Origin of the sequence: Algoriphagus sp. NF, from assembly GCF_028823735.1 — a bacterium.
Lineage (GTDB): Bacteria > Bacteroidota > Bacteroidia > Cytophagales > Cyclobacteriaceae > Algoriphagus > Algoriphagus marincola.
Genome location: NZ_JAPEIB010000016.1, coordinates 1 through 86,764 on the forward strand (window position 1 = coordinate 1; position 86,764 = coordinate 86,764).

At 42.6% G+C, this 86,764-nt stretch carries 81 protein-coding genes; 46 read left to right on the top strand and 35 right to left on the bottom strand.

Annotated elements, in window-relative coordinates; genetic code table 11:
* Window positions 1-459, bottom strand: a 459-nt coding sequence (locus OU792_RS09395; protein WP_274670023.1) for a hypothetical protein, incomplete at its 3' end; no start/stop codon positions are given.
* Between the two features lie 329 nt (window positions 460-788).
* On the opposite strand from OU792_RS09395, the gene OU792_RS09400 reads away from it, so the two are divergent.
* Together OU792_RS09400 and OU792_RS09405 are read left to right on the top strand one after the other, a co-directional pair.
* Entirely contained in the window at window positions 789-2,216 is a 1,428-nt protein-coding gene (locus tag OU792_RS09400; RefSeq protein ID WP_274670024.1) for an aldehyde dehydrogenase family protein, read from the top strand.
* 1 nt (window position 2,217) lies between these two features.
* Window positions 2,218-3,102: an alpha/beta hydrolase gene (locus tag OU792_RS09405; protein WP_134202645.1), complete on the top strand. Its 885-nt coding sequence runs from the start codon at window positions 2,218-2,220 to the stop codon at window positions 3,100-3,102.
* Between the two features lie 37 nt (window positions 3,103-3,139).
* Here the strand turns inward: OU792_RS09405 and OU792_RS09410 are convergent, their stop codons facing one another.
* Both OU792_RS09410 and OU792_RS09415 read right to left on the bottom strand, forming a co-directional pair.
* Window positions 3,140-3,373, bottom strand: coding sequence for a hypothetical protein (locus OU792_RS09410; protein ID WP_026946430.1), 234 nt, complete (start codon window positions 3,371-3,373; stop codon window positions 3,140-3,142).
* Complete coding sequence (locus OU792_RS09415) at window positions 3,348-3,950, bottom strand: RNA polymerase sigma factor (protein ID WP_026946429.1); 603 nt, start codon at window positions 3,948-3,950, stop codon at window positions 3,348-3,350. The genes OU792_RS09410 and OU792_RS09415 overlap by 26 nt, the downstream gene beginning before the upstream one ends.
* A gap of 336 nt (window positions 3,951-4,286) precedes the next feature.
* Between OU792_RS09415 and OU792_RS09420 the strand changes: the two genes are divergently transcribed.
* Window positions 4,287-4,640 carry a DUF3127 domain-containing protein gene (locus OU792_RS09420; protein WP_134202647.1) on the top strand — a complete coding sequence of 118 codons (354 nt, stop codon included), beginning with the start codon at window positions 4,287-4,289 and terminating at the stop codon, window positions 4,638-4,640.
* 11 nt (window positions 4,641-4,651) lie between these two features.
* A complete protein-coding gene (locus tag OU792_RS09425) occupies window positions 4,652-5,113 on the top strand; it encodes a hypothetical protein (RefSeq protein ID WP_026946426.1) in 462 nt (153 codons plus the stop codon).
* A gap of 70 nt (window positions 5,114-5,183) precedes the next feature.
* Here the strand turns inward: OU792_RS09425 and OU792_RS09430 are convergent, their stop codons facing one another.
* From OU792_RS09430 to OU792_RS09445, 4 genes are read right to left on the bottom strand one after another with little or no spacing between them, the layout of a single operon-like run.
* The gene (locus OU792_RS09430) at window positions 5,184-5,336 is read right to left on the bottom strand and encodes a hypothetical protein (RefSeq protein WP_165967592.1); all 153 of its coding nucleotides are present in this window, start codon (window positions 5,334-5,336) and stop codon (window positions 5,184-5,186) included.
* Between the two features lie 15 nt (window positions 5,337-5,351).
* Complete coding sequence (gene purE / locus OU792_RS09435) at window positions 5,352-5,867, bottom strand: 5-(carboxyamino)imidazole ribonucleotide mutase (RefSeq protein ID WP_274670025.1); 516 nt, start codon at window positions 5,865-5,867, stop codon at window positions 5,352-5,354.
* On the bottom strand, window positions 5,864-6,997 hold the full coding sequence (locus OU792_RS09440) for a 5-(carboxyamino)imidazole ribonucleotide synthase (protein ID WP_274670026.1): 1,134 nt from the start codon (window positions 6,995-6,997) through the stop codon (window positions 5,864-5,866). The genes purE and OU792_RS09440 overlap by 4 nt, the downstream gene beginning before the upstream one ends.
* 45 nt (window positions 6,998-7,042) lie before the next feature.
* A complete protein-coding gene (locus OU792_RS09445) occupies window positions 7,043-8,821 on the bottom strand; it encodes a MutS-related protein (RefSeq protein WP_274670027.1) in 1,779 nt (592 codons plus the stop codon).
* Window positions 8,822-8,899: 78 nt separating this feature from the next.
* On the opposite strand from OU792_RS09445, the gene OU792_RS09450 reads away from it, so the two are divergent.
* From OU792_RS09450 to OU792_RS09465, 4 genes are read left to right on the top strand one after another with little or no spacing between them, the layout of a single operon-like run.
* Window positions 8,900-9,076 carry a hypothetical protein gene (locus tag OU792_RS09450; RefSeq protein WP_222584480.1) on the top strand — a complete coding sequence of 59 codons (177 nt, stop codon included), beginning with the start codon at window positions 8,900-8,902 and terminating at the stop codon, window positions 9,074-9,076.
* Window positions 9,077-9,102: 26 nt separating this feature from the next.
* Window positions 9,103-9,936, top strand: coding sequence for a hypothetical protein (locus tag OU792_RS09455; protein ID WP_274670028.1), 834 nt, complete (start codon window positions 9,103-9,105; stop codon window positions 9,934-9,936).
* A gap of 52 nt (window positions 9,937-9,988) precedes the next feature.
* Entirely contained in the window at window positions 9,989-10,666 is a 678-nt protein-coding gene (locus tag OU792_RS09460) for a nitroreductase family protein (RefSeq protein ID WP_274670029.1), read from the top strand.
* Window positions 10,667-10,722: 56 nt separating this feature from the next.
* Window positions 10,723-11,565: a hypothetical protein gene (locus OU792_RS09465; RefSeq protein ID WP_274670030.1), complete on the top strand. Its 843-nt coding sequence runs from the start codon at window positions 10,723-10,725 to the stop codon at window positions 11,563-11,565.
* Window positions 11,566-11,644: 79 nt separating this feature from the next.
* Here the strand turns inward: OU792_RS09465 and OU792_RS09470 are convergent, their stop codons facing one another.
* Complete coding sequence (locus OU792_RS09470) at window positions 11,645-12,067, bottom strand: nucleoside-diphosphate kinase (protein WP_134202654.1); 423 nt, start codon at window positions 12,065-12,067, stop codon at window positions 11,645-11,647.
* Between the two features lie 187 nt (window positions 12,068-12,254).
* On the opposite strand from OU792_RS09470, the gene OU792_RS09475 reads away from it, so the two are divergent.
* From OU792_RS09475 to OU792_RS09490, 4 genes are read left to right on the top strand one after another with little or no spacing between them, the layout of a single operon-like run.
* Window positions 12,255-13,289, top strand: a complete 1,035-nt coding sequence (locus OU792_RS09475; protein ID WP_134202655.1) for a DHH family phosphoesterase — start codon at window positions 12,255-12,257, stop codon at window positions 13,287-13,289.
* 29 nt (window positions 13,290-13,318) lie between these two features.
* Window positions 13,319-14,245: an FKBP-type peptidyl-prolyl cis-trans isomerase gene (locus OU792_RS09480; RefSeq protein ID WP_274670031.1), complete on the top strand. Its 927-nt coding sequence runs from the start codon at window positions 13,319-13,321 to the stop codon at window positions 14,243-14,245.
* Window positions 14,246-14,262: 17 nt separating this feature from the next.
* Window positions 14,263-14,814 (top strand): FKBP-type peptidyl-prolyl cis-trans isomerase, encoded by a 552-nt coding sequence (locus OU792_RS09485; RefSeq protein ID WP_274670032.1) that lies wholly within the window; start codon window positions 14,263-14,265, stop codon window positions 14,812-14,814.
* On the top strand, window positions 14,811-15,368 hold the full coding sequence (locus OU792_RS09490) for an FKBP-type peptidyl-prolyl cis-trans isomerase (protein ID WP_246628859.1): 558 nt from the start codon (window positions 14,811-14,813) through the stop codon (window positions 15,366-15,368). Before OU792_RS09485 ends, OU792_RS09490 begins: the two co-directional genes overlap by 4 nt.
* Before the next feature lie 94 nt (window positions 15,369-15,462).
* Here OU792_RS09490 and OU792_RS09495 read toward each other — a convergent pair whose 3' ends face one another.
* Entirely contained in the window at window positions 15,463-16,050 is a 588-nt protein-coding gene (locus OU792_RS09495; RefSeq protein WP_274670033.1) for a methyltransferase family protein, read from the bottom strand.
* Between the two features lie 34 nt (window positions 16,051-16,084).
* Between OU792_RS09495 and OU792_RS09500 the strand changes: the two genes are divergently transcribed.
* A complete protein-coding gene (locus OU792_RS09500; RefSeq protein WP_274670034.1) occupies window positions 16,085-17,293 on the top strand; it encodes an NAD(P)-dependent oxidoreductase in 1,209 nt (402 codons plus the stop codon).
* Complete coding sequence (deoC, locus tag OU792_RS09505) at window positions 17,283-17,951, top strand: deoxyribose-phosphate aldolase (protein ID WP_274670035.1); 669 nt, start codon at window positions 17,283-17,285, stop codon at window positions 17,949-17,951. The genes OU792_RS09500 and deoC overlap by 11 nt, the downstream gene beginning before the upstream one ends.
* Here the strand turns inward: deoC and OU792_RS09510 are convergent.
* A complete protein-coding gene (locus tag OU792_RS09510) occupies window positions 17,948-19,057 on the bottom strand; it encodes a Na/Pi symporter (protein ID WP_274670036.1) in 1,110 nt (369 codons plus the stop codon). The two genes, deoC and OU792_RS09510, sit on opposite strands and share 4 nt — an antisense overlap.
* Window positions 19,058-19,294: 237 nt before the next feature.
* Here OU792_RS09510 and OU792_RS09515 point away from each other — a divergent pair, with 237 nt between their 5' ends.
* From OU792_RS09515 to OU792_RS09535, 5 genes are all read left to right on the top strand, one after another.
* Window positions 19,295-20,428 (top strand): hypothetical protein, encoded by a 1,134-nt coding sequence (locus tag OU792_RS09515; RefSeq protein ID WP_026946410.1) that lies wholly within the window; start codon window positions 19,295-19,297, stop codon window positions 20,426-20,428.
* A complete protein-coding gene (locus OU792_RS09520; protein ID WP_026946409.1) occupies window positions 20,429-20,872 on the top strand; it encodes a nucleoside deaminase in 444 nt (147 codons plus the stop codon).
* A gap of 105 nt (window positions 20,873-20,977) precedes the next feature.
* A complete protein-coding gene (locus OU792_RS09525; RefSeq protein ID WP_100628481.1) occupies window positions 20,978-21,586 on the top strand; it encodes a superoxide dismutase in 609 nt (202 codons plus the stop codon).
* Window positions 21,587-21,787: 201 nt separating this feature from the next.
* Entirely contained in the window at window positions 21,788-24,220 is a 2,433-nt protein-coding gene (locus OU792_RS09530; RefSeq protein WP_274670037.1) for an outer membrane beta-barrel protein, read from the top strand.
* Window positions 24,221-24,293: 73 nt separating this feature from the next.
* Window positions 24,294-25,616, top strand: coding sequence for a serine hydrolase domain-containing protein (locus OU792_RS09535; RefSeq protein WP_274670038.1), 1,323 nt, complete (start codon window positions 24,294-24,296; stop codon window positions 25,614-25,616).
* A gap of 6 nt (window positions 25,617-25,622) precedes the next feature.
* On the opposite strand, the gene OU792_RS09540 is transcribed toward OU792_RS09535, so the two are convergent.
* On the bottom strand, window positions 25,623-26,804 hold the full coding sequence (locus tag OU792_RS09540) for a hypothetical protein (RefSeq protein WP_274670039.1): 1,182 nt from the start codon (window positions 26,802-26,804) through the stop codon (window positions 25,623-25,625).
* 48 nt (window positions 26,805-26,852) lie between these two features.
* Between OU792_RS09540 and OU792_RS09545 the strand changes: the two genes are divergently transcribed.
* Complete coding sequence (locus tag OU792_RS09545; RefSeq protein ID WP_274670040.1) at window positions 26,853-27,503, top strand: TatD family hydrolase; 651 nt, start codon at window positions 26,853-26,855, stop codon at window positions 27,501-27,503.
* Window positions 27,500-28,225 (top strand): tRNA threonylcarbamoyladenosine dehydratase, encoded by a 726-nt coding sequence (locus OU792_RS09550; RefSeq protein ID WP_222584466.1) that lies wholly within the window; start codon window positions 27,500-27,502, stop codon window positions 28,223-28,225. The genes OU792_RS09545 and OU792_RS09550 overlap by 4 nt, the downstream gene beginning before the upstream one ends.
* On the opposite strand, the gene OU792_RS09555 is transcribed toward OU792_RS09550, so the two are convergent.
* Window positions 28,222-28,689 carry a MaoC family dehydratase gene (locus OU792_RS09555; protein ID WP_100628487.1) on the bottom strand — a complete coding sequence of 156 codons (468 nt, stop codon included), beginning with the start codon at window positions 28,687-28,689 and terminating at the stop codon, window positions 28,222-28,224. The two genes, OU792_RS09550 and OU792_RS09555, sit on opposite strands and share 4 nt — an antisense overlap.
* A gap of 204 nt (window positions 28,690-28,893) precedes the next feature.
* Here OU792_RS09555 and OU792_RS09560 point away from each other — a divergent pair, with 204 nt between their 5' ends.
* The 5 genes from OU792_RS09560 to mtgA are packed head-to-tail and all read left to right on the top strand — an operon-like array spanning window position 28,894 to window position 36,109.
* On the top strand, window positions 28,894-30,741 hold the full coding sequence (locus OU792_RS09560; RefSeq protein ID WP_274670041.1) for a DUF3857 domain-containing protein: 1,848 nt from the start codon (window positions 28,894-28,896) through the stop codon (window positions 30,739-30,741).
* Between the two features lies 1 nt (window position 30,742).
* Window positions 30,743-32,665: a DUF3857 domain-containing protein gene (locus OU792_RS09565; protein ID WP_274670042.1), complete on the top strand. Its 1,923-nt coding sequence runs from the start codon at window positions 30,743-30,745 to the stop codon at window positions 32,663-32,665.
* Window positions 32,662-34,566 carry a DUF3857 domain-containing protein gene (locus OU792_RS09570; protein ID WP_274670043.1) on the top strand — a complete coding sequence of 635 codons (1,905 nt, stop codon included), beginning with the start codon at window positions 32,662-32,664 and terminating at the stop codon, window positions 34,564-34,566. Before OU792_RS09565 ends, OU792_RS09570 begins: the two co-directional genes overlap by 4 nt.
* A 47-nt stretch (window positions 34,567-34,613) precedes the next feature.
* Window positions 34,614-35,414, top strand: a complete 801-nt coding sequence (locus tag OU792_RS09575; protein WP_274670044.1) for a class I SAM-dependent methyltransferase — start codon at window positions 34,614-34,616, stop codon at window positions 35,412-35,414.
* The gene (gene mtgA / locus OU792_RS09580; protein WP_446698887.1) at window positions 35,411-36,109 is read left to right on the top strand and encodes a monofunctional biosynthetic peptidoglycan transglycosylase; all 699 of its coding nucleotides are present in this window, start codon (window positions 35,411-35,413) and stop codon (window positions 36,107-36,109) included. Before OU792_RS09575 ends, mtgA begins: the two co-directional genes overlap by 4 nt.
* Window positions 36,110-36,518: 409 nt before the next feature.
* On the opposite strand, the gene OU792_RS09585 is transcribed toward mtgA, so the two are convergent.
* Together OU792_RS09585 and OU792_RS09590 are read right to left on the bottom strand one after the other, a co-directional pair.
* Complete coding sequence (locus OU792_RS09585; protein WP_274670045.1) at window positions 36,519-38,246, bottom strand: chloride channel protein; 1,728 nt, start codon at window positions 38,244-38,246, stop codon at window positions 36,519-36,521.
* 115 nt (window positions 38,247-38,361) lie between these two features.
* Window positions 38,362-39,288 carry a M28 family peptidase gene (locus tag OU792_RS09590; protein WP_134200445.1) on the bottom strand — a complete coding sequence of 309 codons (927 nt, stop codon included), beginning with the start codon at window positions 39,286-39,288 and terminating at the stop codon, window positions 38,362-38,364.
* A gap of 66 nt (window positions 39,289-39,354) precedes the next feature.
* Here OU792_RS09590 and OU792_RS09595 point away from each other — a divergent pair, with 66 nt between their 5' ends.
* Complete coding sequence (locus OU792_RS09595) at window positions 39,355-40,344, top strand: NTPase (RefSeq protein ID WP_134200443.1); 990 nt, start codon at window positions 39,355-39,357, stop codon at window positions 40,342-40,344.
* Window positions 40,345-40,544: 200 nt separating this feature from the next.
* On the opposite strand, the gene yjjX is transcribed toward OU792_RS09595, so the two are convergent.
* Window positions 40,545-41,111 (bottom strand): inosine/xanthosine triphosphatase, encoded by a 567-nt coding sequence (gene yjjX, locus OU792_RS09600; RefSeq protein WP_134200442.1) that lies wholly within the window; start codon window positions 41,109-41,111, stop codon window positions 40,545-40,547.
* A gap of 25 nt (window positions 41,112-41,136) precedes the next feature.
* Window positions 41,137-41,844, bottom strand: coding sequence for a YebC/PmpR family DNA-binding transcriptional regulator (locus OU792_RS09605; protein WP_134200440.1), 708 nt, complete (start codon window positions 41,842-41,844; stop codon window positions 41,137-41,139).
* A 138-nt stretch (window positions 41,845-41,982) separates the two neighbouring features.
* Here OU792_RS09605 and OU792_RS09610 point away from each other — a divergent pair, with 138 nt between their 5' ends.
* The 3 genes from OU792_RS09610 to OU792_RS09620 all read left to right on the top strand — a co-directional run bounded on the left by OU792_RS09610 (window position 41,983) and on the right by OU792_RS09620 (window position 44,667).
* Complete coding sequence (locus OU792_RS09610; protein WP_134200438.1) at window positions 41,983-43,314, top strand: NAD(P)/FAD-dependent oxidoreductase; 1,332 nt, start codon at window positions 41,983-41,985, stop codon at window positions 43,312-43,314.
* Between the two features lie 86 nt (window positions 43,315-43,400).
* On the top strand, window positions 43,401-43,808 hold the full coding sequence (locus OU792_RS09615) for a Spy/CpxP family protein refolding chaperone (RefSeq protein ID WP_134200436.1): 408 nt from the start codon (window positions 43,401-43,403) through the stop codon (window positions 43,806-43,808).
* Between the two features lie 121 nt (window positions 43,809-43,929).
* Window positions 43,930-44,667, top strand: a complete 738-nt coding sequence (locus OU792_RS09620; RefSeq protein WP_134200434.1) for a carboxypeptidase regulatory-like domain-containing protein — start codon at window positions 43,930-43,932, stop codon at window positions 44,665-44,667.
* A gap of 69 nt (window positions 44,668-44,736) precedes the next feature.
* On the opposite strand, the gene OU792_RS09625 is transcribed toward OU792_RS09620, so the two are convergent.
* The 5 genes from OU792_RS09625 to mutY form a co-directional block, all read right to left on the bottom strand.
* On the bottom strand, window positions 44,737-46,215 hold the full coding sequence (locus tag OU792_RS09625; protein WP_134200432.1) for a glutamate synthase subunit beta: 1,479 nt from the start codon (window positions 46,213-46,215) through the stop codon (window positions 44,737-44,739).
* A 1-nt stretch (window position 46,216) separates the two neighbouring features.
* On the bottom strand, window positions 46,217-50,707 hold the full coding sequence (gltB, locus tag OU792_RS09630) for a glutamate synthase large subunit (protein ID WP_274670046.1): 4,491 nt from the start codon (window positions 50,705-50,707) through the stop codon (window positions 46,217-46,219).
* Window positions 50,708-51,079: 372 nt separating this feature from the next.
* On the bottom strand, window positions 51,080-52,429 hold the full coding sequence (gldE, locus tag OU792_RS09635; protein WP_026946387.1) for a gliding motility-associated protein GldE: 1,350 nt from the start codon (window positions 52,427-52,429) through the stop codon (window positions 51,080-51,082).
* Window positions 52,430-52,490: 61 nt separating this feature from the next.
* A complete protein-coding gene (locus OU792_RS09640; protein ID WP_026946386.1) occupies window positions 52,491-52,961 on the bottom strand; it encodes a single-stranded DNA-binding protein in 471 nt (156 codons plus the stop codon).
* Window positions 52,962-52,999: 38 nt separating this feature from the next.
* Window positions 53,000-54,070 (bottom strand): A/G-specific adenine glycosylase, encoded by a 1,071-nt coding sequence (gene mutY / locus OU792_RS09645; protein WP_134200428.1) that lies wholly within the window; start codon window positions 54,068-54,070, stop codon window positions 53,000-53,002.
* A 145-nt stretch (window positions 54,071-54,215) separates the two neighbouring features.
* On the opposite strand from mutY, the gene OU792_RS09650 reads away from it, so the two are divergent.
* The 3 genes from OU792_RS09650 (at window position 54,216) to OU792_RS09660 (ending at window position 57,117) form a co-directional block, all read left to right on the top strand.
* Window positions 54,216-54,524: an HU family DNA-binding protein gene (locus OU792_RS09650; RefSeq protein WP_024284423.1), complete on the top strand. Its 309-nt coding sequence runs from the start codon at window positions 54,216-54,218 to the stop codon at window positions 54,522-54,524.
* A gap of 19 nt (window positions 54,525-54,543) precedes the next feature.
* Window positions 54,544-55,356 (top strand): tetratricopeptide repeat protein, encoded by an 813-nt coding sequence (locus OU792_RS09655; RefSeq protein WP_274670047.1) that lies wholly within the window; start codon window positions 54,544-54,546, stop codon window positions 55,354-55,356.
* A 189-nt stretch (window positions 55,357-55,545) separates the two neighbouring features.
* Window positions 55,546-57,117, top strand: a complete 1,572-nt coding sequence (locus OU792_RS09660) for an Rne/Rng family ribonuclease (protein ID WP_026946383.1) — start codon at window positions 55,546-55,548, stop codon at window positions 57,115-57,117.
* A 15-nt stretch (window positions 57,118-57,132) separates the two neighbouring features.
* On the opposite strand, the gene OU792_RS09665 is transcribed toward OU792_RS09660, so the two are convergent.
* The 6 genes from OU792_RS09665 to OU792_RS09690 form a co-directional block, all read right to left on the bottom strand.
* Window positions 57,133-58,236 carry a DUF4221 family protein gene (locus tag OU792_RS09665; RefSeq protein WP_274670048.1) on the bottom strand — a complete coding sequence of 368 codons (1,104 nt, stop codon included), beginning with the start codon at window positions 58,234-58,236 and terminating at the stop codon, window positions 57,133-57,135.
* 23 nt (window positions 58,237-58,259) lie between these two features.
* Complete coding sequence (locus tag OU792_RS09670) at window positions 58,260-59,477, bottom strand: hypothetical protein (RefSeq protein ID WP_274670049.1); 1,218 nt, start codon at window positions 59,475-59,477, stop codon at window positions 58,260-58,262.
* Window positions 59,478-59,513: 36 nt separating this feature from the next.
* Window positions 59,514-60,266 carry a LytR/AlgR family response regulator transcription factor gene (locus tag OU792_RS09675; protein WP_274670050.1) on the bottom strand — a complete coding sequence of 251 codons (753 nt, stop codon included), beginning with the start codon at window positions 60,264-60,266 and terminating at the stop codon, window positions 59,514-59,516.
* Entirely contained in the window at window positions 60,263-61,333 is a 1,071-nt protein-coding gene (locus OU792_RS09680; protein ID WP_026946379.1) for a sensor histidine kinase, read from the bottom strand. Before OU792_RS09680 ends, OU792_RS09675 begins: the two co-directional genes overlap by 4 nt.
* 80 nt (window positions 61,334-61,413) lie before the next feature.
* Complete coding sequence (locus OU792_RS09685) at window positions 61,414-62,058, bottom strand: hypothetical protein (protein WP_222584446.1); 645 nt, start codon at window positions 62,056-62,058, stop codon at window positions 61,414-61,416.
* Between the two features lie 11 nt (window positions 62,059-62,069).
* On the bottom strand, window positions 62,070-64,229 hold the full coding sequence (locus OU792_RS09690; RefSeq protein WP_274670051.1) for a TonB-dependent receptor: 2,160 nt from the start codon (window positions 64,227-64,229) through the stop codon (window positions 62,070-62,072).
* Between the two features lie 206 nt (window positions 64,230-64,435).
* Between OU792_RS09690 and OU792_RS09695 the strand changes: the two genes are divergently transcribed.
* Both OU792_RS09695 and OU792_RS09700 read left to right on the top strand, forming a co-directional pair.
* Entirely contained in the window at window positions 64,436-64,711 is a 276-nt protein-coding gene (locus OU792_RS09695; protein WP_222584444.1) for a type II toxin-antitoxin system RelE/ParE family toxin, read from the top strand.
* Window positions 64,712-64,726: 15 nt separating this feature from the next.
* Entirely contained in the window at window positions 64,727-65,029 is a 303-nt protein-coding gene (locus OU792_RS09700) for a HigA family addiction module antitoxin (protein ID WP_134200411.1), read from the top strand.
* Here OU792_RS09700 and OU792_RS09705 read toward each other — a convergent pair.
* A complete protein-coding gene (locus OU792_RS09705; protein ID WP_134200409.1) occupies window positions 65,026-66,147 on the bottom strand; it encodes an amidohydrolase family protein in 1,122 nt (373 codons plus the stop codon). The genes OU792_RS09700 and OU792_RS09705 overlap by 4 nt on opposite strands.
* Before the next feature lie 73 nt (window positions 66,148-66,220).
* The gene (locus tag OU792_RS09710) at window positions 66,221-68,776 is read right to left on the bottom strand and encodes a M14 family metallopeptidase (protein WP_274670052.1); all 2,556 of its coding nucleotides are present in this window, start codon (window positions 68,774-68,776) and stop codon (window positions 66,221-66,223) included.
* A 93-nt stretch (window positions 68,777-68,869) separates the two neighbouring features.
* Between OU792_RS09710 and OU792_RS09715 the strand changes: the two genes are divergently transcribed.
* From OU792_RS09715 to OU792_RS09725, 3 genes are read left to right on the top strand one after another with little or no spacing between them, the layout of a single operon-like run.
* Window positions 68,870-69,133, top strand: a complete 264-nt coding sequence (locus OU792_RS09715) for a PLD nuclease N-terminal domain-containing protein (RefSeq protein ID WP_222584442.1) — start codon at window positions 68,870-68,872, stop codon at window positions 69,131-69,133.
* Window positions 69,134-69,144: 11 nt separating this feature from the next.
* The gene (locus tag OU792_RS09720) at window positions 69,145-69,366 is read left to right on the top strand and encodes a PLDc N-terminal domain-containing protein (protein ID WP_222584441.1); all 222 of its coding nucleotides are present in this window, start codon (window positions 69,145-69,147) and stop codon (window positions 69,364-69,366) included.
* Window positions 69,366-69,539 carry a PLDc N-terminal domain-containing protein gene (locus OU792_RS09725; protein ID WP_081701418.1) on the top strand — a complete coding sequence of 58 codons (174 nt, stop codon included), beginning with the start codon at window positions 69,366-69,368 and terminating at the stop codon, window positions 69,537-69,539. Before OU792_RS09720 ends, OU792_RS09725 begins: the two co-directional genes overlap by 1 nt.
* A 2-nt stretch (window positions 69,540-69,541) precedes the next feature.
* On the opposite strand, the gene OU792_RS09730 is transcribed toward OU792_RS09725, so the two are convergent.
* Window positions 69,542-70,432 carry a TIGR01777 family oxidoreductase gene (locus OU792_RS09730; protein ID WP_274670053.1) on the bottom strand — a complete coding sequence of 297 codons (891 nt, stop codon included), beginning with the start codon at window positions 70,430-70,432 and terminating at the stop codon, window positions 69,542-69,544.
* Window positions 70,433-70,548: 116 nt separating this feature from the next.
* Here OU792_RS09730 and OU792_RS09735 point away from each other — a divergent pair, with 116 nt between their 5' ends.
* Window positions 70,549-71,766 carry a voltage-gated chloride channel family protein gene (locus tag OU792_RS09735; protein ID WP_274670054.1) on the top strand — a complete coding sequence of 406 codons (1,218 nt, stop codon included), beginning with the start codon at window positions 70,549-70,551 and terminating at the stop codon, window positions 71,764-71,766.
* 7 nt (window positions 71,767-71,773) lie between these two features.
* Here the strand turns inward: OU792_RS09735 and OU792_RS09740 are convergent, their stop codons facing one another.
* The 3 genes from OU792_RS09740 to mazG form a co-directional block, all read right to left on the bottom strand.
* Window positions 71,774-72,574: a DUF2490 domain-containing protein gene (locus OU792_RS09740; RefSeq protein WP_166669366.1), complete on the bottom strand. Its 801-nt coding sequence runs from the start codon at window positions 72,572-72,574 to the stop codon at window positions 71,774-71,776.
* Between the two features lie 32 nt (window positions 72,575-72,606).
* On the bottom strand, window positions 72,607-74,577 hold the full coding sequence (locus tag OU792_RS09745) for a hypothetical protein (RefSeq protein WP_274670055.1): 1,971 nt from the start codon (window positions 74,575-74,577) through the stop codon (window positions 72,607-72,609).
* 223 nt (window positions 74,578-74,800) lie between these two features.
* The gene (gene mazG / locus OU792_RS09750; protein WP_274670056.1) at window positions 74,801-75,601 is read right to left on the bottom strand and encodes a nucleoside triphosphate pyrophosphohydrolase; all 801 of its coding nucleotides are present in this window, start codon (window positions 75,599-75,601) and stop codon (window positions 74,801-74,803) included.
* Window positions 75,602-75,673: 72 nt separating this feature from the next.
* Here mazG and OU792_RS09755 point away from each other — a divergent pair, with 72 nt between their 5' ends.
* The 3 genes from OU792_RS09755 to OU792_RS09765 are packed head-to-tail and all read left to right on the top strand — an operon-like array spanning window position 75,674 to window position 78,522.
* Window positions 75,674-75,904, top strand: a complete 231-nt coding sequence (locus OU792_RS09755; protein WP_026946365.1) for a hypothetical protein — start codon at window positions 75,674-75,676, stop codon at window positions 75,902-75,904.
* 59 nt (window positions 75,905-75,963) lie between these two features.
* Window positions 75,964-77,358 carry a phosphoglucosamine mutase gene (glmM, locus tag OU792_RS09760; RefSeq protein WP_026946364.1) on the top strand — a complete coding sequence of 465 codons (1,395 nt, stop codon included), beginning with the start codon at window positions 75,964-75,966 and terminating at the stop codon, window positions 77,356-77,358.
* A gap of 21 nt (window positions 77,359-77,379) precedes the next feature.
* Entirely contained in the window at window positions 77,380-78,522 is a 1,143-nt protein-coding gene (locus OU792_RS09765) for a cysteine desulfurase family protein (RefSeq protein ID WP_274670057.1), read from the top strand.
* 110 nt (window positions 78,523-78,632) lie between these two features.
* Here OU792_RS09765 and OU792_RS09770 read toward each other — a convergent pair whose 3' ends face one another.
* Complete coding sequence (locus OU792_RS09770; protein WP_134200389.1) at window positions 78,633-79,379, bottom strand: hypothetical protein; 747 nt, start codon at window positions 79,377-79,379, stop codon at window positions 78,633-78,635.
* Window positions 79,380-79,469: 90 nt separating this feature from the next.
* On the opposite strand from OU792_RS09770, the gene OU792_RS09775 reads away from it, so the two are divergent.
* The gene (locus OU792_RS09775) at window positions 79,470-79,802 is read left to right on the top strand and encodes a Rieske (2Fe-2S) protein (RefSeq protein WP_274670058.1); all 333 of its coding nucleotides are present in this window, start codon (window positions 79,470-79,472) and stop codon (window positions 79,800-79,802) included.
* Here the strand turns inward: OU792_RS09775 and OU792_RS09780 are convergent.
* The gene (locus tag OU792_RS09780) at window positions 79,786-82,116 is read right to left on the bottom strand and encodes a TonB-dependent receptor family protein (RefSeq protein WP_342453731.1); all 2,331 of its coding nucleotides are present in this window, start codon (window positions 82,114-82,116) and stop codon (window positions 79,786-79,788) included. The two genes, OU792_RS09775 and OU792_RS09780, sit on opposite strands and share 17 nt — an antisense overlap.
* A gap of 41 nt (window positions 82,117-82,157) precedes the next feature.
* Between OU792_RS09780 and OU792_RS09785 the strand changes: the two genes are divergently transcribed.
* From OU792_RS09785 to OU792_RS09795, 3 genes are all read left to right on the top strand, one after another.
* Entirely contained in the window at window positions 82,158-84,191 is a 2,034-nt protein-coding gene (locus OU792_RS09785; RefSeq protein WP_222584434.1) for an alpha-L-fucosidase, read from the top strand.
* 122 nt (window positions 84,192-84,313) lie between these two features.
* Window positions 84,314-84,886, top strand: a complete 573-nt coding sequence (locus tag OU792_RS09790; RefSeq protein ID WP_222584433.1) for a gluconate 2-dehydrogenase subunit 3 family protein — start codon at window positions 84,314-84,316, stop codon at window positions 84,884-84,886.
* On the top strand, window positions 84,879-86,588 hold the full coding sequence (locus OU792_RS09795; protein WP_134200381.1) for a GMC oxidoreductase: 1,710 nt from the start codon (window positions 84,879-84,881) through the stop codon (window positions 86,586-86,588). The genes OU792_RS09790 and OU792_RS09795 overlap by 8 nt, the downstream gene beginning before the upstream one ends.
* Window positions 86,589-86,764: the final 176 nt, after the last annotated feature.

Genomic DNA, 86,764 nt, shown 5'->3' on the forward strand with positions numbered 1-86,764 from the left:
ATAGAGTTCTCTATCTGCGCCTAAATTGGGCTCACTCACATCTGAAACTGAAATATTAAGCCCTTGAACTAAAAGAAATTTTAAATTCGGGAAACTTTGAAAAATCGCTTTATCCGGAAGCGACGAACCCTTTTTGAAGTTGATTTGAATTACTTCTATCTCAGTCTTGTTCTCTAACGAACTAAGTTTCTCATAAAGACTTGATTTCGAAGCTAATGCGATCACCTTTACTTCTCCATCTCCTACTTTATAATTTTCATTTTCTGTGATTTCAAGAGAAGAAAAAGAACCATCTACAAATTGATTAAACTGCTCCTTGTCAGCCTGTAGGATGGATCCTGAAGCCTGGAAATCTTCAACAGTCATTTTTTGCACCTGTGAAAACCCATCAATTGAAAAGATTAGGAGACCGACCAAAATTGGCAGTCGTTGTAGCAGGGTTTTATTGTATGCCTTCATATCAGTAAAATTTTATCAATCCTTATTTTTTAAAATTATGAGGATGAGTTGACACTCAAATAGTTTATTATGCCGTAAAAATACACTTTAATGTTTTTCATTTCCAAACCTTTTTCAAAAAATTTTGATACGTAATGCAATATTTTTGGTATGAAATGAATTTTTATAGCTCTAAAACGCTTTTTTGTTTAGAGTTAGTGTTTTTTCATTAAACAGTTCGTGAAAATTGACATTTATCAAGTCTCATCTTTATTGCACAGTATTAATCCAAAAACTTTTTACCCTTTTAATACTGATTCTGTATCTTGATCTCAGAAATATTTGGTTCTATGGAAAGCACATTAGATAAAACGACAACCAATCTTTATGACATCCTTAAAAAACAGCAGCAAACTGCAGTTGCCTGGAGATCTTCTACTGCTCAGGAAAGAATCAATCGATTAAAGGCAATCAGATCTTGGATCAAGGACCATCAACAAGCCATCAGAACAGCTCTTTGGGATGATTTTCAAAAACCGGAAACGGAAACAGATCTTTCGGAAATCTTTCCTGTAACCTCCGAAATCAATCACACGATCAAGCATTTGAAGTCGTGGATGAAAGCCCAATTGCTGCCTACACCACTGCCCATGCTGGGGACAAAAGCTCGTGTACAGTTTGAGCCAAAAGGGGTGGCCTTGATCATTTCTCCTTGGAATTATCCCTTCAATCTGGCAGTTGGCCCGCTGGTCTCTGCCCTGGCTGCTGGCTGCCCATGCATCATCAAACCCTCCGAGTTGACCCCCTATACCTCCGCGCTACTTGCTGAGATGGTTTCGGATCTTTTTGAAAAAGATGAAGTCATGGTAGTTCAAGGCGATGCAGAAGTGGCTCAATCGCTGTTGGCTTTGCCCTTTGATCACATCTTTTTTACCGGAAGTCCACAAATTGGCAAAATCGTGATGGAGCATGCAGCCAAGCATTTGACCTCTGTCACTTTGGAACTAGGTGGGAAGTCCCCTACCATAGTCACCGAATCAGCTGATATCAAAGATGCTGCGCAAAAGATCATCTATGGAAAACTGGTCAACTGCGGGCAAACCTGTGTAGCTCCAGACTATATTTTGGTCCATGAATCGCAAAAAGACTTACTTCTGGCTGAATTGAAGCAGGCTATCCAGCAAATGTATGACCCAGACTACAAAGGGATAGAAAACTCCAAGGATATGGCGAGGATTGTGAATGATAAGCACTTTTCAAGATTGAAATCGTACTTGGATAACGCTGTAGAAAAGGGAGCTGAAATAGAATTTGGAGGAAAAAATAATCATCACCATCGATTTATCGAACCTACATTGCTTACCAATGTGCAAGATGAAATGCTAGTCGCTCAAGAAGAAATTTTTGGACCTATTCTTCCAATTCTTACATATGTTGATCTCCAAGAAGCAATTGATTATATCAATCGAAAACCAAAACCCTTGGCGCTTTACGTGTTTGATCAAAGCAAACAATATGAAGACGTTCTCCTCCAGACTAGCGCCGGAGGAGCAGTTATCAATGACTGTGTGCTCCATTTCATCCATAATGAATTACCTTTTGGCGGTGTGAACAATAGCGGCATTGGTAAAGCACACGGATATTATGGCTTCTTAGCTTTCAGCAACGAAAAAGCCGTATTGAAGCAACGCGTGGGCTTGAACAACGCGACCCTTTTACGACCTCCCTTCGGAATAAAAACAAAACAAATTATTCAATCACTTATCAAATGGTTTTAATATGACAAGCGAACAATTTTTATCAAAAGCTTCGAAATGGATTTTTTACAGTTTCTTTTTTGCAGTTGTTCTTCTTCAGGGTTGTAGCTCCACAGATGACCCCTTGCCGGATGGCCCTCTGCTGGCCATGGAACTTACCAATGAGGCATACGGAACGGATACTCGCCAAGTAATGGATGTATTTCTCCCTGCCGGGAGAACTTTGGAAGACACCCCCATACTTATATATATACACGGGGGCGCTTGGATAGATGGATCAAAGGAGGAGTTTTTGGAATTTCGAACAGCATTCGAACAAGCTTTACCGGATTTTGCTTTTGTAGCGATTAATTATAGGCTGTACAATTTCATCTCAAACACCAATGGCTTTCCCACCCAGGAAAATGACGTGATCGCAGCAGTTGAACATGTCTTGGAAAATCAACTCGAGTGGAATATCAGTGATGAAATCTACCTGGCAGGTGCCAGTGCAGGAGGTCATTTGGCACTTTTGCATGCCTATAAGCATCAAGAAATCGGAAATATTCAGGCGGTAATGGCTTTGTTCCCTCCTACTGAACTTGAATCACTGCACAGTTTCAATTTTGTAACGCAATCAGGATTGACAGCATTATTGGGAGGAACTCCGGAGTCAAATCCAGATGCTTATTTCCAATCTAGTCCGGTAAATTTTGTAAGTAGTTCTGCTGTTCCCAGTATCTTCTTTCATGGTACCGAAGATACAGTAGTACCGATTTCACAGAGTGATTTGCTTGCAGCCGAATTAACTGGCGCTGGGGTAAATTTCCAATATGAAATTATCGAAGGACAAGGACATGGTTTTACGCCAGCCACCTATGCCACAGTGATTTCTGACATTGCAAACTTCATTGAGGCGCTTCGCTAAAATAAAAACCCTGCCAATTGGCAGGGTTACCGTTTCCTTAGACTTTTTGAAGTCCCGTAGAATGAGCTCTCGATTTGATAGCCTTTACTACTTTTTCCGAAGGTAGAGGTCGGATTTGATCGAGTGACTCTATCGTGCTCAGCATTTCTAGGTATTCTTGCATGAGATCTTGATCATCTCGCAAGGCCTGCATTAAGAGTTCTTGTTCTACCTCCGGCATTTCCTGATAGATATATCTGACCAGGTCATTTGGGGTAAATAGTTTTGTCATAGGCAAAATTTATTTGTTTCATTTTCTTTCGTAAGTGGATCAATGCATAGCGCATTCTTCCTAAAGCTGTATTGATACTCACACCTGTCTGATCGGCAATTTCCTGAAAACTCATATCCATGTAGTGCCGCATAATCAGCACTTGCTTTTGAGCCTCTGGCAATTCATCAATCAATCTTCTGACTAGTGCAATCTCTTCTTCTTTCACTTTTTCGTCTTCCGCATTTCCTTCTGAAAAGCGCAAGGAATTGAACACATTGGAGCCATCTTCCATCATGATCATCGGATACCGCTTAGCTTTCCGAAAGTGATCTACTGCCAAATTGTGCGCGATTCGCATGATCCAAGGCTGAAACTTGCCTTCTTCATTATATCGATCAGAATTTAGCGTATTGATGACTTTCACAAATACCTCTTGCAAAAGATCCTCTGCCAAATCCTGATCTTTTACGATCAGAAAAATGGTAGTGAATACTTTTGACTTATAGCGATCTACTAATAGATCAAAGGCGGCCTCATGGCCATTACGATATTGCGTGATCAACTCACCATCTCGGGGTCCTATCTGCTTACTCATTGTTTATAGTTTATGAACAACGTAAAAGTCTAAGCCATAGTATAGATTTTGGTGATTTTTGATTTTTAGTGAGAAATGGATTTAAAAGTAGTGTTTTAGACTACTTCTCCCAAATGGATTTGAGGATTTTTTTATTCCTCGTAGTTTCCCCAAATTTTATTCTGATTTTATTCAAAATTGTAAATACTAATCTAAAACTATTGGGAAACTTTAAAACAAACCCAATTCAAGTGCCAAAAAATGTTAAATCCGAAAAAGATGCCTTTTCAAAAAGTAAATTCTACCAAGGTCTTTCCGTAGGCATTCCTTAACTTCGTCCTTAGAAATATAAAGACTATGGAACTGAGCGGAAAAGTAATTCAAAAACTGGCAGAAGTCAGTGGTAACTCTAGAAACGGAAATACCTGGAGAAAGCAGGAATTCATCATCGAAACTCCAGGCAACTACCCAAAAAAGGTGTGTGTAGCCCTTTGGGGAGATAAAATCGATCAATTCCCAATTGCAGAAGGCGATGAGGTAAAACTAAGCGTGGATCCAGAAAGCCGTGAATACAATGGAAGATGGTACACGGATATCAAAGCATACCGAGTAGAAAAAATGGGAGCTGGCAAAGCAAATACTTCTGCTGCCAATGCCCCACTCGATGTAGACACTTTTCATTCTGACGAAGAAGACCAGCTACCCTTTTAAATCAAATTATTATGTGGGACGATTTTGATGATGAAGATCCAGATTTCGATGGAGATGATGAGTTCGACTTTCGAAAAGAACAGGATCGAATCTACAAGCACCCCTTAATGAAGAAGGCGAAAGATGTCGTAGATCTTACGAGGGCATTGGTCGGAAGTCTGGATGAGGCACGAAAGGAGCTCTATGGTAGCATTATGATGGAAGACGCCATGATTATGAGCGCCAAATTCGCAGGAGCGGAAGCTATTCCTGATTTCGTCGCAAAAATGGAAAATGCCATGCTTATGAAAATCCATGCCAAAAGCCTTAATTCCATGACCTACCAGCTAGCCATGGAAGAAACTCACGCCGAAGAGCATCTTCAACTACTACGAGCAGCTATCGAAGAATACAGGAAACTATTTTTGGAATGGATCAAGGGTTTTGATCCTTCTGAAAAATACGATGACGGGTGGGGAATCTTTACGGATTGAAAAAAACGCTAATCAAAAAATATGATTCAATTAAGCCGATTGGAAAACCAATCGGCTTTTTTAATATTATCTATTCAAGCTGTCCAGAACCAAACCGAAAACCCATCCAAGCTCCACCGATCATTAGAACTAGGGCTAAAACAATCAACAAAATCAAGATCGACAGGGGCATTTCCCAATCTTCTCCACTGATTTTGAATTTGACAGGTCTATTCCAGTTCATGGCCTAATAAAACTTCTATTTCTTTACGATGGCCTTCCAGCCTCTGGCCTCAATTTCTTGAGCTGATTGTTCTACTTTTTCCTGAAGACCTTTCTTATAGGCATCTAGGTTTTTACCTACCTGCTCGTCAAAAGCTCCTACCATAGATGCAGCCAAAATTCCTGCATTTTTTGCACCATTCAAGGCTACTGTAGCTACAGGAATCCCTCCAGGCATCTGCAAAATGGATAAAATGCTATCCCATCCATCTATAGAATTGGAACTCTTCACGGGAACTCCGATCACAGGAAGACTGGTCATTGAAGCGACCATACCCGGCAAATGGGCTGCTCCACCTGCTCCAGCCACGATGACTTTGAGCCCGCGCTCTCGTGCAGATCGGGCGTATTCCACCATTCGGTCTGGAGTTCGGTGAGCAGACACAACGGTCAATTCATAAGTGACTCCGAGTTCCTCGAGCATTTGTGCTGCTTCAGCCATAACCGGAAGATCTGACTGGCTGCCCATGATGATTCCTACCTGTGGGTTCATGCTTTTATTTTTATTAGGTTTTTGATCGCGATAGCTCGCTTTTTTAAATTATCCACATTTTCATCCAAAACAGTCACATGGCCCATCTTTCGAAAAGGTTTGGTGACTTTTTTGCCATAGAGATGAATGTAAACGCCTTTTTCGGAAACGGCCTCTTCCATTCCTTCCACGTAGGCTTCCCCTATATAGCCATCTTCCCCGAGCAAGTTGATCATAGCTGCAGGAGTCCGGAGATCCGTGGCGCCCAAAGGCCAATTCATCACGGAGCGGAGATGTTGCTCAAACTGACTGGTGAAATTGGCTTCGATCGTATGGTGACCACTATTATGTGGACGAGGCGCTATTTCATTGACAAGGACTTCTCCGGTTTTGGTCACAAATAATTCCACAGCCAATATCCCTACCATCCCCAGTTTGGTGATAACCTCTTTGGCTATCTTTTCAGCTTTTTCAGCTACCTCTGGGGAAATACTCGCAGGGGCAAAAAGAAACTCAACTAGGTTAGCTGTTGGGTGAAAAGCACATTCTACAGCTGGGTAAGCAATCAAATCTCCCTTTTCATTCCGAGCCACCGTGACAGCTATTTCGGTTTCGAAATCGATCAACTTTTCAAGCAATCCCGGTGCATCAAAGGCCTTATCCAAATCGGATTCATCCTTCAAAATTTGCACTCCTCGTCCATCATATCCATCCTTCCCAAGTTTGTTTACAGCAGGAAGAAAAGCCTTATTTCGAAACACATCTTCCTTATCCGCTGTCAAAATAAAATCGGCAGTGGGTATCCCGTTTTTCTGGTAAAACTGCTTCTGCTCCCGCTTATCTTGAATAAGTCGAATGATCTCCGGCTGCGGGAACACTTGCTTACCTTCTTTTTGAAGTTTTTCCAAAGCCTCTGTATTGACGCTCTCGATCTCAATGGTAATGATATCACAACCTTGGCCAAATTGATAAACTGTATCGAAGTCTCTCAAAGACCCATTTACAAACTTTTGACAAAGGTCGCGACAAGGGGCATTGGGATCCGGGTCCAAAATGTGGATATCCTGATTGTAATTAATGGCTGACTGAATCAGCATCCTTCCTAGCTGACCGCCGCCAAGAACGCCGAGTATTTGATTCTTTTTGCTCATGATTTTAGAATGCCCAAAAATACATCTTTCATCCCGAAGGAAAAATTAAGCCTTCTCATCGAAGCGAATTCCCATCAATTCCATCAGTTTATGGGCATTGAAACTTGGACAAGGGCCTTCCTTAATCAGATAGTCAAACTCGATGGTGTCTTCCTTGACTTCGGAGTGAAAGCTGAAATTGCGCACATAATCAATTTTCTCTTCCAAACGGCTCAATTCGATGTCGTGGGTACTGATGATTCCCAAAAAGTCCAATTCCTCCAACTGCCGAATCAATGCCTCACTTCCCGCAATCCGATCTTCGGTATTAGTTCCTTTCAGAATTTCATCCAAAAGGAAGAACAACCTTTCTCCAGACTCTAAGCGGTCAATCATTCCCTTGATCCGGCTCAGCTCGGCATAGAATGAGCTGACGCTTTCACCGAGATTATCCGAATTCCGCATGCTGGTGTAAAGCTGACATTCTCCTACTTGTAGACGCTTCGCAAAAGGACTCAGCCCCAAATTCAAAAGCACTAAATTAATCCCAAGGGTACGCATAAAGGTGGTTTTTCCACTCATGTTTGCTCCTGTCAAAAGAATCAACTTGCCGGATTGCTCTTGTCGAAAATCATTTGCAACTGCTATCTCGGGATGGAGCAAGGGATGTGTCATGCCTAGAGCAGAGAAACTCAAATCCTTAGAGATTTCCGTTTCACAGGTTTGATTTTCGGCCTTTTCAAAGGCTGCCAAAGAAACCCAAAGCTCCCAATCGCCTAAAGCATCAGGAAGTTCACTTATCTGAGAACCCCATTGACTTTTCCACCTCATCAATCGATAATGCAGCAGTAAATCTGTCCAGAAAAATAAATTCAGGGGAATGTATAGCAGGTTGAGACGATTCTGTACCCAGAGCAAATGACCATCCAGTTGCTTCAAAAGTAGGGAGGCCTTGGGACCATTTTTCTGAACGATGACCTCTTTTTGTGCAACTAACAGTGGATTTTCAAATTCTTCATTTTCCAAAAGCTCAACCCAAAGCCGGTATGTTTTCAACAAGTCAGAAGAGGGTATCCGCTCATCTGCTTCTTTAAGATCTCCAAAAACCAACCCCAAGAAAGGGATCCCGATCAAAGTCCAAAGCCCTAGCCATGCCAAAGGCAATAGCCCCAAATATCCGAGACTCCCCAATATCAGCCCTCCAATAATCCCGACGATTCCCAATCCTAGGGTGAAGGCTTTTTTACTGGCAGGTGCTTTCATCCATGCCTGCCAAGCTGTGGTTGATTTACCTTCTTGATAAAAAGCTTTCCCCACAGACTCAAAGGATCTGAGAAAATCGGTTTTTAAGGAAAGCTCTTTAACTGCCGAACGGATTTCCTCACTTTTCTGGAGACTAAAAGAAGACTTCAATCGATCAGCGAGAATAGTTCGTGCCTTTTGGGATTGGGTTCGATTGATCAATTGAAAAAGAGAGTGCTCCCCAAAGAGATCCAAATCATTACTGAAAGGATGACTTTTATCCAAAAATTCAGCTCCCCCATCTAATTCCTTGAGTTTTCGATCAGCGCGGAATTGATCTTCTAATTGAATTTTTTGAAGGCTTTTATAAATGGCTTCCTGGTCTTTCAGATAATTAAAGCGCTGAATTGCTTTGACAAAAGCTCCAGAAATAACCAGCAATGCGATAATCCAAAATCCTGAATCGGAAAAAAAAAGTACTCCGCTCCCTAGAACTCCCACAAATAAAAGAAGTCTCAAGAGAGAAAGGCCTGATATTTGTCTTTTGAGGGAAAGAGTTTTTGCGGGAATTTCGCTAGGGTCAAAATCAAATCCTTTTTGCATCCTCAAATATAGATTTCCCGTGATTATTCTATGTTGATTCTTTGATTTTCATCGTTAGAAAACAGGATTGAGATAAATATGTCCCAAAAGAAAAAAGAAAAAACCATTCCCTCGGATAAGGAAAATGCCTTTGATTTTTCAGACCAAATGGGGCTTTTTCCAGAAGATGTTCCCTTTGGAAGGAATATAGGCTGCGGGGGAAAATCAACCAAAAATGACATACAAAAGCCTAAAAATCAGGAAAATAAAAGCTAACTTGCAACTTTCAAACTCAAACGATTATGAATAAGAAATCAATCATTTTTAAAAGCATACTTGCTTTAGGACTTCTCGGGATGACATTTTCCTGTAGTGAAAATACCGATCCCCTTCCCGTTGAAACTGACCTGACTGTGGTAGATGATGATGTAGCTGTGAATCAGGTTTATGAAGATTTGGATAATTTTACGCTGACCGTTTTTCAGTCTCTTAATTTCGGGGGTCGTGTACTCAATGAAGGCTTTGATAAAATATGTCCTGGTGTAGATGTGACTTTCAATGAGGAAGAGAAAAAAATCACTGTGGACTTTGGTGAAGGATGCACCTCGCCGGGAGGAACTGTACGGAAAGGAAAAATCGTATTTACATATAATCAAAACTTTCTCTTTCCAGGGGCTAAGGTCATAGCAGTTTTTGAAAGCTATGAAGTGGATGGACTCGCAGTGCAAGGCACTCGAACCATAGAAAACCAAAATATCGATATTTTCAACAATCGTGTGACATTAAAAGTGACCGTCACGGATGGGAAAGTTACTTGGCCTGATGGCACTTTCGTCACCTACACTACTACGCAGGAGAGAGTTGTCACCCTCAATGAACAAAATGGGTATGAAATTTCTATCTCAGGAAATGCTTCAGGAAAAAGTAGAGCAGGACTTGACTATACTTCAACTGTCACCTCCCCGCTTTTAGTCACGCAAGACTGTGTAGAAACCGGTGTACTAGTCCCAAGCTCAGGGGTTATGGAATTCAACTACAGCGGGTTCAATGTTTCGGTAGACTATGGCGATGGTCAATGTGACAAAAACATTATAATCACCTATCCGGGAGGGACAAGAGAAGTTACTCTCGATTAAGTTTCGGCTATTCAGCTAAAAACGGCTATCTTCAAGGGTAGCCGTTTTTTTTATGGAAAAGAAAATAATTAATGGGTTTCCTCACCTCAGGTACGATCATCAGGAATACGCCGAGGAAGAACTAATTCAGCGTTCTGATGAATTTTATCGAATGATGAATCGGAGAAGAACCATTCGGGAATTTGATGATCGAGATGTACCAAGAGAAGTATTGGAAAAAATCATTCTTACTGCAGGAACTGCCCCATCCGGTGCCCACAAGCAGCCATGGACCTTTTGCCTGATTTCAGACCCCAAGATCAAAGAAAAAATAAGAATAGCAGCAGAAGAGGAAGAACGAATCAGCTATGAATCCAGAATGACCGAAACTTGGAAATCCGATCTAAAGCCTTTAGGAACGGATTGGGAGAAGCCATTTTTGGAAATCGCTCCTTATTTAATCGTAGTATTCAAGCAATCCTATGGAATGGAAGGTGATGAAAAAATCCAACATTACTATGTGAATGAATCCGTGGGAATTGCTTGTGGTTTTTTGATTGCGGCTATCCACCAGGCCGGATTAGTCACGGTGACACATACTCCTAGCCCGATGAATTTCCTCAGTGATATCCTTAATCGTCCCAAGCATGAGAAGCCTTATCTACTCCTACCGGTAGGTTATCCTAAAAAAGAGACTTTCGTACCGGATATTCATCGAAAGAAATTGGAAGAAATTTTGATAAGCTATTAAACCTATGGCTTTTGCCTCAGTCAAATGGGCAGTTTTGGATATAAAATTTCCCGATCATGAACAGACTACAAAAAACACTAATTGCCCTTGCAGCGGTAGGCTTTCTTTTTACAGCCTGCCAAAAGGAGGATGAAGCTCCTATCAGCCAACTGGAGGACTCGGAAGAGGTAAATCGTGAAACCGACCTGACTGGAACGCTAGAAGATATTGATGATATCGTCCTGACAGGATTTCAGCGAAGTGGATTTGCAGACCGGACCGTAGCCACGGTAGAGGAAGACCTTTGCGAGCGGGTGGATATCACCTGGCTACCCAATGAAAAGAAAATGATCTTGGATTTTGGAGATGGATGCACCAGCCCGAGGGGAATCACTCGAAAAGGTAAAGTAATTGTAAGTTACACCGGTAGATATTGGGCACCAGGATCTGTCATCACGACTACCTTTGAGGATTTTTATATCAATGAGCGAAAAATCGAAGGGGTCCGAATTGTAAGAAATGAAGGCTTCAATCAAGATGATCGATTTTTCACCTTCATCACTCGAGTAGAAGGCGGGAAAATCACCTGGCCTGATGGCACTACCCGTACTTTCGAATCCAGGCACACCAAGCGCATCTTCCTACCAAACGGTGATAGAGGTTTAATTTATGCAGTGGACGGAGGGTCTGAAGGAGTCAATCGCAGAGGAAATAGCTATCGAGTAGAAATCACCGATCCCTTGATCTACGCACAGCGTTGTATCAATACTGGCATCAAAATTCCTAGCAAGGGTCTCCTTAACTTGAATGTATCCGAAAGACCTCAAATTTCTGTTGACTTTGGGGATGAGGGTTGCGATCGTGAGGTGACTATTTCAAGAGGTGACCAAAGCAGGACGATCACCATCCCAAGAGGATAATTTTAGACTTTATTGCACAAAAAAGGCTGTTCCGATTTAATTCAGAACAGCCTTTTTCAATTTTTTACTTTTTTGATAATTATCTAATTCGCTCTAGCTGAGAAAAATAGAAATTACCTTCGATCGCTGCATTTTCGTCAGAATCGGATCCATGTACCGCATTTGCTTCGATGGATTTTGCAAAAATCTTACGGATGGTTCCTTCCGCAGCTTGCTCAGGGTTGGTAGCTCCAATCAGTTTTCGGAAGTCTTCCACCGCATTGTCCTTTTCCAAGATAGCAGCGATGATAGGTCCGGAAGACATGTATGCACAAAGATCCCTGTAGAAAGGTCTCTCCTTGTGAACTTCATAGAATTTGCCAGCAAGCTCTGGCGTCAAGCGGGTAGCTTTCATGGCCACGATCTTAAAGCCTGCTTCTTCGATCATTTTCAAGATGGCTCCTGAATTGCCAGCTTCGAAAGCATCCGGCTTGATCATGGTGAATGTTCTGTTTCCTGCCATGTGTTTTTGAGTTTACATTGGTTTATTTCGGCCGCAAAAATAGCGGAAAAGCCCAGAGTTTCCGAAGATCATGCAGTATTTATCCAGTAGCCCGTTCATTTTCAATAAAATGGCCACTTTGGCATTTGCGAAAAAATTACTGACCTTTGCGGACTACTAGTGCATACGTGCCGTAGAAAATTGACAAATGGAAGCATTAGCCTCATTCAAAAGAGAACTCTCCTCCCCCAAAAATATATTCATCACCACCCACGTAAAACCCGACGCTGACGCATTAGGGTCTTCCCTGGGAATGGCAGGCTATCTGAAAAAGAATGGCCATCAAGTCAGCGTGGTAACTCCAACGGATTATCCTTCTTTCCTCAACTGGATGGAAGGAAATGATGACGTCTTGGATTTTAGCCGGGAGGATCACAGAAAAAAAGCGGAAAAAGCCCTTGATGAAGCAGATATTGTTATTTGCTTGGACTTTTCTTGCTTAAACAGAGTCAACGAGCTTGGCGAACTTATTCGCAAGTCTGACGCCTACATCGTCAACATCGATCATCACCAAGATCCGGAGGATTTTGCAGACTATAGACTCTGGAGTACAGAAGCTGCAGCTACCTGCGAACTGGTGTATGAATTGATTGTAGCCCTGGAGGACAGAGACTTGATCGATGATAGTATCGCATCTTGCCTCTACGCGGGTATCATGACGGATACCGGTGGGTTTAGACATCCCAATACGACCAAAAACGTCCATCTCGTCGTAGCAGACTTGATCGAACTTGGTGCGAATGTCACCCAAATTGCCAACTGGATCTACGACTCCAATTCAGTCAATAGACTGAAGTTTATTGGTTTTGCTATCAGTAGACGTTTGGTGATTCGGGAAGACCTACACATGGCATACTTTGCCATCAGCAAAAAAGATCTTAAAAAATATCAAAGCCGAACCGGAGATACCGAAGGCTTAGTAAATTACGCGCTTTCTCTAGATGGGATCAAATTAGCAGCCCTTTTCTCTGAGCGGGAGGATGGAATCAAGATTTCCTTCCGATCATCAGCAGAAGTGGCCGTGAATAAGTTTGCAGCCGAATACTTCAATGGTGGAGGACACAAAAATGCCTCAGGGGGCAAGTCCGAGCTGAGCCTGAAAGAAACGGTTGAAAAGTTTGAAAAGCTTGTAGAAAAGCATCAAACCGAACTTTTTCAAGAGGAAGAGGTCTCTGTCCAGTAACAATTCGTAAAAATTTCTTCAACACCCATATGAAAAATTCACTTCGCCTGACGGCAACACTTGCCAGCTTGGTACTGGCAGCGACCATCACTTCTTGTAAAAAAACACAAGTAACCGAGCGGGATGGAATCGAGTACACCTACATCAATGAAGGTTCTCAAAAGCCAGAAAATGGTGAGATTTTGATGTACCACCTTCAGATCAAAAATGCTGAAGACTCCTTGATCTACAATACCTATGATCAGCCTGTACCTGGCTACTTGATGGCGAATGACAGTATCCCAGTCAATAATGGGATGGATGAGATCTTCATGGCATTGAAAAAGGGAGACAGCATTACCTTTACCTCTCAGGTTCAAACCATTTTTGGCCCGAATTTCCCTCCTTTTTTAGAGGCTGAAGAGGAATTGGTCGTGAACCTTGGCGTGATGGATATCATCTCTCAGGATTCTTTGAGCCAATACTTTGCTCAAGTTTCCATTATCGAAAATGAGAAAAGAGCAGAGCGTGCCAAAGTACTTTTGGTAGAAGACGGAAAGAAAATCGAAGAATATGCCGCTGCCAACAACTTGGATGTACAAAAGACTGAAAATGGTCTTTACTATGTCATCGAGCGGGAAGGCACTGGCCCGGAGACTACTCCTGGTACGACTATGTATGTCAACTATGCCGGATACCTTCTAGATGGCACCATCTTCGACACATCTATTCAAAGCCTTGCAGAAGAAAAAGGAATTTTCAATGCTGGGCGCCCTTACGAGCCTCTTCCAGTAAACGTGGGAATGGGTCAGGTCATTCCAGGATGGGATGAAGGATTATTGCTATTGAAAAAAGGATCCAAAGCGAAGTTTCTGATTCCTTCTCCACTTGGCTATGGAGAAAATGGTGCAGGAGCACTGATTGGTCCCAACTCCATTTTGGTTTTTGACGTAGAAGTCACAGACATACAGAAATAAAATCATTCAATCCAATCATGAATAAAAAGCTGATATCCTATTTAGGTGTTGTTCTTTTGGCAATCGGTTTTACGGCCTGCGTAGATTCAGAGTCTACAGTAGAAAGTATCCTAGAAAAAGACAAAAAAGCCATTGAAGAGTACTTGGCTGAAAACCCGATCACTGGACCCAAAGACTTTGTGGATGAGGTCTCCGGTTTTCGAGTCATTTGGCAAGAACTTTCAAATAGCGGCAGATTACCTGTTCCAGGAGATACTGTGCAGGTGAACTATGTGGGTAAGCTTTTGAACGGTCGAGTATTCGATACATCGATTGAATCAGTCGCAAGAGAAAACAACATCTTTTCTGAGAATAGAAATTATATACCCTTGCGCTTTATTCTGGGAAGAGGACAATTGATCGAAGGCTTTGAATCAGCTATCGCTATCATGGAAGCAGGGGATAAAGCGACCGTCATCATGCCTTCCCTATTCGGATATGGAGGTGCGGCTCAAGGTGATATTCCGCCCAATTCTCCCCTTATCTTCGAGCTTGATTTTATAGATTTGAAAAAAGGACCTCAGCAATGATCAAACGACTAAAAGTCTTATCCTTATTTGTATTTTCATTTGTGGCCTTGATGGCTTGTGAGCCAAATAATCCCTTTCAAACAGGCCCAGCTTATGATGAAGCGGGGAATTTGGCCATTGACCGGGAAAAAATTGATGCCTATCTGGATACGGCACGGATCGACAGTCTTTACCGCATCCATGATCCATCAGGGGTTGTGGTGATTGTTCAGGAGGAAGGAACAGGTACTAGACCTACAAGTGGAACGGTCGTTTATTCAGATTATGTCGGTTCCCTAATTACCGATGGATCTGTTTTCGACACCACCCTTGAGCAGGTAGCTATCGATAATGATATTTGGGTAGAAAATAGAATTTACACCATATTCAGTTTTGTGGTAGGATCCGGCAATGTCATTAGAGGATGGGACTTTGGTTTCAGAAGACTCCGACCAGGATCTAAGGCTGTGATGATTATCCCATCTCCACTTGCATACCGAGATCAAACTAGCAATGCTCGAATTCCTGCGAATTCAGTCCTTCGATTTGATATTGATTTCTACGGAATTGATTAATATTCGAGAATAATATTTCTTAGGACCCCGTCATAGTTCATCTCTGACGGGGTTTTTTATTTCATCTTATCTGTTTAGCCAATAAGAAAACATATTACCAAAATCTCATTTTGGGAAAGATGGCCGGCACCTCTTCTCTGTATTTTTTATAAGCACCCCCAAACTCAGCGATTAAATTCTTCTCTTCATAGTAAATCCCAATCGGAAGATAAACAATCAAACAAAGCAAATGAGTCAAGGAGGTATAAGTCCCTGCCACAAAAAAGTATCCCAAAAAGATCAAAAGTAAACCTGCATACAAAGGGTGCCGCATTCTACTATACCATCCTGCCCGAATCAGTTTCTTTTCAGTTTGTGGTTCTTCGGGCCTTGTACCTATAAACTTCCCGATGGACCACATTTTAGAGCTTTGGACGATGATAATCGTCCCAAAAGTAGCCGCCATATACCCAAAGTAAATCATGAGGTCACCTTCTGCTAAAAGCCGTTCTGCAGGAATTCTTATACTGTAAAGAACTAAAATCACGAAAAAGAAGAGGGAGAATAGGGAATAAAAAAGTCGATACCATTTAAAGGCCTTTCCCAATTTTGACTCAAGTTTTCTTTTTAACTTGCCCGAAGCCAGAAAACTATGACTTGCATAAAAAACTGCCCAAAGCAGGATCAAATAGATGTAGTTCATTTGTAAATTTATCCAGCATCAAGAAAACAACGGTATGAAGATCGGCATTATCCGCGAAGGGAAAAATCCACCGGACAAGCGAGCTCCCTTTTCTCCCGAGCAGCTCCAAAATCTTAATGAGGAATATCAGGGCAAACTCCATTTCTACGTAGAATCAAGCCCGATACGGGGCTATTCAGACGAGGAATACGAATCAGCCGGAGTTGAAGTTTTGGAGGATATCTCTGGCTGTGATGTACTTTTTGGAGTGAAGGAGGTGCCAATTGAGAAATTGATTCCAAATAAGACTTACTTTTTCTTTTCTCATACGATCAAAAAGCAGCCTTACAATCGGAATTTGCTTCGGGCTGTTTTGGAGAAAAACATCCGACTGATCGATTATGAGGTATTAACCGATGATAACAAGCAGCGAGTAGTGGCTTTCGGACGCTGGGCAGGCGTAGTCGGGGCATACAATGCTTTCTGGACCTATGGCCAAAAGACCGATCTTTTTCATATCAAGCGAGCACACGAGTGTTTTGACCTAGTGGAGCTAAAGGCCGAACTCAATAAAATTCAGCTCCCACCGGTGAAAATCATCTTGACCGGAACAGGACGAGTAGGAGGTGGTTCAAAGGAAATCCTGGATAGTATGGGAATCCGAAAAGTTAGTACGGAAGAGTTCTTGCATCAGTATTTCGAAGAGCCCGTCTATGTGCAACTGGATGTGGGAGATTATAACCGTAGACGCACGGATGGTGCTTTCAGCAAAGAGGAATTTTATACTAAGCCGGAGCTTTACGAAAGTCACTTCGCCAAATTTGCAGAAGAAGGAGAAATCCTAATCGGTGCCGTCTATTGGGACCCAAAAGCTCCACAGCTTTTCCAGAAGTCAGAAATAGCCTCGCCTGACTTTTCCATTTCGGTGATTGCTGATATCACTTGCGACATCGATGGCTACATCCCCACCACCGTGAGGCCATCTACCATCGCCTCTCCGGTTTATGATATTGACCGGGATAGTGGGGAAGAAATCGGAGCTTTTGGAAAGCAGAACAGCATTTCCGTCATGGCTATTGATAATTTGCCCTGCGAGCTACCCAGGGAGGCCACCAAGGATTTTGGCAGACAATTGAGTGAATGGATCGTTCCGGAACTATTAAAGGAAAACTCCGCCATTCTTGAGCGGGCCACTATTGCCAGAGATGGTGATTTGACGTTGGAGTTTATGTATTTGGAAGACTACGTGGCAAATGAAGAATAACTTTAATCGATTTTTAGAATCCACCCTGCTAAAGCCGACCATGAAGACGGAGGAGATAGATTTATTGATTCGGGAGGCCATCGAATATCAATTTATAGGTGTTTGTGTCCCTTCTTTTTGGGTCAAAAAGGTCCACCGCGAACTCGAGCAAGAAGATATACAAACAGTCACGGTGATTGGATTCCCTTTTGGATTTGAGGATACAGCTACTAAGGTGGCAGAAACCCACGAAGCAATCAAAAATGGAGCAGATGAGCTAGATCTCGTTTGGTCACAGACCGCCTTTCACTCGGGGATGAATTGGCCAAAAATCGAAATCGCACAAATTGCTAAAATCTGTCATGAGGAGGAGCGGGTTTTGAAAGTGATTATCGAAACAGCTTACCTCGATGAAAGTCAAATTAGGGAAGCTTGCTTAATCTGTCAGGATGCAGGTGCCGACTTTGTCAAAACCTCCACCGGCTATGCGCCTAGCGGAGCGAAGGTTTCAGATATTAAGCTGATGCGAGAAACCCTTTCTTCAAATACAGGCATCAAAGCAAGCGGTGGAATTAAAACCTTGGACTTTGCTTTGGAGCTAATCCAAGCAGGTGCTGATCGGATTGGTACCAGTAGTGCAAAAGCCCTTTTTGAAGCCTGGAAAGACTCCCAATCTTAATTTGAGCTGAAATAAATCAGCAAAAAGGGAATAATAAAAAACATCAGTAAAAGGTAAGCAAAACCCCATAATCGGGATTTTACCGATTTCTTCCCCATCAGATTTGCCAAACGGATGGGAACATTCCGAAACCTAGGAATGCCTAAAATCAACAAAGCCCCGATGGTATTGAACAGAAAGTGCACAATTGCCAAAGCGATCGCAGCTTCACTTTTATAAAGTGCGGCTATTGCTGCTGTAATGGTTGTTCCAATGTTTGCCCCAACGATGAATGGGAATACTTTTTTAAGGCTTACTTTTTTGGTGGCCACTAGCGGTACAATCAGCGAAGTCGTCACTGTAGAAGACTGAACAGCCGCGGTGAAAAAGGTCCCGTAGAAAAAAGCCAGACTGCTATTCTTAAAGATGACTTTATTGATATCCTGAAAGCTATGGACTACAAAAGTCTTGTAGATAGAAGTGGCTAGCAGTTTGATCGCAGCAAAAACCAAAAACACCGCAAGAATTGTAGTCAAAAAAGGGATACCAATGGCTTCTACCAGCCAATTTGTTATAGGCCTGGTAAACAAGGAATGATAGACTACCGGTCCGGAGAAATCTTCGTTAGGAGCAAACCAATGGGCAAAATACAAAGCCGATTTTGTCAAGGGTTGGAAATAGAGTTCCAGAGGTAGTAAAATGATTACCGTGAAAATATTGAAGATATCATGAATGATACCTGCTGAAAGCGCACGCTTGAATTGCTTCTTCTTCATGATGTAAGAAAAAGAAACCAAGGTACTGGTCAGCGTCGTGCCGATGTTCGCTCCCATGACCAAGGGTACAGCCTGCTCCAAAGAAATAGTCCCAGCCGCAACTACGGCCACCACACTTGCAGTTACTGTACTACTACTCTGTAGCAAAGCGGTCATCAAAAGACCGATAAATAAGCTAATGAAAGGATTTTTGGTAGCTGAAAAAAGGTCAGTAGCAACTTTACTATTGAGGTCTCCCATGGAGACAGTCAAAAGATCAATTGCAAAAATGAACAGCAAAAGCGCAACCAATCCAATGGCGTAACTTTTCCATTTTGCTTCTTTTTTTTGCTCTAGATCCCAGCTTTCCATTAAATGTGATAGGTGTTGGCTTGTTTTCTGATCTTCTCACTCATCTGAAAAAACACCGTTGATTTGGCGCTGCTATCCAAATAGCTTTTTGATCAATGGGCAAAATTTGGAATTTTTTTAGGATAAACAACATGATGTCAAGCTTAAATAGATTGCTTATTTTTAGCTTAACAATTTATTAACATGAAGGCCTGAATAACTTCTTTAATTTTGTCCCAAACTCCCATCAGCTAAAACATGGCCAAGAAGAGCATTGACCAAAACATCAATCAGGAAAACCTTTCCAAAACCGCCTACGCACTTTTTGACTTCACAAAAAAGGAAAGGACTTTCTTGATTGTGATATGTGTTTTGATCTCAGTGGCAGCCATCATCGCTCCCTACACTTATCCTGCGATGTGGTTTGGTTTTTTCTTAGCAGCCTATTCAGCCATCGCCAATGACAGTATTCAGACCATTGGTACTTTCATTGCATCCAATCAGCATCGCAAGTGGTATTGGCTTTGGCTCTTTATGGGGATGATTTTCGTCGCGACGGTGACTTACAGTTGGGTCGTTTATGACGGAGATGTCAGTCACCAACGCCTTTCAGTACCCGGCCTTGATCGTGCTCCGGAAGGCTTTGTCTTTCTACAGCTAGCTGCTCCTATTGTCCTTTTGATTATGACTAGGCTTAGAATGCCAGTCTCTACTACCTTTTTGCTCCTGAATGTATTTACCTACAAAGCCGGTACCATCGCGAGTGTAATGGTTAAGAGTTTTATGGGTTACATTTTGGCTTTTGTCCTAGCCATTGTGGTATGGTTTGCCTTAGAGCGGCTGATGAAGAATTACCTCAAGGGAAAGCCAAAACCTTATTGGACTATCCTTCAGTGGATCACTTCAGGTACACTTTGGTCGGTTTGGATCATGCAGGATGCTGCAAATATTGCCGTCTTCCTTCCTAGGCAGCTTGGAGTTACTGAGTTTTTGATTTACACAGGATTTGTTTTTGTAGGCCTAGGGTTTCTTTTCTACCTGAAAGGTGACAAGATCCAGGGAATCGTAAATGAGAAGACCAATGTCACCGACGTACGGGCTGCTACTATCGTAGACTTTGTTTATGCGATAATCCTTTTCTATTTCAAAATGTACAGCAATGTGCCGATGAGTACCACTTGGGTGTTCATTGGTTTGCTAGGAGGTCGTGAGTTAGCCATTGCTATAGGAAAGCATGGCAAGGCCAAAAACAAGAAAGCGTGGAGATTCCGAGCATTCAAACTGGCAAGTAATGACCTTTACAAGGCGACCATCGGTTTAGTAGTTTCCTTGATTTTGGCTGTAGTGATCAATGAGGGTATTCGAAATGAAATCCTTGATTATTTCAGGTAAATGGAGCTGTATTCGGACGAATATTTCATGAATGAAGCGCTAAAGCAAGCGCAGATTGCTTTCGAAGAGGGGGAAATCCCCGTAGGTGCGGTGATCGTATCCAAAAACCGAATCATAGCCAAAGCTTACAATCAAACGGAAAGGCTAAACGATGTGACCGCCCATGCGGAAATGATAGCCATCACCTCAGCAGCCAATTCTTTGGGAGGAAAATACCTCAATGATTGTCGCTTGTATGTAACCCTTGAACCATGCACTATGTGTGGAGGAGCACTTTTTTGGTCCCAAATAGGTGAAGTTTTCTTTGCAGCAGCGGATCCAAAAAGAGGATTTAGACAAAGTAACCCGAATACGCTCCACCCTAAAACAAAAATTCACGAAGGTATCTTGGCGGCGCAAGCGGAGGAATTAATTCATCGCTTTTTCGAAAAACTACGAAAATGAGATGTTTTTCGACATAAAAGAACCATTTGTCATGGATAGTGGTTACCAAAGCAGATTCTTTAAAGGGATATTTAATACATGTTTCACCATAAATTTTAAAAACAAATGGCTTTTGAACTACCATCCTTACCTTACGCATTTAATGCACTTGAACCGCACATAGATGCGCGCACTATGGAAATCCACCATGGCAAGCACCACAATGGGTATGTGAACAATCTAAACAATGCAGTAGCAGGAACTGACCTAGAAGGCAAATCACTAGAGGAGTTGATGAAAGTAGCAGGTTCCAATACAGCCGTTAGAAATAACGGAGGAGGTCACTACAATCACAGCCTTTTCTGGTCAATTCTTTCTCCAAGCGGCGGCGGAAACCCTACAGGTGAACTAGCTGGCGCTATCGATGCAAAATTTGTGAATTTTGATGAGTTCAAAGACTTATTTTCAAAGGCAGCAGCTACCCGTTTTGGTTCAGGATGGGCATGGTTGATTGTTACTGCAACAGGCGATTTAGAAATCGTATCTACCGCAAATCAGGACAACCCACTGATGGATGTTGCTGAAATTAAAGGTACTCCTATCCTCGGATTGGATGTGTGGGAGCACGCCTATTATTTGAATTACCAAAACCGTCGTCCTGATTACATCTCAGCATTCTGGAATGTGATCAATTGGGAAGAGGTTAATAAGCGCTATTTGGCTGCTTTGAAATAATAACTCAACAATTAAAAATAATCCCCGGACCCAAATCCGGGGATTTTTTTGTTCGGTTTTCGAAACAATAAGTGTTCACAAACGAACATGCTTTTTTTGTTGAATAGCCTAAAACGCCACAATTGACAGATTTTAGGGCTTTTTGCAGTATGGCACTTCTTTTTCATTAGCAGGCATGAAAACAATAAAGAACCAACACAAATGAAAACCGCCAACTTAATTTTTCTTTCTTTTCTATTTTACCTGATGGGCCTAAGCACCCTTGCTGCAAAAGATATCAGCAAGCTCTCAGGGAAAATCGTTGACCAAAATGGAGAGGCCGTTCCTTTCGCAAACGTTGCCTTGATCGAATCAAACAACGGTGGATTAGTGGATGGAGCTGTTTCTGATGAGGAGGGGACATTCTTCATCGAATCAGTAAAATCTGCAACGGTCAAACTGGTGATCTCCTCAATTGGGTATACGACCTATAGTTCTGAGACCTTCGAGCTAGTCCCTGGAATGACCAAAGATTTTGGTGTAGTCAAATTGGAAGATGAAATGACTGGTCTTGATGAAGTCACCGTACAATCATCTAGACCGGAAATCATCATCGAACCGGATAAAACTATCGTCAATGTAGAAGGAACTGTGATGGCAGAAGGGTCAAACACCTTGGACGTCATCGGTAGATCTCCGGGTGTCTATGTCGATCAGGATGGAAATATCAATCTAAATGGTCGCAGTGGTGTCACAGTGATGATCAACGATAGACCTACTTACATGAGTTCGACTGATTTGGCAAACTACCTTCGGTCAATGCCCGCAGAAAACATCAAAAGTATCGAAGTCATCAATAATCCTTCTGCCCGATTTGATGCTGAAGGTGCCGCAGGTGTGATCAATATTGTATTGAAGAAAAGCACGGTAGATGGAGTCTTTGGAAATATTCAAATAGGAAATCAATACAACGGCTTGAATGCTCCACTTGCTGGCGCAACTATCAATGTGAAAAAAGGAAAATGGTCTACCAATGCGAATCTGAACTACAATGAAATCGCAAATTACAATGACCTGGATATCATCCGAAACTTTGAGCTAGAAGAAGGGACATCCAAGTTTACTCAAGACTCCAGAATCAAAACTCGCTTCCGTACTCCGAATTTTACCGGATCGGCAAACTACGAGATCAATCCCAATCATAACCTGGGAATCAACCTTCAAGCCTCAAGGTCTACCGGAGGATCGAATAATAACTCCTTCACAGAGATTTCTATTCCTGGTGAGTCGGAATTCAACTATTTGAACTCTCGAAATGATGATAATGGAACCAGAGACAGAATTTTTGGAAACCTCCACTATGATGGAAAACTAGATACCATAGGGACTAAAATTGCTGCGGACTTGGATTATACCATCATGAAATCAAACTCTGAGTCTTTGCTCTCCAATGAGTACTGGACCGGGGTGGATCAGTCCAATTTTACAACTGATCAAATACTCACGCTGAATGATATGTACTATACCATCCTGACGGCAAAAGTTGATTTCACCAAACCCTTAAAAAATGGAAAGATCTTGGAAACAGGTCTAAAAGGTAGCTGGGTAGAATCCGACAACAATCTGGATCTGAGCCGTGCGATCGAAGAAGGACCTTTTGAGCCGGATCCAAATTCTAACCAGTTTATCTATAGTGAAAATGTCTTAGCTGCTTACGCTTCCTTGAAAGGGGCTTTCAGTCCAAAAGTAAACTATCAATTTGGCTTAAGAGGTGAGTACTCAGACATTTTGGGAAATTCGGTGACATTGGAACAGCAAAACAAACAGCAATATTTCAACCTGTTCCCTAGCTTCTTTGTACAGCATCAGGTGAGCGAGAAGTATCAAATCATCTATAATCTAAACCGTCGAATCACTCGTCCAAACTATCGATTGCTCAATCCATTCATCTATTACATCGATCCATTGACATCAGAAACCGGTAACCCGAATTTGAGACCTCAGTATTCGAATAACTTCGAGATGAATCATGTCATCAATGGAGCATATCAGTTCACTTTAGGTTATTCTGAGACTGAAGATGCCTTTATGCAGGTATTTATCCAAGATCAGGAAGCTAGAACGACGACCACCTTCACGGATAATTTTGATAAAACCAGAAATGTCAATTTCCGTGGAATCGTACCGGTTGAAATTACAAAGTGGTGGAATGCTTCAAACATGGTTCAGGTGACTTATAACCGATTCAAGTCCCAAATTGGAGATGACTTCCTTGACACAGATCAAGTATCCTTCATGGCTCGTACCCAACATAATCTGACCTTGCCAAAAGGCTTTAAATTTGAGTTGGTCGGAATGTATGTAGGCCCACAAATCTGGGGACAGGGTACCATCAAAGGGTTTGCCTGGGTAGATGCAGGGGTGACGAAGACCTTGATGAAGGATAAGCTCACCTTATCTGTCAACGGTACTGACCTTTTCCGCTCACAGATCATCCGAGCCAATGTGGATTTCGCAGACATCAATACAGGCTTTAGACAATACCGAAGCAATCAGGGTGTGCGCTTTACCTTAAGATGGAGATTTGCTCAGGGTGAAAGCTTCCGAGTACGTTCTAGCACAGGTAGCTCAGAAGAAAGAAACCGCCTAGATTAAACTTAATACTTTGAAAATCAGCTCCTAGCCAATATTTTAGCTAGGAGCTTTTTATATCTAACTAATTCAAATCATGCTTCGAAAATTTACACTTTACCTGTCCTTATTTTGGCTAAGCAGCACAAGTCTATTTGGCCAAAAATCAAATTTTGAGCAAACTGACCGTTTCTTTGACTCATTGGACTTTTATGATAAGTACATGGGAACTGTTTTGATTTCAAAAAACGGGGAGCCCATCTATCAAAAGGCAATAGGCTATGCGGACTTGGAAAAGCAGCAAAAATTAACTCCCTCAACCAAATTTAATATCGGGTCAATTTCTAAAATGTTCACCTCAGTTTTGATTTTTCAGGCTGTGGAAGAGGGAAATCTTACATTAGATCAAAAACTGGCAGATTTTTATCCTTCAGTACCCAATGCCGATGCTATCACCATTGACCAGCTTCTGAGGCATCGAAGCGGAATTGCCAATTTTACCAATAGCCCTCTTTATTTGACCTATTACACCAAGCCAAAGACTGAGGATGAAATGGTAAAGATCATTTCAGAAGGCGGCAGTATTTTTACTCCTGACTCCAAGGCAGAATACTCAAATTCCAATTATGTCTTGCTGACATTCATTTTGGAAGAAACCTACGGAAAGTCCTTTCAAGAACTTTTGGAAGAAAGAATTACAGGCCCGCTAAAGCTAGAACACACACAAATATTTGATGAGATCAAGCCTGAGGAAAATGAAGCAAGATCTTATTCGTTCAAGGACAATTGGACACTGGAGGCAGAAACGGACCCAAGTATTCCACTTGGCGCTGGAGCCATACAGTCCACAGTAGCGGATCTCGCGGCTTTTATCGAAAAGCTTTTTGCTGGTGAGCTGATTTCACAAGAGAGTCTGGACAAAATGACTGAACTTCAAGATGGCTTCGGCCGAGGTGTTTTTTCTTTTCCGTATTACGAGCGAAAAGCACTTGGACACAATGGTGGAATTGATGGATTCCAGTCTCTTTTGGCGCATTTTCCAGAAGAAAAGCTGACCCTAGTTACCCTTTCGAATGGGGTAAACTTTAACACCAATGATATCACCTTAGCACTCTTGGACTCTTATTTTGGAAAAGAGATCAAATTCCCTTCATTTCAAAGCTACGCGGTGAGTCCAGAGCAGCTCGAGTCTTATCTAGGGGAATATACCTCTGAACAGCTTCCGCTTAAATTCAACTTTACCAAGGAAGGAAAAACCCTGATAGTACAAGCTACTGGACAGCCAGCCATCCCTTTAGAGCCAACAGCCGAGCATACCTTCGAATTTCGGCAAGTCGGAGCAATCTTTATTTTCGATCCTAATACGGGCGCACTTACTTTCAAACAAGGAGGCGGTACCTTTGCCTATCAAAAACAGTAAGAATGTTCAAAGCCGGTTAATCCCGGCTTTTTTGATCTCCACCTTATTGATTTGAAAAAAGTCCTCCTCAACGTCCGGATTTGGCAATACATTAAACCAAAGATTTCCATCTCGGCTGACAAAGACATTCCCCAATCTATCGGGCGTCTCAATATCTAGTAATTTCTCACCCTCCAAAGAAAGAACCTGAAGCCGGGGCTTGTACTTTTCACCTACCCTTGTATTGAAAACCTGCCATTGCTCCTGAGACTGAATCGACTGATACTCCTCTCGATCAAGGTCTTCATAGCCGGTCGTATAGTTGATTAGCAAGTAATCTCCCACAATTGTCAGCTTGCTGATCATCCCATAGCTTGGATCAAAAGAAATAGCTCGAGGATCTGCTTTTTGAGGGTCTTCACCGGGATTCACCTGAAAATCGGTCAACTCCAATGGCATTCGCTTTAATTTTTTGTAAGGTTCTTCCAGTTCATACACATTCAAATAAGGATCACCGCCAGATATCACAAATAATTCATTATCTCTGATATCAAAGGTGGCTGAGAGCGTCGTCGGTTCATGTGAGCGATTATTTTGAAAAATACTAGCAGAATCCAAACCCAGGAACTGCTCCATTCTTCCAGACTGCGGATCAACCCAAACGAGTTGCTGAAAAGTATCATAAAACTCCGGTTGGGTTTTATTATACTCCGTTCGCGGTAAAAGACCTGTCAGGAGCAACTGATCACCGACCTGTTTGATCTCCCGAATAGCATCCATCCTACCCGAAAAGCCTTTAATCTCGTCTTTTGGAATCTTGGCGCTTCGCAGGAGATTTCCTTCCAAATCATATTCAAAGACCCCATACATGGAAACTAGCTGAATTCGATTCTGATCCAAAAATCTACCCGCTGCCATTGGAAAGGATCCAAATCCATCTGGAGAATCACGGTCTTTCGAGAATTGCCCTAGGATATTACCTTGTAAGTCAGTGCTGACAAAGCTTCTTTTCTGCAAATCAAAAAACAATGCACGATCCATATCAGGCTGGATATCCATAAAGGATAAAACGCCTACATAATGTATGCGAACTGAATCAGTAACTTCCAATTCCAAATTGATCGGTTCGGAGGCATCTTCAGTCTCCGTGCCTTGACAGGCAAAAAATGCAGCAATTACGAGTAATAGTGGATAGCTTTGTCGAATCATAATCTTTGGTTTTGACCTAAATAAATTGATAAAATATTAGAATTCAAAATGAAACTTTTCGATATCCATACCCATCGATTGAATATTCCGAATAGCATATTCAATGCAGAAAGGGATATCAACTCCTTATCTCCCAATCAATACTTTTCTATTGGTCTTCACCCTTGGTATTTATATGACAAGTGGGAGGAAAAATGGTCGGAATTCAGAAATTATGTGAGCAATCAAAACTGCTTAGCAATAGGCGAAGCAGGTTTTGACCGGCTCCGAGGACCGGAACTTTCCATTCAAAAAGCTGCATTGGAAGAGCAGGCAAATACTGCAAAAACAGAAGGGATACCCTTGATTTTACACTGCGTCAAAGGGCATGACTTACTTTTGGAATATTTAAAAAATACAAACTCGCATCCCGAGATCATCTGGCATGGATGGAACCTAAAAACCCATCTTGCAGAGCAACTATTGCCATTCTCTATAAACTTCTCCTTTGGAGAGAAAATCCTAGACTCCAAATCCAATGCTTCCCAATGGCTTAAAAACTGTCCAAAAGAGCGGATTTTTCTTGAAACCGATAATTCGGAGAAAGAAATTGATCAAATTTATCAAGCAGCTTCTTTAATTTTGGGCCTTTCTGTCGAAGACTTGGAGCGGCAGGTCATACAAAATTGGAATCGAATATCAAGTAAGAAATTAAAATGAGTGACTTTGCTTGGCTGAGCAGAACAGAACTAATCACTGGTCGAGAAGGGCTTGAAAAACTAGCTCAAAAACATGTCCTCGTGGTAGGACTGGGAGGTGTGGGGTCCTTTGCAGCGGAATTTATCGCCCGCTCCGGCGTAGGCGAAATGACCATCATCGATGGAGATAGTGTAGACATCAGCAATGTGAATCGTCAACTGCCGGCAACCCAAAAAAATCTAGGGCAATCCAAAGCCGAATGGATGGAGGAGAGGCTACTTTCCATCAATCCCAAACTAAAAATCCATACCATACGGGAATTTTTAGAGCCCAAACCCATGACTAGCCTTTTGGAGGAAAATGACTTTGACTATGTGGTTGATTGCATCGATAGTTTCACTCCAAAGCTTCACTTGATCGAAGGGGCATATCGTAGAGGCTTTCCTTTGGTAAGCTCAATGGGCGCAGGTGGCAAAGTAGATCCCACCAAAATCCGGGTGGTGGATATCTCCAAAACACACGAATGTAAACTGGCTCGTCTAATCCGAAAGCGATTGAAAAAAAGAAAGATTTACGATGGCTTTAAGGCAGTGTATTCAACAGAAAAGGTCATCAAAGAGAGTCTGATGATGACCGATGGAAGCAACTTCAAAAAGTCAGCCTATGGCACCATGTCTTTTTTACCTGCTGCCTTTGGTTGCTCCTGCGCTGCCACGGTCGTCAATGACCTCCTTGCATCCTAATCTTCAAAATGGTACAAGAAGATCAAAACTCCGGCGAAAGCCGGTTTTCTTTGGTCTTTAATCTCCAATTTCACCTCCACTTCGGCCTTCACCGTACCTCGAAGGTTGGCTACATTTCTGAGTTTTGCGTGGAGCCGCACCTCGCTATCTACGGTGACAGCTTGTGCAAAGCGTAAATTTTCGATCCCATAATTGATCATCATCTTCAGATTAGTCACCTGTACGATCTGCTCCCAAAGATGAGGTACAATACTCAGTGTCAAATAGCCGTGAGCAATGGTATTGCCGAAGGCTCCTTCTACTTTAGCTCGCTCAGGATCTGTATGAATCCATTGATGATCGTGAGTTGCATCGGCAAAAAGATTGATTTGGTTTTGGGTGATGGTAAAATACTCGGAGGTTCCTATTTCTTGTCCATTGTATTTTTCGAAGTCCTCAAAGCTTCTGATGATTACGGGTTTCATGCTGCAATTTTTCTATTTAAGCCTCCAAGTAGCTTAGATATTTTTTGAAAAGCAAGGAAAAATATCTTGCTCTATGCATAGTTTTAAGTATGAAATGCATGTTTTGTAGTCTGAAAAATTTTTTCGTTTGAAATCTGTTAAAACCCGTTGCTTTTAAAAATTTAATATATATTTTTCGAGCAAGTTTTACCCAGTTTTGAATTTATGACTCTTACGATTCTCGCCATTTTGGCAGGGTTATTTACCGCTCATCTTGATTCTTTACCTTCGAAAGAAGCACCCATTTATTCCCATTTAACTCATACTAAGGAGATTGTGATCGACGAGGACTTTGGCTATACGCTAAAAACTCAAAAAACTGTGACGGTCCTCAGTCCTGAAGGATTGGCCCATGCTTCTGTTGGAATTTTTTATGATAAGCTCGTCCAGATTAAAAATTTCAGCTTGGAGATAATTGATCCCCAGAATGGAAAAACAATCCAAAAAGCCAAAATGAAGGATTTGTCGGATGCAGAATTATTTGATGGGTTTTCGGTTTTTGCTGACAACAGGCAGAAATACTATCAGGTGAATTCTTCCATCTTTCCCATCGAAGTTCATATAGAAACGGAAGTCTATCATCAATCCAATTTTAGCTTTCAGCCTTGGATTCCCGTGGAGCGGGCATTCCAAAAATTGGAGGAGGCAGAATTAAAAATAAGCTACCCGGAATCCATTGGAATCAGATTCAAAGAGCAGCATCTTTCTGGAAATAGACAGGAGGAAACACTTCCAGACGGGAGGATTCAACTGACCTGGAAAGAGTCCGAACTCCCTGTTCAAGATCTCAGCATCAAAGAGGAGGATGATCATCGACTGTATATCGCACCGAAGGAATTCAAACTGGATAACTTTCGAGGATCCATGACTGATTGGTCTGAATTGGGACTTTGGAAATACAAGCTGAACGAAGGACGGGATATTTTGCCTGAGGAGTTTAAAGCAAAAATCCTTGAATTAGTCGAGGGCATAGAGGATCCCTATGAGAAAATTGCCGTTTTATACGATTATCTACAGAAGAACTTCCGCTATGTCAGTATCCAATTGGGAATTGGAGGCTGGCAGACCATGACTGCCACGGATGCAGTCAAATATTCCTACGGAGACTGCAAAGGACTCAGCAATCTGATGAAAGCCATGCTAGAGACTGCAGGGATTCCAGCCTATTATACACTGGTCTATGCCGGTGAGGGTGAGTCAGATATTCATACTGATTTGCCATCCAACCAATTCAATCATGTGATTTTGCGTGCCGAGGTGGATGAGCAGCCAGTTTGGTTGGAGTGTACTTCCAATAGCCTTCCAGCCGGATATCTGGGCTCATTTACCAATGATAGACATGTGTTGGTCGTCACTCCTACTGGCGGATATTTGGCAAAGACTCCGGGCTATCAGGAAGATCATTGGAATCGAGTAGAAAATGAATTTCATATCAGCTTGGATGATCGCGGAGATGCTCAAATGACCATGAAGCAGCATCTGGAGGGAAATCCAGCTTACACAGCTACCAGTCTTTCCAGACAACTAGACTCCAGACAGCAGCGGGATTATTTCAATAAGTACTCTGCGATTTCAGGTTTGATTATTCAGGATTACGAGCTAAATCCTGATCACCTTGATTCCCTTCCGATTGCTGATAGAGAAGTTAAGGGCATCATCCAAAAATTTGCCCAAACCACAGCCAAACGATTATTACTCAAGCCATTTTTCACCAAAATCAAATTAGAAGAAATCGGCTTCAAAAACTTTGATCTATCTGAATCTTATACCATAGACCTTCCTTCAGGAGTTGGTTCAGAATTCAGTTTGATGCCCCTGGAGATTAAGGAAGAGGAATACAGTATTCTAATCGAAAACCGTCTGGAAAACAATCAATTGATCGTCTCCAGAAAAATCAAGGTGTCGCTTTCGGATTCTCAGGATGAAGAGGCCAAAAAACTTATAGTCAGCAAAATCAACTCGGTAGGAAATGGAGCCTACCATTTTACCAAACCCAGCCTAAGTCAACAATAGTATGAAGAAGATTCTATTCTTACTCTTTCTCTCCGGATTGCATATTACCAGCTATGCTCAAAAGGAGAAATTTGGAAAATACAATGCCAATGAAATGGCCTACTCGGAGGTGGACTTCGAGCCAGATGCGGACGCTGTCATGTTGTTCGAAGAGGGAGTTTCCAAATTTTACGGGGATGTTTTTGAGACTTCTTACCATTTCAGAATGAAGATTCTTAAAGAATCTGGCATTTCCCGTGGCGATGTCACCATTCCATTCTATTCAGGGGATAATAGAACTGAGGAAATTAGCAGTGTGAAAGCCCTGATCACCAATTTTGAAGGAGGGCAAGCTCAAACGATTAAAGTGGAGAAAGACCAGATTTTTGAAGTAGAAGTCGCGAATGGTTGGAAGGAAGTCAGGATCACTTTTCCCAATGTCAAAGTCGGCTCTATCATCGAATACACTTATAAAAAGACCGACAAAAACATTACCATGCTCGATGGTTGGACCTTTCAAAATGATATTCCAACTATCATGTCTACTTACAGCATCACGATGATTCCCCAGTTGGAATATAAAATGATCGGTCAAGGGGAGAAGTATAATACGACCTCTGAAAAAACAGCAAGCAATGGCACCTATAGCTGGACTCTGAGAAAGCTGAATTCACTAAAGGCAGAGCCATACATGAAAAACTTTGCCGACTACAGAGAGCGCGTTGAATTCCAGCTTTCCCGCTATCAAAAAACTTTGACAGAATGGGAAGATGTCCTCCAAAATTGGGTAGTCCTCGGAAATGAAGTTTTGAAGGATTATGACGAAAAAGGCTATTTCAGGACTGCACCACTGGATAAAGCCACAGTAGGAGCAGACTTTGAAGGAAGTACGGAACTGGAGAAAGCCCAGAAAGCCTATTACTACATCCAGGAAAACTTCCAAATCAATGAGGAAAGAGGCTTCTTCCCCGATCAATGGATCAATCAACTGATGAAATCAAAAATCGGATCTCCTTTGGAGTTGGATCTGGCCTTAATGGGAATTCTGACTTCACTGGGTATCGAGTGTCATCCGATCTTGGTAGGATCAAAGGGAAGTGGTCGAAGTGACTTGGTGCCTTTTCCTTTTATCAATCAGTTTAACAGTATGGTCTTACTGGCTAAGTTGGACGGGAATGAGTACTTATTGGATTTAGAAGACCCGATTGCTCCCTTTGGCTATGTAGACTTGGACAAACATGTCAAGGCAGGATTACTCCTGATCAAGGACAACAGTCAATTGGTTCCCATATCTATTCCGCATAATTCTAACTCAATCTTTATCTCTCAGTTGAAATTTGATGAGGCGAATAATCTGATGGTAGAAGGCAATCTACGGCAGTCCTATTATGAAGGGCTGGTCACTGCCCAGCGATCTCATGATTTGGAGAAAAGCAATAGACCTCTCCATGAGCTATTTACTTTGGATCCCAACTGGGAAGTGGTTGATTTTGAAGTGGAAGACAAGATGAAGGAAAGTAATTACACCACCACAAATTACAAGCTTCGGATTCCCGGTCCAGAATCTGATAATTTGGACTTGATCATGCTCTCTCCATTCAAGATTGCTACTTTCTCAAAAAATCCATTCACTCAGGATTTCCGGATCTTTCCGGTAGACTTTGGCTTTGCATTTTCAGAGACCTACACAGCCTTGGTAGAAATCCCTTCCGGCTATGAGTTAGATGATTACCCCTTGAAGGAATCCATTACCATGGAAAATGGAGAAGTTGTCTTTCAATACAATCCGACCATAATGAATGATAAGGTTCAGATTTCTGCCAAAGTAGAAATCAGAAAACCCAAGATCGATGTACGGCAATACGGAAACTTAAAGTACTTTATGGAATCTATTGCTACCAAGATGAATGCACCAATTGTTTTCAAAAAAGTCGTAGATCCTTGAATTTCAAGTTTAGACTTGTCACCCTTTTCCTTGTATTGAATTGGGCAGGTCATGCACAGAGTCTTTTTGGGGAGTACAGTGAGTTTGAGGAGGAATTGGATTCAGTCTTTTTCCAGCCAGAAGCTCAGGTGGTATGTCTTTTTGAAACTGGCCAAACTTATCCCTTGATCAAGGAGGGCGAAGGCTGGGTAATTGGACTGGTGACTGAGTACCACTTCCGATATAAAATCCTGGGTGATAACCCGGATAATTTTGGTAATATCACCATCCCTTTTTTAATGGCTGGTGAAATGAAAATCGAACAAATTCTCGATCTCAAAGCCACTGTCAGCTACTTGGATGGAGAAGAAAGAAAAAGGCTAGATTTGGGGGAGGAGCATATTTTTAGATTAGATCATGAAAATGGCTGGTCAGATTATCGTATTGTCTTTCCCCAGGTGAAAAAAGGATCTATCCTAGAGTGGAAATATGCGAAGGTGGATCGGGAATATTACCTCCTAGAAGGATGGGAGTTTCAAGGAAGCTACCCAAGAATCAAATCTCAGTATACCTTTAAGGTACCTGATTATCTCCGGTATCAACTTGTCACCCAGGGTACTCCTGTCCGAGAAAACCTTCAAATCTCCCCTTCCAAGGATAATTTTTTCTGGCAGTTGGAAAATGTCCCTGCCTTTCAGATGGAGCCCTACATCAGTAATCCTTTGGATTATGTGTATCGGGTGGAAGGTTTTTTATTTCAGGACGGAACGCAGTTTCAGCCTATTGTATATTCAACATGGGAGGAATTGGGCACCCAAATTCAATCTATTCCAGCTTTTGAGTCCTATTTTAAAGGCAATTCAATGAAAAAGCTTGGAATCAAAGATGTGCTCTATGGCACTGATAATTTTCAAACGGCTGAGAATATTTATCGATTTGTCAAGGACAAATTTAAAGTAGAACCTAGCGTGTATCCACTTCCCTCTCAAGATGCCAAATCTTTGGTCAAAAAGGGAATTGGAAATCATTTGGATATCCATTTGACTTTACTCAATCTACTCCAGGGACATGGCCTTTCCTCAGATTTGGTTTTGATCAATCAAAAGGGTGAAAATAGAACTGACTTGATTCCCAGTCCTTTCTTAAATCAGTTTTCCAATTCACTCATCCGCTTGGAAATCAAAGACTCCACCATATGGCTTGATGCCACAGACCCCTATTTGACTTTTGGGATAATCCCTCCCAAAAAACTGGTCCCTCAGGGATTTCTTATTCGAAATGATGAGTCCAAGCTGGTCCCGATTGACCTCCAACATCAATCTGGCTCAAGTCTGGAATTCAGTTTGGAAAAAGACTCTTTAGGAAATTGGGCTTACCGCATTGATTCCAAACTGGAAGGCCTTAGTGTCTTGAGCCTGAGAGATCAACTTGCAAACCCTAGTCCTGAATTAGAAGATCTAGAAGATGAATACTATGATATCAGTTTGGAAGATCGGTTTCAAGAAGAAAAGTTTATTATCTCACGGGCAAAAAAACCTGCATTTAAAGCCGATGAGGAATTAGTCATTCTGACACCATTTAAAGAATCCATATTCTATGAAAATCCATTTCTTGAGCCTAGGAGGGTTTATCCGATTGATTTTGATTATCCATTCTATCAACGGTTTCAATTTGAAATGGAAGTGCCCGAAGGGTTTGAATTGGACGAATTCCCTCCTTCTGTGAAGTTTGCAACTTCCAATCAGGAATTGACCTATGAATTGGACTCCGAGGTAAACGAAGGGTCAATCCGTTTAATTGGAATATTAAAAATTAACGTGAAAAAATTCTCACCCCGTGCCTATACAGATTTAAAATCCTTTGCTGAAAAAGTATCCGAAAGCGTGCAGTTTCCGGTAATATTGAAAAAGAAGACAGATTAAGCTCGACGCTATAAAAGCAAGGAAAATTCGGTAATTTTCGAAAATCTATGGGCAACTACATTCACGGATATTTGACAGGAGAGCAAGATAGATTGCTGGAACAGGCTGGCATGCTGGCTCCTTTGATTTATCCTTGGGTCGACTTAGCAGGGAGGAATAAAGTTCTGGAAGTGGGTTCAGGTGTAGGCGCTCAGACTAAGGTACTTTTGGAGCTTTATCCCGAGATAAATCTAACCTGCATAGAGCTTGAAGCCTCTCAAATCGAAAAGGCTCAGGTTAACCTTCAAAGTTACCCGTCCTCACAGGTTCGGTTCATTCAACAGGATGCGCAAAACCTTGCCCTGGAAGAAAAATATGATGGCGCCTTTATTTGCTGGGTTTTGGAGCATGTCTCCGAACCTCAACTTGTTATAGATTCAGTTTTTGATCATTTATCGCCTAGAGGGATTGTGTACATCACAGAAGTCTTCAATTCCAGTTTTCACTATTTTCCACAATGCGACGGTTTAGCAGCTTATTATAATGCCTTCAACGAATTGCAAAAAGAGAATGGAGGAAACCCAGACATAGGGCTTCAATTGGGAAACCTGCTTAAGAAATCAGGATTTGAGAACATAGAGCTGAAACCAGGTGGACTCCACCTCGATCAGAGCCAGCCTGACCTACTGAAACAAATGGTCGAATATTGGAAAAAACTGATGAAAAGTGCAGCGGAAGAATTGATCCTTTCGGGAAAGATCGATCAAGCCACTGTGAAAGCTATGGAAGCCGATTTGGATCAACTAGCTCAGCATCCTGAGGCAGTATTTTTTTATCAATTCATTCAGGCCAAGGCCTTCAAGCCATGATCAGGTTTTTGAAGCGAGTAGGTAGATTTTTGCTGAAGTTAGCTCTTGGATTTTTTGCCTTGTCTATCCTTTCGGTATTTCTTTTCAAGTTTGTACCTGTACCGGTGACTCCCCTGATGCTCATCCGAACCTTTGAGCAAGCCACTGATGAAAAGCAATCTATCAAGCTGAGTAAAGATTGGGTTCCGGCTTCTGAAATTTCCAAGCATGCATTTCAGGCCGTCTATGCAGCGGAAGATCAAAATTTCCTTGAGCACCATGGATTCGACTGGAAAGCTATGGAGAAAGCTTGGGAACAAAACAAAAAAGGAAAGCGAATCAAAGGGGCAAGTACCATCTCTCAGCAAACTGCAAAGAATGTCTTTCTTTGGCCAGCACGAACCTATCTCCGGAAAGGTTTGGAAGCTTATTTTACTGTTTTAATAGAATTGATTTGGGGAAAAGAACGGACTCTTGAAGTCTATCTGAATGTGATAGAAATGGGTCCGGGTATTTATGGAATCGAAGCTGCCGCTCAGACCTATTATGGAAAACCAGCCTCAGAACTCAACAGAGCCGAAGCAGCCATGATCGCAGCAATTCTTCCCAACCCAAGAAAATGGTCACCAAAAAATCCAACCACCTACCTTAAAGGCCGGCAATCCTGGATCCTAAAACAAATGGGTAACCTCAACCAACTACCTGTAGGAAAATAAAAGCCACTAAAAATTGTACTTTGTAAAGTTAATTTACTTTTTACATAGTTAAAATATTATTCGAAAAAAGGAAAGGATAACAAAATCGAAATTAAATTTGTTTTGAATTTTTATTTTGGCCCATTTCAGAATATTAAGGGAAGGTTAAGCTTAGGAAACACTTAGGTAAAAATCGTCCATTTCTGGCTAGAATCAGGCATTGAAAAAGTCAAGAATTTTTTATCCACATTTACGTTAATTTATCCACAGTTTTCAACATTATCAGTTCATTAATCTGATTATCAATAAATTAGATGATTATAAATTCGCTGAATTTTGTGGATAATAATAGCTAACTGAAATTTTTTATAGAAATCCACATCGAAAAAAGTGGATAAATTCAAAATCCAAATTTTATTCTAAAAAGGAATTAATCGTGCTTTTTAAAGATCAATTTTTTCCGGTAAGAATTGAATATACGAGACTTAGAAACAAAGCCCAAATAGCGTCCATCCTCAACTACGGGGAGATTCCATGCACCAGACTTTTCAAACTTATCCATGGCCTTTTGCATATTTTCATTAGAAAGTAGGATTTCAGGAGGACTGTGCATCAGACTCTTTACCTCTACTGTAGTTTGCTTCTCTGAGTCAAACATGATATCCCGAATGTCATCTAGCGTGACAATCCCTCGAAGCTGTTGGTTTTCGTCTACCACAGGAAAAATATTTCGCTTGGATTGTTTTACTAGATTGATCAGGTCCTTCAACTTGGCATTTGGATGAATCGGCAATAAATCCCGCTCAATCACCTGAAGAATTGTAATCATGTCGAGAAGTTGCTGATCAGTTGTCTCCGGGAGGTGACGACCCTTTTCTTTGAGCTGCTGCGTATATAAGCTGTCCTTTTGGTAGTATGTTTTTGTCGAAAATGAAATAGCTGATACAAACATAAGCGGGACAAAAAGCTCATATCCACCGGTGATTTCAGCTATCAAGAATATCGCCGAAAGCGGAGCATGCTGTACTCCCGCCATCACTCCGCACATGGCTACGAGGGTAAAATGAGCCAAGGGAAGGGGAATATGAAAGCCGAGCATATTTTTGCCGTAGGCAAACAAAAAACCTAAAATACCCCCCACATATAACGAAGGCGCAAAAATACCCCCTGCCCCTCCTGCACTCAAAGTAAGGGCTGATGCTACCGGCTTGATCAATATGACAAACGCTAAGAAAAAAAGAATTAGATAGGGATTTTGAATGGCCGAGAAAAAAGGAGAGCGATCAAGTAACTGATCCGAATTTCCTTCAATCAATAAATTCAATGTGTCATATCCTTCTCCATAAATAGGCGGGAAAAAGAATAAAATAAATCCAAGCAATGCTCCCCCATAAAGAATTCGGATCAATTGGCTTTCTAAGCCTTCCATGATCTTTTCGGTCTTCATGACCGCACTGGAAAAATAAAGTGAAATAATCCCACACAAAATCCCCAAAACCAAATAATAGGGCATATGAGAGGCCAAGAAGGTACCTTGAAGGTCAAATTTGAATAATTGATCTCTTCCTATTAAAACCATGGAAGTAAGGGACCCCATCACAGAAGCTATCAATAGCGGAATAAAGCTAGCCGTACTGATTTCCATCAAGATTACCTCAATCGCGAAAATCACCGCGCCGATTGGTGCCCCGAATATGGCCGATATAGCTCCAGCGGCACCACATCCAATCAGTAGGGTTCTTTTCTTTGAATTAAGATGCATCGACACCCCGATATTGGATCCAATGGCAGAGCCAGTGACTAGCATGGGTGCCTCCAAACCCACAGATCCACCAAAGCCAACTGTCAGAGCCGAAGTAATGACCCGACTATAGGTTTTAATCCGTGGAATCAAGCTATGCTTTTTGGAAATGGTAAAAAGTACATCCGGTATACCATGTCCCCCAAAGTCTTTGAAAATGTACTTGCTCAGCAGGTAGGCTGCCGAAATTCCAATGATAGGATATAAAATGTACAGGAAGTTGGCATACTCGACATAAAAATCCTCTGTGAGGAAAACTTGAATAAAATGAACCGCTTTCTTGAGTATCACTGCCGCCAACCCAGACAGGATTCCGATTACACCACTGAGGATCAAAATAAAATTTTGATTGCTCATGTGCCGGAGCCGCCAGATCAAAAGTCGCGCTATGAAATCATTTTTAGCCAAAGTGCTGAATAAGTGGATATACTGACAAAGTAAAAAACCTAGAACTCAAAGGAAAAAGAAAGGCTCAGAGATTTGAGCCTTTTTGATCGATATTTTTCAGACTGTTTAAAATCAGTTCAGCGACATCCAGGAAAAAACCCTTATCCTTCTGCCGAACCTCATCACTTGGCTGATGGTAGTCCTCATGATCTTCCACCCCAAAATACAGGTGTGGTACTTTTTTCTCAAAGAAAGCCCCATGATCTGAGGACCTCGTCCAATCATCCGATCCTGTACCGGGGATATCATGCCCAAACATCAACTTAGCATTATTGCCTATGGCTGACTCTTCCAAAATTTCTTTGTATTCAGGATAATAATGAGTCCCCGAGACATATATTTCATTTTTATCATTTCGGGAAATCATATCCATATTGACATTCAATAAAACCTGCTCCAGTTCAAATGGAAAATCCTGTACCAAAGCTCTTGCTCCCTGCAGGCCCTTTTCTTCTGCATCTAAGGCCGCAAAAAGCATGGAATGCTGCGGAGGGTTCTCGGAGAAATAACGCGCCATCTCTATTAAGGCTGCCGTACCGGAAGCGTTATCATCTGAGCCATTGTAAATAGAATCACCTTGAGCATTTGGTCTCCCTATGCCGACATGATCAAAGTGAGCAGTCACCACAATGATTTTTTTACTTTCGGTCCCAGGTACGAAAGCCACCACATTATATCCTTCTATAGACTTTTGACTGCGTCTGTCCGTGAATCGAAACTCTTGTATAAAATCCGGATACTGCGAGTCCAATCCCATCTCCTCAAATTGGGCTACGATATAGTCTCTAGCCAGTAAGTTTTCTTTTGTGCCAGATTCTCTTCCCTTCATTTCGTCAGAAGCAAGGTATTCTAAATGCTTCCAAAGTCTATCTCCATCGAGTGATTGAGAAAAAGAATTTTGAGCCGAAAATAAGGCGGCAATAATTAGGAATACTTTAAAGTGATGACGCATAGGCTGGCGAATTTTTCGTTATTTAATGGCGAAATTAAAAAGGAAGTAGCCCAGAAACGCGAATAAATGAAATATTTCTTTGGTCTTTTTGTCTTTTTTTGGCTGACCCAATCGGTAATCGCCCAAAGCGGCCTACCAGAAAGCTTTTTTAATGGAAAGTCAGTAGTACTGGTTTCAGCCGATCCGGCTGCAAGACCGGTAATGGACTGGCAGGTAGTCGCCGACAGCGTCCACCAATATTTGGTAGAGGCAGGTGCAGATCCGGTTGCATACTATGAATTGGAGCAGGTAGTTCTTTCGGAGGAAGTTCGTTCCGCTTATGCCAAAGCCTTTGAGCAGCGAATGATCAAAAACATCATTTTGGTTACCCGGCAAAAAAACCAAAGCAGTGTCCACACGGGTGAGTTTACAGGCGATGCTCAAATGATCTCCTCCACGGCTTTATTTGGCACATCAGGAAGCAAACTTCAAGAGGCTGGTTTAGTTTTCGCAGAGGCAGGAAAATCAAGACCTTCCAAAAACCTTCTGGTAATTGATGTTGCCGAATTTCCTGAAATGGCCGGAATGGAAAGCAACAATGCTCAGGCAGCCGCTAAATTTCTACCTAGAAATCCCCTTAACCTAGAAGTATTCAAACTAGGGATACCCCTGGAAGGCAGTAGTGCTGCGACAGGGTTTTTGAGCTTTTTCCGATATGATCTTTACGGAAAATCGCCCGAAGCCGTCCTAGCCGAGCAAGCGGCCCAAAAAAATCAATTGGAATCCATTCTAGAATCGGTTTACCCACATGAGTACGTTTGGCTGACAGAATCTAAAACCGATCAAGAACTAATCAGGGATCGGGTTCAATTCTTGTTGGTGAGGGTAGAAGGGCGTGAAGCCGACCTGAAAAAAAGCATGGGATTAGAAGCAAATCAAGAAACGCAGACCCAAACAGTAGTCAAATATTACATCAAGCTCATCGTAAGAGATGAACTCTATATCGGACCCGAATGGGATGCAGATGAAGACTGGCGGGTAGCCTTGAGAAGCTTCTTGGAGAATCTAAAAAAATAAACCTCCCCGAAGGGAGGCTTGGTTGCTTTGAGAAATTTAGGGTGATTAAAGCAACTTTTACATCTTATACCAATGTATTCATTCCGTAAACCAATAAACTATAAGAATAAAGAAGTGAAAAAAATGTGAAAGTTCCTATTCACACAAAAATTTTTTTTACTAAAATTGACTTTTTCAAAATTTTTATAGAATAAATCCTATTAATAGAGATTTTTTTGGAGAAAGGGAATTAGAGCTAAAAGCACAGCTTGCTGATAATATTCAGTTCGATTTAGCTTTCCTTTAGTCAAAATGCCCACCGAACCTCCTTTTTGTTTGGAATTATCTTCGGAAAAGACCTCATCGTCTGCCTGACCTAGTTCCATTCCTCCTTTGACTAATTCCGCCACCTTTTCAGGCAAATAGAAAGTACTCGTCTTTGCCTGCCCTTCTTTACCGTTTTTATCCAATACCCATACCCAGGCAAAAGCAAAAAGTCCTCTTGCATCTTCCTCTACGCCGCCTTCTACCCCTACCCAATAATCTGCTTCAGGGAATGCTGCTTTAGCGGATTTGGCTCTATTCTGAGCTCCCAAGAGAGTCTCTTCTGCACCAAAGGGCTGATCTGAAACTCCCGAAGGAACATTGACCCCGGTAATGTGAAAGGAACGATCAAATGCCAAGGTAAAGGCATCCTCTGTACTTTGCAGCTTGACGGGATTGAGGCTCCCGACAATAATCAATTCTTTGGCCTGTTGGGTGAAATTCTCTCTTTTAGGTAGCTTCATTTGCAAAAAAGCCTAAGCTTAACGCTTAGGCCATATTTGTATAGACATTGTTTACATCATCATCTTCTTCCAGCTTATCGATCAGCTTATTGATGATTTCCTCTTGCTCCTCATTGAGCTCCACCAAGGTGGTAGGAAAGCGCTGAAAATCTGCTGAGATAACCTCAATTCCTTTTTCTTCCAAAGCCTTTTGCATCGTACCAAAGTCACCAAACTCTGTATAGACGAAAAGCTCTCCCTCATTTTCATCAATGTCGGTTAAGCCAAAATCGATTAATTCTAACTCCAACTCCTCCATGTCCCAATCTCCCTGTTCAAAACGGAAAACCGCTTTGTGATCAAACATAAAGCTTACTGAACCAGAAGTACCCAAAGAGCCTCCGAATTTGGTGAAGTATGATCGGACGTTGGCAACAGTACGGTTGGTATTGTCAGTAGAAGTTTCCACGATCACAGCTATACCATGTGGACCGTATCCTTCATACACAATCTCTTCGTAGTCCTTTTCATCTTTATTGGTAGCCCGCTTAATTGCCGCTTCGATGCGGTCTTTGGGCATCTGGGCACCCTTAGCGTTCTGAATGATGGTCCGTAGCTTGGCATTGCTATCGGGATCAGGTCCCCCTGCTTTTACTGCCATGACGATTTCTTTACCTAGTTTGGTAAAAACCTTGGACATTTTTGCCCATCGCTTAAATTTTCGCTCTTTTCTGAATTCAAATGCTCTTCCCATGGATTTGCTTGATTTGGGCCAAAAATAGCAAATCTTTTCTTTTTGTGGGCAGGAAAATCAGATCAAGCGAATACAGTAAATTTTATAGCAAAAACTCGGTCCAAGCTCTTCTTTTCTCGTAAAAAGAAACAAAAACCCATGCAAGCACTCCAGGACTCTCCCCTACCCAATATTCCGGTTTCCCAAAATCCAAAAGTCGTCATCATCGGTGCTGGATTTGCTGGCCTGAAGCTGGCCCGAAGTCTCAACAAAAAGAAGTTTCAGGTAATCCTTTTGGATAAAAACAATTACCATCAGTTTCAGCCGCTATTTTATCAGGTAGCAACTGCTGGCTTGGAGCCAAGCGCGATTAGTTTCCCACTTAGAAAGATTTTTCACCACTCCAAAAATGTCATCTTCCGCATGGCTGAAGTCCATGAAGTCGATTCCGAAAAAAAGCGGGTCATTACCAATCTCGGCTTTCTGGAATATGATTATTTGGTTTTGGCTATGGGTGCAGACAGCAATTTTTTTGGAAATAAATCCATAGAAGCCTATTCGTCACCGATGAAAACGGTCTCGGAGGCTTTGTACATACGAAACAAGATTATCTCCAACTATGAGCGGGCTATCAATATCGAAAAACCAGAAAATAGACGCTCACTCATGAACGTAGTAATAGTCGGTGGAGGTCCTACCGGAGTGGAGCTTGCAGGTGCAGTAGCCGAACTTAGAAATAATGTGCTTCCAATAGACTACCCCGAATTGAGCTTCAAAAACATGAAAGTAGTCCTGATAGAGGCAGGAGAAAACCTATTGGGTCCCATGTCTCCGGAAGCTAGACAGAAAGCAAAGGATTACTTGGAAAAGCTCGGCGTAGAAGTGCGACTAAAGACTCTTGTAAAAGACTATGACGGGAAATCAGTGAGATTGGGAAATGATGAAACAATTGAGACAGAAACGCTGCTTTGGGCAGCGGGGATTAAACCTAATAAGATTAAGGGGCTTCACGAGGAAATCTACGCCAAGAATGGAAGGATCTATGTAAACGAATACTCTGAAATTACTGGAATGAAAGGAGTATTTGCGCTTGGAGACATCAGCCTTTTGCAGGAAGAAGAATATCCGAGTGGACATCCTCAGGTAGCACAGGTGGCTTTGCAGCAAGCAGCACAGCTTGCAAAAAACCTTCCCAAAATTGAACGGGGAGAAAAGCCTTCTCCCTTCCACTACAGAGATCTGGGCTCAATGGCTACAGTAGGTCGTAAACTCGCAGTAGTGGATTTGCCTTTCGTCAAGTTTCAGGGATTGCTGGCTTGGCTCACTTGGTTATTTGTGCATTTGATGGCGATTTTAGGGGTCAAAAACAGGCTATTCATCTTTTTGGACTGGTCTTGGAACTACCTCAGCTTTGATCCAAGTCTTCGCTTATTGATCAAGCCCAAGTATGTCAGAGAATCCGAACGGGCTGAATTGATTGAGCAAAAGTGAATAAATGTTAAACTCAAGTTTAACTCCTAGGCCGAATAAACCTTGGAAATTTTTTGGAGTCAAATAGCCAAACAAACCACAAAAAGATGAAAAAGCTATTAGTCAGTATCGCAATGATTTTCTTGGTTTCTCTTGGTGCATTTGCCCAGCAACAGCGCCGAGGAGAGAGACCAGACCCGGAAGCAAGGGCCAAAATGATGACCGATCGAATGGCCGAAGAACTCGGGCTGAATGAAGAACAGAAAGCCAAGATTCTAGAAATCAATTTAGCAAATGCTCAAAAAAGAAAGGCGGCAATGGAATCTCAAAGAGCTGATCGCGAAGCTCTAAAAGAAGAAATGAAAAAACAGGATGAGCAAATCAAAGAAGTTCTCACAGAAGAGCAAAGGAAGAAATGGGAAGAGTTAAAAGAAACTCGAAGAAGTCGAGGACCAAAAGGAGGTCAGATTGAAGACCGAGAGGAGTTTAGAAAGCGTCGAGGAGGCAATCTCTAGAACAAAAAACCACCTTATTCCAGGTGGTTTTTTTGCATTTTTCTAAGTTAAATTGTTCTATTCAGTGCTTTATCATCTTATATTTAGGATATTGAATTCCTTAATCTCATTTTCTATTTCGATGAAAAGCTCAATTAGAATAGGTTGTATCTCTCTGCTACTCGCCTTTGTCTTTGCATGCGGAGGGAATGAAACGCCTGAACCCAACCCAACTCAAGGCACAATAAGTGGCTCGGTCTTTCTTTATGATGAAAGCTCCAATCGAGTGTCACCTGAGGGGATGAGGATAGTTCTTGAACAGACATCTTCCACGGAGCTATCCTCCTCAACCAATTCTGAGGGGAAATTCTCGTTTGAAAATATTCCTTTTGGGACCGTGAATCTGCGATTTGAAAAAGAGGAGTATGGGACTTTTAGAATCAACAACTTCTCCCACCAATCACTTTCTACTCCAATTACCAATATTCCTTCTTTAGGTAAAAAATCATCCACTCAGATTACAGAATTGGAGATTGTTCCGGGAATCAACTCTTTCACAGCTAGAGTTTCCACTAGCCCAGCTGGAAATTCCTCGAATAGGCGATATATCCGCTTTTTCTTTTCTGCGGACAACGATGTTTCCAATGAAAACTATCAAGCATTTTCACCGATTTTTATTTCTCAAGAAAACCCATTCGAGAGGACTTTCAGTCGAAACGAACTCAATGAATGGGGATTCAATCCTGAAGGAAATTTCTACGTTCGGGCATACGGTGAATCCTTCTGGTCAAATAATTATGATGATCCAAGCACTGGCAAAACCATTTTCCCCAATCTAAATCCAACTACTGTAGCTGCAGAAATGGTATCCGGATTTTAATCCGAACAAACAAAAAAACCGCCCAAACGGGCGGTTGCTTGCTTTAAAGATTCAAATTTGAATCTGAACCTATTCAATTCCAGCAATCTCATCCTCCACATGGAAGAAAGACTCGTCTTTTTGAGGAAGAGATGATTCTCCCATCAGGAATTCATCCACTTTCACAGCAGCCTCTCTTCCCTCTGAAATTGCCCAGACTACTAAAGACTGACCTCTTCGCATATCTCCAGCTAGAAATACCTTTGAGTTGCTGCTTTGGTAATTCTTGGATTTTGGAAGGGTATTTTCCATGGTATCTACTCCAAAAGCTTCCAAGAGACCATTTTGTGCAGGACCGGTATAACCAATAGCCAAGAATGCCAAATCACATGGAACCACTCTCTCTGTTCCGGCTATTTCTTCAAAGGTCATTTTACCATCTTTCTCCATCCATTCGATATCCACTAACTTCAGACCGGTGACTTCCCCGTCCTCATTTCCAATAAACTCCTTGGTAAGGATGGAGAAAATTCGCTCCGCTCCTTCCTCATGGGAGCTGGAAGTCTTCAAAGTCATCGGCCATTCCGGCCAAGGATTAAGAACGGTTCGCTGTTTGGGTGGCTTGGGAAGCAATTCCAACTGTGTGATTGAAGCGGCTCCATGCCTGTTGGACGTACCGATACAATCACTTCCTGTATCTCCACCACCAATGACCAGAACATGCTTTCCTTTTGCAGAAATTGGGTTTTGCTGGATTTCTCCTCCGATTACCTGATTCTGTTTTCCAAGAAATTCCATCGCAAAGTGGACTCCTTTTAGGTCAGATCCTTTGATATTCAGTGCACGCGGCTGTTGAGCCCCCGTAGCAATCAAAACTGCATCAAAATTTCGGAGAATATTTTCTGCCTTGATATTGAATCCGACATCGGTATTGCAAATGAAAATCACACCTTCCTGCTTCATCAAATCGATGCGGCGATCGATTACCCACTTTTCAAGTTTGAAATCCGGGATCCCATATCGGAGCAATCCTCCCGGCTTTGCATCCTTTTCAAAAACAGTAACCTCATGCCCCGCTTGGTTAAGCTGATCGGCTGCTGCCAGTCCCGCCGGTCCCGAGCCAATCACCGCCACTTGCTTTCCAGTTCGAGTTTGAGGAGGATTAGGCTGAATCAACCCTAATTCATAAGCCTTTTCGGCAATATTCTTCTCGATTAACTCGATGGCAACTGGGTCCTTATTGATCCCCAAAACACAACTTGCTTCACATGGAGCAGGGCAGATTCTCCCTGTAAACTCAGGAAAATTATTCGTGCTTTTCAAAATTTGAATTGCCTGCTCCCATTCTTGATTGTAAACCGCGTCATTAAACTCCGGAATTACATTTCCCAGCGGACAGCCCTGATGACAAAAGGGAATACCGCAATCCATACAGCGTGCTGCTTGATGATTGAGCTTTTCCTCAGGAAAGTCCTCATAGATTTCTTTATAATCTCCAACCCGCTCTTTGGGGTCTCTACTGATTGGCAGCTCTCGCTGAAATTGTAAAAATCCTTCTTTCGCTCCCATCTTATGCCAATGTTTTTGATTGTTCTTTTGCTCTTTTTTCCAATACCGCCTTGTAATCCCTCGGAATTACCTTAATAAATTTCAGGCTTTGCTTTTCCCAATCGTCTAGAAATACTTGACCAAGCTGACTACCAGTAAGCTTCACATGCTTTCTCAAGAACGATTGGATGGTCTCTAGATCCTCTTTGATAAGCGGATCTACATCCACTAATTCAGGGTTGATTTCTGTGATAAAATCTTGAAGTATGTAGGCGATTCCTCCACTCATTCCTGCAGCAAAATTCCGTCCTACCTCGCCAAGGTTAATCATCAGTCCACCGGTCATATATTCACAACCATGATCACCGATTCCTTCCACGACGGTCTTTACTCCGGAATTTCTCACGCAGAAGCGCTCCCCTCCCTTTCCATTGATAAATGCCTCCCCAGAAGTCGCTCCATAAAAAGCCACATTACCGATGATGATATTTTCCTCTGGTTTGAATCGGGCATTTCTGCTTGGATAGACTGTCAATCTTCCTCCGGAAAGTCCTTTTCCAAAATAGTCATTAGCCTCTCCTTCTAATTCAAAGCTGACGCCTTTGGTCAAAAAACCTCCAAATGTCTGTCCTGCGGATCCGGTAAATTTGATCTGAATCGTATCATCCGGTAAACCGGGACTGCCATAGATTTTAGAAATTTCGTTGGAAAGCATCGCTCCCACGGCACGATCTGTATTTTTGATTTGAAATGCCCCAGTGACAGGGATCCCCTGCTCCAGAGAAGGTTTTGCAGCTTCAATTAGCTTGGTATCCAATACTTCGGACAAGTCCCAATCCTGATCGATTTGCTTGTGAATACCTACATGATCGGGCACCTCCACTTTGTGGAAAATCGGTGACAAATCCACCTTATCCCACTTCCAATGATTCAGATGTCCGGTAGACTGAAGGACATGACTTTGACCAACCATTTCATCCACCGTGGCAAAGCCCAAAGAGGCCATGATTTCCCGAAGGTCCTGGACTAGGAAGTGGAAATAATTCACCACATGATCAGGATCCCCGGTAAATAGCTTTCTCAACTCCGGGTTTTGTGTAGCAATTCCAACAGGACAAGTGTTCAGGTGACACTTTCGCATCATGATACAGCCCTCGACCACCAAAGCAGCGGTAGAAATGCCCCACTCTTCTGCACCAAGCAAAGTAGCAATTGCCAAATCTCTTCCTGTACGGACCTGACCATCAGTCTGCAATACAACTCGGCTACGAAGATTATTTTTCACCAAGGTTTGATGAGCTTCAGAAAGCCCAAGTTCCCAAGGTAGGCCCGCATGTCGAATGGATGAAAGTGGCGATGCACCCGTACCTCCATCAGCTCCAGAGATCAAAATGACATCTGCCATTGCTTTTGCTACTCCCGCAGCGACGGTACCGACACCGGCCTGGGAAACCAATTTCACATTAATTCGAGCCTTTCGATTGGCATTTTTCAAATCATAGATCAACTGAGCCAAATCTTCAATCGAATAAATGTCATGATGTGGTGGCGGGGAAATCAATCCAACACCAGGAGTCGAATGGCGCACTCTTCCGATCCAATCATCTACTTTATGCCCCGGAAGTTGACCTCCTTCACCTGGCTTGGCTCCTTGGGCCATTTTAATTTGTAATTCGTCTGCGTTTGCCAGATAGTTACTCGTCACTCCAAAACGACCTGAGGCCACCTGCTTGATAGCAGATCGTTCCCAATCACCATTTTCTTTACGCTCGAATCGAATTTCGTCTTCTCCTCCCTCACCCGAATTGCTTTTTGCACCAATCCGGTTCATGGCTATCGCCAAGGTGGTGTGAGCCTCATGGGAAATCGAACCAAAGGACATGGCTCCAGTAGCAAAGCGACGCAAAATGGACTCTGCAGGCTCCACTTCTTCGATCGGAATAGAAATTCGCTTCTTGAACTCAAAAAGCCCTCTTAAAGTCAGCGCATCCTTGCTTTGCTCATTGATTTTAGATGCAAATTTTTTGTAAAGACCGTAATCATTCAGTCTCGTAGACTTTTGAAGCAAATGGATCGTCTCAGGGTTGAATAAGTGTTTTTCTCCCTTTCGCTTCCATTGATATACCCCTCCTGTTTCCAAAATCGGGCTATTACTATGATAAGCTGCTCGATGACGAATCAAAACCTCCTCCGCAAGCTCATCAAAAGAAACTCCGGAAATTCGTGAAATAGTCCCTTTGAAACATCGATCAATCACCTCAGGCCCTAATCCAATCGCTTCGAAAATCTGAGCTCCTTGATAGGACTGAAGCGTAGAGATTCCCATTTTCGAAAGTACCTTTAGCAATCCTTTGCCAATGGCTTTTTGATAATTTGAGAAAAGCGCCTTTCGGTCTTTGATCTCAGGGAATTGTCCTTTCTCGTACATGGAAAGTAAAGATTCCAATGCCAGATATGGATTGATGGCCGAAGCACCATATCCAATCGCTGTCGCAAAGTGATGCGTCTCTCGAATATCACCTGACTCTAAGACCAATCCAGCCTTGGTCCGGATTTTCTTTTTCACCAAATGATGATGAACTGCTCCAATAGCCAATAAAGAAGGAATAGGAGCCCATTCTTCATCACTGTTTCGGTCAGAAATAATGAGAATATTTTTTTTCGCTGCAATGGCTTCTTCAGCTGCTTTGCAAAGGCTATCTAAGGCTTCTAGCAGTCTTCCTGGCTGATGATCTGCCTTAAAATGTGCAAACAGCTTCTCGGAACGATAGCCCTGAGATTCCATGTTTTGAATCTTCTCAAGAGACTCATTCAGCAGCACCGGTTGAGAAATATGGATCTGCCGGGTGTGCTGCGGACTTTCTTCCAAAATATTGTAACCTTCCCCAATTCTGGTGAAAAGAGACATCACCAATCGCTCTCTTATCGGATCAATCGGGGGATTACTAACCTGCGCAAAAAGCTGTTTGAAATAATTAGCGATATGCTGGCTCTGCTTGCTCAAAACCGCCAAAGGAGTATCTGCCCCCATCGATCCCAACGCTTCCTGTCCATTGCCTCCCATAGGAGCAAGGACCACTTTGAGTTCCTCGGAAGTGTACCCAAAGACTGTTTGGCATTTCTTGATGTTTTCAGTGGAGTATGGATGAGTCAAGACCTCCGGATCAGGCTCAAGACGCAGCTTAATTCGCTGTTCATTAACCCATTTTTCATAAGGCTGACTCTGACAGATTTCAGACTTAATGTCCTCATCAAATCTTACTTTTCCTTGTTTCAGGTCTGCCAAAATCATTTTCCCGGGACTGATTCTTCCCTTTTGAACAATGGTAGCTTCCCGGATAGGCAAAGCTCCAGCTTCGGAAGAAAGCACCAATCGCTCGTCTTTAGTAATGAAATAACGAAGTGGGCGAAGTCCATTTCGATCCAAGGTCGCACCTACATTTTCCCCATCGGTAAATAAGAGTGCTGCCGGACCATCCCAAGGCTCAACCAAGGAGGCATGAAACTTATAAAAAGCCTTTCGGTCTCTATCCATGACCTCATTGTCCTGCCAAGCTTCCGGCACGAGCATCATCATGGCATGGGAAATGGACCTCCCGGAGAGAGACAGCAACTCGACCATGGCATCCAAATTAGCTGAATCCGAATTCAACTTATTGGTGATCGGCATCAGCATCTGAAGCTCTTCATCCGAGAAGAACTTAGACTTCATCAGCGTCTCTTTGGACTTCATTTTATTCAGGTTTCCCCGAATGGTATTAATCTCTCCATTATGGGATAAGCATCTAAAGGGCTGTGCCAGACGCCAATTTGGGAAGGTATTGGTAGAAAACCTGGAGTGTACGATCGCAAAAGCGGATTCGATTTTACTATTCTGTAGATCCTTATAAAAAGGTAAAACTTGATCTGTACGAAGCTGCCCCTTATATATAAGTGTTTTGCTACTCAGCGAAGCAAAGTAAAAAGACTGGTTTACACCGGGAATATTCTGATTGATATGAGTAGTCGTATGGTTTCGTAAAACATATAATTTACGCTCCAAATCCAATCCCGTGAGTCCTTTTTTATGCTTGACAAAAAGCTGCTCAATATTTGGCATCACTTCCAAAGCGCCTGAACCCGGTACAGTTTCATCAACGGGTACAGGCCGGTAGCCTATCAACTCAAACCCAAGCTCATCGATGATGGCATTGAGCTGTGCTTTTGACTTCTGAAAAAGCTGCTTATTTCTGGGAAAAAAAGTCATCCCCACTCCATAAGAGCCTTTTTCGGGTAATTCTATTTCCGTCCTTGCTGTGATATCCTTCAAAAAATCGTGCGGGACTTGGATCAAAATCCCTGCTCCGTCTCCTGTTTTGGGATCTGAGCCTCTTCCTCCCCGGTGTTCCATATTGCTCAACATAAACAACGCATCACTGATCGTTTCATGCGTCGCTTGAGCTGTCAAATCCACCACCGCTCCGATACCACAGGAATCATGTTCCAGATCGGGACGGTACATTCCATTTTGCATATATTTTACGATTTAATAGGTTCAAAATTTTCGAAAAATTACTAAAAAATTTCCTTTTTTTAAAATAAAGGCAATAGATCACCTTTATGGATGATTTATTTTTTAGAAAATCAATTTTTTTTGAATTTTCGGCAATTGAATTTTTAAATAAAAAATAAACCCATTTTCAAAAAATTGATCAATTTTTCGAAAAAAACGGATAAAATTTAAACCAGTTTTTGAAAAAAAATCAAATTGGTCAGGCAAACAGGTTTATTGGTGATTTTTTAAAAAAATTTATCTACAAATAATCAGATGACTTCTCAAACTGAGTACAGTATAATTATTCAACAAAATTTTATTTTGCTAAAATGGAAATAAGCCGAATTAAGCTCAATCAATATTCTCGCCTATCCCATCCTTCTCACTATGTCTGATGTGGACTTTGACTTTCTTGATTCGACGAGTATCTACAGCTAAGATGGTAAATTCAAAATTTTCAAAACCGATTTTGGTGCCGTTCTTGGGAAGTTTGCTGTTCAGCTCAAGTAATAAGCCTCCTAGAGATTCACTTTCGCCTTTTACCTCATCAAAAATCTGTGAGTCAAGCTCGAGCTTTTTGCAAAAGTCATTTAATGAAATCTTTCCTTCAAAAATAAAGGTCTGAGGATCAAGCTCCTTAAAGAAAAAGTCATCGGCATCATCAAACTCATCATTGATCTCTCCTATGATTTCCTCAATCAAGTCCTCTAAAGTCACCAAACCTGAAGTGCCGCCATATTCATCGACGACGATGGCCATATGCACCCGCTTTTGTTGAAAATCCTTCAAGAGGGAATCAACCTTTTTGTTTTCGGGCACAAAGAAACTCTTCCGGATAAGCTCTTGCCAAGCAAAATTCTCATCCCGCTCGATGTAAGGCAATAGGTCCTTGATGTATAATATCCCCTGAATATTGTCAATAGTCTCATGAAAAACTGGAATTCTGGAATAGCCACTTTTATTGATCTTATCCATGAGTTCATGAAAATCCATCTCTGTATCGACAGCTGTGATTTCCATTCGGCTTCGCATCACCTGACGCACCGTAAGCGTACCAAAATTCACGATGCCTTTCAAGATCTCACGCTCCTCAGTAGGGGTATCCTCCGTGGTAAGCTCCAAAGCCTGATTCAATTCCTCCACCGAAAGCGTGTAACCTCTCTTTTCAATCCGTCTCTCAATAAGGTTGCTGATGGACATTAAGAAAATGGAAATGGGCTTCAAAACGGAGGCAAAAAGATTCATGGTTGGGGCCATTCCAAGGCTAAATTCCTTTCTAGCTTTATTGGCATAGACCTTAGGGACGATTTCCCCAAAAAACACAATGGCAAATGTAATTCCGACGGTCTGTACCAATATGACAATGATGCCAGTGGTATTCATCCCGAAAATAGTCCACACCACAAAGGTTGTCAGGGTCACAATGGCGATATTGATCATGTTATTCAGGATCAATATGGTGCTCAGTAATACCTTTGGACGCTTGAGCAAATCAAGAACTGTCTTGCTTTTCGGTGTATCTTGATTGTACAGATCATCGAGGTCGTCATTGTTTAATGAGAAAAAAGCAACCTCAGAACCTGATACCAGGGCAGAACAAATAAGCAAAAGGATAAAAATCACTCCGTTGATTAGGAGGTAAGTAGGGCTGATTTCAGCGATTTGAGCGAGTAAGTAGGCACTCGGGTAAGGGTCGTCCATGGACAAAACACGATGGTTAGTGCAAAATTACAAAATCCCCTGAATATTTCAGGGGATTGAATTAAAACGGAAGATCATCATCATCGTCGGACGGGGCTGAGATATCTGGTGCTGCCTCGGCTTTTGTTTGATTTGCCATTGGATTTGAAGCAGGTTTATTTTCAGAATAGCCTCCAGGGGCTCCTCCGCCCGGATTATCTGACTTGGAACCGAGCATGGTAAAGCTTAGCACACGAATCTTGGTCCGCTTCCGGTTATTCCCCTCTTGGTCTTGCCAGGTATCAGACTTTATTTTTCCTTCTACATAGAGCTGCATACCTTTTTTAAGGTATTGCTCGGCAATTTTCGCTTGTCCGCCCCAAAGCTCCAAATCATGCCATTCGGTCTGTTCCACCCGATTTCCGTTTCGGTCTTTGTAAGACTCTGTGGTTGCGAGTCGAAGATTGGCTACCACATTATCTCCTTCTAAATACTTGACTTCTGGATCCGCACCGAGATTTCCCAAAAGAATAACTTTATTAACTCCTGCCATGATTTATTTGCTTGTTTTTGATTGAAAATTGAAGTTAATCAAAAGCCCTGATCGGTCAAAAAATTAACAATCAACTTGGGCTTAGCGAGGTATTCGATTTTTTCCTCCTCTACTAATAGATATCCTTCTTGCTCAGCCCAATTCTCAAGACTCGAACGGTTTTCATCTGGAATTTCAATCTCGGAAAATTCTGCATGCAGGCGCTGATGTGACAAAATATGTCGGTATTTTTTGGGAAACTTCTTTGGTTCACCAGCTTTCAGCGGAATGGCTAACTCTTCTTCTAGCGACTCCTTCTCCTTTTCAATCAGCGGAAAATCAAACAGGCCTTCCCAGATATCTCCGGAGCTACGTTTTTTCCAGACCCAACTTTCTCCACAGCGAATGACAAAATAATGGAGATGCCTGTCCCGAACTTTAGTTTTATTGATTTTGACTGGAAGATCATTGACGAGTTGATTATTGAAGGCAAAGCAAGAGCCTTGAATCGGGCAATTCGCACAGTCGGGTTTATTGGGCACGCAAAGCCTTGCCCCAAAATCCATCATCGCCTGATTGTATTCAGCGGGATTGTCCTGTGGGATCAACTGATCGGCCAATTCCTGAAATTCCCGCTTCCCTTTTCCGCTGGCAATGTCTGTTTCGATCCCGAAAACTCGGGCAAGCACCCGGAATACATTTCCATCTACTACCGCTTTGGCTTCAGAAAAAGCAAAACTCGCTATCGCCGCTGCCGTGTAGGTCCCCACCCCTTTAAGTTTTAAAAGCTCCGAATACGAATTGGGAAACTCTCCTGCCCTTTCAAACCAGATTTGCTTGGCACAAAAATGTAGGTTTCTGGCCCGACTGTAATATCCCAACCCTTGCCATAGTCTCAGCACCTCTTCCTCAGGTGCCTCTGCCAGGTCTCTGACCATGGGATACTGCTCCACAAACTTGTAATAATAAGGTAGGCCTTGCGCCACTCTGGTTTGCTGCAAAATGATTTCCGAAAGCCAAATTTTATAGGGATCAGTGGTGCCTCTCCAAGGTAATTCTCTTGGATTTGCGCGGTACCACTTGAGAATTTCTTTTGAAAAGGCTTGATTATCAGTTGATTTAAAATTCATTTGCTAAGAATAGGTCCAGCACAAAACTGGTTAATTTTTATGGATTTGTTTTTTAATTGAGCAGGTTCTCGTACATTTGCAGTCCCAAAAACACTTGGTTAATAGGTTGTTAAGCTTATTTAATAATTTCTAAATCTAAATCACCGTGACAAAAGCAGAAGTAATCACCAAAATCTCGGACATGACCGGGATCCAAAAGGATGATGTTACCCAGACAGTTGAAGCGTTTTTCAGCGTGGTCAAAGAATCCATGGCTGAAGGCGAAAACATTTATGTAAGAGGCTTTGGTAGCTTTATCAACAAGAAAAGAGCGAAAAAAATCGCTAGAAATATTTCTAAAAATACTGCCATTGTCATCGATGAGCATTACATCCCGGCTTTCAAGCCTTCAAAGGTGTTTATCGAAAAGATCAAAAGCAGTGACAAAATCAAAGAATTAGCTCCACAAGAATAGGTCTTAGGAGAAATTTGAAATGAAAAAAACACAGCTTATCCTCATTGTCGTCGGCCTTTTGGCAATAGCAGGGCTTTATTCCCTCCCAAAATTCGTCGTGGACAATGAGGGGCAAGCTGAAACAGCCACAGCACAGTCTTCTGCTGAAACTGCTTCCGACCCTGCCGCTATGCATGAGGCAGAGTTAAGTGAGGAAGCCGAAAGAAGTCTTGCTGTGTTGCGATCCAAAGTAAGCAGTGAAGAAATTTCCCTGGAAGAACTGGAGCAAATGGCTGAACTTTACAAAGAAAAATCCTTGTACGACAGTGCGGGGTATTTTCTATCTTTGGCGGCAGAGCGATCTGATGAGATTTCTTGGGACGAAAAAACCGGTAATGCCTATTTTGAGGCTTTTACCTTTGCTTTGAATCCTGAGAAAGTCGAAGCTACCGCGCAACTCGTCCGAGAGTATCTCGGCACTGTGCTGGAAAACGATCCGGCACGCAGTGATTTGAAATCAAAAATAGCCATGACCTATGTGTCATCTTCCAATCCCATGCAAGGCATTATGATGCTTCGGGAGATTCTGGAAGAAGAACCTCAAAATGAAGATGCGCTTTTCAATATGGGCATCCTATCCATGCAGTCCGGACAGTATAAGCGGGCCGTGGAGCGATTTGAGGAGTTAATTAACTATCACCCTGACAATCTTCAGGGGCAGTTTTACTTAGGTGTAAGCTATTTTGAAGCCAATCAAAGAAATAAAGCAAGGGCTCAATTCGAAGCAGTGAAGGACATGACACAGGATGCGATGATTCTGGAAAGTGTGCAAAGCTACCTGGATAGGCTCTAAATAAAATTGTATCACTTTAAAACAACAAGACTATGCCTTGCGGAAAAAAAAGAAAAAGACATAAGATCTCTACGCACAAGCGTAAGAAAAGACTAAGAAAAAACAGACATAAGAAGAAGTAATACACTTCTTCTTATACCCGTTTTTAGACAAAAACACACGTTCATTTACATAGTATAAGACTAGATTTTGAGTACGGAATTGTTAATTGATTCTGCTCAAAACGGAAGTCGGATTGCCCTCCTTCAGGACAAAAGCTTGGTTGAACTGCACTCAGAAGGTGTAGACAATCAGTTTAAAGTGGGAGACATCTACCTTGGCACGGTAAGGAAAATAGTCAATGGGCTAAATGCAGCTTTCATTGATGTCGGCTACGAAAAAGATGCCTTCCTTCACTACCAAGACATGGGTCCCAATATTCGAAGCTTGCAGAAGTTCACGAAAATGGTGCGCAACAACAATTATTCGAATTACAACCTGAAGGGCTTTGAAAACGAGCCGGAAATAGACAAGATTGGAAAGATTTCTAACATCCTTTCTAAAAATAACCAAGTGCTCGTACAGGTTGTCAAAGAACCTATTTCAACGAAAGGTCCCCGACTATCTTGTGAGCTCTCTCTTCCTGGTCGCTACCTCGTTCTCGTTCCATTCTCAGATACAGTCAATGTATCCAAAAAAATTCGGAGCAGTGACGAGCGAAAAAGACTTTTGAGGCTTATCACTTCTATCAAACCTGCCAACTTCGGAGTAATCATCCGTACTGTGGCCGAAGGTCAATCAGTCACCGAACTGGACAAAGACCTTCGAAACCTTCTCAACAATTGGGAAGAAGGGATGAAAAAGCTGCTAAAAGCCAAGAGTCGCGACAAAATTATTGGAGAGATGAGTATGGCCTCCTCACTAGTGAGAGACCTGCTCAATGAATCCTTCGATGCAATCACCGTAGAAGAAGAATCTACCTACGATCAGATTAAATCCTACATCAGGACAATAGCTCCTGAAAAAGAAAAAATTGTCAAGCTTTACAACGGTAAAGCTAAATTATTTGAAAGTTTTGGGATCGAAAAACAGATCAAAAGTCTGTTTGGACAGACGGTCAGCTTACCACAAGGAGGCTATGTGATCATTGAGCACACAGAAGCGCTCCATGTCATTGACGTCAATAGTGGCAATAAATCCAATCAGGAAAGCGACCAAGAATCTACCGCTTTGAAGACCAATATGGTTGCAGCCAAAGAGATCGCCAGACAGCTTCGCCTCCGGGATATGGGAGGTATCATCGTAGTCGATTTTATCGATATGAAACGGGCCGAAAACAAAAAGGCCATCTATGATGCGATGAAAAATGAGCTTAAGGCAGACCGGTCCAAACACACCGTGCTACCGCTGACAAAATTCGGATTGATGCAAATCACCCGTCAGCGTGTTCGTCCAGAGGTCAATATCGTCACCAAGGAAGTCTGCCCTGCCTGCAATGGCACAGGCAAGATTCAAGCTTCCATTTTGGTGGCGGACAAACTGGAGAAAGACCTGGAGCACCTGCTGACCATGCAGAATATAGCCAAAGTCCAAATCGGACTGCATCCATATCTGCATGCCTACTTTACCCAAGGCATCATGAGCCGAAGGGTCAAGTGGTTTTTCAAATATTACAAATGGATAAAACTGATCAAAGACTCTTCCCTACCGGTGACGGAATACAGATTCGAAGATGAATCTGGAGAGGAAATAGAACTAAAAGTAAAAAGCGAGACTGAATAGGTCTCGCTTTTTTTATCATTTCATTTTCGAAAAATCCAGTCTTACAAAACCTACTTTTTCTTCTACCCCCAAATTACCAATTGAATAATAATAACCTTCAGGAGTAGAAAAACCCTTTCGGTTTGCTGGCATATCGATTTCGCCGAGTTTCTTAAAATCCTCATCCAGCACCACCAATTTCACCTTGTAAGGGCCCTTTATTTCACGCACAGCCTCTGGCCAGAGGCCCGTAATTACCTGCCTCAGATACACTTTTTGCACTGGATCAAAAGTTACCCAAACATACCTACCTGAGTTATGGTCCGGCAAAAACACCGTATACTCACCTTGCTGCTCTGTTCTTCCTTTTAAAATTTCGAGCCGCTCCTCGGTTGATGCATCCACCCATTGACTTCTGTTTTTAGATATCACAAGCAAACTATCCATGACAGAAAAGGAGACTAAAAAATCCCCACTTGTAGAATTATAGTAATGACTGTAAGGTCCAAGATTGGGATCATCATAGTACTCCTTGAGTTTTTCTGGAAAAGAAAAAGAAATGTGACTGCTGGTCTGATCATCAAGATTATATCGCAAGATCCAGTTTTGATAATCCATAATTTCCTCCTTCAAAACGAAAGGGACATCTGCGATAAGCAATTGATTTCCGGTTTTGGAAATTGGATTATTGGGAACGGTAGTATAATTCACATACAGCCTTTCGGAGGGAACTCCCGGCAATTGCCATCGGGAAACTACTTCTCCCTCGAAATTTGCCTTAATCAACTTGGTCTCCGCATCTATAACAAAGATTCCTTCTTTGGTAATAAGGTGTTTGAAGGGACTATCCCCTACTCCATCTGGACCTTCCCGCATATAAAACTGCTCCAACACTTTCTTGCCTTCTGGAAAGCTCCATGCAAACAATTGCCTATTTTGAAAATCGAATAAATAAGCCCCGGAGTCTGTCTCCATATAGGTCAGCGACTGAGAAATATTGGCGACGCCTTCATCCTTTTCCAATACCAAGGTATCCGTCACCAAATCTTCAAAATTGAAGTTTTGGCTTTCCTTTTCCGGGGTTGAGCATGAAAAAGTAATTGCGGCACAAAGTAGCCCAGCAATAATATTTCTTATCATAGTTAGTTTGATAAATTCAAAGATTAAAGTTTGATAAACTCAAAGACTGACCAATTTTCCAACACCCTCAAGTCCGTATCACTTCCGAATAAGGGATCTCTCAGCATCAACTTTTCTACTCGGATTTGATATCGACCGGGAGCTAAAAAACTGACACCAAGCAGGGACTGATAAACCCGCTGTCCTGCTCCTGCAAGGCGGTACTTGGCCCAGCCATTGACCGAAATAAGCGAATCATTCACATAGATTCGGTGAAGATCCGCTGTCTGATTTAGTTCGTGCCAACCCAAGGAATCAAGGCTAGAAGAAAATTCTCTTTTGATGATTTCCATCATCTTTTGATCCCCTTCATATCGTGCTATTCCCAATTGTAAATGTTGACCTTCAACTGCCTCATTGGCTAGAAAAGCTCTTGGGAAACGCTTCCCCGCATTGTGATCTGATTCAAAATACAGATTCTTGGCAGGCCACTCTACTTCATGATCAAGCATATTTCGCTCGTTGAAAAACAAGGTGAAGTCTCTCACATCAGTTACGATGATCGGAGCAGCAAGTATAAAAATCAACAAGATATAGCCGATGGAGTACCACTTTCCAATATTACTCTGATAGATCGCAGAAATGGAAGAAACGATCGAAGTAGAATACCAAGACTTGAATTTGGTCTTCTTTTTTGTCATCATCAGTAGAGCAAAAACAAGTAGGGTAATCATGAAAAAGAGATAGATCTGAATAAAGGTAAAATCCAACCACAGATACACTGCCACCAAGATCCCTAGGTATAATGTGATAATTAAAAAAATGATGGATAGGGACACAGGAAAAGCAAAAGTGCTACTACAGATCCGCTCCAACCGAAGCACCATGGAGTCAGGCTGCTGGTAATCATAGCCTTGACCAGTCTTGAAAAGCCGCTCCTGAATTACTCCTTTCGGGAACGCATAACTCAGTCCCAGCAATCCTGCCCACATAAACCGAAGAGCCAAGTGAACCACAAAAAATATCTTAAACACACTGATAATGGCCGTCAAGTAAATTAAAATGAGCCAACTCAACATACTGTTTACCCCGGCTTCCTGAATCAAAAAGGCGGCGAATTCATAGACCCGAGATGGAAAGGCAAACAAAAAGGCCAAAATGATACCTGAAATAATGACCTCAGGCTCCCAACTATTTCGCTGCAACTGCTCGAGCCAGGAGAGCTCCTCATTCTTTCTGCTACTGTCCGGATTGGAATTCATAGCTAAAAGTTAAGTCCTAGACTCTATATATCCCAATCATTGATCAAGCCAAGCCTTAAATTCACTCACTTTTTCCCTACTGACAAGAATATCAGAATCTTCACAAGCCTGTAATTTAATCTTAAGGCGACTGTTGGAGTAGGTGAATACCGCTTCGATCGCTTCCAAAGAAGCGAGGTATTTGCGATTCAGCCTGAAAAAACGAGTTGGATCAAGTTGACTCTCCGTATGCTCCAAAGTCTGATCAATGACATACTTTTTGCCAGCCCAGGTTTGCAAAAAAGTCACTCGCTCTTCACTGAAAAAGAATGCTACCTCATCTAAAGGCACACTTTGTATTTTGTCTCCAAAACTCACCAAAAATCGAGATTTGAAGCGTATTGATTGGGGTTTGAGCAATTGCTCGAGAAGTCGTCCGTCTAGCTGACTAGGAAGCTGGTTTTTCCGATACTTATCGACCGCTCGAGCCAATTCTTCCGGATCGATAGGCTTGAGCAGGTAGTCTACGGCATTTACTTGAAATGCTTTAATCGCATACTGGTCAAAGGCCGTGGTGAATATTACAGGTGAAGAGACTGGGCTTTTCTGAAAAATCTCGAAACTCAGTCCGTCTGCCAATTGAATATCACAAAAAATCAAATCCGGCTCTGAATGTTCAGAAAGCCAACTCAGCGCCGAACGAACACTATCCAAATTTCCTTCAAATTCTGCTGAAGGAAAATGGATTTTCAGCAAAGAAAGAAGCCTCTTCGCCGCAGGATTTTCATCTTCAATGATCAGTATTCTCATTGCTCAATCTTTATCAAAGGTAGGATTACTAAAAATTCGCTTTCACCTTTTTTGATGGTAGGAGCCTTTGCATTGAGAAGCTTATAACGCTTCAAAATGTTTTCTAAACCTATTCCTGTGGAACTTTCCTCAACTTGATTTTTGAGTTGTAGCGTATTACTTACCCATAGTTCATTCCCCTTTTGGCGAATATCGATAAACAAGGGGTTTTCCTTGGAAGCCACGTTATGTTTGATGGCGTTTTCGAGAAGCAACTGAAGAGATAAAGGTGGTAAATAAAACTGCTGTCCCTTTTCCTCCTCCATTCTAAATTGAAGGTTTTCTTCAAAGCGGATTTTCTGTAAATCCAGAAAGTTTTTAGCAAAGTCCAACTCCTTTTCCAAGGAGACTAGCTCCTCTTGCTGCACTTCTAGCACATAGCGGTAGATTTTGGAGAGTTTTTGGATAAAAGCAGCAGATCGATCGGCATCTTCATAGACCAGATTGGTGAGGACATTCAAGGAATTGAAGAGAAAATGAGGGTTAAGTTGATCCTTGAGACTTTGATATTGACTGGCAAAGCGCTCGGCTTTCAATCTCTCAGCTTCCACGGCTGATTTGCGCCACTCACCCAGCCAAGACCAAGTAGTAAATATTGCCATGATGATCAGAGCCACTTGCATGGGGAAAGCAGTCAAGCGGAAAATCTCACCCCAAGGGATATTTTGTATCGCTAATTGCCCAGTCAGCCAGGCAAAGACAAAAACAAATACAAAGGAGACCAGGAAGGAATAAGCCATGTAGATGCCAACCGTGGCGAATAGCCTTCCAAATGGATAAACCACCCAAGGGATCTTCCGATCGAGCCAGCGAATTATCACCGTACCTCCATAGCTTAAGGCGGATGAAATACAAAACGAAAAAGCAAAATCGGGAAATATTTGCTTTAGTCCCTCCAGAGATAAAAAGCAACTGGGGCAGGTGCTCGCCATCAGTACGAATGCAATGAGCAAATTGATCCAAATAAAAGGACCCACTCGGGTGAAGAGCTCTCTGTGTGTCTCTGGTTTGTTTAGCTCGATTTGCATTGGTGGAAATTAAGAATAAAACCCAAACCAATGAACTACTGCTGGAGCATATTCATCAGCTTGGGTATTCTAGTTGGTTTTTATTGGCAGTTTTCAATCAGTGCTTTTGCAGTATTTGCTCCCCATGTTGGTAGCAAGTAGTTCTCATCTACTTTTTGCGATTCTTTTCGGAAAAGCTCCTCGGCCATTCGGGCCATACCACAGGCTTTTTCTGGACCTTGACCAAAAAACTCCGCCATTCCCAATTCCATCTGTGCCATCAAAACCACTGCACGTGGGTTTGATCGATCCTGACCGATAGCCGTCCCATAAAGTTGCATCACTTGTGGGCTGAGGTTTTGCCCTCTGGAGACGGGGTCGACGGATACTTTTCCCATCAAGGCATATCCATGCAATGCAGTCAACTCAGAATTATTTGGTGATACTTCCTTTGCTTTTTGTACGAGGTCTATTGCCTCGTCAAAGTATGCGTCCTTGTCCACATCAAAGCGGAAGGCAGTTTCAATTTTTGTCAGCGCAGCATAGTAGAGGGGTAACCATTCTCCAGATTCTGCCTCGGAAATTCTCAGAAAGGAATTGCTCACTTCCTGGGCCGATTCAGGGCTGTCGATTTGCTCCATAGCCTGAATTTGCGATTTAATAGCAGTCTCAAAGGCTCCATTGGATTGAGAAAATGCTGAAAATGAAATAAAGACGAAGGCGAAGATTAGATTAAAGATTTTCATAAGAATTAGATTTAGAGGTTATTTAATTGATTTGCGTTTTTGTCTTTAGAAAGGGTCAGAAATATGCCTAAGAATAGGAATCTTGGCGCAGGCTGACCGATAGCTCGGGATTCATAGACCCCTTGAGCATTGGGGGTAGTGGAGAAATCATATCCGAAAATATTTTCCCGCCCCAAGACATTGGTGATCGCACCGTGGATAATCAGATTAGGACGGGGCAGGTAGCTCCAGCTGAGGCTTAGATTTTGAAATCCAGGTGTTTTACTATTCATCTCACCGGGAAGATTAGGATTGGTATATGCATAGCCGTCATTCACTGCGAGACTGGCTCCCAATTGAGACTTAAGACCGGTGACAAAGTGCTTTACTACCACAGAAAGATTATGCTTGGGCGCGAATCCTGGCTGAACCTGGGTGGTGAATTGCTCAAAGCTTCGCTTGCTGTCCACAAAGCTGTAAGTCACCCAATAGTCTGTGTTCTTTAGTGTTTGACGATCACGGAAGAATAAATCAAAACCTCGGGCAAAACCGCTTCCTTCATTTCGAAGATTCACAGGAGCCATGGGTACACCTTCAAATCGGATCAATTCATCGTATTCCTTGTGAAAAGCTTCTGCACGGAAAGTAATCCCATCCTTATTCCAGAAATAATTCAAAATCAAATGATCAGCCTGTGTGTTTTTCAAGTCATTGTTTAGGACTCGATAATTCTCCAATGGGGCTTGGGAGAACTTTCCAGCTGCCAATGAAACTTGACCATTTTCGGATAATTGATATGCAAAAGAGACACGCGGATCCAGCCACTTTTCTTCAGAAAGCGAACTTAAGCCTCCTCGAAGTCCACCACGGATCACTAGTTTTTTGCTGAGATACCAGTCCCATTCGGTATAAATGAAGCTTTGACCATCTTGATAGCTGCGCTCTAGGTTTTGGAGAGGTAGCCCCTCAGCATAAGTGTTGAAAAAGTGCTCCACTCCCAGTTTCATGGATACCCGATCCGAGAAATCCCGGATGGTAGATGCTTTTAAGTGAGTCAATTGATTGTCTCGCGTAGTCTGAATACTATCAAAAGCAATCTCATCTGAATTGGCGGAGATAGAAGCTCCCAAAAACCAAGTCCAACCCTTTGGGCTAATTTTAGACCAATTACTTTGAGCATAGCTGTACTGATTTCGCAGGTCAATCAATGGTCCTGCCCCTTCCTGCCCTGGCTCAGGTTGGCGGATTTTCATACCTCCCGATTCTGTCCGACCTAGGACTTTCAAGAGACCATCTTTGCCCAGCTTCTTTTGAGCCGCCACTTCTAAGTCCCATCCGAAAGGAGCTCTTTCAAAGTCAAAATCCTGCTTGACCAATCCTTGATAAGGTGAGAGATCAAAATAATTTCCCGTGAGGGTAATACTCTGCTCCTCACTTGCTAAGGTGTGCGAATAGCCGCCACCAACCGACATCAGGCTTAAATCACCCTGATCGCGAATAGAAAGGTCTTTTGTATTCAAAGCTAAAGCCGAAGAAAGGGCCTGCCCGTATTCTGCCGAATAGCCTCCTGTAGAGAAAAATGTTCCTTTGAAAAGATTTGGATTGAAACGGGTGCGGGTCGGTACATTTCCGGCAGTCGTACCATAGGCATTGGCTACCCGAAGGCCATCGATATAGATTCCTACCTCACTCGCATCACCACCTCTTACAAAAAGTCGCCCATCATTTCCTACAGCACTCGTACCAGGCAATGTCTGAAGGGCTCCGACAATATCTCCCACAGCGCTGGGTGTAGTGACGATATCCAAAGGACGAAGTACGACCGACTTTTTCTCATCGGAAGCTTCCATCGCTCCAGCGGAAATTGTCACTCCGCTCATCTCAGTGATAGCTTCTCTGAGCTGCTGATCAGCTATTTGAATCCTCCCTCCCTCGATTGCTACTGGAATTTCTAAAGTTTTGAAACCCATCAATCGAAAAACCAATACCTGCATTCTGCTCTTTTCGGTACTGAATTCAAACTCTCCCTCCACGCCAGAAGTCGTCCCGTCATAGCTGCCTTTGATCAAGACATTGACTCCGGGGAGAGGTAAGCCTTTTTCATCCAAGATTCTTCCTGAAAGAATTGTCTGTCCAAAGGCCAGGCTTTGAAGTAGAAACAGGTAGCAGAAAAGTGTCAGTCGAAGGTTCATAGCGAATCGTATTTGATCCAAAAATGAACTCCGAGACTAGGATTAGGAAATCAACCTGACTGAAGTGTAGAAATCTGAGACTGAACTGTCAAAAATTGAGACTGAAAAATATCACTTTTAGGCATTTACTGTTTCAAAAACCTCTAAAATGCCTAGCATTAAAAAACAAATGCTTATCTTTAACGTTAGTATCTTTATTCGTTAGCATGATTGTTTCATTTGGTTCAAAGGATACGGAAAAAATATGGACCGGAGAGCGTGTCCAAAAAATCCCAGCTGAAATACAAAAAGTCGGTAGAAGAAAATTGAGAATGATCAATAACTCTCAAAACTGGTCTGACCTGAGAATTCCTCCATCAAATAAGCTTGAGAAACTGAAAGGTTCAGATTTTTTTAGTATTCGAATAAATGATCAATGGAGAATTGTGTTTCGTTGGATAGACAATGGTGCTCACGATGTTGAGATAATGGACTATCATTAAAAAAAGAAAATTAAAATGGAAAGACTACCAAATATTCACCCGGGAGAAGTTTTGCTTGAGGAGTTTCTACATCCACTAAATATCACAGCGTATCGACTATCAAAGGACACAGAAATCCCTCAAACCCGAATTTCACAAATCATCAAAGGGAAAAGAAGAATTACTGCTGACACCGCACTTCGATTAAGCTCCTATTTTGGTAACTCTGCGAACTTCTGGCTAGGGCTCCAAGATGATTATGATATCGAGGAAGCCCGAATAAATAATGAAGACTTATTGGAAAGGATTAAGAAAAATGCCTTAAAACAAATGGTTTAATCTGGAAAAAGCGATGAATCCATTCCAGGTACTATCCTTAGCGCATTTTTATAATAGACCTTTTTGAGTACCTCATCAGGAAGATTCAGACCATACATTCGCCAGAAGGCATGATACTTTTTGTAATAGGGAAAATATTCGTCAGCGGTCTCCAAAACTCGGAAGTAGGTATGAAATTCCTCTGGATTGTAGGCATCTTTTCCGAATAGTAAACGATCCTGATTTTTAATAAAAAACTCCCGTGCTCTTCTCGGCTGTCTTCCGAATTCGGCGATGACAGCTCCAATGCCAAAATTGACATTGGGATACTTTGCCAAATGAGCTTCAGCCTTGTCTAGGTCATTAGCCATCCAGCCCATGTGGGCATTGATAAAAGTCGTATTGGGATGCTTTTCGAAGACATGATGCTGCTCAGCAATGATTTGCTCGAATGGGGCAGGATCTGTAGCAGATCGCTGACGGCGAGGATGGGTTTTGAGTTCGAGCCAACGCTCATTATTCGCATCCATCGGCTGCCAAAACTGAGCGGGATCCGCAGAGTGAATCAATACGGGAATTCCCAGCTCACCTGCTTTGGCCCAAACAGGATCCAAATCCGGATGATCAACAGGCACACGGTTGCCTTGGATGTCTGTCACATTTAAACCTAGACTTTTGTAAATCTTCAAGCCTACCGCTCCGGCAGCTACATCTTCTTCTAGTTCCTTGACGGCAATGCGGCTCCAGTTCTCATCTCCAAACCCTGCAAAATTCAGGTTGGTAAAGACCATAAATCTTCCCGGAGCATGAGTTTCAAACTCCTTGAGCATCCCACGGATATACTCTTGCTGGCTATTGGAATCACCTCTGCCAAATCCTCTACCACTCAGGTTGACAAGAACTCCCATGTTCAATTCCTTCATGTCCGAAAGAAGCTGATCAATTTTCTCCTTATTGACACCGCCCTGATGACTGTGGATATCCACGAATGGAAACTTGGCCCGGGTGACGATGGTCTCCTCTACTTTTAAGGTGGATGGGGGATTATATTCTTCAAAGCTCATCTCTTGCCCCTGAGCAATTCCAATAGCACTTGATAATAAGATTACCGAAAGCAGGATTCGAAAGATTTTTTTCATAACAGTTTCAAATAGATTTGGGGAAAGAGTTAAAAAAATCCCGATCTCTAGTTGAAATCGGGATTTGAAAATTTTATCGAGCAGTACCTCCATTGATCACCTGACCAAAGAAGATTGCGTTTAGATACAGCTTATTCGTACCAAACCAGAAAGCACGGAAATTCATATTATCAGCAAAGGCCACGACTCTTCCTCGCCCGATACCCCGTACTTGGATTACAGATCCATTTTGTAGTCCAGGCAGATTGCTTGGGTGCAAATAGCCAGAAGCAAGCGGGTTTGAAGTATATACCAGTGGGTTTGCGTATGGGTTTTCGGCAGGCTCCAAAAACAGATTATCATTTCTGAAGGTATGAATCGCCGAATCGGTATAGCCATATCCCAAAGGATGGGTTAGGTCCAGATTAGCATTAAATATTGCTCCTCCGGTCACCTTGGCTCCGGTCGCATCTCGGTAAATCGCATAAGGCTTCTGAAGTCCTTTTTCATCATTATCCACCGAACGGAATTTGATATCAATGACTTCATTTTGGGCTAGAAAACGAAGCGCTCCACCTTTAGCTACAAGGGTATTTCCTTTAGCAGCCCAAGATCTCAAGGTACTTGCTCCGGATTTGCCTAAGCTTCCGTAATTGCCATCAGGCATTAAAATGACATTGTAGCGATCAATAACACTAGAGCTGATTCGATCTACAGGCAAAAGTGTGATAGGCATTTCGATTCGCTGATCCAGCAGGTGCCAAATTTCTCCTGCTTCATATCCATCTACTCCGTTGTCTACCAACAAAGCCACTCGCGGAATTTCCAAAGGTGTGATAAAGGTAGATCCCATATTGATCCCTGCTGTATATCCAGTACTGATAGCATGAATATCCACAGTAGATGAAGAGGCAATTTCTTGTAGCTTTTGAAAGAAAGCTGCATCAGACAAATCGGTCTCTCCCATATCAATTAGGATAGTGCCTCTACCAAAGCTTTTACCTTCAGGTGTGGAAAACTCTGCATTTGCCACCCGCACACGGAAGCCTTCCTTCATCAACTTGTAGGCTGCTTTCGGAGCATAGTAGTCTGTCCACTCCATGGCATATTGATAGGCTCCCACCCCACCAATGACCTGGCCAGGCTTAAGCTGAAATTCATTCTTATTGATCTCACGTACATTTGCCAAATTCAAAATACGGCTATTCAAAGCCATGTAATCCAAATTGAAAGCCATCGGATAAGTCCAAGCTGAAATGTCATAGAAAAGTGAATCTTGAAACTCCGTTCTAGTTTCAAACATTGCTTTGATCAATCGATATTGGGGCTGGTCTGCCGGCACGATGTAGGCATTTTCCTTTTTGAAATCCCTTCCATTTACAGTAATATCCTCTTCTAGGCTAAATACTTTGATGTCATGCTGTAGGATCAAATCTGCTAAGTGAAAGCTACGGGCATCATCCTTCTCTGAACCAAAAATGTACGCTTTGTTGACATCTGCCGCAGTTTCCTCAGCTATTCCAACATAAAAATCCCGCATCCACTGATTGAGTTCTTCACGCATCTCTTTTGCAGCTTCATAAGAAGAAAGGTTTGCGGTGAATTGATTTCGAATTGTGAAAGGAAAACTCAACATCCCATTGGCTGATTCTTGAAGGTGTCCTCTAGAACTTGCCTGCTCAAAGAGGATACCGATTGACCCTTGTACATCCGGATAGGTAGAGCCTTTTCCATAGTAGAAATCATCGTAGTTTTCTTGATTGTAATAAAGCGAACCGATCTTGTCAAGAGCCTTGGCATGATAGGTTCCTATTTTTTCGGTCAGCTCAAAGTTTTTATCTGGGGTAAGCGGATGGGTACGCGATGGAACACCAGGTTGGAAGAAAAAGGTGCTGTTGGTTCCCATTTCATGAAAATCCAGGTGAATATTAGGCAACCAGCTTTGAAAGACTTTTACCCGATTTCTTGACTCTGGATGTTGCACTGGCAACCAATCCCTGTTAAGGTCAAACCAATAATGATTCGTCCGACCTCTTGGCCAGGCTTCATTGTATTCCCTTCCATTTGGATCCCCATTAAGATTGTAAGACTTGTGGGAGTTGACCCATGAGGCAAATCGATTGAGACCGTCAGGATTGATCGCTGGATCGAGAAGCAAAACCACATTTTCCAACTCAGCTTCAATTTCATTTGCCGCAGCAAAATGGTAAGCGGCCAAAAGCGAAGCATTTGCACCACTTGCTTCATTCCCATGTACAGAATATCCCATAAACATCACCACCGGCATAGACTCTATGGAAACACTCTGATTGGGATCCCGGAGTTTTTTACGATCCGCCTTGATTTGGTCTAGTCTTGCTAAGTTGGCAGGAGATGAAATCGTCAATAAGGTCTGCGGACGCTTCTCGTAGCTTCTACCCGTTTCTTCAAAAATTACACGATCTGAAGCTTCAGCCACCGCTTTCATATACATTACCAATTGGTCATGCGTGACATGCCATTCCCCCACTTCATAGCCAAGAACCTGCTTGGGAGTAGGTATGGAGGGGTCATAGGTGTAGCCTTCCGGCAAATAATAACTCAGATCAACTTGGGCGCTAACCCAGGAAGACATGAATGTGAAAATCAGGAGAAATAAGATTCTTTGCATGTAAGTATGATTAAAACTTTCGACTAAATTCTTACTAATTTTTCTCAAAAAAAGCTATTTTAGAGCAGTGGTAAAAATAATTGAAGAAAAGCTATGGAATTAATTGCTCCCGGACAAGGACTATGGATTTGGCAAGCAGGAGGTGCTCTTCTTTTATTTGGTTATGCTGCTTTTTGGCTTTATGCCATGGTGGATTTGATCAAAAGTGATTTTCGCGCTCCACACGAAAAAATGATGTGGTTGCTGGTCTTGCTCTTTACTACCCCGTTTGGAGTTTTTCTTTATTTGGCTTTAAGTAGAAGACACAAAGAAAAGCGAAAATTTAATCCAAATTTTTCAAGTAGAATTCAACGATAAAATCTTTGCATATGATGTTCATTCAAAATATGGGTGGTGGATTTATCATCCTCTTTTTATTTAGTATTCTTTATTTCATCTTCTGGGTGTATTGTCTGGTAGATGTCATTCGCTCCGAATTCAAAGACCCCAATATGAAATTAATTTGGGTGCTGATTTTAGTCTTTGCCCAAGGGATTGGACCCATCATTTACCTTATTATCGGCAATAGCGGTAAAAAATTCTCCTACTGATGTTTGGACTAGGAATCATCGGACTGGCTATTTATGCCTATACTATCTATGATGTGGTCATCAGCAATTTTGCCAACGAAACGGACAAATTGATTTGGCTCTTGATTGTTGTGCTTGTCCCTTTCTTGGGTACGATACTCTGGTTTTTGGTTGGAAGGACAAAGCGCCTCTGAGATTACTTCTTAAATAAGTCAAAAAGTGCACTTTTTAAATTTTCATGCTCAAACTCAAACCCGGCTTTTTGGATTTTTTGACTAGCGACACGGTTTCCTCCTAGCACCATACTGGCCATTTCGCCCAACATCAATCGAAGTACAAAACCCGGTACACCAATACCCAAATACGGCTTTCCTTTTGCTTTTGCTGCTTCTTGGGTTAAGTGTTGGTTGGTGGCAGGGTTGGGTCCGACTGCATTATAAATTCCCTGCAAGGTTGTTTTCTCAAGGGCAAATACAAACATTCTTGCCAAGTCTTCGATATGAATCCAACTCATCCATTGGTCTCCATTTCCAAGCGGAGCAGCGACAGGCGGCTTGAGCATTTCTCCTAAAGCTCCACCTTCGGCATCTAGGACGATCCCTATCCGAAGTAATACCGTCCGCAAATTCAATGACTCTATCTTTTTGACTTCTTTTTCCCATGCAATCACCACATCCGCCAAGAAATCACTCCCGGCTTGACTGTTTTCATCGAGTAATTGTGAACCGGTATCAAATCCATAATATCCAATCGCGGAAGCAGAGATAAAAGTCGTCGGTTTTTCTTTCGCCGCTTCAATTGCCTGATGGAGCAATTGAGTACTTTGGGTCCTGGATTCCAGAATCTCATTTTTCCGCTGAGGAGTCCATTTTTTGTCTGCCACTCCAGCACCGGCCAAGTGAATCACCGCATCAGCCCATTCCATCGCCTCAGCATCGATTTGTTGACTGGGAATATCCCAGGTAAACGATTTTCGTGATTTTGCAGATCGACTCAACCAAGCGACTTCCATCCCCTTTTGCTCCAGCAATTGAGTGATGCGCTGCCCTATCAGGCCTGAGCCACCGGTGATAAGTATATTTTTCATTTCAATGGATTTTGTAAATAACCACTCCCTGCCAAGAATAGTTGTAAGCGGCCGGACAGTTCTTTAAAATTCAATTTCTATTCCTAATTTGCCCATCCCAAGAACAAAAATCTAAATTGACTTTCAAATCATTTGGCATTTACTTTTTTCAATGGCTCCTAGGAGGGCTTCTGATAGGACTTATGACAGGGTCTGCTTCCGCCTTTTTCCTGATATCCTTAGAATGGGCTACCGATTACAGAGAGTCTCACCGATGGATTATTGCACTCCTTCCAATGGGTGGTTTTTTGATCGGCTGGACTTATCACAAAATTGGACAAAACTCCCTCAAAGGAAACAACTTACTTCTAGACGAACTCAATGCACATAAAAGACCCATTCCGCTTAGAATGACGCCTTTGGTGCTTTTTGGGACCATCTTGACCCATTTATTTGGTGGCTCAGCAGGGCGAGAGGGGACTGCCGTACAGATGGGAGGATCTCTTTCCGATCAATTGACCAAATGGCTTGGACTTAATCGTGAAAATCGGCGTTTGACGCTCATAGGAGGGGTTGCAGGTGGATTTTCTTCAGTTTTTGGGACGCCACTTGCCGGGGCAATCTTCGCCTTGGAATGGATGCATACAGGCAAATTTCGTCCTCAATCGCTTTTCCCCGCTTTTTGGGCGGCATTGGTAGCTGATTGGACTTGCGAATTGCTCTGGGGAGTGGGGCATACCGAGTATTTCATTCCCGAAATCGCTACTCATTCCTTACCGAATTTACTCTGGGTGATACCTGCTGGAATTGCCTTTGGTCTCTCTGGAAGATTATTCGCGGAGACAACCCATTTTTTTTCGAATTTTTTTTCAAAAGCTTTTTCCTACCCACCCCTGAGACCGGTCATAGGCGGACTAGTGATCGCAATGATTGTATGGATTTCGGACAGCACCACTTACATAGGATTGGGAATTCCCCGGATTGTGGAGGCCTTTGAGCAGCCCCTGCCTTGGTATGACTGGCTGGCCAAAACTGGCTTGACCGGATTTACCTTGGGGGCAGGATTCAAGGGTGGTGAAGTTACTCCTTTGTTTTTCACAGGAGCCACCTTGGGCAATGCATTGAGTAGCTTGATACCCCTGCCTTTAGCGCTACTGGCGGGGATGGGCTTTGTCGGTGTTTTCTCAGGGGCCACCAATACCCCAATAGCCTGCACTGTTATGGGCATGGAGTTATTTGGCTCAGAAGCCGGAGTTTTTCTAGCGCTTGCCTGTGGAATCGCCTATGTCTTCAGCGGAAAAGGAAGTATTTATTCCTCTCAGGATTTGGGCTGGAAGAAAGCTTGGTTTTACTGAAAATTCATCAAAACACTGGCTGAAAATCCACCGGTGGCTTTTTCTTTCTGGTAAAATCAAGATTATGATAAACGGAGAAACGTATCAGGTCCCGATTATTGTAATTGATCCCGGAATCCCTTTGCTGCCAACTTTTGGCATAACCAACCTGAAATTGAATATTTTCATTCAAAATATATCCCAAGCCTACAAAAGCCCGATTATCCTCGAATGGATTTCGAATGATCGTCTTTCCAGTTTGTATAAAAACTTCATTGTAAAGCGAGAGAAAGTAAGTTCCCGGCTGAAACTTATAGGAATTTAGGGGAATGTAAGAGGATATTTTATACCGCCATCGATAGGTAAGTTCGAATGGGGAACCGACATAATAATCCCTTCTCCAGCGCTGTTCAGTTCGGATTTGATGGTAAAGCTTTGCCTTTCCTAGCGACTGAATAAAAAGGGCCTGTTGCCAGAATCGAAATTGATTGACGATCTTATCATAGGGAAGCTCTTGATCAGCGTACTCGGGTGGTGCCCAATAGAATGGAGTGACAATCCCACCTGTAATTTCCAGGTTTTTATTGATAATATAACTGAGTCCAAATCTCAAATAGATTTGCCCCATGTTTTGAACCAATTGATCTCTTGTCCGAAGGTGATACTCTCCGTAGTAGAATAGTTTCTCGCCAATTCTATACTTCGTGTAAAGCCCATTCCAGAGCTCAGATCGACGAGACGTGATCCGTTCTTCCTGCTCAGGTTCTTCTTGTGACAGAGCTACTAAAGGCGAGACTATCAATATCAAAAACAAGAGAGGCGCCTTCATCCTGCTTATTAAAGCTTTTAAAAAGTCAAACCTCATATCGAAAGTAGTTTTTTAAGTTGGTTGATGTTGCCGGAGACTTTCCGAATATTTCGCTCCAGTCTTTTGGTATTTCTGCCTTTCAATTCCAAAAGGCGAGATTCGAGAGCATCCAAGTTGAGTAGATGAACCTGCACATCCCGAAAATCTTCCGAACGCATGATCAGGTCAAGTTCATAATCAATAATGGATTCTGCTGCCTGAATGAGTCCCGGTTGACGCAGCACTTCAAAGTCCGTCTCAAAGGTGAATGGGTCCAGCGTCTTTTCTGTAAACTCTTCCCGAAGGGATGCTCCTAGATTTTCGTATCGTTGCAATTCGGGAAGGCTTTCCTCCAGAAAGAGAAACAACTCAATCAATTCATCCCCAATCTCCGCTTTTTCCAAAAAGCCTTCGGTTTCATTATACGTATTGAGGAGTTGCTGATAATTTTTTACACTGAGGTTCTGATAGACCGAATCTATCAATGCCTTGTGTCGGTTATTGCGGATTTCAAGTGATTTTTTTTCATTTGCTACCCGTTGCTTTTCTTTTAAAATCCGTTCTTCGAGGACATCAAGTTCAGTACTTTGCCTAAAGTCGACTTGTTGCTTTTGAATATGATCCTGAATCGATTCAAATGTCTCCCACTCCCGCTGAATGTGCGCTAGCAGATCTGTGGAGAGCTTTTTGTTTTCAGAGAGCTGCGGAAACTCCAAAGTCTTTTGACGCAATTCAGTGTCATAAGTATAATTAATCTGCTCCTCTGAATTCAAGAAATTCAATCCGTCACGTAGGTAATTCCCAGTATCAAAGTATTGGATATCTCCATTGCGAAGCAATTGGATAACTTGCTCATAGTTTCCGATTTTCCTCATCAAATACTCAAAATAGGCCCCGCTGAAAGCCAGTGAATCGGAAGTATTTTGGTTGAGTGAAAGGAAATCGGAGATAGCTTTTTGGTTGGATTGTTCCTTCAACCTGTCAAAAACCTCGATAATTTCTTCGTAACGGCCTTGGTCTTCCTCGGATATTGCATAGACAAACCTTCGGGTTGAAAGCGGATATTTTTTGAGTTTCCCATCCTCGGAAAAGAAATCTTCTTCAAACTGCAAAACCCGGCTAAGAGCATCTTCCAGCAGATAGGTTCCTAAATATTGTTCCTGAAATTCCTCGCTGCTTTCCGCATAGCCATCATTGAAAATCAGTCCAAATGCCTGATCAGATACTTTGTAGTCTACCTCAAATCCCTGATTGAGTGAATCGAGTTTTTCAATAGCATTATAAAAAACCACTTCATCAATTTTCTGATTTGTCAGGCTATTGACTTTAGAAAGACCAATCAAGAATCCCTTTTCATAGCGCCGGGTTTCATGAATGGTAAGATTGCTGTCCATGGGATAGAAAAACTCCCAATTACCTACCATCAAGCCTTCTTTATTTACTTGGCCAAAGATCTGATAGGTACGCTTTGGGTCTTTCGACTCAAAATTTACGGAACCAAGCAAGCTGTCTTTTTCAAAAGTCAAATCTTTGGCTACAAATACATCCAAGTACTTTTCACCCTGCCAATTTTTCTCGGAATAGCTCCATGAGCCGCTCAATTCCCCTTTTTGATAATTTGCTTCCAATTTTACCAGATTTGTAGAAAGCGCAGCTTGAATTTGCCGATCTACAATATCTTCAATGCCTATTTGATGTATTTCTTGCTGATAGGTCCAATCCCCATTTTTTTGATCCTCGGCATAGACACCCTCAACTTGAAGTTTTCTGAACAATCCCCTTTCCAGGCTATCCATTTTGCTATAGTTGAAAACAAAAGGACCATTCAAAATAGGCTCCATCTCCTCATCAAGTGTATACTGAAGCTCAGCTGTTCCACGAAGTCCCTTGAAGGTAAAACCTCCTTTGTAAGGTCGGGTATCTTGAGATAAAACCCCATGACCGCACAAGAGCAAGACCAAAAAAACCAAAATGCCTTTATCCATAATTGATTAAATCTTCCAAAAGCCTGCCAAAACAAGTAAAAGCAGATATTCAGCCTGGAGAACCGGATATTCAGATTCCGACAAATAGAGATGAGTCAGAATATTCTTTGGGTTTATTAAAAATTAAGCCTGATCAGTCTGATCGACCATTCAATTCGCCTAATAGAATTTTTGTTAAAATCCTTAAAAAAAGAAAAGCTTATTTACTAAAAACACAAATTTCTCACAGCTTTTTTGCCTCATTCCAAAAGACATCCATTTCTGCTAAAGTCATATCAGCCAGATTTTTACCGGATTTTTGTGCTGCTGATTCCAGATACTGGAATCGCTTAATGAATTTCAAATTGGTCCGCTCCAATGCTTCTTCAGGATTGATATCGATAAAACGGGCATAATTGATCAATGAAAAAAGCAGGTCCCCAAATTCAGCTGTGGCTTTCTCTTGGTCTATTTCCCTAGCATCAGAAGCATTAAACTCTTCCTTGAATTCCTGCATTTCTTCTTCTACCTTTTCCCAAACTTGATGCTTCTCTTCCCAGTCAAAGCCCACACCTCGGGCCTTTTCCTGAATCCGCATCGCTTTAATCAAGGCAGGAAGTGATTTCGGAACTCCCCCTAGGACAGATTTATTCCCTTTTTCCTTCAGCTTAATTTTCTCCCAATTTTGACTGACGGTTTCAGCATCATTTGCTTGAGTATCTCCATAGATGTGAGGATGACGGCGGATGAGCTTTTCGCAAAGCGAATTGGTCAAAGTAGCTATATCAAAGTTGCCTTCCTCAGAACCGATTTTGGCATAAAAAACAATGTGAAGAAGTATGTCCCCCAGCTCTTTTTTAACTTCGTCAGGATTTCCTTCGAGGATAGCGTCCGAAAGCTCAAAAGTTTCCTCAATAGTCAAGTGCCTGAGGCTTTCCGTGGTCTGCTTTTGATCCCAAGGACACTGTGCGCGAAGCTCATCCATGATGGTCAATAATCGATCGAAAGCAGCCAACTGCTCGGCACGGGTACTCAAATTAGACATGATTTGGGAAACTATGTGGAAATGATAGTCGTTTTCGAAGTAAAGCTTTAAATTTGTGCAAAATTATCCGTTATGGCAACTGTATTAATCACGCTTGGCTTCTTGGCATTATTCTTCGTTTTGATGTCTGTCAGGCTCATACTCATAAAAAACGGGGAGTTTAAAGGAACTTGTGCTTCTCAAAACCCTTATCTGAACAAGGATGGTGGGACTTGTAGCTACTGTGGGAAGACGGTGGACTCAAACAGTAGTTGTGGAAATCCCGACAACGAAGTCGATAAAGTACTGGCAAAATTCAAATAAATCTCAATCCTGCCTATCGGCAGGATTTTTTCAATTTTTCAACAAATCATTTACTGTACGTGTCACTGATTAAATCAATTTCCGGAATACGGGGAACTATCGGTGGGAAAGCCGGAGAAGGTCTCACCCCGATCGATGTTGTGAAGTTTACCGCCGCTTATGGCGCTTGGGTATTGGAAAAAACCGGAAACTCAAAAATCGTCATCGGAAGAGATGCACGACTTTCTGGGGAAATGGTATCCAAATTGGTTTCTGCTACCCTTCAAGGCCTTGGAATACATGTGATAGACTTGGGTCTAAGTACCACTCCCACTGTAGAACTTGCTGTCCCTGCCGAGAAAGCAGGAGGAGGAATTATTCTTACGGCTAGTCATAACCCTATCCAGTGGAATGCACTCAAACTTCTGAATGCGAAGGGAGAATTTATCTCTGATGCAGAAGGAAAGGATATCTTAGAAAAGGCAGAAACAGAGGACTTTTCCTTTGCAGAGGTGAAAAAATTGGGAGCTTATACACCTATTGATGACTATCTGGATCGCCACATTCAGCATGTATTGGACTTGGAATTGGTAGATGTAGAAGCGATTAAGGCCCGTGGATTCAAAGTGGTAGTCGATGCCGTGAATTCTACCGGAGGGATTGTAGTACCAAAGCTTTTGAAAGCGCTGGGAGTCGAGGTCATTGAGGAAATGTATTGTACCCCTGACGGTCATTTCCCCCACAATCCCGAACCACTTCCTGAAAACCTACGCGACATTTCTCAAAAACTGGAAAAAGGAAATTTTGACTTAGGAATCGTAGTAGATCCGGATGTTGATCGATTAGCACTGATCAATGAAGACGGTTCTCCTTTTGGTGAGGAATACACGCTCGTAGCAGTGGCAGATTATGTACTGTCACACACAAAGGGAAACACGGTATCAAACCTTTCATCTACCCGAGCACTACGGGACGTGACAGAGAAGCGAGGTGGCACTTACACGGCCGCAGCAGTGGGTGAAGTCAATGTAGTCAGTCAGATGAAGGCCGTAGATGCAGTCATCGGGGGTGAAGGAAACGGAGGAATCATCTATCCTACTTCACACTACGGTCGAGATGCCTTGGTGGGGATTGGGCTATTTTTGACCCACTTGGCCAAATTCGGTAAGTCCATTTCGAGACTTCGAGCCACCTATCCGAATTATTATATTTCTAAAAATAAAATCGAACTTACCCCGGAGATCAATGTGGATAAAATCCTCTCAGAGATCCGTGAGAAGTATAAAAAGCAACCTATCAATGATATTGATGGTGTAAAAATTGAGTTTGAAAAGGAATGGGTCCATTTGAGAAAGTCAAATACCGAACCGATTATCCGAATCTATGCGGAATCCGATTCTGAATCCAAAGCCGAACACCTAGCCAAGAAAATCATGCAAGACATCAAAGAAGTCGTCAGTGCTTCCTTGATTTAAATAACCCAAAAAGAAGAAAAGATGAAGGTCTATTTGGACAATGCTGCTACTACAGCCATGGATGATCGAGTCATCGAAGCCATGCTCCCGTTTATGAAAAACCACTATGGAAACCCCTCTTCGGTTCATAGCCACGGAAGAGAAGTCCGTACTGCCATCGAACGGTCACGCAAAAAAGTGGCAGAACTGCTCAATGCAAGCCCTTCAGAGATTTTCTTCACTTCTGGAGGAACTGAGGCAGACAATACCGCCTTGGTTTGCGGAATCGAAACACACGGGATCAAGCATGCTATTACCTCTCCTATCGAGCATCATGCAGTATTGCACACGCTGGAAGTATGTGCTCAAAAAGGAAACATTCAGCTACATCTATTAGATGTGAATGAAAAAGGAGAAATCGACTTAGGCCAATTGGAGGAATTATTGAAAACATATCCAAATGCGCTCGTCTCCTTGATGCAAGCAAATAATGAGATCGGAAACCTAAACGACCTCAATCAAATCGGCCAGTTAGCGCAGGCTCACGGGGCTTTTTTCCACTCGGATACCGTACAGACTATGGGGCATTATGTTCATGATCTGAAGAGTTTACCGATCGATGCTCTTGTCGCTGGTGGGCATAAGTTTCATGGTCCAAAGGGTTCCGGGTTTTTGTATGTGCGAAAAGACAAAAAGATCCACCCATTTATTCATGGCGGAGCTCAGGAGCGAAATATGCGGGGTGGAACGGAAAATGTGATCGGAATCATTGGGATTGCCAAGGCTTTGGAAATAGCATACGAGGATATGAGTGGCCATGAGGCACACATCAAGGCCTTGAAAAAGCATTTCATCGAATCAATCAAAGCAAGCGTTCCAGGTGTCGAATTCAACGGAATGTCTGGGGATATTGATCAGTCGCTCTATACGGTCCTTAATGTGAGTTTACCTCCATCTGAGGCCAATGCGGGGATGTTACTGTTCAATCTGGACTTGGCTGGCATCTCTGCATCCGGTGGTTCGGCTTGCAGTTCGGGCGCCACAGTTGGATCACATGTTTTAAGGGCATTGAATCATAATCCAGAAAGAGATTCCGTTAGGTTTTCCTTTAGTCGATTCAATACTATTGAAGAGATAGATTACACTGTCGAGAAATTGAAAGAGCTTTACGTGGTAGAGGTGTAACCTTAGGCTACTTAAAAGTTCATTGATTGTAATAGCCATTAAAGTAGTTTCTTTTACAATAAAAAAGAGCGGAAATTTCCGCTCTTTTTTATTGGTATGACTTGACTCATTCATTTCTTCGCACCGGGATACCCGATCGCATAAGGGGTCCAGATTTCATAGATAGGGTTTCCGGTTGAACTCAGTCCACTGTGATGCCACTCTCCGTCAATGACCTCATAATCAAACCCCAAACTTGCTCCCACACGTGAATTGTCTCGGGAGAAAAAGGTGATATTCTCGGTATATTTTCCATCTTTTGCCGTGTAAGTACCCCCTCCAGAACCACTAAATTCCTTAGTCTCCGAATTGAAGGCTACCCACTGAAAGCGCCCTCCGGAAAGAATCTTGATCGTCCTTCTGGCTCCTGGAGTAGATCGGCGAATTTCATCATCTCGCTTTCTGCCTGTGATCACCCAATTGCCTGTCAAATCATCCTGCCCATCGGAAACTCGCTCCCAAATTTCTACGAGCATTCGCCCGTTGATTTCTGATGAAATGACGATTTTCCCATCTACCCAATCCAATTGGTACTTATTAACTGTCCCGACCTGAAAGGGGTCTAAGGTGAAAAAATCCAAAGTCTCTGTGTATGTATTTCCGTCCAATTCAAAAGGACCTCCACCTGCACCAACAAAGGCATTATCAGCGATCTTTTTAGCCCCAAAGGCAAAGTAATCATCCTGATAAATCTTGATATATTCTACATCTGTAACTTCCTCACCATTTTGATGAGTCATCTTCCAAGCTCCCTCTATGGATTGCGCCTGAACCCATCCGAAGCAAAATAAAAGAGCAAAAGTGATTAGAGTTTTCATACTTTTCGAGGTTTGGAGTAAGTTACCACTTCTTACCCGCTAAATCTAAAATTTTATTTTGAAGGGTAAAAATCTGATTTTTACACTGCTATGAAGAAATTCCAACTAGGTCAGTCAAAGGAAGGTGCCATCGATCTTTTCCCAGAAAAAGTCATCAAACGAGTGAAGCTTGGCAATAAAGAAATCGGGATCGTCCGGGTAGGGAATCACTTTTTTGCATTTGATAGCCTCTGCCCTCACCGAGGAGCATCGCTTATTCAAGGCAGCATCAATGGCTATGAGGAAATTATCTGCCCACTTCATCAATACCGCTTCAATCTGAAAACAGGCGTGCTCCAATCAGGCTCTTGTTCTGATTTGGAGGTTTATCAGACGAATCTCACCGATGAGGGACTGATCATTCAGCTCAATAGCGGAAATTGAATTTGGCCCCGAAATAGACATTTTGTGACGGTGCTGGCTGATAAAATCTGCCTCCAAAAGGATTCAGGTCATTTCCCAAGGAATAATCCACATCAAACAAATTTTCCAGACCAAAGTAGATTTCCATATCAAGCTTTTTAGAAATCTGCTCGAAAAAGCCCATCCGGAGATTCACCAGATTAAATGGATCTTGGTAAACTGTATTGGCATCATTCAGGGGGATTTCATCGGTGAACTGATGGGTCAAATTCAGGTAAACATTTCCGGCAAAACGAAAATCCAGCGTCTGAACGACTGTATTTGGAGCTACTCCCGTCAATTGGTTTCCGGAAAAATCCTGATCTCGTTTTTGGTAATCCCTAAACTCAAAATAATGTCCGGTGTAAGCTACTCCATAATCCAGACCCCGTAGAAATCCACCCATTCGCTGTACCAACTGATAATCCAAAGCCAACTCGATTCCTTTTTGATCGGTAGAGCCGGCATTTCGAAAGAGTACTACGCCCTGCTCGTTGGTGAAAGTGGTTATAGTCTGATTAAGTCGAAAGTAAAAGGCTGTCAGATCGACATTCAATCGATTCTTACCCAATCGATACCCCAGCTCAAAATTTGTTCCCCGCTCAGCCTCCAGATCCAAATTCAGACTTCCCTCATTGGTACGAACTTCATCAATAGTGGGCGGAGAGAAACCACTACTTACAGATGCTCTCAAAGCCGAAAAATCATTTAAACTGAAATTGACTGCTGCTCGGGGAATTAAAATAGGATCGAATTGTCTTTTCTGAGGGCCTGTAGGACCTCCACTTGCATCAATCAAACGATCGATTTCAAAAGAGGAAAAATTCTGACTCAAACCTAATGTCAGCAACCAGCGCTCAGTAAACTCCCATTCGGCTTGCTGGAATAAAAATGCTTGGGTCGCCCGTAATTTATCAGCGAAGCGAACGGTATCTGCCACTCCACTTCGATTACCGAAATTTTGAGCATCGGTGAGACTGGTTTGATATTCCCCTCCGGCAATTAGTCGAAGCGGCTTACCTGCCAAATTCCAATCGAATGTAAAACGAGTCCTTCCTCCACTTCCAAAGCCCAATTCTTTTTTATAATCCAAAATGAAGGGATTCTCAAAATCATTGGTGTTCACATAGAATGTGGTGTTGTTTTCAATCTTATCCGAGAATCGATAGCGATGACCAAAAGTTGCTAAAAGCGCTCGCTGTGAAATAGAGCTATTCTGATCTACCGATCCGGGACGAGCCTGGGTAGGGTCTTCCGCTAGCTGTTCGGCATTTAAAGCACCGGGAATTTGATAGTCTAAATCTGAAAACAAAATCTGTGTCCGGATCTCCTGTTTTTCGTTTACTGGAAAATAGCCTCCCAACTGAAAAACGCTCCGGTCCATAGCCGAATGCTCGCGATAGCCGTCACTTTCCTGATTGACGATAGCCACTTCGATTCCTCCTTTTCCGATAGGTTGGGTGATCGCAAACCGTCCCTTATTTAATCCAAAAGATCCGGCAACCCACTCCGAGGTCAGTTTACCGCTTTGTAAGTCCGCAGCACTGCTAAGGTTGATGACACCACCATTTCCAGCTCCGTAGATACTTCCGGACGGCCCTTTGATCACCTCAGCTGTACGAATATTGCTGAGGTCCAGCAAATTCAAAGCAGTCGTCCCATCAGGAGCCGTGATCGGCACTTCATTCCAATAGACCTTGACATTTCTGACTCCAAAAGGAGCTCGAAGGGAACTTCCTCGAATGGATACCCTGTAGCTAGCCGGTGCCCGTTCTTCGATTCGCACACCGGGTTTGGTATTAAAGGCATTGACTATGGAAGTTTCATTAAAGCGATACAAATCCGACTCACCTATCAAACTGATAGAGGCAGACTGCTCTAAGAGTGGTCGCTCTGTTTCAAAGGCCTTAACAGTCACACTCGAGAGTGAAATACTATTTGGGAAAAGAAAAAAGGTGCTTTCCTCCGCATTCACTGTAACCTCGAGCGATTCATATCCAGGCTTGAAAAGAATGACTGAGAAAGGAGTCTTTTGATCAAAAGTGGCCAGCCCAAGCCGATCTGTCTGAAACTCTTCGCCTGTTTCTAAGCGAATCAAAACCTCTGATAGCGGATCATAATTAAGCCCATCCCGTACCGTGATTTCTACTTGAGCTTTTAGAGAAAGTGAGCCCAAAAGCAGAGCGAAAAGAATTAAATACCTCATACCCCGAAAATACAAGGAAAGCGGGGTAATAGTTTCCCGTTTTTTCCAAATGGCAGAAAAGCCTTGCTGAACAGGACTTTTCTTTTCCAATTCCATCGAAAATTCTTAGAATGCTACTTCAAATTCGAAATATGAAAAAACTGCTCGCCCCACTCCTTTTAGTTCTTTTTTCACATTGTAATGAAAAAGCCGCTCCACCTGCACCTGTATTCCCCGTTCCCCATGAGCGACAGATTGCCTGGCAGCAACTCGAATTTTATGGCTTTGTGCATTTCAATATGAACACCTTCTCGGATCGGGAATGGGGTTTTGGGGATGAAAAACCCGAACAGTTTAATCCCACAGCGCTCGATGCAAGGCAGTGGGCAAGGATCGCCAAAGAAGCCGGGATGAAAGGACTGATTATCACCGCCAAGCATCACGATGGTTTCGTGCTTTGGCCATCAGCCTACACGGAGCACTCAGTGAAAAACAGTCCTTGGCGGGATGGAAAGGGCGATTTGATCCGTGAATTTGTGGATGCTTGCCGGGAATACGGTCTGAAAGTCGGTATTTATTACTCTCCATGGGATCGGAATCATCCCGACTATGGCAAGCCTGAATACATCACCTACATGCGCAATCAACTGACCGAATTGCTGACGAATTATGGGGAAATATTTGAGGTTTGGTTTGACGGGGCCAATGGAGGTACAGGTTGGTATGGTGGAGCCAATGAGGAACGGAAAGTCGATAAGCTGACCTATTACGACTGGGAAAATACCCATGCCTTGGTAAGGGAATTGCAGCCCAATGCCATGCTTTTCTCCGATGCCGGACCCGATGTGCGTTGGGTGGGTAATGAGCATGGCTTTGCCTACGAGACCACTTGGTCCAATCTGATGCGAGACTCGGTCTATGCAGGCATGCCTGAGTATTCGGAAAAGTGGGCATCCGGACAGGAAAATGGTACACATTGGGTGCCTGCTGAGTCTGATGTGAGCATTCGCCCGGGATGGTATTATCATGCCTATGAGGATCACAAAGTCAAGACCCTCCCCCAACTGATGGAGATTTTTTACAAAAGCATCGGTCGAAATTCTTCTTTGCTGATCAATTTCCCTGTGGACACCCGCGGCTTGATTCATGAGAATGATGAAGAAGCCATCTTAAAAATGGCAGCAAAAATCAAAGAAGATTTTCAAACAAATCTAGCGACTGAAGCGACCATTTCATCTAGTGCAGATCGGGGCTATGGCTACGAGGCAAATAGGGTGATTGATGGGGAATATGAAACCTATTGGACCCTATCAGATGGGGCAGGACCAAAAGCCAATTTGGAATTGGACTTTGGGAAAGAGGCGTCTTTCAATCGCTTGCTTTTACAGGAATACACCCCGCTCGGACAGCGGGTAAAGGCTTTCACGCTGGAAGCTGAGATCAATGGATCTTGGGAAAAAATTGCGTCTGGCAATACCGTCGGCTACAAACGGATTTTGCGGTTTCCGGATGTAAGCACCCAAAAAATCCGAATCAATTTCGAGGATGGAAAAGACATCCCCGTGATTTCAGAGCTGGGAATCTACTATGCCCCGAAATTGCTTCTTCCACCTACTATCCAACGGGAAAAGTCCGGACTAGTCTCCCTGCTTTCACCGGATGAGGGACTGGAGATTCGCTATTCCTTGGATGGATCAGAACCATCGGAGCTTTATACCCATCCTTTGGAAATTCAAGAAGCCTCCACCTTAAAAGTTATGTCCTTTGACCCGAGGACTGGCGAAAACAGTGACATATTTCAAAAAGAGCTGGACATCGCCAAAGCAAAATGGAAGACCGAAGATGAAAAAGCAATCGATGAAAACCCTAGCTCTTATGCCACTTTAAGTTCCTCCAAAATTCAAGTAAACCTGGGAGAAGCGGTTACGCTAACTGGCTTTACCTATCTCCCCATGCAAGCCCGGTATCCAAGTGGACATATCACAGAGTTTGTATTCAGAGTCAGTACAGACGGAAAAAACTGGACGGAAGTCGCTAGTGGTGAGTTTGCCAACGTGGTCAATAGCCCAATTGAGCAGGAAATACGCTTCGATGGGGTTTCAGCTAAGTGGATAGAATTGGAAGCAATCCAAACCGCAGACGGTAATCCGGCTACCTTGGCTGAAATAGGAGTCCTGACCCGATAGATTTTCACTCCAGATTTTTCTACCACTAATGGTATCATTTCCTCCAAAAGCATGGATAAGGTGGGATTTTGAAAGAAAAATCCCTACTTTTTAATCCAGTTGCTTTAAACCCATTATTACCCATGAATAGAAGACACGCCTTGCGGCATATTGCCCTGATTTCCGGGGGACTTGCCCTGATTCCTTCCTGTGATTTTGGAAAGGAAGATATCCTCGCTGCCTACGATAAACTCCAAATCACCCCATCACTCAAAAAGCTTCTTGCAAGTATATCCGACACGATTATTCCCGCCGGAGAGATCAAAGGTGCTTTAGACCTGGAAGTCCATGATTTTATTTTAGTGATGGTCAACGACTGCTTCAATGAAGAAAATCAGAAAAAGTTTTCTCAAGGCTTGCAGTCCTTTCCCAGTTATGTAAAAGAAAGCAGTGGAAAAGCTTTTGATCAGTTGACCACCAAAGAAAAGGAGGCAATGGTGCTAGAAACGGCCCAACTCAAAGGAGATGATTCCGAGGAAGGTCGCACCAAAGAATCCATCGCCTATTTTGTCAATACTGCGAAGCGATTTACGATTCAGGGCTATATGGCTTCCGAATATATCCAAACTGAAGTGGTGCCTTACTCCCTCATTCCAGGTGAGTACAACGGGGCAGTCTTGATTTCTGACCTTCAAAAACCTCGAGTCAATGGCTAATCTAAATATCAAAAGTAAGCAAGATCGAACCTATCAGGCCATCGTTATCGGTTCGGGAATCAGTGGAGCTTGGGCTGCCAAAGAGTTTTGCGACTTGGGAGTCAAAACCCTGATGCTGGAGCGAGGTAGAAATGTCGAACACATCAAGGACTACCCGACGACTAACATGCTTCCTTACGAATTTCCGCATCGTGGTCAGATTCCTGAAGATATCAAAAAAGAAAACCCCGTCATCAGCCGATGCTATGCCTTTCGGGAAGATGCCATGCACTTTTTCGTGAAAGACACCGAGCACCCCTACGTGCAGGAAAAGCCCTTCGATTGGATTCGGGGCTATCAAGTCGGAGGGAAATCTTTGCTTTGGGCCAGACAGGTGCAGCGTTGGTCTGACTTTGACTTTGAAGGTCCTGCCCGGGATGGATTTGCGGTGGATTGGCCGATTCGCTACAAGGATATTGCGCCTTGGTATAGTCATGTAGAAAAATTCGCTGGAGTATCGGGAAATCGCGATGGTATTCCACACTTGCCAGATGGAGAATTTTTGCCGGGATACGAACTCAATGTAGTCGAAAAGCACTTCGCGGAGCAGTTGAAAAAGCACTATGGCAATGACCGACACATGATTTCTGCTCGTTGTGCACACATCAACGGAAATTTGGATTTCTACGCACAGCAAGGAAGAGCCAAATGTCAAAACCGAAACCTCTGTCAGCGGGGCTGTCCTTTTGGAGGCTATTTCAGTTCCAATTCCTCTACCATCCCTTGGGCTCTGAAAACTGGAAACTTGACCCTACGCCCTGACTCCGTCGTTCACTCCATCATATATGATGAAGAAAAAGGAAAGGCCACCGGTGTCCGAATCATCGATCGCCTGACCAAAGAAATGGAAGAGTTCTACGCCGATGTGATCTTTGTCAATGCAGCCGCTTTGAATACGAATGCAATTTTATTGAATTCCACCTCGAATCGGTTCCCCAACGGGCTAGGCAACGACAATGGCCTACTCGGAAAATATGTGGCTTTCCACAATTATCGGGCTCGTGTATCCGGAGAATATGAGGGACATTCGGAATACACCACAAGTGGTGGAAGACCGACAAGCGGCTATTTTCCCAGATTCCGAAATGTGTACAAGCAGGAAACAGACTTTCTCCGAGGCTACGCAGCAGGATTCTCTGCCGGCCGAGGTGCAGGCGCAGATACCAGCGGCGTAGGAATGGATCTCAAAAACAGCCTACTCAATCCCGATCAATATGGCCCTTGGCGTGTAGGCTCACATATGATGGGCGAAACCATACCAAAGGAAAGCAACTATGTCGCACTCGATCCGAACTTGAAAGATGAATGGGGCATGCCACAGCTCAAAATATCGGTAGATTATGATGACAATGATGAGAAAATGGTCAAAGATTACATAGAGCAGATGACGGAGATGTTTACCAAGGCAGGCTTCACCAATATCCGCTCCAGTGACAGCAAGCAGGCACCCGGATTGGATATTCATGAGATGGGTGGAGTACGGATGGGCAAAGACCCCAAAACTTCCCTACTCAATGCCCATCATCAGCTGCATGCCGTACCGAATGTCTATGTGACCGATGGTGCATCTATGACTTCTACAGCTACTCAAAACCCATCCCTGACTTATATGGCCTTTGCAGCAAGAGCAGCGCATCATGCGGTGGCGGAGAGTAAGAAATGACACCAGAATGCTGAATTATCACGTCATTGGGATCCCGACAAGGTCGGGAGAAGCAATCTCCAAAAGTGTAAAAATAGCCCAAGTCGAAAGATTTGGGTTTTTTTGGTTAAACGGTTTGATTATTAGATTTTAAGTTTTAGATTGACGTATCATTTAATCGATCAACTAAGCTAAAT

Coding starts and splice junctions, on each gene's coding strand:
- OU792_RS09430 (WP_165967592.1), bottom strand. CDS start 5,336: ATGAACTGGAATAGACCTGTCAAATTCAAAATCAGTGGAGAAGATTGG.
- OU792_RS09470 (WP_134202654.1), bottom strand. CDS start 12,067: ATGGCAGGAAACAGAACATTCACCATGATCAAGCCGGATGCTTTCGAA.
- OU792_RS09530 (WP_274670037.1), top strand. CDS start 21,788: ATGAAAACCGCCAACTTAATTTTTCTTTCTTTTCTATTTTACCTGATG.
- yjjX (WP_134200442.1), bottom strand. CDS start 41,111: ATGAAGCTACCTAAAAGAGAGAATTTCACCCAACAGGCCAAAGAATTG.
- OU792_RS09555 (WP_100628487.1), bottom strand. CDS start 28,689: ATGAAACCCGTAATCATCAGAAGCTTTGAGGACTTCGAAAAATACAAT.
- purE (WP_274670025.1), bottom strand. CDS start 5,867: ATGAACCCACAGGTAGGAATCATCATGGGCAGCCAGTCAGATCTTCCG.
- OU792_RS09605 (WP_134200440.1), bottom strand. CDS start 41,844: ATGGGAAGAGCATTTGAATTCAGAAAAGAGCGAAAATTTAAGCGATGG.
- OU792_RS09770 (WP_134200389.1), bottom strand. CDS start 79,379: ATGAAAACTCTAATCACTTTTGCTCTTTTATTTTGCTTCGGATGGGTT.
- OU792_RS09460 (WP_274670029.1), top strand. CDS start 9,989: ATGGAAAAGAAAATAATTAATGGGTTTCCTCACCTCAGGTACGATCAT.
- OU792_RS09615 (WP_134200436.1), top strand. CDS start 43,401: ATGAAAAAGCTATTAGTCAGTATCGCAATGATTTTCTTGGTTTCTCTT.
- mtgA (WP_446698887.1), top strand. CDS start 35,411: ATGATCAGGTTTTTGAAGCGAGTAGGTAGATTTTTGCTGAAGTTAGCT.
- OU792_RS09775 (WP_274670058.1), top strand. CDS start 79,470: ATGAAGAAATTCCAACTAGGTCAGTCAAAGGAAGGTGCCATCGATCTT.
- OU792_RS09745 (WP_274670055.1), bottom strand. CDS start 74,577: ATGGATAAAGGCATTTTGGTTTTTTTGGTCTTGCTCTTGTGCGGTCAT.
- gltB (WP_274670046.1), bottom strand. CDS start 50,707: ATGCAAAATGGAATGTACCGTCCCGATCTGGAACATGATTCCTGTGGT.
- OU792_RS09585 (WP_274670045.1), bottom strand. CDS start 38,246: ATGAGCAATCAAAATTTTATTTTGATCCTCAGTGGTGTAATCGGAATC.
- OU792_RS09565 (WP_274670042.1), top strand. CDS start 30,743: ATGAAGAAGATTCTATTCTTACTCTTTCTCTCCGGATTGCATATTACC.
- OU792_RS09665 (WP_274670048.1), bottom strand. CDS start 58,236: ATGATAAGAAATATTATTGCTGGGCTACTTTGTGCCGCAATTACTTTT.
- OU792_RS09680 (WP_026946379.1), bottom strand. CDS start 61,333: ATGCAAATCGAGCTAAACAAACCAGAGACACACAGAGAGCTCTTCACC.
- OU792_RS09765 (WP_274670057.1), top strand. CDS start 77,380: ATGAAGGTCTATTTGGACAATGCTGCTACTACAGCCATGGATGATCGA.
- OU792_RS09705 (WP_134200409.1), bottom strand. CDS start 66,147: ATGAAAAAAATCTTTCGAATCCTGCTTTCGGTAATCTTATTATCAAGT.
- OU792_RS09425 (WP_026946426.1), top strand. CDS start 4,652: ATGTGGGACGATTTTGATGATGAAGATCCAGATTTCGATGGAGATGAT.
- OU792_RS09675 (WP_274670050.1), bottom strand. CDS start 60,266: ATGAGAATACTGATCATTGAAGATGAAAATCCTGCGGCGAAGAGGCTT.
- OU792_RS09670 (WP_274670049.1), bottom strand. CDS start 59,477: ATGAATTCCAATCCGGACAGTAGCAGAAAGAATGAGGAGCTCTCCTGG.
- OU792_RS09785 (WP_222584434.1), top strand. CDS start 82,158: ATGAAAAAACTGCTCGCCCCACTCCTTTTAGTTCTTTTTTCACATTGT.
- OU792_RS09700 (WP_134200411.1), top strand. CDS start 64,727: ATGGAAAGACTACCAAATATTCACCCGGGAGAAGTTTTGCTTGAGGAG.
- OU792_RS09725 (WP_081701418.1), top strand. CDS start 69,366: ATGTTTGGACTAGGAATCATCGGACTGGCTATTTATGCCTATACTATC.
- OU792_RS09715 (WP_222584442.1), top strand. CDS start 68,870: ATGGAATTAATTGCTCCCGGACAAGGACTATGGATTTGGCAAGCAGGA.
- OU792_RS09625 (WP_134200432.1), bottom strand. CDS start 46,215: ATGGGAGCGAAAGAAGGATTTTTACAATTTCAGCGAGAGCTGCCAATC.
- OU792_RS09740 (WP_166669366.1), bottom strand. CDS start 72,574: ATGAAGGCGCCTCTCTTGTTTTTGATATTGATAGTCTCGCCTTTAGTA.
- OU792_RS09720 (WP_222584441.1), top strand. CDS start 69,145: ATGATGTTCATTCAAAATATGGGTGGTGGATTTATCATCCTCTTTTTA.
- OU792_RS09440 (WP_274670026.1), bottom strand. CDS start 6,997: ATGAGCAAAAAGAATCAAATACTCGGCGTTCTTGGCGGCGGTCAGCTA.
- OU792_RS09410 (WP_026946430.1), bottom strand. CDS start 3,373: ATGACAAAACTATTTACCCCAAATGACCTGGTCAGATATATCTATCAG.
- gldE (WP_026946387.1), bottom strand. CDS start 52,429: ATGGACGACCCTTACCCGAGTGCCTACTTACTCGCTCAAATCGCTGAA.
- OU792_RS09400 (WP_274670024.1), top strand. CDS start 789: ATGGAAAGCACATTAGATAAAACGACAACCAATCTTTATGACATCCTT.
- OU792_RS09510 (WP_274670036.1), bottom strand. CDS start 19,057: ATGGAAAGCTGGGATCTAGAGCAAAAAAAAGAAGCAAAATGGAAAAGT.
- OU792_RS09710 (WP_274670052.1), bottom strand. CDS start 68,776: ATGCAAAGAATCTTATTTCTCCTGATTTTCACATTCATGTCTTCCTGG.
- OU792_RS09465 (WP_274670030.1), top strand. CDS start 10,723: ATGAACAGACTACAAAAAACACTAATTGCCCTTGCAGCGGTAGGCTTT.
- OU792_RS09495 (WP_274670033.1), bottom strand. CDS start 16,050: ATGAACTACATCTATTTGATCCTGCTTTGGGCAGTTTTTTATGCAAGT.
- OU792_RS09795 (WP_134200381.1), top strand. CDS start 84,879: ATGGCTAATCTAAATATCAAAAGTAAGCAAGATCGAACCTATCAGGCC.
- OU792_RS09590 (WP_134200445.1), bottom strand. CDS start 39,288: ATGCGTCATCACTTTAAAGTATTCCTAATTATTGCCGCCTTATTTTCG.
- OU792_RS09685 (WP_222584446.1), bottom strand. CDS start 62,058: ATGAAAATCTTTAATCTAATCTTCGCCTTCGTCTTTATTTCATTTTCA.
- OU792_RS09610 (WP_134200438.1), top strand. CDS start 41,983: ATGCAAGCACTCCAGGACTCTCCCCTACCCAATATTCCGGTTTCCCAA.
- OU792_RS09640 (WP_026946386.1), bottom strand. CDS start 52,961: ATGGCAGGAGTTAATAAAGTTATTCTTTTGGGAAATCTCGGTGCGGAT.
- OU792_RS09690 (WP_274670051.1), bottom strand. CDS start 64,229: ATGAACCTTCGACTGACACTTTTCTGCTACCTGTTTCTACTTCAAAGC.
- OU792_RS09560 (WP_274670041.1), top strand. CDS start 28,894: ATGACTCTTACGATTCTCGCCATTTTGGCAGGGTTATTTACCGCTCAT.
- mazG (WP_274670056.1), bottom strand. CDS start 75,601: ATGTCTAATTTGAGTACCCGTGCCGAGCAGTTGGCTGCTTTCGATCGA.
- OU792_RS09575 (WP_274670044.1), top strand. CDS start 34,614: ATGGGCAACTACATTCACGGATATTTGACAGGAGAGCAAGATAGATTG.
- OU792_RS09500 (WP_274670034.1), top strand. CDS start 16,085: ATGAAGATCGGCATTATCCGCGAAGGGAAAAATCCACCGGACAAGCGA.
- OU792_RS09540 (WP_274670039.1), bottom strand. CDS start 26,804: ATGATTCGACAAAGCTATCCACTATTACTCGTAATTGCTGCATTTTTT.
- OU792_RS09485 (WP_274670032.1), top strand. CDS start 14,263: ATGAATAAAAAGCTGATATCCTATTTAGGTGTTGTTCTTTTGGCAATC.
- OU792_RS09730 (WP_274670053.1), bottom strand. CDS start 70,432: ATGAAAAATATACTTATCACCGGTGGCTCAGGCCTGATAGGGCAGCGC.
- OU792_RS09455 (WP_274670028.1), top strand. CDS start 9,103: ATGAATAAGAAATCAATCATTTTTAAAAGCATACTTGCTTTAGGACTT.
- OU792_RS09535 (WP_274670038.1), top strand. CDS start 24,294: ATGCTTCGAAAATTTACACTTTACCTGTCCTTATTTTGGCTAAGCAGC.
- OU792_RS09520 (WP_026946409.1), top strand. CDS start 20,429: ATGGAGCTGTATTCGGACGAATATTTCATGAATGAAGCGCTAAAGCAA.
- OU792_RS09445 (WP_274670027.1), bottom strand. CDS start 8,821: ATGCAAAAAGGATTTGATTTTGACCCTAGCGAAATTCCCGCAAAAACT.
- OU792_RS09405 (WP_134202645.1), top strand. CDS start 2,218: ATGACAAGCGAACAATTTTTATCAAAAGCTTCGAAATGGATTTTTTAC.
- OU792_RS09790 (WP_222584433.1), top strand. CDS start 84,314: ATGAATAGAAGACACGCCTTGCGGCATATTGCCCTGATTTCCGGGGGA.
- OU792_RS09620 (WP_134200434.1), top strand. CDS start 43,930: ATGAAAAGCTCAATTAGAATAGGTTGTATCTCTCTGCTACTCGCCTTT.
- OU792_RS09420 (WP_134202647.1), top strand. CDS start 4,287: ATGGAACTGAGCGGAAAAGTAATTCAAAAACTGGCAGAAGTCAGTGGT.
- OU792_RS09695 (WP_222584444.1), top strand. CDS start 64,436: ATGATTGTTTCATTTGGTTCAAAGGATACGGAAAAAATATGGACCGGA.
- OU792_RS09490 (WP_246628859.1), top strand. CDS start 14,811: ATGATCAAACGACTAAAAGTCTTATCCTTATTTGTATTTTCATTTGTG.
- OU792_RS09480 (WP_274670031.1), top strand. CDS start 13,319: ATGAAAAATTCACTTCGCCTGACGGCAACACTTGCCAGCTTGGTACTG.
- OU792_RS09550 (WP_222584466.1), top strand. CDS start 27,500: ATGAGTGACTTTGCTTGGCTGAGCAGAACAGAACTAATCACTGGTCGA.
- OU792_RS09475 (WP_134202655.1), top strand. CDS start 12,255: ATGGAAGCATTAGCCTCATTCAAAAGAGAACTCTCCTCCCCCAAAAAT.
- OU792_RS09525 (WP_100628481.1), top strand. CDS start 20,978: ATGGCTTTTGAACTACCATCCTTACCTTACGCATTTAATGCACTTGAA.
- mutY (WP_134200428.1), bottom strand. CDS start 54,070: ATGAATTTTAAATCAACTGATAATCAAGCCTTTTCAAAAGAAATTCTC.
- OU792_RS09450 (WP_222584480.1), top strand. CDS start 8,900: ATGTCCCAAAAGAAAAAAGAAAAAACCATTCCCTCGGATAAGGAAAAT.
- OU792_RS09545 (WP_274670040.1), top strand. CDS start 26,853: ATGAAACTTTTCGATATCCATACCCATCGATTGAATATTCCGAATAGC.
- deoC (WP_274670035.1), top strand. CDS start 17,283: ATGAAGAATAACTTTAATCGATTTTTAGAATCCACCCTGCTAAAGCCG.
- OU792_RS09415 (WP_026946429.1), bottom strand. CDS start 3,950: ATGAGTAAGCAGATAGGACCCCGAGATGGTGAGTTGATCACGCAATAT.
- OU792_RS09515 (WP_026946410.1), top strand. CDS start 19,295: ATGGCCAAGAAGAGCATTGACCAAAACATCAATCAGGAAAACCTTTCC.
- OU792_RS09655 (WP_274670047.1), top strand. CDS start 54,544: ATGAAAAAAACACAGCTTATCCTCATTGTCGTCGGCCTTTTGGCAATA.
- OU792_RS09755 (WP_026946365.1), top strand. CDS start 75,674: ATGGCAACTGTATTAATCACGCTTGGCTTCTTGGCATTATTCTTCGTT.
- OU792_RS09595 (WP_134200443.1), top strand. CDS start 39,355: ATGAAATATTTCTTTGGTCTTTTTGTCTTTTTTTGGCTGACCCAATCG.